Here is a 115,343-nt window from a genome sequence, read left to right as displayed (position 1 = left end):
TGTGATAGCGCAAACTACGATCATCCAGAGTAATGCGATAACTTCCTATACCTTGCGCTATTAAAATATTTGATGCCTCATCGGTTAAGGCGATACCATCAGGTTGATTGTCGCCATGCCAATCTCCGTCTAAATAAAATTTAAAAAATGAGTCGGGCCCATCAATAGCAATATCAATCTGCCATGTATTATCAGCAATTAATAAAAAAGGCGTTCTTTGCCAGTTATTTTGAGATCCTCTAAAGTCCACAGTGGTATACCGGCGGAGAAATTCTTCTGGCGGTGTTACTTTTGAATAAGATAGCTGATCAATAATCCTGACACTTCCATTGTCACCATAGCGATAATGGTTTCTGTTATTAACATCTCCCATGCCGTAGGTGGTTAAGCGAAGCGTTCTAGCTGTTGTTTGAAAAATTGAATAGCCTATTTCATAGGCAACTTTGCCATTGTAGTGAGGATAAAAATCAAGCAGGTGCATATCACGGGAAGAATTATCTCGTGGCCACTGACCTGCTGGAGGACAAATAAAATATCCGACTCCTTGTTGTCGCAGTCTCCCGTAATCGGCAACTTGCTGTATATTTCTAGCATTAGCAATAGTGGGTTTCACCCGTTGATTTTCATGTACATGACCTGTGATCAACCAGTCTAGTTTGGTATGAAATAAGTCTGTTAGCGGACGCATAAAGTCCACCTCGCTTTTACCCCCAGCAGGATTAATAGCTGGTACATGCCAATAGGCAAAATTCCATGTTGATTGAACAGGACGATTTAATTGTCTTGTTAGCCATTCCCGCTGCCGCTTTACCCTTTGTTCTTGATCTCTTTGGGGATGTCTGCCATAAAAAACGGGAATTTCAGAGTTGAGACTCATAAAATGGGCATTGCCGTAATCAAAGTGGTAGTAATCGGCAAATGCCATATCTGTCGGCAGGTTGAAGTACTTGCGATAGGAAGCTGTGTCTTCGGCATTACTTAAATATTCAGGATCACCTGTGAATATATTTTCTGGTGTATCGTGATTACCGGGCGTTGGCATTATAGGTTTACGGGCAAAAAGTTGGCGGCCTTTATCGAAAAAGACTTTCCAAAAATAGTAACGTTGGCCATTGTGTGAAATATCATCTTTAGCCATATCACCGACAGTAATAATAAATCTAAAATCATCGAGATGATTAGCGACAATGGCGTTGGCAACATCTTGCCAACGCTGATTGGAATCCCCAGGATCTTGCATGTCGCCAATAGCAAGGAAATGACTTTCATCCAATCGCTTTGGTGCGGTATCAAAACGGTAGACTTTTCCCTGTTGCCCATCAGGAGAAATAACTCGATACTCATAAGTGCGATCAGACAGTAGTCCTGTTAAGGCAATATGATGAATACGACGTCCACTGATTTGCTCTTCTACTTGCATCCAGGTTTGGCTGCCTAATTCGCGATATTGAACATTGGCTCGCCAATTAGGATATCTAGCATTTGTCTCATAATTGATTACTATGCTAGTAGCGGGATCTAAGACTTTCACTGTTTCGTTATTATCCGATAGATCAGGAGATATTAGTGTCAGGTAGGGACCGATATAAGGTCGGTAATCCTCTTTTAAAAAACATCCATCACTGGCATTGTCCCACTGCTTATCATCATCGAGACAACCACTTCTGGCAATACTATATGCATACCCCTTAGCATTAAGCTTGAATTTAAGTGGTGTGCGAGAGGATATCTGTGCAGCGTATTTATCCGGCAACTGCCAGTAATAGTATTCGGGATGCTTTGTATCTATTAATAGTTTTTGTTGTTTCTGCCATGTGAATCCCATCTCTTCAGAGATAGCTGAGTTTTCTGTCCATACCCAAATAGTTGGTGCTTCTGCGGACTTAACCCAAATTTTTATCGATGATGAGGAGGATTGCGTAGATGCATGTAAATAGCTGGTACTTAGCACGTTGACAACAATAAAAAATACATGAATTAGGTAAGAATTCATAATGAGTTCCGAGAGAGTAAGTGTTAATAAAAGGGGTATTTCAAAGCGCACGAGATATTTCTAGCAACGTCTTAAACAGCTCGCTATAGAAACACAAATCAAGTGATTATTGTGTCAGCGACTTTAGTTTTGAACGTGTGGCAGATGAAGAAGAAAAAGATTTATAACGCCATTTTGGGGCTATAAAAAACAAACTTAAGGTTGTAGCAAAACTAGCTCAGGGCCATATTAAACCCCACTCAAGGCTACATTAAAACCAGCTCAAGGCTGTATTAAAACCCGCTCAAGGCTGTATTAAAACCCGCTCAAGGCTGTAGCAAAATATATACTTTATCCACATATCAACAGACTCATTAGAACTTATTTGTAGTCTCGCTCACTCAATTCTAAACCCTGGCCTAAGAACTGAAAAAGTCTCATCACGGCCCTTGTGAACAAACGATCAAAATAAATGCGAGCCTCATCTATGGTTTACACCAGCACACAATTAAAAGCTTTAGATATTGAAAGTATACTTCACCCTATGTCTTCAATCGGCCTGCTAAATCATTTTGGCCCCCAGGTGATGACCGGAGGTAAAGGTGTCTTCGTAGAAGACTCAGATGGTAATCAGTTTTTATCTGCAGATGCAGGCTTAGGTGCGACTACTCTAGGTTTTGGGCGGCAAGAGCTAGGCGAGGTAATGCTTGAGGCATGCAAGAATATGGGCTTTTATCAAACCAGTGTAGACTCATCAAACCCCACACAGATACTACTTGCCCAAAAATTACTAAATTATATGCCCGATAATATTACCAAGGTCTTTTTTGCCAGCTCTGGTTCCGAGGCAAATGAAACAGCAATAAAGATATTAAGGTTGTATAATGTTGGCCAAGGTAAGCCACAAAAAAAACAGATCATAACGCAAGACTTCTCTTACCATGGGTCGACCATGTTCACGTCAGCCCTGACAGGAATGGAAGGATTCCAAAATGACTTTGTTATCGACCGGCAGGATATCATTAGTGTTCCTTGCCCAGTATTTTTCTCCGAGACCTCGGATGCATCGATAGAAGAAGCCTTTGTTAACAAATTAATCGAAATATTGAGATACCGCATTGAAGAAGTCGGCGCAGATAATATTGCCGCATTTATGGCTGAACCTGTACTAGGTTGTGCAGGAATTGTTATTCCGCCAAAAGGATATTACGATAAGGTTCAGGCGCTTCTGAAAGAGTATGATATTTTGTTTGTTTGCGATGAAGTCTTATGTGGCTATGGCAGAACAGGCAAAATGTTTGGTTATCAACATACACAACTACAACCCGATATTATCACAAGCGCAAAAGGTCTCACTTCAGGTTACTTTCCCCTATCTTGTGTCGCAATATCTCAAGATATCTGGCAAGTTTTATCTGTACAGCACAATAATTTTGGAGTTTTTTCTCACGGTTTTACTAGCTGCGGTCATCCTGTAGGTGCAGCTGTGGCATTAAAAACTCTGGAGATATTGGAAGAAGAAAACTTGGTTGAAAATGCGCGCTTAAGAGGTGAGCAGCTTCTCACTGGTCTAAAAGAAGAATTAAATGATAATCCCTATGTCGGCAGTATTCGTGGCCAAGGGTTAATGGTCGGTATCGAGATTAAAGTGGATCAACAAGAAATAAAGGACTTTAATGATTTTGAGAAAAACTTGCTATCCCAGACTGAGCGCGCGTGTCTTGATGCAGGTTTATTAGTTAGAACAGCGAGACTAAGCAATTCCAACTTTATGGTCCCACCACTCACTATCAGTTCAGCAGAAACAGAGTTACTTATTAGCCGCTATGTTAAGGGTGTCGAGACAGCGATAAAAAACTATGACCGAATTTAATAATAATACATCTAAAAGCCTAGCCGTAGTGACTGGAGGAAGTCGGGGTATAGGCAAAGCACTTTGCTTAAGCCTTGCTAATCAAGGAGTGGACGTTCTGGCTATTGGGCGCGATAAATCTAAGCTTGAAGAAATGCAAGCTTGTGCACCCGATGCAATTCGCTATTGCGTAGCCGATCTATCTCATACAGAACAGTGGGGAAAAGTAGTTGAAAGCGTAGGCGACGATAAAGTGAGTTATTTAATTCACAATGCTGCAAAGCTCGGGGCAGTATGTGAAATGAACAATTTAGAGCTACAAGAATGGCGAGAAGTGTTCACACTCAATACAGAAGCGCCGCTTTTTCTCACCCAATTATTACTTCCTCAATTTACTCAATCTGCGCGAGTACTTTTTGTCACAAGCGGGGCAGCCAGCTATCCACTCAGTGGCTTCGGCGCTTATTGCTGCAGCAAAGCAGCTATGGATATGGTCAAAAAAACATTAGCTGCTGACTTGGAGCACCAATCGATTGCTTTGAGCTCTATTTTACCCGGCATGGTCGACACGAATATGCAGCAAGAGATACGTAACCAAGATAGCCAACGTTTCCCAGTGGTCGAACTCTTTAAGGAAGCTCAAAGTTCTGGTCAACTATTAACGAGCGAAATAGTTGCAGATTTCATGACTTGGTTACTAACACGAGTAGATACTACTACCTTTAAAAGCACGGACTGGGATATTACAAATAAAGAACAGCTCGCTTACTGGGAAGCCCAAGCACAGCAGGCGTAAATTTACAGATATTGAGTGCTTGCTTACATCAAGCACTTTTAACAAGTTATGCATTAGCTTCTCATAGCTTGTATATTATGGTTGAGTCTCTTGTTGCATTTGTACAGATTCAAATAGTTCTGATTTGAGCTGACGAAGTTGTCGGATATGTTGTGCGTGATTAAATGCTAAATCCATCGAACACGCCTCTTCGATCTCTACCCAGGCAATATCTTCTACTTCATCAGGTTCTGCATTTTCCGCAGATAACTGCGGGAATTGTTCCCCGCGCCAGCTAAATGCTACGGCGAAATGCATACTAATATTTTGTTTACCAGAGCCGGGGTTATCGGAAATCCACCAGGGGTGATCTTTAGCATCCAAACCAGAATGAATACACGCACTTTCGGACCATCCAAAATCAGGGTTATCCTTTAAGTTGGGAAGATAAAGGCCGCACTCTTCCCATACCTCCCGCATCATCCCCTGCGTTAAAGTTTCATCCCAGTCGAGATAGCCACAGGGTAATCCCCAATAACCTTGGCAGTCGGGCGTACCTTGCCCCCGCTTACCCAATAAAACATACCAGTTTTGATGTCTAATGCTAAAAAGAAGAATATGGCCAACAACTGCACAAGAGCGGGCGAGCCAGACCATGCGGCCATCGGTCAAAGTGACAGGTTCATTTTGTTTATTGGTGAACTTTTTAAGCGACATACTTACCTTATTAGAGGCGGTTAACTGGTACGGGAATATTTTACTTTTCTGACCACACTGCAAGCTCATTACCACTAGGCTCACAAAAATGAAAACGGCGCCCCCCCGGAAAGCTAAAAATAGGCGCCACAATTTTACCGCCGGCTTCTTCGACCATGCGCTGAGTCGCTTCCAGCTGTTTGCTATAAAGCACTATTAGAGGGGCTCCTTGCTCGTATTTGCTAAGTTTGTCCGAACGATAAAAACCACCTTCTAACCCAGCATTACTAAAACTGCAATAATCTTCGCCCCAACTTTGGAAAGTCCAACCGAAAGCTTTTGCAAAGAAGTCTTGAGTCGCTTTAAAGTTGCTCGCAGCAAATTCTACATAGTTAATGTGATTATCATTCATATTATAGACACACCAGTTAGGCACAAGAATTCACATAATAATATCATATAGAACTCTCTTGGCTCATTACAAATGATAAATATTAAGCCGCCATAAGTACTAACCAGATTAACGGAATACAGACCACCGTCATATTTCTAACTTAAAAAGTAGTGGAAAAATATTTTTAATAAATTATGGATATGATGAATATGATTATGGCAGTGTTAATAAGCGTTCTAATTGCCGCCAGCTTGGGGGTTATCACGCTAATAACCCTCTGCTGAGTGCGAAAAAAGAAGCTTGTGTATTCAAACTGGTGCTAACACCGAATAAAGCAATAAATATTAAATCTAGATCTTAATTAAATACTCGTTCTATTTACTCGCTACTCGTTTCTAGCTATCTAGCTAGAAACCTAGAATCTATACCATATGCGCTATCCGTGCCATTTGTATTATCTATCCATTTTCTAACATTCCCTAGTTCTATTTCTTAAGTGGTTTCCTACTTCTCAAATGATCTCATTACAATTTCAAAAGACTTACTAGAATAAGCTAGGCTTTTTTAGCCGTCATATTAAAGGACTCATGTTGGGGTCTTAAACTTTGTACGACAAAACCGACACCTGCCATGGCGATTAATCTTGTATAAGCATCGCGCAAGTTACGTGAGCCTGTTTTTTCCACATGCTCATGTAATACTTGAATGAAGTCTGGATCTGAAAGTTTTACACGCTTTCCAGTCAAACTCTTAATTAAATTTATGCATTGCTTTGCTTGTCGTATCGCTTTTGGATTAAGCATCCAAGATCTATCTTGCATAGTTCAACTCCGCACTCTATGTTTTAAAGGCTTCTGAACTTATAAAGATAGACTAGAAACTGAAAAAAAAATCGACGCAGTCGCCATTTTTATATTTAAACATTAGATCAAATTGATCTTAATAAAAGTTATTTAAATATTTAAGAAAAACAGCGCACAAAAAGGCAATACGGCGCCAAAAAAAATTAACTTTTTATAAGACTTTTATATTGCCAAGATATTCATAGGAAATATGTGTATCTTCCTATTCAATAGGATGCTTTTATATTTCTGCAAACTTAAGCTTAATCTATGTGCATTTAGCACAAAAAACCGCTTTGATAGAATCCAGTATTATTAGGAAATTGAAAATGTAGATCCTTATGCTGGAGGTTCCACGTTCATCATTTTTGCTATTTGGAACGGAGGTATTGCTTAAACAATTCGTATTCCCAAGGTCGCATTGCCATTACCATAGTAGTTCCAAATCTTTCAGACATAGGAACACCTGCATCACTTTGCATAAGTTCATTAAACTCGCGCGCGAGGCGTTGCATTTTCTTCTGTAGCTCAGAGTTGGAAGCTTTGGATAAAATACCATTGAGAACAATAAGTTTTTGATCTTCATCGTCAAATTGACTGGTGAAAAATTGCCGCTGAACCTTTTCCAAAAAAAACTTCTGTATAGGGCCGTTGGGCAACCATCTAAAATTGGGAGCAACCAGCAGTTTCACACGGTTATTCGGTAGTAGCTCAATAATTTTTAAACGGTCAAGGTGGGCCAACTTACGAATACACTCTACTTCACTAATCTCATACTGCTCGAGTAAATCGCGCATAGTAAATCCGTTAATAACACTGACTGTAACCAGTAATAACAGTAAGTCTTCTGCAATCTCTTTTTCCTGCTGTTCTGTAAGCTGTCTTAGTTGTAATTGTTCCTGTGCCATGAGTCCAACTAGCTCTTCCAACTGGATACCAATAAATGCGCAGGCGGCCTCCAAACGTTGTAAGGTGAAACTTTGCTCGGCAAATAAACGTTTTACCGATGCTTCACTCAAATCTAAGGCCAGTGCTAAATCAGCGTAGGTTTTACCATGAGCTTTGAGCTGTTTTTTTAGAGTTGCTAGTAATGCCGGTGTTTGAGCCATAATATCTACTCGATGATTGACCAACTAAAGGTATCAAAAAATAATACTTTAAGTGAACTATAATACGCCATATTAGTTTAAAGTTGCAAAATCGAGCACTTAAGATCAATATAGCAACACTAATTTCACAAATAAACAAAACTTGGACTTGCTCATGAAAAACCTATTTAAACATGCTGGCGCCTTGCCATTCCTGATTGCGGTTTTCCTCAATGCTTTTGTCGACTTGGGTCATAAGATAGTCATCCAAAACACTATTTTCAAAATGTATGATGGCAAAGAGCAGGTCATTCTGACAGCTATCATCAATGGTTTGATTCTATTGCCATTTATCCTGTTATTTAGTCCAGCAGGCCATACTTCAGATCGCTACCCTAAGCACGCAGTCATGCAGAAGGCGGCATGGGCCGCGGTCTTCCTAACCGTAGGCATCACAGTTTGCTATGCCTTTGGCTGGTTCTGGATTGCCTTTGCAATGACCTTCCTGCTCGCGGCTCAGTCAGCGTTTTATTCGCCTGCCAAATTTGGCTATATCAGAGGCTTTTTTGGTAAACAACACTTAGCTGAAGCCAATGGTGTTGTGTCTGCTATCTCTATTATCGCAATTCTATCTGGCACCTTGGTGTTTTCTATCTTATTCGAGTCGATGTATCCAGAAGACCCAGCGAACACTTCTGAGATTCTAACAACATTGGTTCCTATTGGCGTGATTTTAGTGTTTAACAGTATCGTCGAACTAGTGATGATGTATCGTTTACCACAGAAGGATTACCCCGAGACGAGTGAAGCTTTCGACATTAAAGCCTACGCTTCTGGCAAGTTAGTTAAGCAAAATCTTCAACCCATATTACAGCGGGATATTATTCGTCTATCTATAATTGGTTTGGCAATGTTTTGGTCTATTGGTCAAGTCATGCTTGCCTCCTTCCCCGCTTTTGCAAAAGAACAGACTGGCGAAGTAAATACCATCGTTATTCAGGCTATTCTTGCATCGACAGGTTTGGGCATTGCTATAGGTTCCATCATTGCCAGCCGTGTCTCCAAAAATTATATCGAAACAGGCTTGATTCCTATTGGCGCAGCCGGAATTGCCATTGGTCTTTGGGTATTGCCAACTCTTACGAGTCAGCTGTTTATGGGACTGAGCTTTTTGTTTATAGGCACCATGGGAGGAATGTTTATCGTCCCTTTAAATGCCATGATTCAATTTTACGCCGAAGAAAAAGAGCTAGGGAAAGTACTAGCAGGAAATAACCTCATTCAAAATATTTCCATGTTGTTTTTCCTAGTGCTTGCAGCGGTATTTGCCTTCGCTGGCATAAGTAGTAAGCAGTTGTTATTTCTTACCGCAATATTTGCCGTTGTTGGCGGTTGTTATACAGTTTATAAGCTGCCCCAAAGCTTGGTGCGTTTCATACTGTCTTACCTTATGTCACGACGCTACCGCGTAAATGTGCAAGGTATGAAGAATATCCCCAGTAGCGGTGGCGTATTACTTTTAGGCAACCATATTAGCTGGATAGACTGGGCCATCGTGCAAATAGCAAGCCCTCGTCCTGTACAATTTGTCATGCTCAAAAGTATTTATGAGCGCTGGTACTTAACATGGTTCTTCAAACTTTTTGGCTGTGTACCCATTGAGCAAGGCCCCAATAGTAAGAACTCTCTCAACATTGTTACTGATCTACTAAACCAAGGGAATGTTGTGTGCTTGTTTCCCGAAGGCACTCTCAGCCGCACAGGCCACTTGGCAGAATTTAGACGTGGCTACGAACATGCAGCACAAGCAGCCGATGAAAATGTAGTGATTTTACCTTTTTATCTAAGAGGGCTTTGGGGTAGCCAATTTTCTCGCTCGTCAGAAAAATTAAAGCATCATAATAAAGCTGCCTGGAAACGAGATATTGTGGTTGCCTTTGGAGAACCCATAGACCGAATGACAACTGCTGATGTACTAAAACGACGCGTGTTTGATTTATCCATCAGTTCTTGGCAAAGCCATGCTAATACATTACCTACCTTGGCACATGCTTGGATAGAAACATCAAAACGTCAGGGAAGCGAAATGGCGATAGCAGATACTACCAGTGAACCATTATCTGCCTTGCGGGCCTTAACTGCGGCTATCGCCTTTAGCAAAAGAATTAAAAATATAAGTCCAGAACAAAACATTGGCCTGCTGGTACCTACTAGCGCAGGTGGCATGCTTGCCAATATGGCGACCTTGTTATTAGGCAAGACGATCGTCAATCTGAATTATACCGCCAGTACGCAAGCCGTAAAATCTGCTATCGAGCAGGCGGAGATTAAAACTGTTTATACCTCGAAGAAATTCTTAAAAAAGCTTGAAGCCAAGGGAATAGATTTAGCTGAAGCCTTGACTGCCAGCAAAGTAATTTATCTTGAAGATATAAAATCAGAAATCTCTAAAGCGGAATTTGTCACCACCTTCGCTCTGGTTAAAATTCTTCCAAGCTGGATACTTAAACCTTTGTATTGTCGCAAACAGAACAGTGATAGTACTGCTGCAATTTTATTTTCCAGCGGTAGTGAGGGTGCTCCAAAAGGAATAAAGCTCAGCCACGTTAATTTTATGGCTAACTTAAAGCAAATTTCAGATGTACTTAATATGGAAGATAAAGATGTGGTTATGGCATCACTGCCACTGTTCCATGCTTTTGGCCTGACAGTTACGCAATTTTTACCATTAATTGAAGGGCTCCCCTTGGTATGTCATCCTGACCCTACAGATGTAGTAGGGATTAGTAAGGCTGTTGCCAAATATCGAGCAACCATTATGTGTGGTACATCAACTTTCTTACGCTTGTACTGCCGTAACAGCAAAGTTCATCCATTAATGCTCAATAGCTTGCGCGTTGTTATCTCTGGAGCAGAAAAGCTTAATCCCGAGGTACGACAAGCATTTAAGTTAAAGTTCAATAAAGATATTTTCGAAGGTTATGGCGCAACAGAAACAACTCCTGTAGCCGGCGTTAACTTGCCCGATTCATTGGATATTAATTATTGGAAAGTACAGCTCGGTGGCAAAATTGGCACTGTGGGCATGCCTTTACCAGGCACCAGCTTTAAAATTGTAGACCCTGAAACTTGGCAGGAATTACCGACAGATACCGATGGTATGATATTGATTGGCGGCGCCCAAGTAATGCAAGGTTATCTTAATAATACAGAGAAAACCGAAGAGGTTATCAAATATATAAATAATACACGCTGGTATGTTACCGGTGACAAAGGACGTTTAGACAGCGATGGTTTTTTAACCATTGTCGATCGCTATTCACGCTTTGCCAAACTTGGTGGAGAAATGATAAGCCTTGCGGCTGTCGAGAATGCTATTTGTTCAAGTTTACAACAGCAGTACCCTGAACTAGAAGTGGTTGCGATAAACCTGCCCGATGACAAAAAAGGTGAGAAAATAATTCTCCTAAGTGATATTGATATTACATTAGCCGATGTGAAATCTGCTATGATAGAAAACGCTTGCAATACTTTGATGATCCCTTCACAAATATTACGAGTTGAAACGCTGCCCAAACTTGGTACGGGTAAGACAGATTTTTCTAAAGCAAAACTTATTGCCAAAGAGGCTTTTGCTTAATTTTTTAATCCGGTATGTTAATAGCTATTAATGTGCCGGATTAACTAACGGTTAAAGTTGAGTACACTTAAAACAGGGTCAATATGATGTTTTATTATTTTTCAATAGGCACTAATATTGAGCCGGAGCATAATGCGGTTAATATAGTCAAAATGTTAAGTCAACACTTTGGCCCTATAGTTATATATCCTTTCGTTTATACACAACCTCAAAATATTGTGAGTCAAAATGTTTTTCTTAACTCAATAGCAATTGCCTTTTCGCCAAAAAACGAAGTTGAAGTTAAAAACATTCTAAACTCTATAGAAATAACTTTGGGCCGTGACCGCAGCGATCCTCAAAGAAGTAAAAAGGATCGTGTGGCAGATATAGATATATTAGGTTTTTCGAAAGACCAAGATAACAATTTTCTTGATCAACAAAAAGAGCTTTATATTAAAGAAGTTATCGACACGCAATCTCACAGTGTCGATCTGACAAGCTTTGGCTTACCCTCGTCCAAGGGCCCTGCCACCGTCGACTTTGATACTACTTCCAGTCATATACGGATTTTGCAAAACGCCGCTGATAGCTTGATAGATTGGCATAAAGCCTCCCTCGTATTGCAATAGTGTTTCATCCAATACTTTTTGTTTTTGTTCTTCGCTATGACTCGGTAGGAACTTAATAGGACCGGGTTGAATAGCATTCACTCTTATACCTGGTGCGAATTTTTTGGCAAAACCTTTTGATAGGTTTTCTAAAGCGGCTTTGGTAGAGCAGTAGAGGATATAATCTGAATTAGGATTATCTGCGTATATATCTGTTACGTGAATTATATTACCAGGGTTATCATCATCGTAAAGAAGATCAGCTAAACCAAAATTTAACTGTGCAGGCAAACTCATGTGAATTTCAAATAATGAGTGATAGTTTTCAGCAGAGTAAACACCCTCTAAACTATCTTTCTCAAATACGGAACTGTTGTGAACAATTGCAAACAGCTTATCTTCTGTGGACTTTATATTCTCTATTGCAGACTGCACAGAGCCTGTTTGGTAGTTCTGCACTTCAATAATACGCAGCGACTCGTCACGTGCTAAATCCCTTAGTTCGGAAGATGAAGAGCGAGTTAAAGCCAATACCTGATAGCCGCTCCCTAAAAAATTACGACACAGAAAAAGCCCTAGCCTCCGGCTGGCACCCGTTATAAGAATCTTACCTTTATTCATTTTTAAATTTTTACCATGTAAACTATTTCATTTAGCCCCATAAGGATGCATGAGCCAAACTTCGGGCAGCTGACGCCTGCTAATATAACTAAACAAGCTCTAGTTTACGATGATTTAAAACTTCGTGCGAGTATTCATACACCACAAAGTATTGAGCACAACCATTATTATGCCCGGGGAAATAATGCTGTATATTGTATTGGCAATTGGAATTAACGAAAATATAAATGCTAGTGCTAAAGCTGCAAAGCCCATATGACATTGTCATATAAGGTTTTGCAACATTTCCTTTCGACTAAAAATCATATCGCGATAGGTATTAGCGGTACCTGTGTCGAGCTTACCATCAAGCAATTTGAGTCTTTCAAACTGTCGTTCTAAACAAGAAATTTCCCTTTTCAATTGGCTAATAAGCGCGTCGCTATCGTTAAAATTCCTATTTTCCAATAATTTCGGTCTAAGTCTTGTCATTGTTCACTCATACCTTAAACATACTACTTTAATCGCTCAGGTAAAATTTCGGAGCTGGGCAAATATTAATAGCATATCTTGGTATACATTAGTTAAACAAAATTATATTTAGTCGTCGAATTCCTTTCATTGACTCAAATTGTGATATTTTTTTTGTGTGGCATTTTTTTCAAAAAAAACAACAAAAACTTTTTATTTTAAAAGAGTAAAAAAAGCGTATTTTTACGAATAAATTAGGCTTTTTAACGAATTAAAACGAATTTTTAATTACTTGTTTTTATCGTTATTTTTTAAATAAAACTAAGAGCTTTATACCTAAATCGCTTATCAAGAGCCCCCGAGCAGGGCAAATCTGATTAGTTAGCCAAGAAATTCCAATCATAGGTCTTATCGCCACAGGCAATAAAATAAGGGTTTAACAGATTATCTTTGGTATTATATTTTAATGGCGTTAAATTTAATTGATAAACTACACCACCAGCAGCTTCAAGCACAGCCTGGGCAGCGGCGGTATCCCATTCGCATGTAGGAGCCATACGCGGATATACGTCAGCAACACCTTCAGCCAGCAAACAAAATTTTAGTGAACTACCAATCGAACGCCTGGATACTTTAGCGATGTTACTTTCTAGGTCAGAAATAATCTTGTTAGTGGCATCGTTACAGTGGTTAATACTGGCAACAACCTCAATGGCTTGACTCTCTTGCAGCCGTTGTTCAAGGTTTCTTGTACGAATACTACAACGTTCAGAATCGACAGTTTTAAAGGCTCCTTCGCCAACAATACCGCCATAAATAGTATGTGAAACGGGGACATAAACAATTCCCATTTTGACCCTATTTCGCTCCACTAGAGCGATATTTATCGTAAATTGATGATTACGCTTAATAAATTCTTTAGTGCCATCAAGGGGATCAACTAACCAATAGCACGACCAATTTTTTCTCTCTCTGTAAGGCGCAAGCTCCATTTCCTCAGTGATAATCGGGATGTCTGGTGTTAATGCTTGTAGGCGCGAATAAATAATGCTGTTAGCAGCGAGATCCGCTCTGGTCACAGGAGAATCGTCTGACTTAGTTGCTACATCAAAGCTATCGCTTCCATAATAAACATCAAGTATTGCCTTAGCGGCTTCACTGCATATAGGAATAAGTTGATCAATAAGCTCATTGTAATTAAGAGGAGATAGCGGTTGCTCAGGCATTATTGTGCATCCAGTCACGAGCCATGTAGAGCGCAGCAATGGTGCGTGCCTCAGAAACGTTTTCCAATGCCGTAATTGCCGGGATATCATCAATAGAGAACGGACAAACCCGCATCGGTTCTGGTTCATCACCTTCAAGCTTTTCAGGATAGAGGTCTCGCGCTAGCACAATCTGAGTCTGGTGTTGCATGTAATTAGGTGACTGAGATAAGCAACTTAGCATGTCCAACTTTCTCGCACCGTAGCCAGCTTCTTCCTTAAGCTCTCGATTCGCCGCTTGAATATGGTTTTCGCCAGGGTCAACACGTCCTTTAGGCAGGCCTAGCTCATAGCGTTCTAAACCAATGGCAAACTCTTCAATCAGAAGCACAGTTTTGTCATCCAGCATAGGCACAATAATAACGGCAGCTGTTTGGCCAGACTTGAGATATTGGTAGGTTCTCCTTTCACCATTGCTGAATTCAAGATCAACTCTATCAACTTTGAATAGGTGGCTACCATCCACTTCTTGGCGAGTGAGAATTTTGGGGGGTTGAGGCATAATAGTCTCCTAAGACTGGTGGTAAATTAGCACCTGTTAACTAATATAACTGGGCATTATACCGTTTATGATTGATTGGCAAACGATAGATACCGTACTTTTAGACATGGATGGCACCTTACTTGATCTGCACTTTGATCATTATTTCTGGTTTCACCATCTACCAGAACGTTATGCCCAGGCCCATGGAATAAGTGCTGAAGAGGCGCAAGAGTACTTAGTGGCGAAGATACGCGAATATGAGGGAACGCTGCAATGGTACTGCTTAGATCATTGGTCACAGCTTACACAAATGGATATGGCCCAACTCAAGGGAGAAATACGCCATAAGATTAAAGTTCGCCCCTTCGCAGAGCAATTTCTTATTCGTTTGAAAGATATGGGCAAAAAACTCGTATTAATCACTAATTCTCATCCTATAGGCTTGGAAATTAAGCTAGATGTCACCAATATAGATAAATGGCTTGATATTGTTATTTCCTCGCATGAATTCCAAACACCGAAAGAAGAACAAGCGTTTTGGCACCAGTTGATCGAAAAAGAATCTTTTGATAGGTCTCGTACAATATTTATTGACGATACACCGCGCATACTGCGCAGTGCACAAACTTTTGGTATAGAGCATCTCGTATGCATTACTTCTCCTGACAGCATGCGACCTTCGCACTTGCCCGAGGAGTTTCTGGGTATAGAGCACTTTGAGCAAATTATGCCTTAGGTGATTGTCGAGAAGCTATTGAATACGATTCAAGATAAATACCTAAACACTTGTATTACAAACCGTTACTTTAAATAGAGCTTATGAGCGATTCACCAACGAAACTACGCATAGATAAATGGTTGTGGGCGGCACGCTTTTTTAAGACCAGATCGATAGCCAAACATGCTATTGAGGGTGGTAAAGTGCGCTTGGATGGCAACCGAATAAAGTCCAGTAAAGAGGTAGAAGTCGGTAATGTTTTGACTATACGCCAAGGCTGGGACGAGAAAACTGTGCGTATTTGCGGCTTATCGGAGCAACGCAAAGGTGCGCCTGAGGCACAAAAACTTTATCAAGAAACACAAGAAAGTCTCGAACAAAGAGAAAAACGAACAGAAGAACGCAAGGCTTTTGGTGCAACAGCACAAACACCAACTAAGCCGAACACCAAAGAGCGGCGTCAGTTACAGCGTATAAAACGCGAGATACTGGACGAATAAGGAAAAACATGAGTACCAACGATTACATTAACCGATTTCTATTTGATGACACAGATATTCGTGGAGAAATTGTCGCCATCGAAGATACTTTTCAGGCAGCTTATCAGCACCAAACTTTTCCCAAAGCACTGACACCAATATTCGGTGATTTTTTGGCTGGTGCGGCCTTACTGGCCGAAGTTTTAAAATTTGAAGGCACACTAACCCTACAAGCCAGAGGACAGGGCAATGTGGCGCTGATTATGGCGGAAACGAACCATGAGGGACACTTGAGAGGTATTTTGCGGCTACAACCTGACGCCGATTCAAGTGCTATGTCATTCGATGATATTAGCTTACCTCAATTGCTGGGTAATGGCGTACTAACAATCACCATCGAGCCAAACAAAGGCAAGCGCTATCAAGGTATTATTGCGATTACAAACAATACGCTTGCCGAGTGTTTGCAAGACTATTTTAGTAACTCGGAACAATTGCCTACACAAATCCAGCTTTATAGTGATGCAGGCCGCTGTGGTGGCTTATTTTTACAATGCTTGCCAAAACAGTTGGTCACTGATGAAGAGAAGCGTGAAGACTTATGGCAAACAGCCAAACAGCTGGCTATGACATTATCAGCAAAAGAATTATTTGAGCTGGAAAATGAACAAGTACTGTTACGTTTGTTCCACGAAATGCAGTGCCGCGTTTTCGATGCAAAACCGATTGTATTTAGGTGTAGTTGCAGTAAAGAACGCAGCGGCAATGCGCTCAAATCTATCGGCTATGATGATGCACAAGCTTTACTACAGGAAAGGGATATTATTTCTATAGACTGTGAATTTTGTGGCAAGGTTTATCATTTTGGAGAAAAAGATCTAGACGAAATTTTCGAGCGTAAAAATAATCTACTCCACTGATCGTATAAGCTTAATGATGGGCGATTAAGTACTTGCTAAATCTAGTTACTCTACAATTATAAGGCGCTGTTTTTGATAAATAATAATGTAAATTTGCTGGAAAAAAATCGCCAAGTTTATGATAGTTTGTGGGATGGCGCCTGGCTATTAGAAGCCCATCATTACAATACCTGGCCGCTTGTCAACAGTTTGTTAAGCCAGCATTCTCGTCGTTTAGAAGTAGCGCCTGGTTTGAGACCTCGTCTTCCAATCGACAACACGCATTTTGTCGATATTAGTTTTGCAGCGCTCGATACTTTAAAGCAAAATGGTGGTAAAACAAGTATCGCATCTATATGCAATTTACCTTTTGAAAACAATTCTTTCGACCTAATATGTGCCCTCGATATTATTGAGCATGTAGAAGATGATGAAGCGGCTATTTCAGAATTATCTCGAGTCGCCGCCGATGAGACCACTTTATTATTATCTACTCCTCTGCACGAGAAATGGTGGACACCTTTTGACGATTTTGTTGGACATTATCGCCGCTACGAACCATCGCATTTAATCAAACTTTTAAAAGATAATGGATTCGAAGTACAAAAAAGTGCGATATTCGGCATGAAACCTAAATCATCGCGAATAACAGATATCGGCATGTGGTTTTTAAAGAATGATTCTAAAAGAGCTATGTGGTGGTACAACCGTATTTTCCCCTATGTTGCCCGCCGTCAAAAACCTTTAGACCTTATGGATGGTTTGCCTAATATGAATGATATTGGTGAAATTTTTTTAGTTTGCAAAAAATGCTAATCATAAAAAGTAATGACTAAATAAAAAGTTACAACCTCTTGTAAAAAGGTAGAAAATTTATTAATGAAAGACGCCACTACTCAATTAAAATATGCTTTTGAAAAAGTACTGCAATCGCCTATTGAAGAGTGGCAAGTTATCGCTGACCAGTTTCATTATAAAAAAATTGCGCCCGGCGAACACTGGATAAAAGCTGGTGATAATTGCCGAAGCTTATGTTTTATTCTTGAAGGTTTGCTGCGAGTTTATTATATTGATCAATCAGGACAAGAGTTTAACCAACACTTTTACCAAGAAAATGAAGCCTTAGCTCCAGTAAGTGCCATCGTTGCTGATGAGCCCAGTCAAATATATGTACAAGCACTTGAACCTACACACTTACTTGAAGCCGACTACCAATCGCTCTGTAAAATAAGTACACGAAGCCCCGACTGGCTTCGCTTAGAAATAAAGCTTATGCAAGAAGTCTTTATTAAAAATGCTCGCAAAGAAGCAAAACTCCTACTGGGCAACGCGGAACAACGATACCGTTGGTTCCATCGAGAATATCCCCAACTCTGTGCCAAACTAACCCAATACCATATTGCTTCCTTCCTAGGTATCACCCCTGTATCCCTTTCACGGTTAAGAAAAAAAATCGAATTATAATAATTCAGATAGCTTGCTCAAAAAATATAGTATTCTACTTCGATAGCCAGTCAAAAAACTGGATGAGCCTGTATTAAAAAAACGGCACAGCTATTGCTCTACACATGTATATCGGTCATTTCAGGAGGTAAGATATGCATATTACTGGTACACAACACACATATAACCTGGCACACCATAATCAGGCGGCAACTATTTCACCTAAACATTCCTCAAGCGGCAGACTATTGCCGCAACATGTAGAAGTAAGTAATGCAACTACCGAGTCTAATAAAGCAATATCTACCAGTGAGGTGCGAGAGAAGTCTACATCACCAGAAGTGCACAGCGATACAGTTTCTATCAGCAGGACAGCACAGCAAGCAGAAACGAAGTGGCAAGAAATATCGGATAAATATAATGTAACCAATATTTCAGGTCATGAGGTAATGGCAATGGCAAAGGAGCTTTATGACAATAATCTTATCTCGGGCAGTGAAATGCTGGATATGTTTCGCCCATCGGGAATCAATGAAGACTTAAGTGCGCCACGTAATCATTTAGAGAATATGCGTAACGACCTTGAAATGATGAAGCAATATGGCAATAACTCTCACCAAGCCATTCAGTCAGCCAGTAAAATTGTTAATATATTACAACGCATTGGGTAAGAGCCAATGCGTTGTAATAATAATTTATCGAATGAATACAGAGTCGCTCCAAAACCCAAAAGGAAAAGCTATTGAGTTTGCAGACACGTTTACCTGCCCACTTACATTTGTAGGCCCAAAGAAATCGAATTGATGTAAAAACCCTGTTACTGTTTGGCCAGCACTACACTGAGATAAATTTGATCCGCATCGTGGAGTTGAAGATGTAGCCGCTACACTTGAACCTGCAAAGGTAGCATTGTTGGTATTACCGTACCCAAATTGGAAAACATAAACTCTTACCTGACCGCCACCATGATCCTCATTCGTTGAAAATTGGTTGGCAAGAACCTCATCTAGGAAGGGATAACTGACTGAAACTACAGCAGCAATTTCAAAGTAAGAAATGCCAGGGGCTGGGCCCATTTTATTTAAATTTGCAGCGAGATTTTCCTTCTTGGAAAAATCAGATTCTAATATTGATGCATCTATATCAACTCCCGCTAAATCTGAGGGTGATAAATAAAACGGGTCATCTTGAATGATATCTAACTGATTCGGAACATTTTTAACAACGCCTGCTTCAATATCGGCTGCCATTACATTGGTAGAAAAAACACTGCTTATCACAACTAAAATCAAAGTTAATAATGTATTTTTCATAGGATCATCCTTAAAGTAATTACAGGTATTTTATGACATTGCGTTTTCACGCGAAGAAAATCCTAGCATAGGTATATTTATAGTGTGATGAGTCTTACGACTTTATCAAAGCGCTTTTAGCAACATTATTAAAATGGCAAAAACTAGCTATCGTTTTTAAATAAATCTTTCAAGTGATAAGGCGTGGAGTAGATGGTTTGGACGTCACCCGGGATTTGCTATTCTCTGGTAAATCATCAATGACATAATTTTGCGAATGCTTAAAGCTCTTGAACATGACTCTCGAAATGCCCATAACAATATATCTATGTAACTAGAGGCGTCTTATTTATTGTCGGCTTAACATCTCTTAGAGCAAGCAAGAGCTATTAATATTGGAGGTTTATACTTGATAATAATGAATAAGTGTGGAGACAAGTAGCAGCTCATCTTTTTCGAAATTAAGCTAAATAACATTAAGCATTAATGTATCTTCAGCAAGGCTATTCGTAGAATAAAAATAATGGTGGTTCACTGCATTTAAATTTATTATGACAACTAAAACTTTTATAACTAAGACTTATCAACTGTAAGTAAATAGTCAAAAGAATACGTTCATTCTGCTTTTCTAAATATGGACGTCTAACTATCGACAAGAGATATAAAATGAAGCTCAAATTGAGCTTCATTTGATAAACCCATTCTTCTCTTCACTAGGGTCTACTAACACCAATGTAATAAGATAAGAATTCTAAATTTCAGCAGCTAACCTTGTACCTTGATCAATAGCACGCTTAGCATCAAGTTCCGCCGCTATATCTGCACCACCAATTAAATGATAAGGCTTATCTAAGCCCTCTTCTAATTCACGCAGAGGTTCTTGACCAGCACAAATAATGACATTATCTACATCCAGGATAACATCCTTCCCTCCAACGCTTACATGCAGGCCTTCATCGTCTATTTTTTGGTAAACACAACCAGGCATCATATTGACACCTTTGTGTTTTAATTCCATACGATGAATCCAGCCAGATGTTTTGCCTAAGTCCGCGCCAACTTTTTTCTCTTTCCTTTGCAGCAAATAAACTTCTCTTGGCGAAGGACTTACTTGCGCCTCAACGCCTTCGATTCCTCCACGGGCTTTTAGCGTCATATCCACACCCCATGATTTCATAAAAGCTTCGATATTTTGACTTTTGGATTCACCTTCATGTGTTAAGTACTCGCAGACATCAAAGCCAATACCACCAGCACCAATAACAGCTACTTTTTTGCCAACAGTTTTTTTGTGTTTAAGAACATCGAGGTAATTTAACACTTTAGCGTGTTCAATCCCTGCAATTTCCGGTGTACGAGGTTTAATACCCGTCGCAATAATTACTTCATCAAAGTCAGCTTGATTTAAATCTTCAGCCGTGACACGCGTATTGAGAAGTACTTCAATGTTATTGAGTTCTATTTGTTTATTAAAATAACGTATTGTTTCATAGAACTCTTCTTTGCCTGGAATCAATTTAGCAATATTAAATTGGCCACCGATCTCACTGGCAGAGTCAAACAAAGTAACTTTATGGCCTCTCTCGGCAGCGGTAACCGCAAAAGCTAAACCTGCAGGACCTGCACCGATCACAGCTAATTTTTTATGCTGTTCACTGGAACTGATAATTAATTCTGTCTCATGACAAGCACGTGGGTTCACTAAACAACTGGTCATCTTGCCTACAAACACATGATCAAGACAAGCTTGGTTGCAACCAATACACGTATTAATTTCATCACTACGGCCCTGCTCGGCCTTTTCAACAAAGAATGCATCGGCTAGAAATGGTCGTGCCATCGACACCATATCTGCATCGCCACGCCCCAAAACTTCCTCTGCAACTTCAGGCGTGTTAATACGGTTAGATGTGATGACTGGAATATTAAGAGCGTCGCGGAATTTAGCGGTCACCCAAGTAAACGCTGCCCTTGGGACTTTAGTGACAATGGTCGGAATACGTGCCTCGTGCCAGCCAATCCCTGTATTGATAATAGTGGCACCGGCTTTTTCAATGGCTTTGCCAAGCTCTAATACTTCCTCATAGGTACTGCCACCCTCTACTAAGTCGAGCATAGAAAGGCGATAAATAATGATAAAATTTTCGCCCACACGCTCTCGTGTTCTGCGCACAACTTCAACCGCCAAGCGCATACGATTTTCGTATTCACCGCCCCAGCGATCATCTCGATGATTTGTTCGACGAGCCAAAAACTGATTAATAAAATAGCCTTCTGAGCCCATTATTTCGACGCCATCATAGCCGCCCACTTGAGCATATGCAGCCATTTGCACTATGTCATTAATTTGTTTTTCGATGCCATCTTCGTCGAGTTCATTGGGTACGTAAGGATTGATAGGTGCTTGCACAGCAGATGGGGCTACCGAATTTGGATTAAAAGCGTAGCGACCAGTATGCAATATCTGCATGCATATTTTACCGTCTTCCTTATGTACAGCGTCAGTAATAGTTTTATGCTTGAGCGCATCCTCATCGTTTTTAAGCAGTTTTGTCATAGGGTGGGTAGCACCTTCTGCATTGGGACCAAAACCACCAGTCACAATTAGACCAACGCCTCCACGGGCGCGTTCAGAGAAAAATGCCGCCATACGTTCGATACCATCGTCTTGCTCCTCCAACCCCGTATGCATAGATCCCATCAAGACACGATTTCTAAGGGTAGTGAAGCCTAGATCTAGAGGTTCCATTAACTTGGGAAAATGAGGGTTAGCGGTTGCCATAAATTTCTCCAATGAGGTTTATTATTGTTAGGAATATACGTAACGAGACGAGTTAACAATTTTCCTGAGCGAGACGCAATCCGTCCTTATCATTTGTTAATTTTGAGCATATTTTTGTTAGCGTCTTTTGTCAAAGTAGGGGGTACTACACAGCTGGAGAAGAGTTTATATGACGCTTAAACCATCCAAAAGAGAAGTATCTTTGAGATATTACACGAGCAGGGACTTATGATGTAATCAACAAGTCTATTTGTTAGGGCCTATAGACAAACCCTAACTGGCTAAAGAAAAAAGCGCTTTATTAGTTTACATAACGTTGGCATAGGCCATTTGGATGGCCGTAATATCTGGAATATAAAACTCTTCCATACCGACTTTAACCGCCATGACATCAAAAGGTCGACGCGAACCTTCTTCATTTTCGGCGATATCATCTTCGGCGATACGAGCCATACGAGGAATACCTTGTGTGTGGATACCAATAAAAGGTACTTGCTGGCTGGCCCCAGCGCTATTGAGAATAGCGATACGACCATCGGGATTAAGCTCAGCTTCACCCAAGCCATTGAGGTTCTCGATTGAAATAACAGGTACTTGGATACCTCGCCATGAATATAAACCCATCAGCCATTTGGGTGCTCCACTGGCATCGTCTAATGCTTTTACTACGCTCATTTCCGCCACAGTAGTCGTAGGAACCAATAGTGCGTGCCCTTTCATAGGCAGTAGCATGCATGGAATTTCTTTGTCAGATGTGGTGGTTGTAGCAACAGGATTTTCACTCATAGCTGGACTCTTTATCCTTAGAACTTACAATTGATCGACTATTATAATTAGCAAAATGATGAGCCAGTTGCTCAGGCGTGCCTGAAAAGCTCACACAGTCTGTATTAGTGACTTCTCTTGGCATGGAGTCGACGGCACAACTCTCCAATGATTGTACCCATACCTGGCCACCGGCGTGTTTTATCATCGGACAGGTTTTAGCACCATCATTACCCATACCCGAAAATACGATCACACCACTATTTTTACCATAGTGTCGCCAAATCTTAGCCACAATATGATCCACAGAAGGCTTGTAAGGCCCATTCCATACAGTATTGGTAGGCGTCATTACACCAATGTCACTAAATTCAAGTTCAGACGAAGGCGACACCAAGTAAATACTTTTTTCACAAATAATATTGGGCTTTGTGCAATAACTTACCGCCCAGTGAGTATTACGGCCTATGGTTTTCAGCAGGTTATCAGCCATGTATTCATCCATGTGCTGCACATAGATAAAGGCTATATTTCCGATATCTTCAGGCACTTGCTTAATAAATGCCATAACCGCTTCTACACCACCTGCGGACGCAGCTAAAACCCAGACATAAGAAGCACGTTTTAAGCCTATGGAATCTTCTTTTGTCTGCGATACACAAGCCTCTATTTTCTTTGAAAAACGTTTGGCTCGCTCTTCAATGTCCAAAGAAGAGTAGGATTCGGCTTCATCATAGATCACCGTGACATTCATATTATCAAGGTAATCAAAAAACATTTGTGCGCACTCATCTTCCATATCGACACGCACAACCCAGACATCAGCCTCAGCAAGTCTCTCTAGGTTATCAGGGCGTGTTAGCAAAGCAGAAGAAACATGAAAGGGTGTATGCTTTACAATCGCCTGCAAATTATTTAGCTGAATGCTGCTATCTGCTAACAAGCCTATATTTAGCGACGACACATAACACCTCGGTCACTATTTTTGTCCACTCTTTTTGTCCAAAATTTCAGAGATGGCTTCGAGTAGAATGTCTTCTTGATAAGGCTTACCTAAATAGTTATTAACCCCAAGGCTTAGCGCATGCTCTCTATGCTTATCACCGGTTCTTGAGGTAATCATAATGATGGGTAGTCCTTCCCAGCGCTTGGTAGTACGAACAGTTTTTGCTACTTCGAAACCATCCATACGAGGCATCTCGATATCAAGTAGCATAAGATCTGGCAACCCCTCTTGTAATAAGCGCAGCGCATCCACGCCGTCTTTTGCAGTAATCACCTCAAAACCTTCACGTTCCAGGAAGCGAGTCGTTACTTTACGTACCGTTACCGAGTCATCCACTACCATAATCTTGCGAGTGCCACTTTCTTCCTGTACTTCAACAAGTGCTTCGGCTTTTTCTTCTTCGATTTGTAAACTGGCTTGAGCAATCTCCTGGCGAACCAGGGCGTGGGGGTCGAGAATGACCACAACCGAGCCATCCCCCATCACAGTAGCGCCAGATAACCCAGGCACACTGCTGAACTGTTGACCGAGGCTTTTCACCACGATCTCCCGGCTTCCCAGTACCGCATCAACTTGCAGTGCCATGGTATGCTCGGCGGATCTTACTAACATTACCGGCAATGGCAACACATGACCTTCTAAAACAGGTTTAGAGCCGGCATACAATAAGGAGCCGAGATAACGCACATGATAATTTTCATTGGCGTATTCAAACTGCGCTTCCGGACTTGCGTAATAATGCTCCAGTTCAAATGGGCTTACACGCACAATACCTTCGATAGAGCTTAGCGGAACAGCATAGTGATCCTTACCAATCTCCACCATCAGTGCACGGTTAACCGACAGAGTAAATGGTAAACGTATAATAAACTCAGTCCCTTTACCCCAAGAGGAATTGATTTTCACTGAGCCGCCAAGCTGCTTAATTTCAGCACTGACCACGTCCATACCAACACCACGACCGGAAATCTGCGTTACGTTTTCTGCCGTACTGAAACCTGCATGCAAGATAAACTGCATAATGTCGTAATCACTAAGCTGAGCATCAGGCGCCATCAGCTCGCGCTCGATCGCCTTTTCTTTAACCCGCTTAAGATCCACACCACGACCATCATCAGCAAGGCGGATAATGACATCACCCCCCTCACGGGCAAGGGTAAGTACAATGCGGCCAGATTCTGTTTTACCTGCTGCCAAGCGCTCTTCAGGGGACTCAATACCGTGATCCACAGCATTACGCAGCATGTGCTCGAAAGGCGGCACCATGCGTTCAAGCACAGAACGGTCTAGTTCACCTTCAACATTATCCAACTCAAAGCTGACGTTTTTGCCTAGTTCGGCAGAAACCTGCCTTACGATTCTACGCAGACGCGGCACCATACGGGAGAATGGCACCATGCGCGAGCGCATCAACCCTTCTTGCAAGGTAGTATTAATACGTGACTGCTGTAATAGTAAAGTTTCCGTTACTCTCAGCTTATCACCGAGATCGGTTTTCAAGTCCGTCAAATCCGAAGCTGATTCTATCAACGAACGAGACAGCTGCTGTAAATGGGAATAACGGTCCATTTCCAGCGGGTCAAATTCGTCGTGTGCCTCCATCTGTTCCTGACGGAAGAGAATCTGTGCTTCTGTTTCAATATCGAGACGACGAAGCTGATCTTGCAAACGGCTAAGCGTTGAATCAACTTCCTCTAGGGCAAAGCCAAAGTCATTGACATACTGCTCAAGGCGACTTCGGTTAATCGATGTTTCACCTGCGAGGTTTACCAATTCTTCCAGAAGTTCTGCCGACACCTTAACAACTTCTTGCGGACCGGCCTTTTTAATAGCGACGCTTGCTGCAGCCTGCTGTCCGCCGCCACTACCACCACCAATGGTCGGCATGGTGAACTCATGACTTTCAGGCTCTGTTGTAGGAATTGGCTTAGTCTTAGGCTCAAACTTAACGACATTATTAGTATCTGGCTCATCACTTGCCGGATCGGGCTTACCAGCCTCGGCATGATCAAGGTCGACTGCTTCTGTTAAGGTGGGTAATTCTTCTATGTTCGAGTCAGCCTCGGTCACAGGAGCAGGAGCGGTACTTGCTTCCTCAGCAACACCGATTGCCGAATCGTAGTCACTTTCGATAAACGTTTTAACGGCTCTGGTTGCCGATAGTATTTTATCTTGGAAACCGTGAATTTTATTAAAGAAATTTTGATCAACGCCGGAAAGATCTTCCCCCATATCGATCAACATACTTTCGTAATCGTGGGTAAGATCGCCAAACTTGGTTAGACCAGACAAACGCGCACCGCCTTTTAAGGTATGCAGAATACGTTTAATCTCTTCTAAACTTTCGCTATCAGACCAATTTGACTGCCATGCGTGGATCGCTTCATCGAGCCCTTCGGATAGTTCTTCGGCTTCCTCTAGGAAAATTTCTAAAATATCCTGGTCAAAATCTTCTGACTTAGAGTCAATATCGTCTAGTAAACCTGGAATAACACCAACATTGCCCTCAAGTTCTGCCGCCACTTCAACAGCTGGCGTTTCTGCGCTCGGCTCATGAGCTTGCTCTTGGATCGGTGGATGTGCCTCTGCCTCTTCAACAGTTGCGTTTTCATCTTCCACAATAACGCTATCTTCGAGGCTATCTTGCTCACTTATGGCCTGCTCTTCTTCGAGGGTAAGGATGCTATCATCAACTGCACTCATTCCTTCGTGAAGAATATCATCTTCAAGTTCTAAGGAATCGACATTAGTGACAGTATCAGCCGGTTCTTCAAAGCCTTCAAAGGACAGTTCTAAGTCTTCTGTTTCAAGGTCATCAACAATACTTGGCTGCTCTAATGTAGCAACAGCATCTAAATCAGGCGCGTCGGCTTGTTGATCCAGCTCGTCAAGTTCAGATTGCGATTCAACTTCAGAACTAAGTTCAACTTCTTCGATATCGGAGTCGCTATTAATCTCTTCAAGAATTTGAGTTTCTGGTTCGCTGGTATCGTCACTAATATCAGCCAAATCCATACCGGCCATTTCATTGCCGATATCGAAGCTTTCATTCATCAACTCAATATTTGGTGTATCGCTATCAACGGAGTCTATCGATGGTTCTAGACTACTAAGCGCACTCGCACCTAATCCTGCAGCCACCGCTCCGGTAATAGAAATATCATCGTCTGCTCCATCAAGCTCCATACCTAAAGACATAGGTGCTGAGTCTTCAAGTGCGTTGCCTTGATCTTCTTGTTCGAGAGTTGAAGATTCTTGTTCGAGAAGAGTTGAAGACTCCGATTCAGGAGCGGAAGTCTCTTGTTCAGGAACATAAGCCTCTGCTTCAAGAGCTGAGGGCTCTTCTTGTTGTGAAGCTGAGGGCTCTGGTTCAGAAACTGAAGTCTCTGGTTCAGAAGCTGAGGGCTCTGCTTCAGGTGTTGGAGAAGAAATATCACTTTGCTCTGCGATGGGTGACGCCTCAGCAATTTCCGGACTGATGCTTTCTACATCAACAGTGGCAAAGTCTTGGCTTTCAGGGTCTATATCTATCAGTTCAACATCTTCAGATAAGGTATCTTCAGACTCAGTCTCTAGTTCATAGCTTATTTCCGTTTCTTCAATAAGAGGCGAATCTTGCTCTGATGTAAGCTCGACTACAATTGACGTATCGTCTTCAGCTAGAGGCTCTTGTTCACTATCAGGCTCTTCAAATAAAGTATCTTCTGAAAAGAAGTTTTCTAAAGACTCTTCGCTGCCATCTTCTTCGTCAATAAGAAGCTGAGGCAACTCAGTATCTTCTGAAGCTGGAGTATCATAGTTTGCAGCAACATCCTCAGGTTCGCTGTTAGCCGCTTCTAAATCAATCAGCTCTACCTCTGCGACATTGTCTAAAGCTGGTATCACTGGTTCTTCAGCTATAGCTTCGTCTGCAAGTGTCTCCGGCGCAATTTCAATATCATCAGCGCTATCCGCATCGGGCTGTTCAACAAGATAAGTAGCTTCTGAAACTTCAGCTTCTTCTTCAACGAAGCTAATATCTTCGGCAGCATCAGCACCTTCTTCAACAAGACTAATATCTTCAACGCTGTCGATTTCTTCTTCAGCAAAACTAGTCTCTTCGATACTATCAGCGTCTTCTTCAACAAGACCGATAACCTCAACGCTCGGAACTTCCTCTTCATCTTGTTCAACGACAACAGTGCTGGCTTCTTCATCAACATTTATCTGCTCGTCTTCTACAGCTGCAGCATCGGCCTCATCTACAATTGCAAAATCTTCTGCACTGGCGATCAATGCATCAATAGCGTCCGTCAGTGAGCGCGGAGGGGCAACCACATTTTGTCCCGCAGCGACTGCATCAACCATGGCCAGAAGAGATTCGTGACCACTGTGCATCAACGAGAAGAATTCTTCTCCCGTGGCAATTTTGTTACCTAAAGCTAATTTATATGAATCGTTAAGGGCTCGACTTAAAAGTGCCATATCTAGCAGATTAGCTTGCTGTGCACCCTGCTCCAATATCGACAGCTCTTTGACCATGCTTTTCAAGCTTTCGTCACAGCGTCCTTCACAACTGCCATCCGCCTGCCAGCGATCCAACAATTGATCGGCTTCAAGCAAGAGTGCCATCTCTTCTGCCATCAGCAGTGATAGCATGCGTGGATCTACTTTTTTCTGGCTGGTATGGGTAGGAGCCCGTCCAGACTCCAAGAAGCCAAGCGCTAACTCACGCAGCTCATTGGTACGGGCAACAAACTGCTCGACCTTAGGAATTAGCACAGGTTGCCCAGATTCGATAAGCCCTAAGCCTTGACGGATATAGTCCACAGCATCGCGAATCAGCTGCAATATGTCTTCGTCAACACGCACCTGGAAGGTTATCAACTCTTTTGTAAAATGTTCTAAAGGCTCGGTAATCTCAGCGATTGGCCAAATTTGAGCCATCTTGGCACTACCTTTCAGAGTGTGCAAAGCTCGTTGGAGTGCGTCGGAGGGTATGGAATAGAGCGGTGCGTCTTGCTCCATACGCCTTATGAAATCTTCAATAGTGACAAGGTGAGATATCGACTCTTGAGAAAAGATCTCTTGCAACACACCATCAAAGTCTGAGTCTTCATCGTCTGCTGCAGCCTCACTAACAGGCTCTTCATTATCTGCAGCTTGAAGTTCTTCGCTTGCTTCTGGCGCGGCAACCATTTCAGGTTCGGCGGAGACTTCAGATTCTTGCGGTGCAGGGGCTGCATCTGCTGCTGAAGTTTTAGCAGTATCAAAGGCAGGCAGTGGATGTGCTAGCTCTTCAGGTAAATTACCCTCTGCCAAGCTATTGGCCCATGCCTCATATTGATTTGTCAGCTCTTTATACGGATTTACCTTACGATTTTCGAAAGCGTTCAGCAGCGTTGGAACAATAGCGATAACAGCATCAATAATATTGAAGACATGTGCCTGGGCTTTAATCGTATGATCGATAATACGATTGAGCATATTTTCAATCGACCAAGCCAACTCTCCAATATCAAAGGCTTCAACCATTCTTCCACTTCCTTTAAGGGTGTGGAATGCGCGTCGAACCACAACCAGCGAATCTTGATCCGTTGGTTTTTGTCTCCATTGAGGGAAGTATTCGCCAAGAGTTTCAAGAACTTCTCCCACTTCTTCGACAAAGATTTCAATAATTTCTTCATCGATATCACTTTCAAATTCTTCTTCGGCTTCACCGGCAACTTCCGCTTGCGCAGGCTCAGCTGCTGCTTGATCTTCAATTGCTACCTCTGGCTCAACGATATCTTGCTGAGGCGTTTCTTGCTCAGCACTAGCAGGCAATTCCGCATGATCTAATTGTTCTTGTTCTATAACCTCTGGTTCGTTTACTGGCGCTGACTCTTGAGCCACAGCGTCATCCCTATGCTGCACGATAGGCTCTGCTTGTTCCGTTTCTGCTACTTGTGTTTGCAGCGTTTCTTGCGACGTTAGCTCAACTGGTGCTTGCTCAACCTCATCCATGGTTTCTTCTTGCACATCAGGTAGCGCTTCATGGCTAACATCAGTATCAACGACAGCCACAGGCATTTGTATTTCGTAACCGAGGCTGGCAACACCTTCCTCGGCAATATCCAACATGTCATCAGAGTCTTCATACATATCTTCCATGAGTCTTTCAAGATAAGCTTCAACACTGACAAAAACGTCGGCAAGTGATTGCTGCGTTTCAAAGCTGGGAGGATTTTCGGAGCCAAGTAAGCGTTCCTGAATAAAATCCGAACATGAAGCAATAATGGCCGCAGGTCTGCGCAGGGGTATCATGTTTAGACCGCCGCGAATCTCGGTCAAAATTGTTCCTACATTTTCAAGATGCTTCTTATCCCAGTTGTAGGAGATATAATCGATGATGGCATCTTTAGAGCGTTGTAAACCAGAAGCACATTCTTTAATAACCGCAGCTTTTGCGCTGTCGATTTCTACTTCTCTCTCATCCACCTGACTCAAGTCATCGTGGCGGCCAGCGGACTTAGCAATAGCTCTTAGGCGATGTTCTATATCAATGATGTTACTCGCCGTTTGCATTAACTCTGCTTCGTCGATGATGTTGGCATCACTGATTTTTTCAAGACGTTCACTTTGCTCGATCATCTGCTTGCGCAAATCACCAATGCCGAGAACAGCCAGAGTATCTGACACACGTTTTACAATGGGCAGAACTTCTTTTAAGTCGGCTGATGAACCGGTACCTGATAAAGAAATATCAAGCACTCTTTTGACATTTGTTAGCTCATCTTGCAAAGCCACAACAACCGAGCGAATAGCTTCGGCATCAGGGGCTTGCAGCATGTCGCTGGAGCCAGCACCAGAATCATCTTGGTTGGCTCCCATCAAGGCGCCATTGAGTTTGTACTTTTGCTTGACCAGGGCAACTTTATCACTGCCATCTTCGGAGCGAGCAACGTAAAAGAGTAAGTTTTTGAGTAAAGACTCTCGGGGAGGGATATCGAAAGCTGCTGGAGCTTTCTCTCCTATAATGCGCAGTTCTCTTGCGATATAGCGCAGTAGACCTCTTACCGCGACGGTGAATTCAACATCGTCTCTTTTCAGAGCATCGACTAAAGCTGCCGATACCTCCCATATAGGAAAGCTTGCAGTACCCTGAGAAATTAATTCCAGGCGAGAAAAAACTTTATCGAGATAGGTGAGGTTCTCTTCAACTTTAATACCACGCAATACGCTAGCAGCGGCAAACTGGTACATCTCACGAAGCTTCTTAAGTACCTGTAAAAGCTTTTGCCGATCTGAGAGCACCGCGTGTTTTTCACCTGTGACCTTGCCAATACTGCTAAGGTCAGGAGAAAAGAGGTTGGTTTCACTGAGGTAACTTTGCTTGCGCACAGCTCTTAAATCGTTAAGCAGCGGCATTACCTGTGCGGGATTATCGTCTTTCTTTGTTTTTACATATTCAATAAAAATAGGAAGTTGTAACAGACCGCGCATCAGTACTTCTTGCGCTTCTGGAATATTGGAGACTTCATTCTCCATGATAGCTTGGGCTGCCTGCTCCATTTCTTCGGCGAGTAAAGCTGCGCCATGGAACTCAACCATTTGCAACGACCCATGAACCTGGTGGATATGCGTTAAGCAAAAGCGAATACGAGTCGAATCTTTGGGGTCTTCGACATAAGCCTCGAGCGCTTGGCGAGCCTCTTTCAAGGTATCAAAGATTTCGCCAGCCACCCAGTCTAAGGCTGCAAAATTGCGCTTATCTCCCATAACGGGTCCCTATATTTATTCTATTGTGCCGTTTTGCGGACATAGACTTGCACGCCTCCAACCGCAATACGAGATATTTCTTTATTCGTCCAATCGACTACTTCGCCTAGACCGCAGATCAGGATGCCACCCGGCTTTAGACGCTCGACAAAAGCATCCATGATCTCATGTCGCAATTCCCGGCGAAAATAAATCAGCAGGTTTTGACAAAAAATCACGTCGAGTTCGATAGAAGGAAATTCGTTTATATTTAATACGTTTGCCTGATTAAAACAGACACGATCAACCACTTCGGGACTAATTTGATAGCGCCCTTTTTCTATGGCTTTGAAGTATCTTTGACGGATGGGAGCATCTACCATTTCTACTTTACGCTTTGGGTAGATACCAGCGCGGGCAATAGCGAGTGCAGCACGACTAATGTCGGAAGCAATAATGCCAAAATATGGTTCTAGCCTAGCTAGCTCGAAGGTTTCGTTCATCACCATCGAAAGGGTATAAGGCTCCTCACCGGAAGAGCAACCTACACTCCATATTTCAAATGAACTATCGAGCTCACTATTATTAATCTTATGCTGCAGGTATTCCTGCACATAATTAACAGATGGCAAATGACGAAAAAAACTGGTCTCTTTGACTACTAGTCGGTCAATAAGTACCGACCATTCCATCATACCGGATACACCGTCGATTACACGGTTGTAATACTGTGTGTAGTCGCTCTGCCCCAGCTCTCGCATACGCATAGAAATCTGCGTTTGCAGAAAAATTCTCTGCGCGTCGCCGAGGCAAATCCCAGCCCTTTCTTCCAGCAGTTTACTCCAAAGATCAAACTGACGATCAGAAAGATCCGGTGCCGCTTGCAATGACCAAATCATAATACGCAACAGCTCCGTCGTTTAAGACGACGTTATGCCCGAGAACTGGTTTGATCGTACATTTCATCCGTGTATGCATCGTCCATCGACAAATCTACAACTTCATCATCGAGGACTTCGATCTTGGCATCGTCATCGTTTATAGACTCTGAATCGGTGTCAACCACATCGAGGTCTTCCATAGAAGCAAACTCTTCTGTTTCAGCGCCACCGTAATGTTCACCTTCATCCAGCTCTTCAGGCAATTTAAATCCTGTTACAGAGTCTCTAAGTTCAACCGCCATATTCGCCAAAGTACCAATCGACTTCGCCGTAGCACTGGTACCGGCTGATGTCTGTGAGGTAATTTCCTGGATCACGTTCATCGTATTGGAAATGTGACCTGCTGATGATGCTTGCTGGCGAGCAGCGTTAGAAATGTTTTGAATCAATTCCGCAAGGTTAGCCGATACCGTCTCAATCTCTTCAAGAGCAACACCCGCATCTTGTGCTAGGCGCGCTCCGCGTACCACCTCAGAGGTGGTTTGTTCCATCGAGATTACCGCATCGTTAGTATCGTTCTGAATTGTTTTAACCAGCGCCTCAATCTGCTTGGTCGCTGTTGCAGAACGTTCCGCCAGCCGCTGAACCTCATCCGCAACAACCGCGAAGCCTCGGCCAGCATCACCAGCCATCGATGCCTGGATCGCCGCGTTAAGTGCCAGAATGTTTGTTTGGTCAGCAATGTCGTTAATCAAACTTACGATATCACCAATCTCCTGGGAAGATTCACCCAGACGTTTAATACGTTTCGATGTTTCCTGGATCTGCTCACGAATAGTATCCATGCCTCGGATAGTATTTTGTACCACTTTTGCGCCGTTGTTTGCGATCGATACCGACCGCTCCGCAACACCAGCTGACTCAGCGGCGTTAGCAGATACCTGGTCAATGGTTACCGCCATTTCATTTACAGCGGCAGATGCTCCAGCAATTTCCTGCGCCTGGTGCTCAGAAGCTTCGGCAAGATGCAGTGCTGTCTGCTGAGTGTCACTGGAGCTTGTCACAACGCGCCCAGATGTTTCGTTAATACGCGAAACCAGAATTCTAAGTTGGTCAATGGTGTAGTTGATAGAGTCAGCGATCGCACCGGTGAAATCCTCGGTTACCGTTGCTGTGGTAGTCAAGTCACCATCTGCCAGGTCAGCAAGTTCGTCAAGCAGACGAAGAATTGCGTTTTGGTTTCTCTCGTTGGTCTCTTCGGTAACTTTCAAGTTGCGGTTGGTTGCTTGGTTGATCAAGACACCGATAGCAGCAAGCAACACAAGTGAAACAAAGCCAAAGCCATAAAGTAAGTTGTTATTGATAGGACGAACGCTTGAAAGGCCTGCAATTTCAGTTGTTAAACCACTTAGTGATTCAAGAAGACGAGGACTTAACTCAAGAATGTCCGTACTCGCAGTACGTGCTGTAAACAGTGCAGGAGACGCTTCGAAAATCTCTTTTACCGAACCACTTACAAATTCAAATAATTCAGAAATTTCACCGAGACTGGCCGCCGCTTCCTGATCGGTAATCTTGGGAATGCTCATCGCCACATCGCCTTGCTTCATACCTTCGAGTACACGACCAAAGACACTAGCATCGATATTAAACTGATCCGCAGACTTATCTGCGTCTTCACCACCCACAAGCATTTTATCCACGTTTCGACCGATACGCTCAGCTAACCATGATTGGTTAGTGGCTACCTGAACTTGCTCAGAAGGTGCTGAGTTCTCCAGCAATATCTCAACAATATTGGTATGCTCTGACTGTAGTTCAGGTAGAGACTCGTTTAGCGTATTAGCTACATCATGAAGGAAGATAATGGTTTCCTTGTTAGTGATGATGCTGTTGGAGTCTTCCTGGATATTTTCCCAAAGGCCACCAAACTCGGCAAAACGCTCAGCTAGTGCAACGCGCGTATGACCATCGCTGGCACTCAGCTCCAGCCATGTTTTATTCATACTCGCAACCAGAGCTTCAAGATCTGTAAATGCTTGCTCATCACCAGCAGTTGCGTCACGCGACAAAGAGATCAACTGGTATGACGATGCACGCAAGTCAGCCACCATGGTTAAATAATTTTGGTCGCGTTGGTTATCACGTACCAGGATCACACCGGTGATCACCATCAGAACGATCATACCCAACAGGCCAAAAATGAACGCTGCCAGTAAAGGTTTGGATTTCGCCCGACTAAACAGGCTTGCTGAATCAGTTTTCATACGACGCTCCCAAGCGATTGTATGTATTAATGCACTATGTTTCCCCAGATAAACTAGGGAGTTACCTCAAGAATGAGACGACTTATCTTGTTTTTATAAAGCAAATGCCTCGAACGGCTTAAGTTCCCGAAGCATTTGTAAAGTTCGGATCTTGCGACAAAGCCTCGATGTCAAAAACACACCAAGCCTCATTGCCAGAATCACGATAAGCTCCTTTTATGTACTGTCTGAGACTCTCAGGCAGCTCTCCGTCAAACCGTCCATAGGTGTCAGCCACAAAATGCTGCATACCAAAAGCCCTATCGACTACTAGGCCGCTATACAAACTTTCTGTTTCCAACACTAATACACGGTGAGATTTCTTTTGAGTACTGATTTGACCACCCACAAAGCGTGCCAAATCAAAAAGAGGTAGTAAACGACCACGCACATTAGCAAGGCCAATAACCCAGGACTGAACGCCGGGTAGACGTGTTGTTGCTGGTACCTCCATCAGCTCTGATACTTGCCCCATTGGCACCACAAAGCGAAAACCCATACATGAGAAACCAACACCACTCCAACGCGGCGCAGCATCTACTTGGGCGGGCAAACCCATCGCAGTTTGACGACTTAAAGACGCCAGGTTTGCAAGAGCTTCAAATGCTGAATTTGCCATAAGCGAAATCTACAGGCCTACTTTTTTCATAATCGCAGAAAGTTCTTTTTCATCTATCGGTTTTGTCAAATACGCTTTAGCGCCTTGACGCATGCCCCACACGCGATCCGTTTCTTGATCCTTAGTGGTAACAATAATGACAGGAATATGCGATGTTTCCGCGCCTTTAGTAAGCTGACGAGTAGCCTGGAAGCCATTTAGTCCAGGCATTACGATATCCATTAGCACAAGATCGGGCTTGTGGGCTTTCGCCGTAGCGACACCCTCTTCACCATTGACCGCTGTGATTACAGAGTGGCCATTCTTTTCCAACATCCCAGTAAGTTTATAAGTTTCCGTAGGTGAGTCATCAACAATGAGCACTTTTGCCATATTTCCTCCAGGACGACGCTCAGAACTTTTTATTTGTTATTAACTTGCTCGCGCAACTTTCACATGTGCTTCAATAGCGCCGAGTAGTTCACCTTTACTAAAAGGTTTAGTTAAATACTGATCCGAACCAACAATCCGCCCTTTCGCTTTGTCAAAGAGTCCATCTTTACTGGATAACATAATTACAGGAGTAGATTTAAACTCACTATTATTTTTAATAAGCGCACATGTCTGATAGCCGTCTAAACGCGGCATCATAATATCGACGAAAATGATATCTGGACGAGTATCAGCAATTTTCGCCAATGCATCGAAGCCGTCAGTCGCTGTGACGACAGTACACCCCACTTTTTTTAGCAATGTTTCGGCGGTACGACGGATAGTTTTACTATCATCGATCACCATCACTTTGAGATGCTCTAAATTTACGTCCATAAACTGACCTTGAGATAATTGTCATGAGAAGAAACACACAGGGTGATTTCTTCCAAGCTATTTTTGGATGATTAACTTTTAACATAGATTCCCAATATAATCCATAACTGCTTGAAAGAAAAAGAAATCCGCTAGCTTTTTGAGCTTAAATTTTAACTTCTGAAAAAGGAACACATACCCTTTATAATTGATCAAAAACAGTGGATTAGCCAACTATTTAGCATTTCCTTTTACAATATTTTTACAACAACGGAGTTTATTTTGCAAAATCCGAACGAAAACACAGCAAAAACAATGCCCATACTTGGGGTAGTCATGGATCCTATCGGGTCTATTAATATTAAAAAAGATACCACATTAGCGCTACTGCAAGCAGCCAATAAAGCAGGCTTTATTATTAAATATATGGAGATGAGCGATCTTTATCTCGATCAAGGCATAGCAAAAGCGGATGTAACGAATTTACTTATTAAAGATGACCCACAATCTCCCTTCGAACTTGGCACACAAGAGAATATTGAGCTTGCGCAAGTTGATGTTATTTTGATGCGCAAAGATCCGCCCTTTGACAATCAGTATATTTACGCGACATATATACTTGAAGCGGCTGAGAGAGCAGGCTGTTTAGTAGTCAATAAACCACAAAGTCTTAGAGACTGTAATGAGAAAGTATTTGCTACTGAATTCCCTCAATGTTGTCCACCGGTTCTCATTAGTCGCAAAGAATCCCAACTAAAGGAGTTTCATAATCAGCATAAAGATGTGATATTCAAACCCCTTGACGGTATGGGTGGCAGCGGAATCTTCAGATGTAAGGAAGATGATCCAAATGTTAGCGTTATTATCGAGACGCTTACGGAACATGAGTCAGGTTTTATCATGGCACAGAAGTTTATTCCTGAAATATCTAATGGCGATAAACGTGTGCTGGTCGTTAACGGTAAAGCTATACCTTATGCACTTGCACGTATCCCCGCAGAAGGTGAAACTCGTGGTAACCTCGCAGCTGGCGGAAGCGGTGTGGCACAACCTCTTAGTGAGAGAGATCATTGGATTGTTAACCAAATCGCTCCGACACTACTTGAAAAAGGCTTATTATTTGTTGGCTTAGATATTATTGGGGATTATCTGACTGAAATTAATGTCACCAGTCCCACCTGTGTACGCGAAATAGACAGCGCATACGATACCAACATAGGCGATGTGTTCATTAAGGCCATCGTGGAACGTCTGGATAAATAACATTTACTATGAGTACAGCAACAGCGGATATCGGCAGTGGTGATCGCCTCAGTTTCACTATTTTTATTGCGGCGGCTTGCCATGCGCTGATTATTTTCGGCATTACTTTTAGCCTGGATACTGGCACAAAAGTAGCGCCGACATTGAATATCACATTGGCGACGCACGCCTCTAAGATACCACCGAAGAAGGCGGATTTTTTAGCGCAGCACGATCAGCAAGCAAGTGGCACTTCTAGTGAAGTGAAAGAGTTAACAGTTAAGGATCAGGCGCAGCTCAACGACGTCAAGATACGGGATATCAATCCGGCACCGTCACAAAAAGCTACTCAGAAGAAGGAAGTTGAAACTCAAATAATCACCACTCAAAATCGATCAAATCAAAAAATCTCTTTGCAAGAAAAGTTGGATCAAAAAAATGAGTCCAGTGAAGAGCGTATCGGTGAAAACCTAGACGCGCCTTTAATAGATCCTGAGTTTGCCAGTTTGCAAGCGAAACTCGATAGACTTAAACAGGATCTTGCCCGTCAGCCGAGAATTCGCCGTTTAACTTCTGTCTCGACAAAAGCCTCTTATGATGCACGTTACCTAAACGACTGGGCCCAAAAAGTTGAGTTAGTTGGCAATAAGAACTTCCCTGAAGCGGCCTTGCGAGAAGAAATATTTGGCAGTTTACGCATGTCGGTCATGATTCTACCCAATGGCACCGTAGAAAATATCGAAATCTTGCAGTCATCAGGGCATACAATATTAGATGAGGCCGCCACTCAGATTGTTAAATTAGCTTCGCCATTTCAACCTTTTCCAAGAGAAATAAAACAGAGCACGGATAAACTGGAAATTATTAGAACATGGCGATTTGAGATAACCGGTTTAAAAACTACCCAATAGAATCGTGTCGTTAAGGCCTATAGAAGCGATTAAATCATCGATGGTAGGCCCTAAATTGTCACTCATTGATTTTTTTGGTCAGAAGGACAGAGACATTAATCAGCTAAAGTGTTTTCTTAGCTTGACCATAAGCTAAAAACCTTGTTTATTGATTACCTTCATATTTGCTAAAAATCTCATCGTAGAGTCACGTAAGTAGCGTTAATAGAAAGACTCATAATAGAGTATTATAAAAACTCTCATAGCTAGGTATCAGCATAATGGAACATTCAGATCAGCTACCGCAAATCAATTTGCGCGATCACTTTCTGATTGCAATGCCTGCACTCAAGCATTCGATATTCTCAGATTCTATTACCTATATTTGTGACCACAGTGCCCAAGGCGCGATGGGCATTGTTTTGAACCAACCGATGGATATTTATCTTAACGAGGTTTTCGATCAATTATCTCTTGAGTATAGAGATTCAGCCTATACAACACCTGTTCTCGCAGGAGGTCCAGTCAATAGACAACAGGGGTTTGTGCTACACAGAAATGAGGGCAATTGGGATTCCACGCTAAAAATAACTGATGAAATTTGCTTAACTGCATCGCGAGATATTGTTAATGCGCTGGCTGCGGATGAAGGACCGGACGGAGCACAATTCGCCCTCGGTTACGCAGGTTGGAGTGCGGGCCAGTTGGAAGATGAAATATCTGAAAATAGCTGGCTGACCATACCTGCAAATAACCGCATTATTTTTGACATCCCCGCTATAAAAAGGCGTGATGCCATTGCTGACCAATTAGGTATAGATTTAAACCTTATTTCTGATGATGCAGGACACGCATAGTTTTTATGAGCAAGCATGCCCTTGCCTTTGATTTCGGCACAAAAAGTATCGGTGTCGCGCAGACAAACTTAGATACCCTTAGCATTACTTCTATCTGTTCTGAGCTTCCTCCACTAAAAGCACAGGAGGGCATTCCTAACTGGCAACAGCTCGAATCACTTCTCGAGCAATGGCAACCTCATATAATAATTGTAGGCCTACCGGTAAAGATGGATGGCTCCGACATGGAAATTACCCGGAGAGCACGTAAATTCGGCAATAGAATCCATGGCAGGTTTGGTTATCAAGTGGCTTTTATCGATGAAACCTTATCAACAAAATCAGCAAAGAATGAAGCCTATGAAAGAGGCCACCGGGGCAATTTCGCCAAAGCTCCTGTAGATTCTATTGCTGCACGCCTAATTCTCGAAAGCTGGCTAGCTGCACAATAAGATAAAATCACCAAAAGTCTGCACAGGCGAAAAAGAGCGTAAGTTTTTAACCTAGGATCTTTTAACACTAATTAAATCATACCTGCTGGCAAGCATTTTTCCGTACAGCTAAGCAACACAAACGCGGTTTAGTGATTCTCGGCAATTGCTCCTCGGCTCTGGCTACCTCGACAAATGCTCCTGCTTTGTTCTAATACGCTACGTCCTTGCAGCTATGCTTCGCCCTACCTCACATATCCTTATGTCCGTGCATTGCTCTAATTACCTGTATCCATACAGGCATAAATAAGTGCGTGTTAACAGACCCTAGACATTGACTCTATTCAAATGGCAGTGTGTGAACCCAAATACAAGCTCTGACACCAATAAAAACACTTATGAAGTATTTATATCACTGGTTGTATTTTATCCGGAGTGTCAATTATGTATTCAGGTAGATTCCCGCAAAATGGCAACGCGCCTGCTTATGCTCAGGTGGGAGCGGGACAAGCCCCAACAAATGCAGGATGGGTTGCTGGTATGCCACAATATCAAGCGGCAATACCAGCCCCTCCAACCATGCTTAATACTGGGCATCCTAATAGCTTTGCTAGTCTTACTCAGAATGCTCATCCAAATACTTTACATATGCCAATGAACCCTGCGGCACACACACAGCCATCGGCAACTCCGGGGTATGCACAACAATATACACACACATCGGCACTACCAGGGTACGTGCCAACAACTGTGCCACAGCAGCATACACAAATAGCGGCACCACCAACGTATGCCACAACAACTGCGCCAGCACAACTTACACATACATCGGTACCACCAGCATATACAACGACACCTGTGCACCCACAACATACACAAATGTATATGCCTCCGCCGGCTGCTTCGCCATATGCTCATGCTCCGGCGCAACCATCATATACGCCAGTGCCAACACCCCCAGCCCATCATGTTTACGCACAATCAACGTATATGCCGACACCTGCTCCACAACAATACCCACAACCACAGGTAGCAACGCAGCATATGCCGTCACATGTATTACCTCACAATATGCAACCCTATGTGGCACAGCCCCCTAGGCCTGCACATACACAATTGTCAAATATACAAGTACAGGCTCCACACGCGCACTCTGCGATTTCTAATACCGCGATATCAGGCTTAAAGCCTGCAACTGAAAATAGCGGATCATATTGGGATAAATCAAACGGTATGTTGGCAGATATAAGTTCGATCAAACCACAACAAGATGCCGTTCAAGAGCTCACCCCTGAAGATAAACGATTCAATGAGCTAGATGAGAAATTAACGCGCCTAGATATTAACTACATCGCATATACGAGAAAACTCAATAGAATTTTAGAAGCGTACATAGATGGTAAAGCAGATGATAAGCAAACACTTGAAGCTAAAAAACGGCTTATCGGTGAAATGGAAGATGATATAAAAAAATATAACGAATTTTCAAAAATGGGATATGACGTGCTTCAGTTAGGCAAAGCTCTCAGGCAACAGAATAGAGACCACTTAACATCTAGTGATGATAATACCGATTCTGCTATCGACTCTAGAAAACAACTTTTTGATAGCTTCGGCAATAACAGTAAAACGGAGCAACTAGAAGTTGAAAAACATATATTAGCCTTGGAGCAAGGCAAAATAACAAGGCCTCCAAAAACAGAAGAAGATATTGAGCTTGATGCGGCTATAAAAGCTATGGAGCAGATTAAAGTTTCAGCTGAGCCAAAAACAGCGGAAGAAGTTGAACTTGATAAAGCTATAAAAGCTATGGAGAAGCAGATGTCAACAAGCCAATAAAAAGTAAACCCAAAACCAAGTTAGAGACCTTGCGCTCTAGGCTCAATTGAGCCTAGAGTCTGTTGATACTAATCTAATTTCAGCCTGGGTTCAGTTGTTAAAAGCGATTGGTATTAGCATCTTCCTGAATAGCCAATTCATCTGCTGCATTCGATAAGTATTCTGCATCAGTTTCAGAAGCCAGTTTGATCATCAAGCGCAGATCATTAGGCGAATCCGCATGTGCCAGAGCATCCTCATACGTAATTTCACCAGCATCATAGAGTTCGTATAGAGCCTGATCAAAAGTCTGCATACCTAATTCATTAGAACGCTTCATTAACTCTTTTAATTCATGCACTTCACCTTTACGAATAATATCTGAAGCTAACGGAGTATTAAGCATCACTTCCAAACAGGCTCTTCGACCATTGCCGTCTGGCGTTGGTATCAACTGCTGCGCCACAATCGCTTTAAGGTTAAGAGACAAATCCATCCATAACTGCTGATGGCGGTCAGCAGGGAAGAAGTGAATAATTCTATCCAAGGCCTGGTTGGCATTATTGGCGTGCAAAGTACATAAACATAGATGTCCGGTTTCAGCAAAAGCAATCGCATGATCCATGGTTTCTCGCGAGCGAACCTCACCAATCAAAATAACATCGGGGGCTTGCCGTAGAGTATTTTTAAGGGCTATTTCAAAAGAATCTGTATCTATACCCACCTCGCGCTGGGTAATAACGCAGCCCTGGTGTTGGTGAATAAATTCAATTGGATCTTCAATAGAAATAATGTGGCCTTTGGAATTGCGGTTGCGGTGGCCAATCATAGACGCTAGAGATGTGGACTTACCGGTACCCGTTGCCCCCACAAAGATCACTAGGCCCCGTTTGGTCATAGCCAACTCTTTGATAATTTCTGGCAAACCCAGGTCATCAACACGTGGAATTTTAGTCTCAATTCTACGCATGACCACACCGACAAGATTACGCTGAAAAAAAGCACTAGCACGGAAACGGCCAATACCGCGCGCACTTACTGCGAAGTTTAATTCTTTATTTGCCATGAACTCCTTGCGCTGTTTTTCACTCATCACACTCAAGCACATTTCACGCGTCTTTTCTGGCGACAGCGGCGTCGTTGTTACCGGGACAATTTTTCCGTGTAACTTGATGGAAGGTGGTACACCGGCAGTAATAAATAAGTCAGACGCGCCTTTTTCCACCATAAGTGTCAACAGTCGGTCAATATCCATGGTATCTCCTCAGCTTTAGCCACCTAGAACTCAATATGCAATTCTACTTAGGCGGCAATAAATAAAATATTCAACAAGCCCCAGTACAAAAAATCTAAAAGTTCTCTGGGATTTTGGCTTTCTCTTTTGCCACATCACGGGTCACGATGCGTCTTTCAACCATATCGGACAAACACTGATCCATAGTCTGCATACCCACGGCACCACCAGTCTGAATGGCCGAGTACATTTGCGCCACTTTATCTTCACGGATGAGGTTACGAATCGCTGGGGTTCCGCGCATAATTTCGTGCGCAGCCACACGACCGCCACCATTTTTCTTCAGCAACGTTTGAGAAATTACCGCTTCTAAAGATTCCGACAACATAGAACGCACCATAGATTTTTCATTAGCAGGGAATACGTCCACAACCCGGTCGATGGTTTTCGCAGCAGAGGTAGTATGCAGGGTACCAAATACCAAGTGCCCCGTTTCTGCAGCGGTAAGAGCAAGACGAATCGTTTCCAAATCTCGCATCTCACCTACGAGAATGATATCCGGGTCTTCCCGCAGAGCTGATCGCAAAGCTTCGGCGAAGCCGTGAGTATCTTTATGTACCTCACGTTGATTGATTAGGCACTTTTTACTCTCGTGAACAAATTCTATGGGATCCTCAATGGTTAACACATGGTGATACTTATTTTCATTGATAAAATCAATCATGGCAGCCAAGGTAGTGGACTTGCCTGAACCAGTAGGCCCGGTGACGAGAACAAGACCTCGAGGCACGGAAGATACATCGCGAAATACCTGCCCCATACCCAGCTCCTCCATGGTCAAAACCTTTGATGGAATGGTACGAAACACAGCGCCAGAACCGCGGTTTTGGTTGAACGCGTTTACCCGGAAACGCGCAACACCTGGCACCTCAAACGAAAAGTCTGTTTCAAGATATTCTTCGTAGTCTTTTCTTTGCTTGTCGTTCATGATGTCATAAATCAAACCATGAACCTGTTTGTGTTCCATCGGTGGCAAATTAATACGACGTACGTCACCATCAACACGGATCATCGGTGGCAAGCCAGCAGACAAGTGCAAATCTGACGCCCCTTGTTTAGCAGAAAATGCCAACAACTCAGTTATATCCATAGAAATTTAGCCTTTACCAAGGTTTTGTTTGAATTTAGCCAAAACGGCCTTAAATAAATTAGCCCACTACAGGCCATTAAAAATAGTGTAGATGATCTTACCGCAGCGCTGGCAATTCCACTATCCTAAAACTTCCAAGTGTTAGAGCCAGCTCAAACTTTGATTGCTAATCTATTATGCTGGGCCATGTTCACACTAATTTAACCACAAAGCGGGAAATCTATGCCTTCTATTGCTGACAGACTTGAGACAGTTCGAGACAGAATTTGTCAGGCAACTCATGAAAATCATCGCTCAGACAGCGATATTCTGTTGTTGGCGGTGAGTAAAAAACACCCAGCCAGTGCCATTGCCGCTGCCCATGCCGTTGGTCAAAATCATTTTGGTGAGAATTATCTACAAGAAGCTTTAGATAAAATAGAATCATTATCCATGCCAGAACTTATATGGCATTTTATAGGGCCAATTCAGTCCAATAAAACACGTGCTATTGCCGAAAACTTTCACTGGGTTCATACCGTCGACAGGTTGAAAATTGCCCAAAGGTTGTCCAACCAGAGACCGGCGGCGCTGGCGCCCATCAACCTTTGCATCCAAGTCAACATTGATAATGAGTTAAGTAAGTCTGGCGTTACCATCGAAGAAGTTGAAGAACTGGCTGTCGCTATAGAAAACTTGCCCAACATCAAGCTGCGTGGACTTATGGCAATACCTCGGCCAAATACTGGTGATATTAACGAAGGTAGCAACGCGTTTAAAAAAATGTACGATCTTTTTAACCAGCTCAAATCAAACAATCTATTTTCTAACTTCGACACTTTGTCCATGGGAATGTCAGCAGACTTAGAAATGGCAATAGCCAATGGCTCTACAATCGTTAGAATTGGAACAGATATTTTCGGCCCGCGAGAAAAATAAATAATAGATATTTTTACCGATCTTAATTACTTTTAAACCTAGAGGTGATTAATTATTTCATTTAGTCAGACTCTCATTTAAAAAATTAGTTATTAGATTTCTTGCGTGCCTTATTATTTTATCACAAGGCACGCGCTTCACTCTGTTGGCGTACCTTTATATAACCCCCCCTTTTGTAGTCATCTATAATCTCTGCCTACTTCTAAATATCTATATTTACGACAAAAAATTTCCGCTTTATATACGGATATGGATTCACGGACGCATTTCTATGACTGACGCAACTAAGTATACCCAAGAACATCGTCTAGTAAGTATGTCAGATATAAGCCTTGGCAATGACACTCTGCTTATTACTCATTTTTCAGGTACTGAACATATTTCTCAGTTGTTTCAATTTGAAGTTACATTCCTTTCTGCAAACCTTGATATACAACCAGAACAAATTGTTGGTAAAGACGTTACCATCACTATTAATAGCAGCACTAAGCGCTATTTCCACAGCTATATTAACCGCTTTGTTTTTGGTGAAATTGTTGCAGATGATTTGCGTGAATATAAAATTACTCTTGTGCCTTGGTTATGGTTTTTATCACAAACAAACAACCACCGAATTTTCCAAAATAAGAATACCCAAGAGATTGTGAGCCAGGTTCTTCAAGATCTTGGGTTTAGCGATTTTGAATTTCGTGCAGCGGGAGGCTCACCCCGAGAATATTGTATTCAACATAATGAAAGTGATTTAAATTTTATCACACGCCTGTTAGCTGAAGACGGTATTAATTATTTTTTTCAACATGAGCAGGGCAAACACAAACTTATTTTTGTCGACCCACAGTACTCTCATGAAATGTGCCCTGAGAGTGATTTGGAATATTCTCACGGTAGTAACCCCAACGCTCAAATTTCTGGTTGGCAACACAAGCACCACTTCAAAAAAGGGGCTTGGGCACTCAATGATTACGACTTTAAAACCCCAGATAAAAATCTTAACTCACACATTAGTACCCTAAGTAAATACCAGAATAACGCCAGTTACGAGCACTATGAATATCCCGGTTTATATGGCAGCAACCTTGGCCGCACTCTAGTGAAAATGCGCATGGAAGCGGAAGAATCTGAACGTCATTGTGTTAACGCCCAAAGTGACTACACCAGCCTCTATGCCGGTGGCCGCTTTAACCTGGCAAAGCACACAACGGCAAGCGAAAAAGGCCATTATATTTTAACTGAAGTTACCCACACCGCCACCGATACTACTTATCTAAACAACGATGAAGGCAAACTGGGGTATTGCAACAGTTTTGCTTGTGTTCCAGACAGTGTTCCTATACGCCCTAGATTACAACAACGTCCGCTAATGCGAGGCCCACAAACTGCGGTTGTAGTCGGCCCGGCCGGTGAAGAAATCTATGTCGACGAATACGGCCGCATTAAAGTCCAATTTATCTGGGATAGAGAAGGGCAAAAAAACGAGCACAGTACCTGTTTTCTCAGAGTGGCGCAAACTTGGGCGGGCAATAAATGGGGGGCTTCATTTATCCCACGTATCGGCCATGAAGTAGTGGTGGATTTCTACGATGGTGATCCCGATCGCCCTTTTGTTAGCGGCTCGGTTTATAACGGCAAAAATAAACCGCCATACACTATGAAGACCGTGAGCGGTATCAAGTCACACTCCACTAAGGGAGGCTCGGGTAAGAATTACAATGAACTTCGCTTCGATGACAAAAAAGGATCGGAGCAAATTTATGTCCATGCCGAAAAAGACCAAGATATCGTCGTGGAAAATGATAAACGCGAGCATGTATTTAAGGACAGGCACAAAACCGTTGAACAAGACCAATACGAAATTACCAAGCGCGACCATCACACGGTTATCGGCAAAGACAGGCTTGAAGAAGTACAAAACTCCAGCTTTTTACGCATAGCAAGAGATTATGTTGCCAAAATAGGACAAAACGTGATGCGTATTGTCGGCGGCGGTGAAATGCATAAAATCATGGGATCTCGCACCCGCGAGGTAATGGGTTCTGAAGGCATTGATATCAAAAAATCTCGCTCCGTTAAAGTGGGCAAGGAGCTGTTTCACAAAGGCCCCACCATGGTCTATCAGGGAGAAAAAGAACTCACGATTAAAGGCCCTGGTGGCTTTATTAAAATTGATTCCAGCGGCGTTACCATCGTCGGTAAAAAAGTCAAAATTAATGAAGGTGGCAGTGCTGGAGTTGCCGAAATTGTTGCCGCATCCGACCCTAACGAAGCGGAAAAACCCCGGGTTGCCGACATTGCTATTGATGGTCGCCACTAAGAAAAATTAAGGAAAATAGGGCGGGCAGAACAATAATGACAACCAATTCAGATACGGGCTCAAAGCTTGAGTATAGTGATGGTTTGCAGTTTTATATATTCGAGGAGCTAGAGTCCCTTGTAAAAAATGGCCAGCTGTACACGATTATTGATGCAATCACCCACAACGATGTAGCAGGCTTTGCTGCTGAATTAATAGATGAAGGCTTAGCAAGCACCTTACCCGAAATCGGAGCATCAGAATTCACATCAAATGATGCCATACCCTATATTGTAAAAATTTCACCGCGTTTTTGGCGGTTTATAACTCGCGAAATTTGGCCACCATCTAAAAATGCAGAAACACCTGAAGAAAGTTTACCCAGCTGGGGTATTTTTTTTGAGCTTGCGGATAATAGTTTAGCTTTTTCCTCACTGGTTAAACATTGGCGACGCTGGTATTTTGTCGACTTACCCAATAACCAACAGCCAACACCACAACAAAAAGCCGAAACCCCACATACCCGTGCGGTATTTCGCTTTTTTGATCCGCGTTTAATTAGCGCCTTTCTCGATGTTGCAACAGTCTCAGAAAAAATAACGTTTTTTGGCCCAACAGCACGAATATTTTTACCCCAAGGCGACGGCTCTGCAAATATTTATCAAGCACCAGAAATAACGCCTGAAACCAGCAATATTCGCCCATTAAATATCAGCGAAAAAACGCCTTTTATTATGCGTCCCGAGCATATGCAGGCTTTGGAACTTAGGCGTTTAGAACAGAGAATTCCTGTCTTTCGCGAATATTTAGAAAAACACTTCGAAGTCGAGTTTCAACGTTGGAATATTGAAGATAGAGAGCTATTTATTCAGAGCGGCTTACGCAAGGCCAGCGATTATGGCTTTTTATCCGAACGTTCCGCCGCCGGTTGGTTATCTCTACAACTGTTATACGGCTTTGACTTTGCCAGCAGCCAACCCTGGGCTATGAATATTTTAAAAGACCCACGCCACACAGTAGGCAATGAAGACCACGCCGATCGTTTAATTAACGCAGGCTTTGACAATTACCAGCGCATACAAGCACAGCAAGTACAAGAGGGAGCAAAATCATGAGCCAGGAAGAGCATTCATTAGGTGGCGGTAGTTCGTCAAATATCATCGACGATGCCAAAGAAGATCTCGATAACTTCCCTACCGCCAATATTTACGATGGCGGCTGTGCAGAATGTGCCTGTGAAATTCCTATTGAACTGAAGTATGAAAAAGATGATGCCCCCGTTCCCGATGCCGAGTTTGTTGTTAAGTGGGGAGAACAAGAAGAAGGGGAAGAGGGCGAAATCATTGTCACGCCTAAAACCGACGCCCAAAAAGCTGCACCTGAAATTAAAGGGGTGGTGGATACAAATGGTTTAGCACGCGTTAAAAACAGCCCCTGTGGCAGTTATGTTGTGCTCTTTGGCGAAGGTTCTGATGCCTTAAAGGTAGAATCTCTAGATGAAAAGTCCGATCTTTATCTCGCCATTGAAGACGCATCCGCAAAAGCAGGGGTTGGCTCACTGACACCCACAGGCCGTGGTCAATTGATGTGGTGGCTGGTGTATTGGACAAAGCAAAAAGCAGCGAAATACAAAATCGAGCAAATTAGACATAAGAATATTTCTGATAAAACAGAAATTACCGCTTTTGTTGAAAAGCACGGTAAAGCCTTATGGACAGATAACAATGGACAAGTCGATCAACGAGCTAAGAGCGAAGTTTTACAAGAGCTGCGCAATGATTCTTTAGCCGATATTGCCACAGATAACTGGAACCCTTTTAGCAGTGATGGCGCGCTTGTACGCTTAGAACAAGAATTAAATAACCGCCTAGACCATATTAACTACCCCGATGACCCCGCTGCCAATAAAGTGGCCAAAGAGCTGGAAACAACTCTGGTTAATGGCATTAAAATCCCTGACTCAAGATTTTATAAAATACTACAAAATATTGGCCAAGCGGAACGTGTGGCAGCACAGCTCTTCGACCCTGATGCCGACGACGGCTGGGATGTATTTTTACTGGTGGCTGAAGCCATTTTAGGTTTTATACCTGTTGTTGGCGATATTATTGATGTGATTGACATTATTAGATGGGTCTGTCAATTTTTAGGTGACGATGGTGAAACGCCTACTACGTGGGATTATATCGAACTGGGGGCACTGTCACTGGGGTTTATTCCGGTTGCTGGTTTTTTTCTAAAAAAAGCCTTTGCTCCTATTGCACGCTTTTTTGCCGGTATTCGCGGCGCGTCGAAAGCCAGCGGCAAAGCCAGCGATTTATTGCAAGAAACCATAAAGGTTCTAAGAAATGTCGCCAATGGCAATCTTGTAAAATGGATTCGCAAAAAACAACAGGAGGTGAAACATCATGTCGATTTCCTAAAAGAAAAAATGGTCAAGATGTGCGAAAGCGTTATTGCTGCACTGAAAGAATATATTGATAAGTTATGGTTTAGGAGTCGCTTTGCTGAAAAAATCTTGACAGCGTTTAAGACGTTTAAAGATAAAGTGGAAGAATATCTCGATCTTTTTTTTGAAATGATTGACGAATTAGTAAAAACCTTTATTAAAAAAATCGCCAATCGTTTTACCGCAACCACTGTTGCCAAAAATTCGAAAGAGACCACCGTCTTTAAATTGGGACGCCGCCAAGCCGATGGTTCAGGAGGACTTGCCAAAAAAGGACATGGCAAACCCAAGGGGCCGTGTCCTAAAGCGGGGCAATTAGCGACTATGGGAACCTTAGTAGCGGCGTCGAGTTTAGCAGGGCCGTCGTCGAATCCTGCGGAGGAAAGCAACCCGGTCAATATGATCCTCGGCCAACCCTTTATTAACCAAGTAGATATTAGCGCAGGCCACTTTACTTTAGAGCGCACCTGGACACCGGGCCAGGGGGGCGGTTTATTTGGCCCGCACTGGAGCACACCCCTGTCTAATTTTGTCGAAATTGGCCCTGAAGGCGCCATTTTCCAAACGGCCATGGGCCGCAAAATCCCCTTCGATGTACCCTTTGACGGCGCCGTCTGCGTCAATATTCACGATAATAACTATAAGCTAATGGCCTACGGCAACGGCTACGCCATTGAAGATGCCAATAACTTATTATGGATTTACCAATGGCACGACGGCATGGTAAGGCGACTGTCTGCCGTGCGCGATAGCAACGGCCAGGGTTTTGATATTGCCTATGCCCCCGACACCGAGGCCCCCATCGGCTTAAAGCCCACCCAGATTACCCTTACCAATGGCGATATCTACGACCTTGAAGTACAGGGGGGCCGTTTACAGCGGGTGCACCATCGCGCCAGCGGCATTATCGAGGCCGAGTTTGACTATAACGAGCAGGGCTTATTAATCGGTGCCAGCGATGCGGCGGGCTATCGCATGGGCTATGCCTACGACAGCAAACGCCGTGTAGTGGGCTTGGATTATAACGGCGAGCACTGCACCGCCTATGAATACGACAATCAAAACCGCGTGATTGGCGTGGCCACCGATACCGATTACTACCACGATCGCTTTGACTATGGCCAGCCCAATAGTGAGGGTGTAAGAGCCGTTAGTTTTATAAATACCTTAGGCGAGCGCAAAAGCCTGCATATTGATAGCGAAGATCAGGTTATTGCGGTTATCGAACCCCAAGGGCGAGTCAACAAATACCACTACAATCAAGACGGCGATGTGGTTCGTGTTATTACCCCGCAAAAGAGCGAGTTTAACTATCAATGGGACACATTGAGCAACCTTTTAGCCATCACCTACCCCGACGGCAGTACGGAAGCATTCGAACGCGATAAACGCGGTCGCCTGCTCAGCTATACCGACCAAGGCGGCGCCCAATGGCAATACGAAAGGGACGACAAGGGCAATATTATTGCCGAACATTCCCCCGATGGCCGCTGTTGGCGCTACCAACTTAACGAACGCGGCCAAGCGACTAGAATTTATCAGCCCGACGGCTCCATCGTTACCCTGGCCTATAATGCCCAACAACGCTTATCCCAGTGGACCGACGCTCTCGGCGCTACCACCACCTTTACCTACAATAGCCACGGCCAGTTAAGCACCCGCACCTACCCCGATGGCACCGCCACCCATTTTCAATATGACACCATGGGCCGTATCACCGCCGCCACCCTCGCCAATGGCAGCTCATTACAGTGGCGCTGGTCGGCGCGAGGGGATCTTATTGAAGCCATCGACGGAGAAGGTAAAAAAACACAGCGACAATATGGCCCTTATGGTTTACTACAAGCCGTCACTGACCCCAGCGGCGGCACGGTTCATTTTGAATATGATCAACTGCTGCGTTTAACGGATGTCATTAACGAAAATAATGAACGCTATCGCTATGACTATGACGCCAGTGGCAGCGTCACCAAAGAGACGGACTTTTCCGGGCGGCAACTCTTATATCGCTACAATAACGCAGGACAGCTTATTGAAAAAACAGCAGGCGATGGCGTAAAAACTCACTATCACTATAATGTGATGGGACAGCCTATTCGCCAGGAATTATTTGATAGGGGCGAACAGAAAGCGCCAACACTGACTCGCTTTGCATACGATAAACGCGGGCACATCACCGCCGCACAAAATCGCGATGCCACGATTGAATTTGAGCGCGATGAGCTGGGACGCATTGTCAGCGAAAGTATTAACGGGCGCATAATTGAATCCAATTACAACGCCTTAGGTGAATTGGCCTCGAAAAACTTTGATGGCCGCCTTGCTCATTATCATTACGACGCCAATGGTTTACTTAACACCTTAACTATCGGCAAACACGCGCCCTTACAGTTTGAGCGGGACTTAATGGGCCGCGAACGCAGCCGCCGTTCTGGCGCAGGTTTTATCGAACAACGCCAATGGAGCCAGATAGGCCAACTTAAAACCCAAATCGCAGGCAAAGACAGCGAGCTGTTTAATACACAGCACTATGGTTTTCAGCATCAAGATATCCCCACCCGCACCCAAGGGGATATAGGCGCAGCGCGCAGCTATCACTACGATAAAGCCTTTAATCCCACCGTGATTAACGACGCCCGCTCCGGCAGTACTCATTACCACTATAACGCCAACAACCAAATTACAAAGGTCGACTACCAGCAACAACACCAGCAAGCAGGATTAATCCAAGAACGCTTTCACTACGACAAGACCAAAAATATTGTCAGTGTAGAGCAGCAGGACAAAGGCACCTCCCTCTCCCTGCTGCAAGACGCGCCGGTGCACAACACACACAACAGTATCAAACGCACCGCCGGCGGCCGCATCCAACGCCGAGGCGACACCACCTACGCCTACGACGCCCAGGGTCGCATGATCGGCAAACGTGTAGATAAAAACGGCTTTCGCCCACAAAAATGGAGCTATCAATGGAACGGCGAAGACCAATTAACACGAGTAACAACGCCAGATAATGCCACCTGGGAATATCAGTACGATCCCTTTGGCAGGCGCATTGGTAAAAGTTGTATTCAAGCAGGAACAAAACATCAGCGCCATAAAACCTATGAACAAGTGAACTACTTATGGTCGGGTAACCTGTTAAGTGAAGAGCGACGAATATATGCGGATGGCACGGAGCAAACGGTTGCTTACCATTACGAGCAGGATAGTTTTGTACCGATAGCGCAAGAGGTGGATGGTGAGCTGAGTTATATTGTTACCGATCATTTAGGTACGCCAAAGGAACTCATATCCGAAGAAGGAGAAGTGCGTTGGTATACGCGCCATCAGCTTTGGGGGAGAACCGTACAATTAAAAACCCACTCGAATAACGCTGCGAATGATGACTGTCACCTGCGTTTTCAAGGGCAGTTAGAGGATGAGGAAAGCGGGCTTTACTATAATCGGTTTCGTTATTATGATCCTGAATCTGGGGATTATTTAAGTCAAGATCCGATTGGGTTGAAAGGTGGATTAAGGCCGAATGGATATGTAGAAACGCCTACTACTTGGATTGATCCTTTTGGGTTGAGTCAGGATAAATCAAAGCCGTGTAAGGAAGTTGCAAAGAAAGTACCGAACCCAGGGGGGCGTTTAGGAAAGCAGAGCACCAGGCAGCATATTGATGAAGTTGCCACTGAAATGGAGAAGAGAGGCTTTACAATAACCGATGGAGGGAATCGTCTACCTGAAGAATATCTGCCGGGGCCAGGCGGTGGCAGAAAAGGCTCGTCATTCCCAGACATAACGGCAACCAAGAATGGACGCACTGTACGAGTTAACACTGTAGACACTCGAGCTGATGGATTAACTCCCTCCACTCGAGAAGCGAGAAATGCAGCAAGAATCCGCTCGCAAACACCTGGCGATCATCTTTTATTAATCCCTAAACCGTGATGAATGAATATGGCTAAGAAGCAATTTTCTTTTTTTTCTACTAAAAGTGATCTATTGAGTGCATTGTATTTGGCTGCGGAGAAAGCAAAATTTAATTTTGCTTGCCTTGCAGACGGGTCCAATGTACCAGATGTTTATCAGGCAGCAACTGAACTGGATGATTTGTCGATTGGCACATATGGGAATCAGAGTAATGATAAGTTGTATTTGTTTATTGAGCCAGAATCAAATCCGATAGCTAGGCAAGTTGAGCAAAGGAACGGAGGCTTTAAAAGTTTTTTTGATCAACTATCTCACCCAGCAAGTGTTGCTTTTCGGCCTGGTGGATTAATAAATAGTTCTAATTGTATTATCGCTGGCCAGATTGGTACTACTACTGACGAGGGTTGGTCAAATAGCCTTTATAAAATTCTTTTTTCTAGCTTCAAGAAACGATTCACGAAAATAAAGTCTTTCTATGTTGGGCCTGAAGCTGAAAAAAAATTAGACGAAGGATGGAGGTTAACTACTAACATAAAATCGCCAGAGGATTATGACTTAAAGCGTTAGATAGAGTGCACGCGTGCCTATGAATACGACAATCAAAACTGTAGTGGTCTACTATATCCGAACAAGGGGAAGTCCGATGGCATACACGCCATCAGCTTTGAGAGAAAACTGTACAAGTAAAAACCTGAATGTAAAAATTAATTATTCTGGAGGTTATCAAACTGTTGAGTTATCCACTAGATTAACTCAAAGAGTTGAGAAATAGTTATGAACACTTTTCTTCATCGGAGGTATTTCAAATGATAAACTTAAACACTCTGTCCAGCATAAAGATTTTTGGCATTGGTGTATCTGATAGCACCATTATAGAAATAGAGGAAAGGCTGTCATTAAAACTTCCTAGTGAATATATTAAATTATTAAAACAAGCAGATGGTTTTTTCTTAGATAATGGGATAACAGTTTATTCATCTAAAGATATTTGTGAGCGTAATGAAACTTTTGAGGTTCAAGATTACGCTCCCGGACACCTTGCCATTGGCGATGATAGTGGCGGTTTATCTATTCTTATCAACCTTGAAAACGAAAAAATCTTTAGTGTCGATCAAGGCAGTATGGATGTTGACGATATGACTTTAATTGGCAATAGTTTAAGTAATTGGCTTTTAAATGGATGTAAGTTGTAACAATTGAAAAGAAGTGATAAATGACTAAACAATTGCAAAAAATTATTCATCTAATAAATACTGGTGACCTTCTGTCTACAAAAATATTTTCAGCTATTGATATAGACAGTGCTTTAGATAAGCGGGATTCAGGGCCTTTTGATAGTCATTGGATGTCGGCTTTTAATGAAACTGAGTCAATCTATAAAAAAATGGCATTAAATGAGCAAGTAATCGCAAGTATTAATAAGATAAGGGAGTTAGCATTTAAAGCTGTAAAAGAAGCTGCCGATAGCGAGATAGCAGCATATGTCAGTGACGACTTTGAGTTAATCGCTAAATCAGTTGTTATCAACTCTACCAACCTCTGGGTATCTGCGCTCTTTAGCACCTATATATCAGGTAACTTTCCTTATGGTGATTTGGAGCCTCAAGGGACAGAGATAGCACACTTATTAACAACAGCATAAGTTTAATATTAGCTCTTTTGAAATACCTTATACTGTAGGGCGTTAACAGGCTCTATATGGCGCCAAAGCCCCCCGAAATATTGGCGATTTATTGATACACTGTAGTCGTTTATCTCAAACACTTTACCAAAGGATGTTCGTATGCCTAAAGCCGCGCGACTGGCCGATATCGGTGCAGGTCATGGATGTTTTCCACCTACCCCTATTATTTCCGGGTCCGGGGATGTTTCAATTAATGGTCGTCCGGCTGCCCGCAAAGGTGATCCTTTGTTACTGCATGCCTGCGGTAATTGCCCACCCCATGGTCGTTCAATATCGGCAGGATCGGCAACCGTATCCATTAACGGTAAAGCAGCGGCACGGGCGTCAGATGGTATTGGCTGTGGTGGCTCTGTCTCGACGGGCTCTGGCGATACCTTGATCGGCGATGTAGGTATGGGAGGCGCGCTGAAATCGTGTATGGAAGGCGCAAGTAAGTCTGCTTCTGCTTTTGTCAAAGTTGCATTTGATGCTTTCCCTTTATCTGGAGAGGAGAGCAAAATGGCACGTTTTACTATGGCGACCTATTCCGGTCCCGAGGCATTGCAAAATTATGCTATGGGGGAAGCCAAATCCATTATTGGCTCTCAGCTGCAAAGCTTACAATCGGCGGCCTATGCTCCGGCATTGGCGAGTTTGGGTATTGACCCGGTCAGCGCAGGTATGGATGCCATTCAAGCAGTAGCCAGTGGCGCGCCATTACAAAACGCCATAATTTCGCAAGTAAATAACATGATTGAAGGATCGTTAGTCTCCCATCTTTCTAGCAGCGCCCAGAGTCAACTTGCGAAGGGGATGCTAGGCCAAGCGGTATCTGCTATACAAGGGGGACGCATAGCGCCAGATACTTTTATTGAGCCCCTACTATCTAGCGCTGCTTCATCGATTCCAGGGGCACCTCTCGCCATTGCCGTTGGCAAAGCAGCACAAAGTGTAATCACTGGCACAGCACCTGCTACCGCGGCCAAACTACTAGCACCGAGTTTATCTCCACTTACAGATGAAATAGCTAACACTGCTGTAGATGAATTTACCGGAAACATCGTCCCATCACTGGCTTAGTTAACAAAGGCGAAGATCTCTTAGTTAGAAAGGGCTAATAAGTGATTGGTCAATTTATCACCGTTAAAAATTCGCAGACATAATCAACAAGCCCTACTATAATCTGCCCTCCATTTATTAAATAGCTGGGTGAGTTTTGTCCAAAACTGAAGAAAAGATAGCCTTTGTCGGTGCAGGCAATATGGCGGGAAGTATTATTCGCGGACTTGTTCAGCAGGGCCACTCAGCAGAATACATTTGGGCATCGGCACCTAGTGAGAAAAACCTTGCGGCATTAAATGACCAGCTTGGTGTTCATACAACACACGATAATAATGCTTGCGTTAACTTAGCGAATATTGTCGTTCTAGGTGTAAAGCCCCAAATGATGAAGCAGGTGTGCGAAAATATTCGCGCATCTTTAAACCCTTCAGCCCTGGTTATTTCCCTGGCGGCAGGGGTCACTTGTGACAGTATTAACCGTTGGCTAGACGGCGAATATCCTGTGGTACGCTGCATGTCTAATACCCCTGCACAAGTATCATTGGGTGCCAGCGGACTATACGCTAATAATTTAGTCAATAATGAGCAAAAAACACAAACCCAAGCGATTTTAAGTACTGTAGGTATTGTCTGCTGGGTAGAAAGCGAAGCACTTATCGATACAGTAACAGCAGTCGCAGGGAGCGGTCCGGCTTACTTTTTCTTATTTATCGAAGCCATGATAGATACCGCAGTAAAACAAGGTATGCCAGAAACAACAGCCCGGGAACTAGCTATACAAACAGCTTTAGGCGCTGCAAAATTAGCGCAATTAAGTGATGATAGTGTGGTACAGCTGCGTCAAAAAGTGACATCACCAAAAGGTACAACCGAACGGGCAATTGCCGCTTTTGAAAAAAATAATATTCGCGCTACAGTAGAAAATGCGATGGATGCTTGCACAAAGCGAGCTCAAGAATTGGCCAACGACAACTGAATGAGATTCCATGAATTTATTATCTGAAATCCTACTTTATATTACTGAAACACTTGGCGCTCTATATTTAGTAGCCATTATTCTACGTTTCTTTTTACAACTTGCCCGTGCCGACTTTTATAATCCTTTTTCCCAAACCTTGGTTAAAGTTACCAACCCGGCATTAATTCCAATTCGCCGTGTTATACCAGGAGTCCTAGGCATTGATGCAGCCGCTATCGTGTTAGCCCTGCTAGTGCAAGTGATCTTGGGTGAAGCCAATTATTTCATTGTCTATCAATCATTCTTTAATCCTCTATCGGCAATATTGTTTGGCATTCTAGGTATTCTCAAAATCACTACCTATTTAGTTTTTGCTACGATTATTATTCTAGTAATTTCCAGCTTTTTAGCCCCTCATAGCTCCCACCCCGTTATCATGTTAGCGCGCCAGTTATTAGAACCTCTTATGGCCCCTATACAGCGGCTTTTACCTCCAATGGGTGGACTGGATTTCTCGGTTCTATTTATCGGCATGGGCAATGTGATCTTACAAAAAGTGCTTGATGCTACAGCCTGGGGTATGAACCTGCACAATCCTCCATTAACCTTCCTTGTTATAGGTTACTAGGGGTAAAGTATTCTTATATGCCGCAAACCATTCCATCCGATTCAGTAGGTATTGTCACCCCTCAGGAATTTATTTTTACTGAACCTCAGCAACTTGCCTCTGGGCAAGTTCTTGTGCAGCAAACATTGATGGTAGAAACCTATGGCGAGCTCAATAGTAAGAAAAGCAATGCCATTTTAATTTGTCATGCTTTGTCGGGGCACCATCATGCCGCAGGTTACCACAGCCTGGAAGATAAAAAGCCTGGTTGGTGGGATGCTTATATTGGCCCGGGAAAGCCAATAGATACCAATAAATTCTTTGTTGTTTCACTGAATAATTTGGGGGGTTGCCACGGTTCCACAGGTCCAACGTCTAATGATCCGCAAACGAATAAGCCCTATGGCGCAGACTTTCCCAATTTAAGAGTGCGCGATTGGGTAAGCAGTCAAGCACGTCTGGCAGATCGTTTAGGCATAGAGCAATGGGCAGCTGTAGTGGGTGGCAGTTTAGGTGGTATGCAGGCTATGCGCTGGTCTCTGCAATATCCGAATCGCCTGCGCCACTGTATCGTCATTGCATCAGCCATGAGCTTAACAGCACAAAATATTGCCTTTAATGAAACCGCTCGCCAGGCCATCATGTCAGATCCCCAATTTAATGATGGCCATTATCTGCAACAAAGCACTATTCCTGTCGGCGGTTTATCTGTAGCGAGAATGATCGGCCACATCACGTATTTATCTGACGATGGTATGGGCAAAAAATTTGGTCGCGAGCTGCGTTCCGGAAGCTTTGATGAAGGCGAACAGGAACCAGTAGAATTTCAAATTGAAAGTTATTTACGCTACCAAGGCGAAACGTTCTCTAGAGCCTTCGACGCTAATACCTATATTCTTATGACGCGGGCGTTAGACTATTTTGACTTAGCCAGAGATTATAATGATAACCCAGCTGAGGCATTTTCCCATGCCAGCTGTAAGTACCTTGTTATATCTTTTACCTCAGACTGGCGATTTGCACCTGAGCGCTCTCGAGAGATAGTCAACGCACTCAATAAAGCGGATAAGGATGTGATTTATGCGGAAATCGAGTCGCCCTACGGACACGATGCATTTCTAATACCGAAACAGGCACGTTATTGGGATCTACTCAGTGCTTACATGAAGAATATTGAGGTGGATACCTAATGCGCGTCGACCATCAAATTATTGAAAACTGGGTGCGGGCAGATACGCGTATTTTAGACCTAGGCTGCGGCGACGGCACACTATTGAAAAACCTTATGCGAAGTAAAAATATTCGCGGCTACGGCCTCGACATTAACTCTGAAAATATCCTGCGCTGCGTTGAAAACGGTGTCAATGTCATCGAGCAAAATATTGACCAAGGCCTCTATAACTTTGAAGACCAAAGTTTTGATACGGTTATCATGTCGCAAACCATTCAAACAATGCAATATCCCGATAGAGCACTTAATGAAATGCTGCGCATCGGTAAAGAGTGTATTGTTGCCTTTCCAAATTTTGGCCATTGGCGAGCACGTTTACAATTACTGATAAATGGCCGCATGCCAGTGTCTGATATTTTACCTTACGAATGGTATAACACGCCCAATATTCACTTTTGTACTTTTCGCGACTTTGAATTTTTATGTCAGGCATTGAATATAAAGGTTCTTAATCGGGCGGTGGTTGCAACTCGCTCGCTGGGAACATTCTTACAGCATATCCATCCTAACCTGTTTGCAGAAACTGCTATTTATAGAGTCTCAAGATAATGCGAAATATAATATTTTTAGCCTGTATGTTGGCCTTGTTAAGCACAAGCTTTTCGAGCTATGCCCAGCGTGATCCGAACCTTAAGTTTCAGACAGAGGTAGGTGATTTTGCTGTTAATCATGTGGTTTTTAACAGCACCTTTGTACTTCCTGAAGTCGCTAAGATCTATAAACTTAAACGCAGTAAGTACGAATCCCTGTTAAATATTTCTGTTAATCGCAAAAATATTCCTGGAACTGTTGGCGCAAAACTAAGCGGTACTGTCACCAATTTATTACAGCAGCAAAAGAGTCTTAAATTTATCGAGATCAAAGAAGAGAATTCTATTTACTACCTGGCACCGATACGTATCGCTAATGAAGAGGTGCTACATTTTTCTATTACTCTACGTCCTGATGGCACTGATGAAGATCTTACCTTCAAGTTCTCACAGACTGTATACGCGGATGAGTAAAACAGGAATATCCCATGACTAAAACCGTTATCTTGGCAAGTGGCAACCCTGGGAAATTACGGGAGTTTAATATTCTCTTGCAGCAGGTCGGCTTTAATGTGAAACCCCAGTCTGAGTTCGATGTTAGTAATGCCGAAGAAACTGGGCTTAGTTTTATTGAAAACGCAATTATTAAAGCGAGACACGCGTGCGCCAATACCGGCCATCCCGCAATAGCGGATGATTCAGGCATTGAAGTGGACGCCCTGCAGGGCGCCCCCGGCATTTATTCTGCTCGCTACAGTGGCGAAGGTGCAAATGATCAGACTAACAACCAAAAATTGTTAGATGCCTTAAAAGATGTTCCGGAAAAACAAAGAACTGCACGTTACCAATGCCTACTGGTGTTTATGCAACATGAAAATGACCCCACACCAATTATTGCGCAAGGCAGTTGGGAAGGGCGTATTCTTGAAAAACCTATGGGCGATGGCGGTTTCGGCTACGACCCAATATTCTGGGTACCCACACACAACTGTAGCAGCGCTCAGATGAGCAAAGAGGAAAAAAACCGCATAAGCCACAGAGCTATAGCAATGCAAAGCCTAATGCAGAAGATAAGAGGGTTGTAACAATTAAAACTGTAACCAAGGAAGAGTTAAGCATTGGCGCAAAGCCAATGCGAATTGCTCAAAAGACGTTATCAAAAAAGAATTTGGCAAAAGATTAAAAAGCCCAGCCAAATTGAAGAGCACCCCCGGTTACATCATCACTCGCCGCAATAGAAGCTTCTGTAACAAAGCGCCATATTTGATAACGGATACCAGCTGATAGAATATCTTCTCTTTCGCCAGCAAAGTCTTGACGATAACCAAAGCGTAAGTCGATAGCATCCCATGGACTAAATTCTATACCCAGAGCAGCTTCTTGAGTTTCAGGCTCTTCAGCAATGGGCTCATTTTTGATGGTGTCGATGTCCAAACCGATAGTTACATAATCGTTAACATAGGCCAACCCTAAGCGAGCTCTAGGATTTAACTCTACTTCCAAACCATTTTCGCTATCAAACGTTTTTGGCAAAACATCTCGCACAGAAAACCCTACGCGGTAATTCTCGAACAATTCAGCAGCAATTCCCAAATCAAAATTCATCGTCAAATGGGATTTACGGTTTTCAGAATAGGATGGGATATCGTCAACGAAATTAACATTCTCGCGATAAACTTCAACTTGCAAAATCTTAGGTGTTGCACCGAAAGCAATAGGCTGTCCCCAGACAGAAAACTCTTTTGAAAAAGCAATTCCCCACTCACCAATAGCCAAAGAAGCTACTTGAGCACTCGATGTTAAACTAGGACGTGGATCAACCAAACGCCCACCATTTACCACTCTCGTGCTTTCAAGACTTGCCAAAGTAGCACTGCCATCAGCAAGAGAAGCGGTTGCAGTAATGTATTCATCAATTAGAGCAAGGTCTTCTGGGCTGACATCCGCACGACCAAAAACTAGTCCGCGAACACCAAAATAAAAACTACCACCTTCTCGCTCAGCAGGCTCACTCACTGATAAGCCAACATAAGCTTCTAACTCAATGAGTTGTTGATTTAAAGATTCAATCGCCTGATCAAAATCATTAAGCGAAGTAAGTACTTCACCTGCTGCACTTTGCACGGTGCGCGCATTATCTGCGCTAGTACCTGTCTGACATGCAGGAGAGGTAATGTCAAAAACACAGTTATTAAACACGTTAACGGTGTTAGTGATACTTTCATCTAAGTCATCAGAAACGATGTCAACCGCAGCCTCACCAGAATCGGATACAAGAGCGACAGCACCAGGGAAAATAAAGCGACCATTGGTCGATTCGTCTTCATCCTCATTCTCAAAAGACAACAAAGCGGGGTTGTAAAAGTGTGCATGAGCAGGATTGCCCGCAGCGACCGTTGCTCCACCCATAGCAAGGGAACGTGCATCGAAAGTCCCATAGCTTACCGCGAAGGCCGGCGCTACCTGAGCACAGACTAAAATACCTACAATATTTCTAAGATTACTGACTATGGATTGACAACAGCGCATTATAATTTCCTATATATCCTTGACCACATACACATAAGAGCGCCATTCTATCAGGCCAGAGATCACAATAAAGTTGAATCACATTACATTTTCACATTATGTAAACCACCAAAACAATATATGAAGCATAGCTGCCAACTGCAATTACCACCATTATCCCTTTATGTACATATTCCTTGGTGTGTACGTAAATGTCCTTATTGTGACTTTAATTCACACGTTGCTAAAACAGAAATCCCAACCGACGACTATGTCAAAGCACTTGCTGATGACTTAAACAACGACAAAGAGATGGCTCAGGGCCGCCCAATTACATCTATTTTCTTTGGCGGCGGCACCCCTAGTTTATTACCAAACTCAGCAATTGCCAGCATCATTGATATGGTAGATAACACTATTGGTATTGATATTCAGGCAGAGATAACTCTCGAAGCAAACCCTGGAACCGTGGAATATCATGACTTTTCGGCACTTCGCAACACTGGCGTAAACCGCTTATCACTTGGGGTACAAAGTTTTAACTCCTCACATTTACAGCGCCTTGGGAGAATTCATAGCGCCCAAGAAGCAGAGTCTGCAATTAATCGTGCCGTCGCAGGAGGTTTTAGTAATTTCAATATCGACCTGATGCATGGTTTACCTCAGCAATCAGTGCCACAAGCAATATCGGATCTAAATCGAGCGATAAGCCTACAACCGACACATCTATCCTGGTACCAATTAACTATTGAACAAAACACAGAGTTTTATTCTAAGCCACCTGCTTTGCCACAAGAAGATTTATTACTCGACATTTTTCAGCAAGGTCAGCAAACACTTACCGACGCCGGATATAAGCAATATGAAGTATCCGCTTATGCCAAATCATCAAAGGCTTCCAGGCACAATATGAATTACTGGCAGTTTGGCGACTATATGGCGATAGGAGCGGGCGCTCATGGTAAAGTGTCAATGCCGCAAGAACAGCGAATTTTTCGTTATCGCAAAACCCGGCTACCGAAAGATTACTTGGCAAAAAACAAGCGTTATACAGCACACACTGAGAATATCGCGTCTGAAAACCTGACTTTAGAATTTATGATGAATGCCCTGCGACTGAATGACGGAATAGAGCTTTCAATCTACTCAGAGAGAACAGGCCTCAAAAAGGAGAACATTATGCCAAAACTTAAAAAGTTGACGGCAAAAGGATTGTTATTAGATGATCAACACAGGATTATACCTAGCTCTCTTGGGAGAAATTTTTTAAATACATTGTTAGAGAGCTTTATTTAGCTACAGGACCTATTGATCACTATATTTTATAAAACGCCATTATTCATTAATGGGAGGAATCTAGGTTTGACGAACACTAGTCTTACAAAGACTGTCACTAAAGTTGCCCTTATCATAGGGGTCATTACAATTTGTGTGAGTCTAATCCCCTGGCTAAAGATGACCCATGCTAGAACACAAGCAGACTTAGACAAGCGCATAGCAACGCTGGTGCGGGTAGAGGTTCCGTTAATCATACAGATTTTAGATAACGACATAAATAAACTCGACAAACACTTAGGCAAGTTTGTTAATTCTGAGAATTTGGCTCGCATTAAACTCACTTTGCGGTTTGACGATAAGAAAAAACAATACAACTATTTTACCAATGAAATTAAGAACTTTTTCTGGGGCGTATCAACCACCATTAAACATATAGATGACTATAGTACTGGAACCTTAGAATTAGAAATATATGCACAAGAAAGTTTTTTCTCGGCAGAAACATTTAAACACCTCGCTACATATTTAATATTAGAAACTCTAACAATAGGTTTATCAATATTAGGTTTGCTACTTTTCTTAAGAAAATTTATTTTCCAACGAGTCAGTCAAGTTAACAAACAACTCGATGTGCTTAACAACGTCGATACTATATCTGCAAATAGCTTTCCCGAACCATTATCGCTCTCCTATGACAGAATAACGAGTTTAGATAACGATGAATTAGATAAAATAATTGAGGTTATTGAAAACTTACATCGTGATTATATTCAGTGCCTAGAGCAAAAGCGTGCAATTGAGTTTGTATTACTAGAAGAGAAGCAACAAAAACTAGAGACACGGCGACTAATTGCAGAAGCAAAAGCAGCCAACAAGGCTAAAAGTGAATTTATTGCGACTATGAGCCATGAAATTAGAACGCCATTAAATGGCGTTGTCGGCATGGTTGAGATGTTGCGCGATACACCACTTAACAATAATCAGAAACATTATTTAGATGTTTTATATCGTTCAGGAGATTCACTTTTAGAGATAATCAATGATATTTTGGATTACTCCAAAATTGAATCTGGACGAATGCTGTTAGAAAAAATTCACTTCGATTTAGAAAAGCTTATAGAAGATTGTTGCAAGCTGTTTAGCCCTATAGCAAACAAAAGAAATATCGAACTGGTCAGTAATATTTCACCAGACACACCGACCTTACTTATTGGCGACCCAACACGACTTCGCCAAGTTATTGTAAACCTTGTAGGCAACGCATTTAAATTTACCAAAAAAGGCTTTGTTTCCTTAAATATTAGTGCTCAAGGAAATGCTGATAAGAACAGTGTTAAATTGCTCTTCTCAATTAGCGACAGCGGTATCGGCATATCACTTAAAGAACAAAACAATCTTTTCGAAGCATTCCAGCAAGCAGACAGTTCAACCACACGAAGATTTGGCGGTAGCGGCCTGGGCCTTGCAATATGTAAGCAATTAGCAGAGCTAATGGACGGTGAAATTGGTATTGAAAGTGAGCAGGGAAGTGGTTCAACCTTTTGGTTTACATCCCGCTTTACTATAGATGTTGTCGAGGTAGAAAAAAACCCTATAAGCTGTAGCTTAGCCTTGTCTGGAAAGAAATTACTAGCAATAAATTTATCGGATATTATGCTTCACGGACTACGCCAACACGCGCCTAGTTGGAATTTAGCATTTACAAGTATTGAAGAATTACCAAATAGCCCTGATAGTTTAGTAAAGGGAAATCATGCTCTTTATGATTTTGTGTTAATTGACCATAATCCACAAAATTCAGATGGCTTTGATATCGCAAAACGTATTCAGAGTATTAACGCATACTATTCAATCCCCATAATGTTAATAACAAGCCAACAGGCTTCATCTTTCTCCCAATCACAGCTTTACTCTGTATCGTCAATCATACCCCGGCCTATCGCCATTCAAAATTTAAAGCACACTTTGATATCTCAGGGGTACGGTACGCAGTTGAACCCACTTATGTCTCAGATTTCTGAGAAACCAAATCATTCCGCTCTAAGTGTGCTCGTAGCAGAAGATAATGCAGTTAATCGAATGGTAATTGAAGGACTACTTGGGAAATTTGAAATAAAGCCAGACTTTGCAGAAAACGGCCATGAAGCAGTAAAAATATTTTTATCGAATGAAAAATCCTACGATTTAATTTTGATGGATTGCGAAATGCCTGAGATGGACGGTTTTGATGCAACCATAAAAATTCGCGAAGAAGAAAAGAACCAAGCCATAGCAGCAACACCGATAATAGCGCTTACGGCACATGTGGAAGCTTCACACCGACAAAGGGTTTTCGAATGCGGTATGAATCATTTTTTAAGTAAACCTGTAACCCTTGATAAATTGAATGAAGCATTGGCATCAGTAGGATTAGGAAATAAAGATACAAGCGTTTTTTAACGCTAGTCAGCCTGAGACCAAAAGTAGATTAGTCACTACCTTACAACTAGTGACTAATCTCTTAAGGACTTAACGTCTGCGAAAAGCGTGGTATTTTTCTACCCAATTTAACAAAGTTTGTGGTGCATTAGCTCGTTTCCAATTACCTGCCGCGTATTTATTCGCTTCGCTCCAAGTAGGGTAACTGTGAATGGTTCCCAGAATACTATTGAGTCCTTTTTTATTTTTCATCGCAGCTACAAACTCGGTAATAATTTCACCACTATGGGAGCCCACAATTGTTGCACCTAAGATCCGATCCTTGCCTTTTTGCATCAATACTTTAACCATGCCTTTGTTTTCACCATCAGCTATTGCACGATCTAGTTCATCAAGGTCGTATTTTACAACATCATAATCCACCCCAGCACTTATCAAGTCATTTTCGGCTGCCCCGACGTGAGCCACTTCAGGATCAGTGAAAATTACCCAAGGAATCGTACTGTAGTCTGTCTTAAACTTCTTAAAGCCACCAAATAATGCATTCACACTTGCATACCACGCTTGATGACTTGCCGTATGAGTAAACTGATAAGGACCTGCCACATCACCACACGCTAAAATACCTTCCACACTGGTACGCATATACTCATCGACTTTTACTGTGCCATTAGGGTTGAGCTCAACACCTAGCTCTTGCAAACCAAAACCTTGAGTATTGGGTTTTCGACCCACCGCGATTAATACTTTATCAAACTCTATAGTTTCTTCTTGTCCATCTTTCTCAACAATAGCTTGGCCTTCTGAGAAGCGTTTTAAACCCGCACCTAATTTAAGTTGAATATTTTCTTCAACAAATGCGTTTTGAACATAGCTAGACACATCATTGTCAGCTCTCGGCAACAATTTATCGGCCATATCTACAACGGTGACATTGGCTCCTAAGCGCGAAAATGCTTGCGCCAATTCGCAACCGATAGGCCCACCACCAACCACTAGCAAACGCTTTGGCAGTTCTTTTAGTTGCCATAAATTATCGGAAGTTAAATAATCTATAGTGTCTAAACCAGGAATAGGAGGGACAGCAGGCCCTGCACCAGTAGCAACAATAATATGACGAGTAGTCAGCTCCCGATCACCTACTACAACTTTGTTTGGCGAAAGAATTTTGGCTTCCCCCTGAATACAATTTACACCAAGGCTAGTGTAACGTTCGACAGAATCATGTGGCTCAATTTCTTTGATAACTTCATGCACTCTCGCCATCACTGCGGCGAAATCTACTTGGACATTATCGACATGAACACCATAGCGATTAGCATGTTTCGCTTGGTGGCACGCTTTGGCCGCACGAATCAGTGCTTTACTTGGAACGCACCCAGTATTGAGGCAATCACCACCCATGTGGGCTTTTTCAATAAGGAAGACTTTTGCTTTCACTGCCGCAGCAATATAGGCACTGACCAAACCGCCACTACCAGCACCAATCACAACGAGATTAGCATCGTATTTATTCGAGTTTTTAGGCATCTGATGACTGATTAAATATTTTAGTTTTGTTCATAATTAGCTTAACTACAAATGGGAATGCAATTAGAGCCGCGAAGGATAAAATAATTTCTGGCTGAAATATTTCAAAAAAAGAAATGTTTTCAACCCTACCTAAACTAGCACCGGCATTTACGTATATCATCGTAGCTGGCAACATTCCCAGTTGACTGACGAGATAAAATGTTGGGGCCTTGATTTTAGTTAAGCCAAAAACAAGATTAATAACGAAAAAAGGAATAGGGGGAATAAGTCGCATTGAGAATAAATAAAGCGCTCCATCTTTTTCTACACCTTTATTTACTTTCTCCAGAGCACTTGCAAAACGCTTTTGTACCCACTCCTGTAAAAGAGACCTGGAGATAAGCATCCCAATAGTGGCACCTAGAGAACTGGCAAAAGATACAATAAGTACTCCGTACCAAAGGCCAAACACGGCACCGGCAACAAGAGATAAAGGCCCAGCTCCGGGCAAACTTAAACTAGCCACAATAAAATACAAAAAGGCAAACGCTAAACCAGCTTGCAAAGGTTCTTCGGCTACCCACGCGGTTAAGCTATCGAGCGCCAAGTATTGCTTTAGGTCGAAGCCTATAAATATGGAAACCACAACAGCGATTCCCATAATTAATAATAATCGTTTTTTCATTACTATTCCTGTTATCTATCCACAACATGATAGCTGCTGTGATATGCATACATATACCATTCTATGTTTGATCAGTTCCCTAGGACGTCACTTTTTTATCTCAGAACTTTCACCCCGTGCCATTCACCTTATACTAGTTATAACTGTAGTTACTTTTAGTAATTAGGCCTCATCCTCTGGCTACATTTGTTAATTGCCTTACATAAAAACTTGGGTTGATGAAGTGAGATTCGTCCGGATTTACCTATGAGCAAACACAGCTTGCAATAGCAGTATGAACACTAGCCAATCAAATAGTTTTGCTGAAAAAAACATCAGCAGGCCATAGCTTTCAGTTAAAAGGAAGAGTCCCAATGAAATCTGCAATATTGAAGTAATACCTGTCATAAACTACAAGGTATAATCGATCCTAGAAAGCCTCAACATGTTGAAGAAGCGGAAACCCTGGTAATGACAGAGATAGAAACCCCTAATGAGCAAACCGTAGAACCTGTTAAAGAGCCAATCGCGCTGGACAATCCGGCGTACTATATAAATCGAGAAGTAAGCAACCTAGCATTTAACCAGCGGGTTCTCGCCCAAGCAACAGCTGCAGAGCATCCTCTTCTGGAACGTCTCAAATTTCTTTTAATTTTTAGCTCAAATCTCGACGAGTTTTTCGAGATACGGGTCGCCGGCCTCATGCAAAGTATTAAATATGAGCGCGAGAGCATCGGCCCTGATGGTCAACATCCAAGAGAGGTTTTGCGAGAAATAAGCGAGCAGTGCCATAAAGTAGTAGATTCCCAGTACCAGATTTTGAATGACATTTTGATTCCTGAGCTTGCCCGCGAAAATATCTACTTTCTGAGGCGCAGAGACTGGACCGCTGAACAGTACGAATGGATAGAAGAGTACATCAACTGTAACGTGTTACCGATCATCAGCCCAATCGGCATCGACCCCGCTCATCCTTTTCCTCGCTTAGTAAACAAAAGTCTAAATTTTATTATCGAACTTGAAGGTAATGACGCCTTTGGCCGCGACCTTAACTACGCAGTAGTGCCAGCGCCTCGCTCTTTACCAAGGCTGATTGAGTTACCGCCTGAGTTGGGAGGTGAGGGCCACAATATTGTCTTCTTATCTTCAATGATTCATGCCCATGCAGATCGGCTGTTCCCTGGCATGAAAATTCGCGGTTGCTACCAGTTTCGGATTACACGTAATGCCGACCTGGATGTTGATGTGGAAGGTATCGCGGATCTTGCTCGTGCTTTACGCGGCGAGTTACATTCTCGTCGTTTCGGCACTGCGGTACGCCTCGAAGTGGCCGATAACTGTCCGAAAGAAACGACCGACTTTTTGCTCAAAGAGGTGGGCCTTACTGAGCAAGAACTATATCGGGTAAATGGCCCTGTGAACATCAAACGCTTGTTCAGTCTACTTTCCATGGTGAATAAGCCGGAGCTTCTATACCCCCCGTTTACCCCTAAAATGCCTAAGGGATTAAGCCGCAAAGATAATATTTTTGATGCTGTATCCCGCAAAGATTATTTACTACTTCACCCTTTTGAATCGTTTACTCCTGTTATTCAGCTGTTAAGACAAGCCGCTAACGATCCCAATGTAGTAGCGATTAAGCAAACGCTTTATCGCTCCGGGGGTACCAATTCCTCAATCGTCGATGCGCTTGTTGACGCTGCACGTAATGGCAAGGAAGTTACTGTTGTTGTGGAACTCAGAGCACGCTTTGACGAAGAGGAAAATCTTGAGCTCGCCAGCCGCTTACAGGAAGCAGGTGTAGTTGTAGTCTATGGCGTCGTAGGCTATAAAACACATGCCAAAATGATATTGATCGTGCGCAGGGAGGGAGATAATCTCAAGCGCTATGTACACTTGGGAACAGGTAATTACCATAGTGGTAATGCACGTTTGTATACCGATTACTCATATTTAACTGCCGACGAAGTTATGGGTGAAGACGTGCACAGAGTCTTCCAGCAGCTCACAGGTATGGGTAAAACCGAGCGAATGGATAAGGTTTTGCATGCTCCATTTACGCTTAAAAGACAGTTACTGAAGCTTATTGATGGAGAAATTAAGGCTACGGCTGAAGGCCAACAAGGAAGAATTATTTTAAAATGTAATGGTTTAACTGAACCAAAAGTTATCCAAGCCCTCTATAAAGCTTCTCAAGCAGGTGTTCAAATAGACTTATTGATTCGAGGGATGTGTTGCTTACGCCCCGGAATAGAGGGTGTCTCAGAGAATATACGTGTATTCTCGACAATAGGACGTTTTTTAGAGCACACCCGTGTGTATTATTTTGAGAATGCCCGAGAAAAAATTTATTGCGCCAGTGCCGACTTAATGGAACGTAATCTTACACGTCGTGTAGAGACTGCTTTTCCGATCACTTCGGCAGAGCTAGTGCAACGAGTACATAATGAGCTGCTACTCTATATAGAGGACTCAAGGCAGCGATGGTGTTTGGATAAAAATGGTATTTATACCCAGGTAGAACAGGGTATTTCGGCGCCAACACAGTCTCAGTTACTCGCACAACTTTCAAGTTAGCGGCTACATGAGCTCTGTCGAGTGCTACCATTTATCACAAAATACTCAATAAGCATTGAAACATAAAAATCAGGCCTTATATTCTAGTTAGATATTTGGCCGCTTATGATCAGAGTCTCGACGCAATGCTTATTAAGATATTGTCACAGACTCTGAGTGTCCTTATTATTGGCCACATTGACATTTATTAGGTTCGGAGAAAAATTATGAGTGATGCGATCGTACACGTCAGCGATGCCAGCTTTGATGAAGATGTATTAGGTAGCGAAGGCCCCGTATTAGTGGACTTTTGGGCAGCTTGGTGTGGTCCTTGCAAAATGATCGCACCAGTGCTGAATGAACTGGCTAAGGAATATGAAGGCAAGATTAAGATTTGCAAAATGGATGTGGATGCGCACAAAGAAACACCAGCTAAGTTCAATATTCGCGGTATTCCAACCCTTATGATATTTAAAGGTGGCAACGCTGAAGGAACGAAAGTAGGTGCCTTGTCAAAAGCTCAACTTAAAGATTTCATAGACGCTAGTTTGTAAATTAATGTCCATCAATGGATCATAATTCTGAATCTATATCAAGAATGTGATCCTTGATACTTTGCACTAACATAAATTTGTGGCTATACTACATATATCTAGCGGTCGAGCACTTCCGTTTTACCTTCCTTTATTGTCTTTATATACCCCGACTTAAAACAAATTGGTATTCGGAACGTTTGAAGCGTATACAGTCAACAGCTAAAACAATAAATAGCTTTCCTTTGCGCCTTTTTTAATTTTTCGATCGAACAGTTTTGCATAATAAAATTCAAACCCCCAACAATTAACTTTTACCAAGCGTTCGCGTAAGAACTGCCGACATCCACGGAAACCTCAATTCGTATGAATCTCACCGACCTCAAAACAAAACCCATTGAAGAGCTTATCCAAATCGCAAAAGAAATGGGGATGGAAAACCTGGCGCGTTCTCGCAAACAGGATGTAATTTTTAACATCTTGAAAAAACATGCACGCAGCGGTGAAGACATATACGGCGATGGGGTATTGGAAATATTACAAGACGGTTTTGGTTTCCTGAGGTCTGCCGACTCGTCCTATCTTGCAGGCCCAGACGATATCTATGTATCACCTAGCCAAATCAGGCGATTCAACCTTCGCACTGGTGATAGCATTGCGGGGAAAATAAGACCACCTAAAGAAGGTGAACGTTACTTCGCGATGCTTAAGGTAAGCGAAATTAATTTCGACAAGCCTGAAAGCTCTCGTAACAAAATTCTCTTTGAAAACCTTACACCCCTATTCCCCAATGAGCGCATTGTTCTCGAATCAGGCAATGGCTCCTCAGAAGATCTTACCGGTCGTATCATCGATCTCACATCACCTATCGGTAAAGGCCAGCGTGGTCTTATTGTTGCACCACCGAAGGCAGGTAAGACAATAATGATGCAAAACATTGCACAGGCAATTACACGTAATAATCCAGAGTGCCACTTAATTGTTTTACTTATTGATGAGCGTCCTGAAGAAGTAACAGAAATGCAACGTTCCGTGCGTGGAGAGGTTGTTGCTTCAACATTCGATGAACCACCGTCGCGTCATGTTCAAGTAGCAGAGATGGTTATTGAACGAGCAAAAAGACTATCAGAGCATAAAAAAGATGTAGTTATTTTGCTCGACTCGATTACTCGTCTAGCACGCGCTTACAACACTGTTGTTCCTTCATCAGGCAAGGTATTAACCGGTGGTGTTGATGCCCACGCACTGGAAAGACCCAAAAGATTTTTTGGAGCAGCGCGAAATATTGAAGAAGGTGGAAGCCTTTCAATTATAGCAACTGCACTTATTGATACCGGCTCTAAGATGGACGAAGTTATTTACGAAGAGTTTAAGGGAACTGGTAATATGGAATTACACCTGGATAGAAAGATTGCGGAAAAACGTGTTTATCCAGCAATCAATATTCGACGTTCAGGTACCCGTCGCGAAGATTTGTTAATGAAAGAAGACGAATTACAACGTATTTGGATCTTACGCAAGTTATTACATGATATGGAAGATACTGCGGCGACAGAATTTTTATTAGACAGGCTTAAAGACTTCAAAACCAACATTGAGTTTTTCCTATCAATGAAATCTAAATAGTCATGCTCAATGCAATTTAAAGATCTGAGAGATTTTATTGCTCTTTTGGAAAAAAAAGGGCAATTGAAACGCATAAGTCACGCGGTTAATTGCCATCTTGAAATTACCGAAATATCTGACCGCACTTTAAGAGCAAAAGGGCCAGCACTCCTTTTTGAAAATGTAGTGGGTCACGATATTCCTGTACTTGCTAACCTTTTTGGCACACCAGAGCGTGTGGCTCTGGGAATGGGGCAAGAGAGTACAGAAGCGCTGCGTGAAGTGGGCGAACTGCTCGCTTTTTTAAAAGAACCTGAACCACCAAAAGGACTGAAAGACGCTTGGAACAAAATGCCCATATTCAAGCGCGTCCTTACCATGTCACCAAAAGAAGTTAAGAACGCCCCTTGTCAGGAGGTTATTCTTGAACAAGAGGCGGTAGATCTCAATAGCATTCCTATACAAACATGCTGGCCTGGCGATGCTGGGCCATTAGTCACATGGCCTCTAGTCGTAACTAGAGGCCCCAGTAAAGAAAGGCAAAATCTGGGTATTTACCGCATGCAGGTTATTGCCAAAAATAAACTGATTATGCGCTGGCTAAGTCATCGCGGCGGCGCGCTAGACTTCAAAGAATGGCAACAACATTATCCTGGTGAGAAATTTCCAGTATCAATAGCACTTGGGGCGGATCCCGCGACAATATTAGGTGCTGTTACTCCTGTACCTGATACATTGAGTGAGTATGCATTTGCAGGTTTATTGCGTAACAGTAAAACAGAAGTGACAAAAAGCATAGGGAATTCTTTGCAAGTCCCAGCAACTGCAGAATTTATTCTAGAAGGCACAATTGATCCCTCTGAAATGGCTAACGAAGGCCCATTTGGTGACCATACTGGGTATTACAATGAGGTTGAGTCTTTCCCTGTTTTCACAATAGAAAGAATTACCCATAGGAAAAAGCCTGTTTATCATAGCACTTATACTGGCAGGCCTCCGGATGAACCAGCAATCTTAGGGCTTGCTCTTAATGAAGTATTCGTCCCATTATTGAGAAAACAGTACCCAGAAATTGTAGATTTTTATCTGCCTCCAGAAGGTTGTTCGTATCGTCTGGCAGTAGTAACAATAAAAAAACAATACCCGGGACATGCTAAGCGCGTGATGATGGGCGTGTGGTCTTTTCTACGACAGTTTATGTATACTAAATTTGTTATTGTCACTGACGATGATGTTAATGCCCGGGATTGGGAAGATGTTATTTGGGCTTTAACAACACGAGTAGACCCCACAAGAGATACAACAATGATAGATCATACACCCATTGACTATCTAGACTTCGCATCTCCTGTGTCAGGCTTAGGATCAAAGATGGGAATTGATGCTACTAATAAATGGCCAGGTGAAACAAACCGCGAATGGGGCGAACCAATCCGCATGACGCAAGAAGTAAAAGATAAAGTTGATCAGATCTGGGACAAGCTCAATATTTGCTAAAGCCTGTTAGCATAAACGTTACAGGCTCTAGTGTATGTGTTTTCCAGCCTTAATAGACACCTTCCTTGGTTGTGTAGCAGCTCCATAACTTGAAGTACTATTTAGACACAATTTCAAGTACCACCCTTTGACCAGGTTGAACATTATTTGCATCAAGCTTACCGGATCTATTTGTTTTTTCAGGTTCATATTTGTAAGTTTTTAACGCACCCGTTTCACTCTCAATAAAAGTAACTTTTTTAGCATCTTTGTCTAATTGCTGAATAGTGGCACTGACATATTTTTTCTTTTTCTTCTTAATTGATTTTTTATAGATAACAGAATCACCAACATTTAATTTAGTCATATCGCGATATTTACGCTTGTTGATTCTCACAGATGTAGAGTTTTTAAAATCGAAAACATGCATCTTTCCCGTTGCATTTTCGCGAATAGTGTATTGCATGTTTTCTACATCAAGTTTCGAAATTTGACCTTCAACTCGAGAGACTGCAAAGCTGTGAACAGGTATGAGTAAAAACACAAGTGTTGCGATGAGTAACGCTTTCATAGGAAACCTCTACTGAATAATTAAGTGTGTGTTGAATATACTGGACACATTGCAATCCAAGGGCCAAGTGTTACCCTTTGTTACATCAAACAGATAGGGATTCTCTTTTTTTGGGAAATTATCCCACATTTATGGATATTTAGGTGACAAAAACAATTAAAAGGTTATGTACACAGCTATTTTAAGAAAAATAAAGACTGTTACGTGACGGTAACACAATATTTATAGAGAGAAAATTTCACGTGGAAATCAACTATAAACGTTCACTTTTAGATCAACCCAGTAATTTATGCACAAGAATAAGGCAAATTTACTCTATCTAAAGTGCTCCATTTAGTGATTATTGATAAGCCATAAGTTATTTCTACCCCGTGTCACTAAAAGTAATTTTGTAGAAAGAAGCATAATCAAATGACAATTAGGATTGTGACAAGATCACTTAACGTAAAAATCAATATTCTTCTGTGAGTGGTTTAAAAAAAATTTAGAAATATGCAGAAAAATGCGCCGCTGTTATATGTTTGATGATTTGAATCAATACACATCGTAGTAAAAATAGCCAAACTAATCGGGTATCTTAAATTTTATTATTGAGTAGGGCTGTTCTCATGTCTGAGTATTTAAAGTGGACAAGCGATCTAAATACAAATATCCATATTATTGATCAACAACATAGAAAAATTGCCGATTACATTAATTTACTACAGACTGTGCAGATCACAAAAGATAGAGATCAAACCGGTAAAGTAATCGCAGATTTAATTGAGTATACAATCTCCCATTTTTCTTATGAAGAAGCATTGATGGAAGAAGCTGGGTATCCTTTTCTTGCCCCCCACAAAAAAGTGCATCAATTATTTATCGATAAAATAAATAAATATGTTGCCAGATTCGAGGCCGGTGAAGATATTACAGAAGAATTACTTGCTATGCTTAAAAACTGGCTTATTAACCATATCAAGAATGAAGACGGCGACTACGCGGATTTAGTCTTTTCAGTACAGGATAAATTGCATCACGCTGCACGAGGCGGTTTAATTACTAGAATGATGCGCGTATTGTTTTAAAGGCTGGTTAAATACCAAAAAAAGAGGCGTAAGAGTTTCTTCATTACGCCTCAAAAAGCAGGGATAATAGAGTTAAGATCCTAGTCGCGAATTAAATTATTTTCACAAGAGATTTAAATTTTAAACATCGCGTCATTCATAATATTTTCTACAAATTCTTGCTTACCACTAACAAGTGAAGGCCAGCCCATTTCATTGGCAATATCTCGCAAATCAGTAAGGCTTAGTTTTCCTGCTTCAAACTCGGCACCCGAGCCGCTATTGAAGCTTGCATAACGGGCCTTTTTAATTGCATCAAGCTTACCCTCACGAATTAGTTGATCGGCAATTAATAAACCTCTAGCAAAAGAATCCATACCGCCAATATGTGCGATAAAATAGTCTTCCATATCAGTAGATTCGCGCCGGAGTTTAGCGTCAAAATTTAAGCCGCCTAAACCAAAGCCACCATTTTCCAAAACAATTAACATTGCCTGTGCACAATCATATAAATCTGTTGGAAACTGATCTGTGTCCCAACCATTTTGATAATCGCCACGGTTAGCATCAATGGAACCAAGCATACCTGCGTCAGTACACATACGTAGTTCGTGGGCAAAAGTATGGCCGGCTAATGTTGCGTGATTTGCTTCAATATTAAGTTTAAAATCATCCTGCAAATCAAACGCACGAAGAAAGCCAATAACAGTTTGCGCATCAAAATCATATTGATGCTTAGTGGGCTCCATCGGTTTCGGTTCGATTAGAAAGTTGCCCTTGAATCCAATTGAACGTCCATAATCACGAGCCATAGTAAGAAATAGAGCAAGGTGTTCTAACTCACGTTTTGTATCTGTATTGAATAAACTAATATAGCCTTCACGCCCTCCCCAAAACACATAGTTTTCGCCACCCAGCGCGACTGTTGCCTCAAGCGCAGCTTTTACCTGAGCACCAGCATGTGCAACTACAGAAAAGTCGGGGTTGGTCGATGCACCATTCATAAAGCGGGGATTAGTGAAAACATTTGCCGTGCCCCAAAGCAACTTAATACCGGTTTCTTCTTGGCGTTGTTTAGCAGCAGCGGTCATTATCTGTAGATTTTCTTCAGTCTTTGCAACTGTATCTCCCTCAGGAGACATATCACGATCATGGAAGCAATAAAAAGGCGCGTTAAGTTTACTTACCAACTCAAATGCCGCATCCATTTTTTGGTGGGCAATAGTCATATCATCACTACCAATAAGCCACTCATGAGCACGAGTTTCAGGCCCAAAGGGATCATGGCCACCGGAGCAGAAGTTGTGCCAATAACATACGGCAAAACGCAAATGCTCCTCCATAGTCTTACCAGCAACCACTCTTGAAGCATCGTAAGCTTTAAATGCTAGAGGGTTATCTGAATCTTTACCTTCAAAGGCAATACGTCCGATACCTTTGAAATACTCTTTATCACCAATAAAAGTGGGTCTGCTCATCGTGTTTTACCCTTTGCAGTTTAATTACTCATTATTGTTTTTTTCGTAAATCGCATACTTACCTGTATAAAGCTGAGACGGTCATTACAGCGTCCTGATAGCGACTAAAAACTTCGTTATATTTTTCAACTTGCTGCTGTTGTGGCTCACAGCAGTACTGTTCATCAATGATGATGTATTGACTCAAAGTATCGGCATCACATATGCCGTTATATTCGATAGCACTGAAGGCTTGTAAAGCCGCACCAAAAGCAGCGCCTTCATCCTGTTTCATTATATTTACAGGCACGTTCATGATATCTGCAGTTATCTGTCGCCATAGAGGACTCTGGCTACCACCACCGGTTAAAATAATTTCATCGGTAGACGTTCCTAAACGGCTTAGCTCTTGAATGCCAGCACGTAGTGCAAAGGTGGCTCCCTCTACACCAGATCTGAGAATATGTGCCGGCGTCATATTTTGACTATCCATACCTAAAAGACAGCCTTTGCCGTTAGGCAAATTTGGTGACCGTTCGCCGTTGAAGAAGGGAAGGGTTATCAATCCGGAAGCTCCAGCGTTCACCCTCGCAATAGTCGCATCAAAATCTGCTATATCGACAGATAGCAAGTTACGAAATAATTCCGTGGTCACCGTGCAATTCATTGTGCATAAAAGCGGTAACCAGCCACCAGTTGATGAACAAAATGCGGAAATACTACCTGATGAGTCAATGACAGGTTTGTCACTGTAGGCGTAAACAGTACCTGAAGTGCCTAAGCTAACTGTAGTACGTCCAGTGTGAAGATTACCGGTTCCAATCGCAGCCATCATATTGTCACCACCGCCAATAGCTACCGGAGTATTTTCTGGCAAACCAGTCAGTGCTGCAGCTCCTTTATGAAGCTTACCAATAATAACGTTTTCATTTCGAAGCGGTGGAAGGCATTTCGAGAGATCTCGCATAGGGTCGATAGCGCGCAGCATCTCATCAGACCATGTTCTTTGTGCAATATTCAAAAAACCAGTGCCAGATGCGTCCCCCATCTCCATGCACTTTTCACCTGTTAACCAAAAATTTAAGTAGTCATGAGGGAGTAAAATAGTATCTAACTCAGCGTAAAGCTCTGGGTAATATTTTTTAAGATGCAGGACTTTTGGAGCGGTATAGCCTGTTAATATTTTATTACCTGTTTTCTCTATACATGCGGTGTCCCCCCCCAGGCTGTTATTTAAGTCATCGCACTCAGCCGCTGTTGCGGTATCACACCATAGCTTTACAGGAGCAATAACATTGTCGTGTTTATCAAGGGCAACAAAACCATGCTGTTGGCCAGAGACACTTAAAGCAATAACAGAATCTTTGATAGATTGAGAAATAGGTTTAAGGGCATTGATCAATGCTTGTATCCACCAATCGGCATCCTGCTCAGCGGAACCATCCTCCCGCCGATTTACTTCGAGAGCAGCAGATTCTTTAGCAACAACAGATTTAGCGCTGATGTCATAGAATAAAACCTTTAAGCTCTGCGTACCTAAATCGATACCAAGGACTGTTTTCATCTCAACTTTGCCTATTTTTATATCATAATACTAAAAACAATTGTAAACGTTTACATATACTAGTCAAGCAACATTTGAGAATAAGTTATTGCTCTATAAGTTACGGCTTAATATTAGCACAGTAAATTTATTTTATTTAATTATTAAAGCTAGGCACCCCTTGGCTTAGCTGTCGATTGTCTCACGACTAATTCGTAAGGAACAGTTTCATACATTGACTCTTTAGGCTCACTTGCGTTTCTTCCAATTTCATCAATTAAACGATGAACGGTGCGCTCACCAATAGTTTCAGCAGGCTGATGGATAGTCGTCAACGGAGGGCTAGAAACTTCTGCGTAACGGGTATTATCAAAGCCCACAACGGAAATATCTTCCGGAACTGACTTATTTAACGAGCGCAATTCATGTAAACATCCCAAAGCCATTTCATCATTAGCACAGAAAATAGCTGTCGGCGGATTAGGCAAGGCCAATAGTTCTGTAGTCGCTCGCCTTGCGCCATCAATACTCATTCCACCTTCACGAATCCATTCGTCAAACATATGAAGTTTGGCCCGTTGCATGGCCAACTGGTACCCCGCCTGTCGATCAGCCGTAAGTAGAGAATCTCGATCACCGCAAATAAATGCAATACGCCTGTGACCTAACTCAATAAGATGTTGGGTCGCCTCAGCAGCTGCAGCTGTATTATCAATATGAATATTGGGCAAGGTATTGAGTTCAGGAGAAAGTAGTTCGCAGCCGATGACCATAGGAATACGCCTATCGTTGCCACTGGACAGGAGCTCTGTACCAAAAGGCGAAACACTCGCTAACAAAATAATGCCATCTGCATGTTTAGAAACCATCAGCTCATTAATTTTGTCAGCGTTAATATTATTCCCCACGTTTTCGTGAATAAGTAAGCTGTACCCTTCTGAGCTGGCGGTTCTGCGAATACCTTTCATCACCAAGGTAAAAAATGGGTCGCCAACACCAGGAATAACCACCATGATCATCTTAGTTTTACCACGGCGAAAATCTCTCGCTAAGGTATTAGGCGAATAATTAGTGGCAGCGATGGCTTTTTCGACTTTTTCTCGTGTTCTGGGGCGAACTTGATGTGGCGAGTTAATGCAACGAGATACAGTGGCGATCGACACACCAGCCAGTTTTGCTACATCATTAATTAATACTTCAGCCATCGTATTCTACAAGTGAAAGATTTTAAGTAAATTTACTTTATATACTAGACCTTAACTAAACCCGATTAAAGCCATACAGCTTAGTTAAGGGCACCTTTACATTTATCTGATATTAATCAGGCATATCCTCTAATTCAATTCCTTTTGTTTCATTGACATATTTAAGTACAAAGAAAATTGAGATAAATGCAAAAGCCGCATAGAAACCGTATGTCAGGCCTAAACCTATTGATCCCAAAAATATTGGGAAAGTCATAGTAATTGCAAAGTTAGCTCCCCACTGGAAAAGACCTGCAACCGCTAAACCCGATCCTCGAATCTGATTAGAGAACATTTCCCCTAACATAACCCACATAATCGGACCCCAGGAAGCATTAAAGAAGAATACGTACAAATTCGCAGAAACTAAAGCAACTAGCCCCTCTGCATCAGTTAAATTCAACTCGCCATCGCTATTAATAGCAGCCATAGCAAAGGTGACACTGATAATAGTAAGCGTAAGCGCCATACCGGCTGAACCTATCCACAGCAATGGCTTACGACCAATACGATCAATCAGTCCAATCGTGATTAAACAGGCTCCAATGCTAACCAGGCCAGAGATAACATTAATTAGCAAAGAGTCACTTTCAGAAAATCCAACTGACTGCCAAAGTACAGCGCCATAGTAGAAAACAACATTAATTCCCACCAATTGCTGCAAAACGGCTAAGCCAATACCGACCCAAACAATACGTCGAACTTTAGAAGTTGTTGGATCAATTAAGTCTTTGAGCTGTGGACGGTGATGGTCTGCTGCAAGAGAACTATCTATTTCTTGATACTTTTGTTGCGCCGCGTTTGTACCATACAAACGGCCCAATGTACTTATCGCTTCATCTTTCTTGCCTGATGCGACAAGAAAACGAGGGCTTTCAGGAATAAGCAATAACAAAACGAAAAAGAGAGTAGCAGGCATTAGCTCAACCCAGAACATCCAACGCCATGCAGCATAACCCAGCATAAATTCGCTTTCAGAAGAGCCTGCAGCACCTGCAATTAAATAATTACTTAAAAAAGCGATAAATAAACCGCTAATAATTGCTACTTGCTGAACTGTCGTTAACCGGCCACGATACTCTGATGGAGCAATTTCACTTATATAAGCTGGAGCCATTACACTTGCGGCCCCGACACCAATGCCACCTAATACTCGATAAAAAATAAAAATCCCAGCTGAACCCGCTATACCTGATCCCCATGCTGAAATAATAAAAAATAAAGCAGAAACAATAAGGAGTTTTTTGCGGCCAAATCGATCCGCTAAACTACCGGCACAAAACGCACCTGCAGCACAACCGAGCAACATAACAGCCACATTAAAACCAGTGCCTACGCTACTTGAGTTAAACGCTGACTCTAACCCCTTTTGGGTGCCATTAATCACACCACTATCAAAACCAAATAGAAAGCCACCAATTGTTGCAATGCAACTAACTAAAATAATAAATGCTGTGTTCGCTTGCTCAGAAGGTAATTCAGCTTCTGCGGTTATGTTTACCGACGACATAGAAATACTCCAATGATTTAATGCCAGAGAAAGCTCGGGCTTATTAGTGGACTGCTCATTGTTATGAGGCAGCCTTTATTTGTTTTGAGGTGCTGTTATGCCTGTTTTTCTTTGACAAGAAAAGAGTTCTGTACAAATTTAAAGTTTTTTTTAAAAAAAGCATCTAATTCAACACATTGCATAGAGGAAAGTACCTTTTAAATCGTTAAAGTCAGTTGGCATTTTAAAAAATACTGTTTATCTCTTTGTGAAAAGAGGTTAAAGTGGCAGCGCACTCGCATTTTTTTAACACAATTTTGAAAAAAATTTCAAAATTTATTGGTGGAAAATGAAAGGTGGTTCGTCTGCTAGATATGCCAGGAATATTCTGGCGTTTGAGGAGAATGAAAAGTTTTTCTTTTCGCATTTTTTTGTAATCGTTTTCATTTTTTTAATTACAAATACATCAGCACAGGCTAGACCAAACGATTCAACAAAAAATGAGAAGTTTCGTTTCATGATTCCTCGGCAACGAGCTGATCTTGCGCTCACCGAAGTTGCTGAACAAACCAACAAAACGTTAATTTTCCCATTTGATGGGGCAAAACAAAGATGGGCTAATGCAGTAAACGGATGGTACACGCTGCAAGAAGGGTTGGATCACCTTCTTAGAGGTACCGCGTTGCAAGTATCAGTGGGTGACAACGGACAAATAAAAATACTAATAACGAAATCACACTCTGGAGGAACAGAGACTATGCACAAGCTGAGCAAATTGTCAGCAGCAATTCTGGCGATATCATCAACAGCATACTCAATCAATGGCGCCGCAGCACAAGACGGCTCTGCCTCATTACAAGAAGAAGAAGTCCTGGTCTTAGGGATTAGGGGAAGTTTACAACGAGCAGCAGATATCAAACGAGAAGCTAGCGGCGTTGTAGATGCCATTTCATCTGAAGACATTGGTAAATTTCCCGATACTAACTTAGCCGAATCACTACAACGTATATCAGGTGTATCCATCGACAGATCCGGTGGTGAAGGCCAATTCGTGACCGTGCGCGGATTCGGGCCAGAATTTAATACGGTTCTGGTTAATGGCCGCCAAATGCCCTCTGACAACCCTGGGCGCGAATTCAGCTTCGACTTACTTGCTTCTGAACTTGTTAGCGGTGTCGAGGTAAATAAAACGGCCAACGCCAGCCTACAATCAGGAGGCATTGGTTCAACAATCAATATTAAAACGGCAAAACCGTTAGATATTGACGAATTTAAGTTTGCCGGTAGCGTCAAAGGCCTGTATGACAGTAACAGCTCAGAAACTTCCCCACAGATTTCAGGCTTAATCAGCAATACCTTTGCCGATGGAAAGTTCGGAGCGTTACTTTCTTTCTCTCACCAAGAACGGGAAACCCAGCGTGAACAAGCTGCAATCGAAGGCTGGATTGCTAATACGAATATCGCGTCAAAACGTGAAGGGTATACTCCAACTACAGCAAATACTTTTGTACCACGAAACTATGAGCAACGAGTTATTGCTGAAGACCGCACCCGAACGGGTGGTAACTTAGTTTTACAATTTGCACCCAATGATTCGTTAGAGCTAACTGCAGATGTTCTCTATTCAAAATTTGATGTGGAATCCAAAGGTAGCTCCCTAGGGCATTGGTTTACCTCATCGGATTTTAGTAACACAGCTGAAAATCCTATAACTGTGGATTCTAATGGCACTGTTGTTAACTTTTTACAAGACAACGGCGCAACTGATTTCGGTGCGCGTGACATTGGCCGTCCATCAGAAACAATCTCAGCTGGCTTGAATGCTAAATGGCAAGTGAATGACAATTTTCAACTCGCCTTTGATTATTCAAAATCGAGCAGCGAGCTAAATGATTCTAAGGGTAATACCAACCCACTGATCATTTTCGGTTTTTTGGATAATGTCGTTTTTGACCATACTCAGGGTAACCTCCTGCCAGGTCTGAGTGGTTTCCAAGAGGCAAACCCCAATTACTTTAACGAACAACAGAATTTCGAACTGCGTCAAATAGCTGCAGGCACACCACGCAATACTATCGATGTCAGTGAGCCTATCGGCCGCGGCAATTATCTAGACCCCTCAACGGTGCGCTCACATGTAAATTTGAGACGTGGTAGTGTCATCGATGACGAAATTGATCAGTTTAAAGTGGATGGCGATTGGAGCTTCGATAACGATAAGGGATTGATCAGCGCAAAGTTTGGCGTTTTATATAGCGACCAGTCAAAGTCGAATACATTTGTCACTAATGAAATTGGTGGCCGTCATTGTGTTACCTGTGGCTATTTTGATCGTGTCCAAACAGCCGATGGTCCAACTGGCGCCCCAATTAATATCCCCTTGGATTTATTTTCGGTACTCAATGCTGGCGGCGACTTCTTAAGTGATTTAAGTGGCGCGAGCAATATTCCCAACCAATGGCTCCGTTTTGATCAAGAAGCAGCCTTTAACTTTATCGAAACTGCTACCGGTGGTAACTTAGATGCTGAAGCTTCAGGCACCTCTTTTGTGGTCAATGAAGAAATTTTTGCTACTTATGTGAAGTTTGAATACCAGCAAGATATAGGCAACATTCCAATGAGCGCTCATCTAGGCTTGCGCTATGAAACAACTGATGTTGATATAAACGGAACAAATACTACTCTAGAGAGCTTAAATATACTCGACCAAACAGAGCTAGGTCAGATTAATGGTCCCTTGGAGCCAATTCGCGTTAATAATAGCTACAATCACTTCCTGCCAAACTTGGATATAAAATTTGATCTAAGTGACACTATTGTTAGCCGTTTTGCAGTATCGAAAACTATTACACGACCCGCGCTACTTCAATTATCTCCAGGCATTACTATTCAAACCACTCGCCAAGGTGGCGATTTTAGAGCATCTTCAGGTAATCCTGAGCTGGAACCACTAGAATCGACTAATTTAGATTTGTCATTCGAATGGTATTACGGAGATGCTGACTATATTTCTGCTGGTTACTTCCGCAAAGATGTCACCAACTTTATTGTTAGCAACACAAGGCAAGATAGCTTCCAATTTACCAGTCCAAGTAGTGGGCAACCTGTACGCGATCCATCAAGCCCACAAGGCACAGACCCTAATGGTCTAGATGATAGTGATGGCATAGCATTATTTGACTTTACAACTCCAAATAATGGTGAAGATGCGGTTGTTGACGGTTTTGAACTTGCTATCCAGCATAACTTCGGTGAAACAGGTTTTGGTATATTAGCTAACTTGACTGTGGTTGATAGTGATTCGGATCTAAATGTAAACGATTTAAGTCAAAGTTTTGCAGTAACAGGCCTAAGTGATTCGCAAAATATTGTAGGCTTCTACGAAAAAGGCCCATTCCAAATTCGTTTGGCTTGGAATAATCGTGAAGGCTTCTTGCAGTCGCTCACACAAATTCAAGGCAGCGGGCCAACCTTTGTTGACGATTATCATCAGTGGGATCTTAGTGGTAGCTATGATATCAACGATTCCTTAACTGTATTCTTTGAAGGTATCAACATCACCGAAGAGATATTGTTAAAACATGGTCGTTATAGCAACCAATTCTTGCTAGCTGACGACACTGGCGCTCGCTGGTCACTTGGTTTACGTGCAACTTTCTAGTAACTTTACTATTAACGCGGTATAAACAAATACTAGATTAATAGATATATTTAAATGATAAAGAACGTGAACAAGGGCTCATAAAGAGCCCTTTTTTGTTCTTATCAAGTGGGAACAGATCGGATTATGGAGCAGCGATTAGAGGATTAGCATAGGTTAATCGTTTCTCAGACATCATTGGAGAAAATATAATGACAAAGCTGGTTGCAATTAATGATGTGAGCCACAGAAATCTTAAAATCGATCCTGACTATTGTTTGGTACAACAATCCAATACTCAGTTGATTCCAGTCATAGTCGAAGAATTTCGGCAACTTTGTGGACAATACCCTCTAGTATTAGCCAAAAACAGTGAGTCGGGGAACTTCATATGTGCAGCACTAATGGGTTTCGCTGAAGATGAAAACTTATTTATTGATAAAGGTGTACTGAATGCAATTCATGCCCCGCTAAACCTGTCTCGTCAGCCATTTTATTTAGGGTTTGGCGAAGGCAATGATGACTCACATTTAAGTGTATGTGTGGACATGGATCATCCCAGTGTGGGACAGGAAAAAGGCATAGGTGTGTTTGATGAGAATGGACAACAATCTCAACTGCTACAGAATGTGAGTTCAATATTGGCAACTCTATACCAGGGAGATGAAAAAACCAAAGAGTTCATACATCATTTGGCTTCCTTAGAATTGATCATGCCTATGCGCCTAAGCATTACTTTAGATGACAATTCTCGCTGTGAGGTTAATGGTTTATATACCATCGATGAAGAGGCCTTAAAGAAGATAGATACCGATCAGCTAAGCATTTTACATCAGAAAGATTATCTAAGATTTATCTATACCATGATGGCGTCACTGTCGCAGATTCAAATAATGATTCACAAAAAAAATCAACAGCTAAAATCTGTTAAAGTTAATTAAAAACTGATTATAAAAATAATTATAAAAATAATTAAAAAAACAGTGTGAAAGTATATGACACAGTATCGATGGGAATCTTTAGGTTTATTTTCGGTTCCACTAATCAAACTTAAATTAGATAGGTCCGAAGAAGTACGCGAGCTATTCTTTTCTAGAGTCCAAAACTTATCACAGGCGCAGACAAATACAGCCAGTAATACAGATAATTTAACTCATTATCATAACGACTCTAACGTATTTTCAACCTACCCAGAGCTTAGTTGGCTGAAAAGGTGGATAGAGGAATCGGCGGGTTTTGTTTACCACGACTTGCTAAATTACAAACGATCAGGAGCAATGAAGTTGGTGAGCGCCTGGTTCAACCTTGCACAAGCGGGAGCTTCTCAAACAAAACATGCTCATGCTAATAGTCTGCTAAGTGGCACCCTCTACTTGAATACAGATAAAGAAACATCCATAACATTTTATCATCCTTTAACCACGGGCTCATTGCACAACGAGCTATTCGATCAAGCAGTGCAAAAACACAATGAACACGGTTTGCAATATCATTTCACACAAGTTGAAATTAGTGTAAAGCAGGGGGAATGCTTGTTTTGGCCTTCACGCCTAGCCCATGGTTACAGTAACAATAGAACAAATAATCGCCTGAGCTTTTCATTTAATCTTATGCCAGAACGATTAAACTCGGTGTATCAAATTTTAAATTAGTGGGTACTAAGAAAAATTACTAAAAGTAAAATTAACAAGAGAGTCTATCGCTATGGGAAAGCCAATTCGTAAAATTGTTATTGTCGGCGGCGGCACGGCAGGCTGGATAACAGCAGGCACTATCGCTAAGCAATTTGAGAACAGCACACAAGATCCTATTTCGGTCACATTAGTAGAATCCCCCAATGTTCCCACCATTGGTGTTGGCGAAGGTACTTGGCCTACGATGCGAACTACGCTCAAAAATATGGGCATATTTGAGACAGACTTTATTCGTGAATGTGACGCCACCTTTAAGCAAGGGGCTAAATTTGCTCGCTGGGTCACTGGAGCAGACGACGACTTTTACTATCATCCCCTCGAACTGCCGCAGGGTTTTGTTAGTGGCAATTTGGTTCCACACTGGCAACAAAATAACGAAGGGGTATCCTTTGCTGATGCCGTGTGTTCACAAAGCCATATATGTGAACAAGGATTAGCCCCCAAACAAATAACAACGCCAGAATACGCCAGTGTTGCCAATTATGCTTATCACTTAGATGCAGGAAAATTCTCCAAATTTGTCCAAAAGCACTGTGTTGAAAAACTTGGGGTTAAGCATATTTTAGCCGATACCAGCACCGTCAATACTACAGAGAATGGAGATATCAGCTCCCTTGAAACACAACAAGGAATACAAATAGAAGGGGATCTTTTCGTAGATTGTACAGGCTTTAAATCACTTTTACTGGGCGAACATTACAAGGTTCCCTTCAAAGATTGTAAGGACATACTCTTCGTCGATACTGCGCTCGCTGTGCACGCTCCCTATGAAACAGATGATACACCTATCGCCTCTCACACAATATCGACAGCACAAACCGCTGGTTGGATTTGGGATATAGGCTTGGTCAGTCGCCGTGGTGTTGGCCATGTCTATTCAAGCGCACATATAAGCCAAGCCGAAGCAGAACTGCAACTAAGAGACTACTTAAGACCAAGGGTTAAGGATATTGATAATTACGATCTGCGTAAAATCTCAATAAATTCAGGCCACCGACAAAAATTTTGGCAAAACAATGTTGTCGCCGTCGGTTTATCTGCAGGTTTTCTAGAACCTTTAGAGGCATCATCACTAGTGTTAGTAGAGTTATCAGCCAGACTAATTGCTCAGCAGCTCCCCCCAGATAGAGATTCTATGGATATTGTCGCTAAACGGTTTAATGAACGCTGCCAATATCGTTGGGATAGAATTATCGACTTTTTGAAACTACATTATTGTTTAAGCCAGCGCCGAGACAGCGACTTCTGGATCGAAAACTGCGATCCAAAGTCCATCCCTGATAGCCTACAAGAACTCATTGAGATGTGGCGCTTTCATTATCCCTGGCAAGATGATTTCACACAAAAAGACGAAGTATTTCCTTCCGCAAGTTATCAGTATGTGCTCTATGGCATGGGCTTTAAAACTAAACCAAGCTTCCACGGGATGACATCTCACAATGTTCAATTTGCCGAAGAGCAATTTGCACGCAACAAAAAAAACGCTCAATTATTTTGTAGCAAGCTCCCCAATAATAGAGAGCTTATAAATAAAATAAAGCTGCACGGTTTGCAGAGGATTTAATAGCAAGCTAGAGCCTATTAAAAAGCCCTAGGCATTGACCTCCAAACGCTTTTTCAACATTTTTTCAATAGATTCCTGGGCAATCTTTTTGACAACACTTCGGGCAAAGTGATTTGAAGGTGCTATGCCTGCCAAGGAAGAAGCTTGCTTAGGCCCAGATTCCAGTTTGTCGAGTTGTTGCTGGAGCTCTTTAATAGAGTCCGCACAGTCTTTGGCTTCTGGGTGATCTAGACCATGTTCAATTAACTGACCATATTGTTGATAAAGCTCTAAAATTTGATATTTTAGTTTATCAATTTTTTGAGAGTTTTCTGCTAATTTATGCTGATTTTCACGAGTATTTATTGCATCTTTTAGCTGCTGAAGCGGTTGTCCATCATCGGTAGTACTCGCCAAACCCTGTTCTTTCATAAATGCAACGTTACCAAACTCCCAAAAGTGAGAAGGCAAAACTTTAAGCGAAGTTGGAGTTTTAGAACTTTCAAGCTCAGCGACGGTGCGTCCGCCTGGCTTTGATACAAACAAGTCTGATGCTTTCATTAATTCAGCCATCGGCTTACCAGATTGAACCCAACCTTGAGGTTTAATAGAAAAAGCATTGACGACACTTTCTTTTATAGATTCATTATCAATTGCTTCTATTGATTCATTAAAAGCATTAACAACACTATTAGCAAGCTGTGTATTCTTGCCGCAAAGTGCCATAATACTCACATTAGGTAGCTCGCTCTGCGGGTTCATTTCCAGCTGCTTTTTTGCATCGTCGACAAAGGCACGAATATAAGCTTCTATTTCTCCTCCTACTCCTTGAGCGCCCATCGAAATCGTTACTAACTTTGACTCCACAGGAATACCATAGTGATTTTTTATGCTTTCAATACCTTTTTTATCGATGGATGAAGAAAAAGAATCGTCTACCGGATAAGAAGATTTAGTAATTAACTTATTAAACTGATCTCTCAGGTCGTTAGAAACAAAAAGCTCACCTTTATCCGGAGAAATACGAGCACCAGCAGTTGACTGAGGCCTCTTTTTTTCAGCCTGCTGAAGCAGTTGAGATAAGTGCTGAAACATTGCTTTTGATTTATCAGATTCTCCTGACACCAGAAGATTATGCTCATCAGACTGGCCATAGGCTAAAAAGATATCAGGATCAGGCGTGGAGAATCGAAAGCCTTCGAGCTTATTATCCATCATTGCTTTAATTTTATTTTCAAGCCTTGTAGTGAAACGCCCATAATCACAGAGAATCCAGGTTACCTGGTTCATTTTTCCTTCCTCTGTACTCTCAGAAGCTAAACGCTGATTATGGCCATAATGATTAGTAGAAATAATCTTTTCAGCATCACCTACTTTATATCTTAAGATATCAATCCTGTCATCAGGAATATAATCATTTAAGTGAGCAGATAGTTTCCTCAAATTCTCACCGTATCCAGGATTATCTCGCTTTTGAATAATTTCGTTATAAATATGTCCGAATGCTATACCCGTAGTTTTAGAGAGCCCATCATTAAGATAAAGATCTGTTTCATTAATTAATTGTGACTCAATACCTCTCTGATCAAATTGTCCTTTTAAATCTTTAGCAATAGATTTATGGGCACCACCGGCAGAACAAGTAGTAATGGCAACCTGCCCATGTGCGCAAGGCTCACCTAGTTCTGCTCTTCTTTGAGCCATATCCTTTTTTATATCGCTAATAACTTTCGGCATACTGCTTTCAACATCAGCTAGAAAATCTTCAATAGGCTGCTGTAATGACTGTGGAATTTCTCCGTTATCGATTTTATTTTGTAAAATTTTTCTAGCATTACTACTATTAGATGAAATAAAATCTACTGACTGAGAAACAAAGTCCTGAACTATTTTTTTATCTGCCGCAGAATGTTTAGCTAGTGTTTTTTCCATAGAAGCTTCAATAGTTTTCGACTTATGAAGATCCTCACTTTTTTGATAAAGTTTTCTACAAAAATCACTCATTGCCAATTTCTTATGAGTGTTTCCTTCTGTATCAACAATAGAATCAACACGACCTTCATTCATTGCCTCGAGCACAGAAGTTAATAACTCTTCATTAAACCCTTCCCAAACTTTTTGAGGATCTGATTGAGCGAATTGTTCTTTGGGCGGCAACAATCTAGAAAATATATTTTGATCAAGCGTAAGGTGATTGCCATGTCTTATATCGCGAATCAGATCACTAACAATAGCTTGTTCATTTTTAGCCACACTTTGATTTGAAGAAGACCCCGCCGCTGAAAAGCTAGCAGTTCTTGCAGGAAGGTAATTACTAATAGATGTCATCATCATACTCAGCTATAGGATTTATTAACTGATATGTCTTTAAATTATGGAAAATGTTCGGAGAATTTATGACGATAAAAATATGTATTATTCTAACAATTAGATTTAGATGGCTGTAGGCTTAAATGCTAACAGCACTAGCATAAGATTAAATTATTTAGTCTTAACAATCCCTAAAAAATTGAGCTCGTTTGCCTATATTAAAACTCATTATTTTCTTTGATGTTAGTACCCAGAAAGACTTTAACCGCATCGACATAGCCTTCTTTGTAAGATGGATAACGAAAGACGTAACCGCTTTTTAGAAGCTTGCTATTATCGCATTGTTTATTACCACCTCTGCTACTAGTTTGTGTGACTAGCTGTTCACTGCCTATATTCATCCTGGCAGCTAGCCAAGTTCTTATTTCACGACTTTTTACTGGCTCATGGTCAGAAGCTAGATAAACAGAATCCAGTTTATCTACATCCGTAGCGAGTAAGTGACATATCACCCCACAACAATCTTCGATATGGATACGGTTGGTGTAGGTATCGTCTCCACCTTTTAAGTCTTTCACTTGGCGCAAAAGGTAGTCTCTTCCTGGGCCGTAAATACCAGAAAAACGAATTATTGTGGATTTTAAGCCACTGTCGAGAAGCAATTGTTCAGTTTCAAGTAAGACTTTTGCCGTTTCGCTTTTAGGCTCAGTCAGACTGTCTTCATTCACCACTTCATCATCAGATTGCCCGTATACACTGGTACTGGAGATAAACAAAATTCGCTTTGGCGCATTATTTTTCCGCCACAACCTTAACAAAACATCGACAACATCAAAATATGCCCTCCGGTATCCATCCGGCCCACGACTTGAGGGAGTCATGGTTATAATGGCCGAGTCAAAGCAATTTTCACTGACACGTTGCAAGATAGGGTGGCTTAGAACATCGCCTTGCCATAAAGTAACACCTGGAACAACTGGTTTGGTTCTGCGTGCGATACCTACGACACTGTCACCATTAGCAACAAGATGTGAGGCACAAAGTGAGGCAATCTCACCAAATCCTATAAAAAGATGTTTGTTTGCCATTAAAATTAGAATACCCTTTAAAGTAAATTTATTAACATATCGATTTCAATAGTTTTCTGCCATGACTTTAACAGAACTTCGCTACATTGTGACCCTCGCACAAGAACAACATTTTGGCCGTGCAGCTGATCGCTGTAATGTCTCCCAACCAACATTGAGCATCGCAGTTAAAAAACTTGAAGAAGAACTCGATACAACCCTTTTCGAACGTTCTAAAACTCGCGTTAGCCCGACACCTATTGGTGAGCAGGTTGTAGAGCAAGCACAACGTGTGATCGAGCAAGCTTCGACCATACGTGATATTGCAAATTCGGGCAAAGATCAGTTGACCAGTCCCTTCCACATTGGTGCTATCTTTACCATTGGGCCTTACCTCTTCCCTAGACTGATACCTGAGCTACAAAAAGTCGCTAAAGATATGCCTCTTTATATAGAAGAAAGCTACACCGCAAGCTTGCGAAAACGCATCCGCCACGGCGATCTTGATGCTATTATCATCGCCTTACCTTTTACGGAAGCAGATGTGGTCACGCAATCACTCTACGACGAAAACTTCGTAATATTGATGGACAAAGATCACCCCCTTAGCAAAGAAACCAGTATCCATCCAGATCAGCTCAACGACTATAACGTATTACTTCTTGGCGAAGGCCATTGTTTCCGAGATCAAGTTATTGAGGCATGCCCAAATTTAAAACCATCTCTCGATGACCCTCGCGGAAAAATTCGAACTGCGGCAGAGGGCAGCTCACTGGAAACGCTCAAGTATATGGTGGCTTCAGGCTTGGGGATTACGATCCTTCCAGAATCTGCTGCCAAAGCCGATCATACCTGGTCAGATTTGTTGGTAACTCGCTCTTTTACTGCGCCAATACCGACCAGAACAATTGCTCTTGCTTGGCGCGCTAGTTTCCCACGCCATCAAGCCATCGATGCCGTCCGCGAAGCAATTGACCATAGCGGCATAGTAAGTTAGCGCATACATACAATGAATAATCTACCAACATTGGCGAATATCGATGTTACGGTGCTAAAAGGTGTAGGTTCTAAGCTCGCGCAAGTCCTCGCTAAGCTGGACATTCATAGTGTTCAAGATTTGCTGTTTCACCTACCTCTTCGCTATCTCGATAGGACACGTATCACAGCCATTAGTCAGCTGCGCACCAATACTAGCGTCGTTGTCCAAGGAGCGGTGTTAAAAACCAACATTGTATTTGGCAAACGCAGAAGTTTAGCCGTAACCATCGAAGATAACAGTGGCACTACATGCCTGCGTTTCTACCACTTCAACGCGAGTCAAAAAAACAGCTTTGAAGAGGGGCGGCAAGTACGCTGCTACGGTGATCCCAGGTTAGGATCTAGTGGTCTGGAGTTTTACCACCCTGAATATGAGTTCGTCGATAGTGGTAAGACAGAACTAAGCGAACAAGCATTAACTCCTGTGTATCCCCTTACGGATGGCTTAAGCCAATCTCGTATCCGGTCACTTACAGAGCAAGCAGTCAATTTACTTAAAGATTACAGCCCATCAGAGTTATTGCCTGCTGAAGTCCAACAGATGTTCGGTATGGACACTCTCGCCAGTGCATTGGCGTATCTTCATTTCCCGCCACCTGAGGCAAGCGTCGAACAGATCCTGGCAGGCCAACATCCTGCGCAGCAACGCCTAGCTTTTGAAGAGCTACTCGCGCACTACCTCGTTAGGCAACAACTTAGAGAACAGTTCCAGCAAGAGCATGCAGCACTTATTAAAGTGCATCAAGATAAAAAGGCGGCCCTGCTAAGTACTCTGCCATTCTCCCTTACCGGAGCCCAACAGCGGGTCTGTGATGAGATTCAACGGGATCTGAGCAAAGGCGTACCAATGTTGAGAATGGTACAAGGAGATGTCGGCTCGGGGAAAACCTTAGTGGCCGCCATAGCAGCGCTCAACGTTGCCTTTTCTGGTTATCAAGTAGCCATTGTGGCACCCACCGAGATTCTTGCCGAACAGCACCTCAATAATTTTAAGCAATGGCTTGAGCCTCTTGGCCTGCGCATCTGCTGGCTCGTTGGCAAGCTGACAGCAGCAAAACGTCGGGATGCACTTAAAACCATTGCTGATGGAGAAGCAGAGATTATCGTCGGCACTCACGCACTGTTTCAGGAAGACGTGGACTTCGCTAAACTGGGGCTTGCAATTATCGATGAGCAACACCGCTTTGGCGTCGACCAACGATTAAGTCTCCGCAAGAAAAGCCGCCTAGGTGAAGTCCCCCACCAATTAGTGATGACGGCAACTCCAATTCCACGAACGCTTGCTATGACTGCATATTCAGAACTGGATTACTCTGTTATTGACGAACTGCCGCCTGGCCGTAAACCAATACAGACAGCCCTAGTGAGCCAAAGTCGCCGTGCTCATGTTATTGAACGTATCAGAGTCGCGTGTGAGAAAGGCACTCAGGCCTATTGGGTATGTCCTTTAGTAGAAGACTCTGAAACGCTGTCAGCGGCCAACGCCGAGCAAACCTGGGAGCAACTAAAGGTGGCACTTTCAGGCTTCAACATTGCCATGGTTCATGGGCGTCTAAAGGCTGCGGAAAAAGAAATGGTGATGGCGAGCTTTAAGAAGGGCGAAAGTCAATTACTAGTCGCTACCACCGTTATAGAAGTAGGTGTCGACGTTCCCAACGCAACACTGATGATTATCGAAAACCCAGAGCGCCTAGGACTCGCTCAGCTCCATCAACTGCGCGGTAGGGTTGGTCGCGGTAGCGAGGCTAGCCACTGTGTTTTGCTATATGGCGATAAGCTATCGCAGCATGCAAAACAGCGCCTACAAGTGTTGCGAGAGTCGAACGACGGATTTGTTATCGCGGAAAAAGACTTGGAAATACGCGGCCCGGGGGAGCTACTAGGTACTCGTCAAACTGGGGATATGCAATATCGTCTGGCAGATGCTCAGCAGCACGCTAATTTGATTCCAGAGGTTCACCGTATCGGTGAGCATCTCTGTGTCGACAAAGAATTAAGCGACAAACTCATTCAGCGTTGGATCGGATACAACAAAAACTACGCCCAAGTTTAAAGCCCTCATTAGGGCTCTCGAGTAACGCGCATGTTAAATTACGCTCCATCACTTTCCGGCATTTATGCGTCAACTTGAGCATTTATTTTTTTTATAACACAACTCAATCTAAAACTTAGCGGGCATTGCTATTGACCTCAGATATTCGCCACAGATTAGTGCGTAATTTCTGTCGAATTCCCCGTCTCGGTCTATATTTAAACGTAAGGGTAGCTCTATTAATAGAGGTGCTCCTAAGGAAATATTTAATTACCCGTCAATGGAAAGGGACAGTTTCTATATTAGAGGAGAAGGCACGTGTCTGTACCAGCGAGCATAATCGAGCTGCTTGAAAGCCAAAAAGTTAGTTTCAATATTGCACAAATAGACGAGGATCATCACCACCACCTCTCACTTGTAAGCAACGAAGACTCCCCCTGTTTAGTAAGCTCTCTTATTGTTCAAGATAGCAAAGGCCGAGTGCAAGTGTTATTACCTTCCGACCATATTCTCGATCTAGATGCTATGTTTCGCCAATTCGATCGACGCTTCGAGGCAGTGCCGACATCTCAACTACGTCCCATCATAAATCAATACGAATTTTCTACTATCCCGGCAATCCCCCGTTGGCTAGGTATGCCGACATTTGTATCCTCAGCCCTATTAACAAAAGATCAATTAATTCTACAGTCAGGAAATTTTGGGCATGTACTGGAAATAAGTCAGGAGAATTTCGTCGCCATAATCGGTTCGGCGCACACAGGCAGTTTTACTGTTAAAGCCCCTTCGATTATCAGCGACGCCAGCGAAGACGAAAAACAAATTCTGACATCTGTTGAGAAATTTACTGAAAGACGTATCCGCTCAAGGTTACAAGAAACTTTGGAGTTACCGCCACTACCAGAAACCGCCCAACGTATTATTAAGCTACGTGCAGACCCAAATGCCGACATTAGTGACCTCTCTAATATCGTTGATGTAGACCCAAGCCTAGCGGCACAGGTTGTCAGTTGGGCATCTTCTCCTTATTACTCTGCCCCAGGAAAGATTAAATCTGTTCACGATGCTATCGTGCGTGTCTTAGGTTTTGACATGGTACTAAACCTTGCGTTGGGTCTATCGTTGGGTAAAACTCTATCGATGAAAACACTCACCCCTCAGGACATCGACCAATACTGGAAGGGTGCTGTATATACCGCTGCCACGGTAGAAGGATTAATTACTAGTATTGATCGAAAACACAGGCCAAGTTTCGGATTAGCTTATCTATCTGGCCTTCTAAACAATTTTGGCTACCTTGTTTTGGCCGAGATATTTCCTCCTTATTTCGAGACCATAAAACGCACTCGATTATCTAATCCACATATTTCTCTTGCAGCTATCGAACAGTACACAATTGGCGTCACCAGTAATCAAATATCTGCTTGGCTGCTAGATACATGGAATATGCCGGAGGAAGTGGTCACGGCTCTAAGACAAAAATTTAATCCAGAATATTCTGGCGAACATGAGCAATACGCAAAGCTCGTTTACGTCGCACAGCACTTATTGGCCAACGCGGGTTTCGGTGATGCCTTAGGCAGCCAAATTCCTCAAAGCCTACTCGATGATCTTTATCTCGATTATGAGACGGCAAAAGTTACCGTGGATAATATTCTTGAATCCTGCGATGACCTAGACTCAATTGCTGAGAAAATGCGAGGTTGAATTTATAAAATTCACTTTTTGACTAACCCGACATAATTATATGGCGGGTTAGCAGAACCCTTTCTAAATGCTATGTTTATTAGATCTTATAGCTCTATCAATTTTACAAATGTGTAATACCTTAGAAGCCATTTCATAACTACTGCACCTGCCAGTACGGCATTAAAATAGCTTTAAGATGCTCATTTACTTCATGTAAACGCCACTTTTTGAGTTGTTTTTACCTTATCATGCCTGCATTCGCGAGTGACGAAACAGCTTGTTGCCTTTTGTCCCCTAAGGTATAAAAATCAATTTTTATAATCTTATATTACTAAGGGCAAGTATTTTAAATAACTATTTAATATCACCCACACAATACAGTATGATTAGGTTATAGCAACTCAATTTGAGCTTAGGGCTTGTCGGCAAACCCAAGTTAACTTATCGATTTATAAATCAAAAGACTGTCACATACTGACCACGTAAATTAGTTGTAGAATGAAATTTTTGACGCCAGAATATACCTCCGAAGTTAATTTGCAGATTTAGAAGTAAGTTTAAGTATGGCTGATAGTGATAATAACTGGTTCAACAATTGGCCGGATGGCCTCATAGGCTTAGATAGAGAGAATCGCATCGTTGAGTTGTCGCCAATGGCACGTACTATTCTCGGCTGGACATTAGAAGAACTTGACGGACAAAATTTTCATACCGCTCTTTGCTCAGAGACTCATACGGCAAATCACACACAAGAAGAATGTGGTGTTATTTCTGCCAACCCGTCCTCCGAGACTGCATCAACACTTTGGTTACACCGAAATGGTCACGACGTTTCCATAGACTTTCGTAATATCCATGTTGGCTTTGGCCGAGCCAACCGTGTCATAAGTTTCGTCGACAACTCAACACGTTCACATACACGCGAAGAGTTAGAGAAGTTTTCTCAGTATGTTGAAAAAAGCCCCGCGCCAATGGCGGAATTTGTTATCGATGGGCAATTATTGTTTGGTAATACTGCGCTGCAGGAACTACTGCTGGAATACGGGTTCGACAGTAATGGGGATGCCTACGCTTTACCGCGTAATATCGATGAAGTTGCCAAAGGGTTACAAGCATCCGAGCAAGCCTACGATACACTTGAGCTAGAATTGGACAACCAGGTATTTCTTTGGCACTTTCACCTTTTGACCGCCAATGAGAACCCCACTCTAGTAGGTTACGCCTTCGATATTACAGCGCAAAAAATGGCAGAAACACTAGCGATACAGCAAAAAGCAAAAGCTCGTAAAGAGTTTTACGCAAAAATGGTGCATGAACTTCGCACGCCACTTAACGCTATCGTAGGCTTTTCAGATATTTTATTAGCACGCACAGAAGGCAAATTGTCTAACGAAGAATTAGAACAATTAAAACTTATAAAAAAGGCAGGGTGCCAACTCAACGAACTCGTCTCGGCAACATTGGATGTCACTAAAATAGAATCAGGCCGAATGAGCTTAAATATTAGTGATTTTGCCATTTCAGATCTCTGTGAAGAAACGAAAGAACAAGTTGCGAGTCTTGCGCAGGAGAAAAACTTATGCCTACGTTACACCAGCTCAACAGATTTACGAATATTCTCGGATAAAACTAAAGTTCGCCAAATTCTGATCAATCTTTTATCAAATGCTATTAAATATACCAATGAAGGTAGTGTTCATTTAGTCGCTAGTGAAAAAACGGATCTTGAGCTTGGCGAGTGTCTCAGCCTTTCAGTATCTGATACAGGTATAGGTATTCCGGCAGATCAAATACAAAAATTATTTCAGAGCTTTGAGCAAGTCGATGATGAAAGGACTATTGATATTGAAGGAACAGGGCTAGGTTTAGCTCTGGTCAATAACTTGGTAGAGTTGTTAGGCGGAAACATAAGTGTAACAAGTAATTATGGTATCGGTAGTACATTTGAAGTGCTCATTCCATTTATGAACACCTTACAACCACAATAAAAAGGCACTGAATAAGATGAAAAGGAAGAGTCAAATATAAATTCTTAAAATATTGATTCGAGTGCGCGAAAATTTTCTTTTATCAACTTACTCAGTAATGAGAATCAATTTAAATAATATGTTCCCGTAAGTTTTTACCTGCTTTAAAACTAACTTGTTTACTCGCTGCAATTTCAATTAAGTCTCCTGTTTTTGGATTGCGACCTTGCCTTGCTGCACGCTGTTTAACGTTAAAAGAACCAAAACCAATTAAATTTAAAGGCTCACCACGTGCTAGTGCATTTGTGATGTGCTCAAACACAGACGACACTGCATCATCAGCTTCACGCAAACTTAAATCCGCAATATCTGCAACCGCATTAACTAAATCAGCTTTTCGCATATTTCTCTCCTATCGCAAAATTATCTAAAAGGTGATCTCCCAGATTATTCGCAAAAAATAATAGGCTTAGCCCAAAATATACAAACAACCTTATTGGAAGGCACCTGTCGAGAAAAATGAGTACTTTACTTATTATTAGAACTCTGGATTTATCCCCAATAAGTCCTCCCTATAAATACAAGAATATTAATAGAGAAAACAATACAGATAAAATTTACCCAGCTCCTTTAGCCTAGCCAAAGTTTGAGGGTTTTGTACAAAAATCCCTTAAAAAAGTAAAAATGTTTTTCATTAGTGGTAGTTATAGCTGAAGCAATATAAATTGGCATAAAGAAAAGCGCGCTATTTTCGTGCTGAGTAAGGCGCTCATTGCCGCGCATAGTGGGCCTATGGGCAAAATGAGCAACGCCACACAGCGCTAAAATAGCCGGTTTTATAAGGTCAGTTTATAGTGCTTCAGCTATAGTGTATTCTTGCCCCTTTTTCGAGCCATAACATCTTATGAATAAAGAAAAATTGATCCAATATGGACAATTAATGCGCCTTGACCGGCCGATTGGAATTTATCTCGTTGCATGGCCAACACTCTGGGCACTGTGGCTAGCGGCGAAAGGGTTTCCCGATTGGGACGTACTGATCATCTTTCTATTGGGTGTAGTCGTAATGCGCTCGGCAGGATGCGTCATTAACGATTTTGCTGATCGTAAGATTGACAAGCATGTAGAACGAACAAAAAATCGCCCACTGACATCAGGTATTGTGAGTAGCAAAGAAGCCCTAGGTTTATTTGCCGTTTTATGTATAGTGGCATTTGCCTTGGTGCTCTTAACAAATACACTTACGGTAATGCTATCACTAGGCGCCTTAGCTTTGGCTAGTGCTTACCCATTTATGAAACGCTACACCCATCTGCCACAGGTCGTCCTCGGCGCAGCTTTCGCATGGGCTGTACCTATGTCTTTTACCGCTCAGACAGGAGAGCTGCAGCCGTCTATTTGGCTCATCTACACTACTGTTGTTCTATGGACTGTGATCTACGATACGTTTTACGCTATGGTGGATCGCAAGGATGATATTAAGCTTGGAGTCAAATCTACCGCCATTTTGCTTGGAGATTCGGATTTGATAGTCACCAAAGCTTTACAGGTGATCACTTTAATTGCCTTGTATATGATGGGTAGCCGATTTGAATTAGGCATTGTATACAAACTCAGCTTACTCGCTGTAGCTGCTCTCTTTGTTTACCAACAATATCTGATACGAGAGCGTAAGCCACAACTATGCTTTAAGGCATTTTTAAATAATAATTGGGTCGGTATGGCAGTGTTTGTAGGTATCGCTGGGGACTATGCGACTAAAACTTTGTAAGCCTTATAACCGGACTTAAAACCGAGGAACCTATCCTAAAAGCGCAAAAGAATCTATTCTTGTCATAAAACGGCAACAAAAGCTTTATTTAATGCGCATGTCGCTCACATTCAATTTCCCAGAGCTTGAGTCCAAAGGTTATGCCTAATGCCAGATAAGAGAATTTTGGTCGTAGACGATGAATCCCCTATTAGGGACATGCTGCGTGTTGCTTTAGAAATGGCTGAGTACCATGTGCTTGAGGCCGGTGATGCACAAGAAGCTCACAGCTTAATTATTGATAAAAAACCGGACTTGATACTCCTTGACTGGATGCTTCCAGGTACCAGCGGTATAGAGCTCGCTAGGAGGCTAAAACGCAACGAAGTCACACAAGATATCCCTATTATAATGCTGACAGCAAAAGGGGAAGAGGATAATAAAATCCAAGGTCTTGATGTCGGTGCCGACGATTATATTACCAAGCCATTTTCACCCAGAGAGCTAGTTGCACGTTTGAAAGCTGTGTTACGCCGAGCGGAATCACACAGTGCACAGGAACCCATTCAAATTGATGGTCTTTGCCTAGACCCCACTAGTCATAGAGTGACAATCAACACCATACCCATCAATATGGGTCCAACGGAATATCGTTTGCTAGAGTTTTTCCTCACCCATCAAGAGCGCGTCTATACCCGTAGCCAGCTGTTAGATCATGTATGGGGCGGCAATGTGTATGTCGAAGAGCGCACTGTCGATGTGCATATACGACGATTGCGTAAAGCGCTAAGCGTTCAAGGGCATGATAGATTTATTCAAACTGTACGTGGCGCTGGCTATCGGTTTTCGAATAAAATAGCACCTGCCCACAACTAAACTAGCGTTTCTCATACTATGAGTAGAGGTCTAAAGACTGAGCTTCGCTGGCTCGCTTTTGTCACCATCACCTCCTTCGTCATCGGCTTTTCATTCGATGCGGAATTCGTATGGCTATCAATAGCTCTGTTCCTATTTATTATATGGCTGCTCTATCGCACGGCCCAACTTGAAAGCTGGGCAGCGCAAGCCCGTCGTAGCGGCCCGCCGGGTGATGACTTCGGCGGCATATGGGGAGAAATTGCCGACGATATAAGACTTCTCTCAAGACGCTACGAAAAAGACAAAGTGCGCTTGCAAGCTGTTGTGACACGTGTACAGGAAATGACTTCCGCGTTGGCAGATGCGGTAATACTTGTCGATAGTCGCGCAAATATAGAGTGGTGGAATCGCTCCTCACAAGACCTATTCAACTTTCAAGATATCGATCGCGGCCACAAATTAGTCAATATTATCCGCAATCCACGTTTTATTAACTATTTTGAAACACAAAGCTATAGCTCTCCCCTCGAACTTGAGTCTCTTAGAAACGAAGGTCAACATTTAGAATTCCATGTCCATCCATTTGGCCAAGGAGAGCGCTTGATTGTTATCCGTGACGTTACTCGTGTTAATTTGTTGGAACAGATGCGTAAGGATTTCGTCAGTAATGTCTCCCACGAGCTGCGCACGCCTCTGACCGTCATAAAAGGCTATATAGAAACTCTCATCGATGCCCCAGACCTATCGAAAACACTGCGCAATGCCTTTAATCAAATGCTACAGCAGAGCGATAGGATGACAGCATTAGTGAATGACTTGATCACGCTAAGCCGTCTAGAAACTGATCAAACCGAGCTCAAACCAAAACCTGTTGCCTTATCGCCTCTATTAGAAACCATCGTATCCGATGCCCAAGCGTTGGGAGGGAAGATACATCATCAGATTACTCTGAGTGGCGATGCAGGGGTATCAATTTTGGGCAATAACCAAGAGCTTCACAGTGCCTTCTCAAATCTCACCTTTAACGCCGTTAAATACTCACCCGAGGGCGGTGGTATTGATATAAGTGTCACTCAAACTGAAGAGGCATGCATCGTTAGCGTCACCGACAGTGGCTTAGGCATTGACCCTAAGCATATCCCAAGGCTTACTGAACGTTTCTATCGGGTCGACGATAGCCGCTCAACCGCTCTAGGAGGTACAGGTCTGGGACTTGCGATTGTGAAACATGTTCTTGCCCGACATGACGCAGAGTTAAAAATCACCAGCCATCTCGGCAAAGGCAGTTCATTCAGTTGCTATTTTCCCATCGAGCGAATACTTCGAGAAAAAGTCGCTTAATACCTTTTTTAGTGTTAGCCACTATGAAAAGTACACCTGTTACCTCTAGATAGATTCAGGTAAGCTTCCACGACCATTTTCAAGAGTATGTGAGTTGTGGAAGTTAAGTTTCATCAATCAATCGCACAAATCGCGGCCCAAGATTGGGATGCACTTTGGCAAACAAAATACCCATTTACCCAGCACGCCTTTTTTAAGGCATTAGAAGAATCTAACAGTGTCGATACCGCCGGTAAGCAAAATACGGGATGGCAGCCAAAACATCTTAGTATCGAAGAAAATGGAAAAATCATCGCCGTAATGCCTCTGTTTGTAAAAGGGCACTCTTATGGTGAATACGTTTTTGATTGGTCCTGGGCCGACGCTTACCATCAAGCGGGTATCGAATATTACCCCAAGTTACTTAATGCTATTCCATTTACCCCGGCGACAGGCCCTCGTATAGGCTTTTCAAAGGATTTAAGTAACGAACAAAAACAGTCATGCAACACAGCAATAATCGAAGCGATTAAGAACTGTTTAAAAGAAGAAAATATGTCGGGCTTTCACAGCTTATTCCCACAAGATAATTCTACTTTTGAGCAAGCCCGTTTTACTGAACGCCAAGGTTATCAGTTCCATTGGTTTAATCAAGGCTTCAAAGATTTCGACGATTTCCTCAATAGTTTTAGTTCCAGAAAAAGGAAAAATTTAAAAAAGGAACGGCAAAAAGTTTTCTCTCAGGATCTCGATATTCGTATGCGTCATGCTGATGAGCTAACGACAGAAGAGTGGAACAAGTTCTATGCGCTCTACCATCGTACCTATCTTAAAAGGAGTGGCCGCACAGGTTATTTAGGTCCAGATTTTTTCCATCGACTCGGCCATGAATTTCCTCAACAAGTATTAGTATGTAGTGCCCACCATCAAAATAATATGATCGCCGCAGCCCTATATCTGCGCGACGAAGATACGCTTTACGGCCGCTACTGGGGTACTCAGATAGATCTCGATGGATTACACTTTGAGTGCTGCTATTACCAGGGTATTGAATATGCCATCCAACACCAATTAAAACGATTCGACCCAGGCGCCCAAGGTGAGCATAAAATTCAACGTGGCTTTACGCCGATTAAAACACGCTCTTACCACTGGCTCAGCCACCCGTCATTTAACGGTGCTATCAATGAATTCACTCAACAAGAAATACAACATATTAATGCTTATATAAAAGATACAAGAACGCTTATGCCATTTAAGGAGGGGGTTGAAACAGTAGAAGAGGATTATTTATTTACATTTTGATTTTAGAAAAAATTTTTAATCTAAAAACTCCAAAATAATTCAATGCTTATAAATTTCCCCTAAAAAAAACATGTTAACCAACTCTCCTATTTAAACCGCAAAGCTAGGGATAGCATATCATTTAAATTTACGTCGCAAAGACAAGATCTCACTTTCTATTTTTTTCTACATTCTTTTCTCAAAGACAATTCAACAAAAAATATCAGAAACTATTTAAACCGATATAAACCAAGCGATTTATTGTATACATTTTACTAATTAAAAATACTTACAGAACAATCCGGCATCCAAAGCCACTAATATTCGCAGCTTGTTAAAACTCAACATTGTATAAATGCAAATTAGTCCACCAAAGACTAATACTCAGGCCGGAAATACTATGGGTAATATTCCAAGTGCAGTTTACAACAGGATTTATGGCCAACCGTTACCAGCTCAAACGGGAAGTAGTGGTGCAAATTCCACAAATGCAGCTTCATCTAACAACAACCTAAGTTCAGTTGTTTCGCAAGCCCAAGCTAGACCACCAATTGTTATGTCGCCAAATGCAGTTGCACAGGAGCATTTGGCACAAGCACCAGAAACAGATAACTCACCAGTAGATATTTTGGGAAGCAAAAAAAACGCAACTCAAGAAGAGCTATTACAACAATTACTGATACAAAAGCAAAAACCATCCGCTAGCAGCTCAGCAGGAGTAGCCGTGGATGAGCCAGCCAACGATGATGTTTCGCAACAGATAAGCAGTAAAAGATCTAGAAAAAAGAAAAAAAATAGAAACAACGGTTCAACCAATATATCAAATAACAAACCAGCGGTAGACGATGATGGTTGGCAGCAAGTAGCCAGCCAAAAAGGATCGAAGAAAAGCAATATACCAAAGGAGAATAAGGCTACTGTCGCCCTAAATTTTAATAAATGGCAGGAAACGACAAAAACGCGTTTACCAACCAATGTAACTATCGGTGGCCTAAATGGTAAAGCAGGTACACAAGACCAACAAAGATTGCGTGATATAAGAGATAATGTTGCAATGAGTCTTGATCGATTTAGTACTTTTAGCAATGGTAATATAGCTTTTGCTCGTGTAAATATAGATGGAAAGCAGAGTAATCTAGAGGCCTTTAGTGGCATGGATAATATAGAAGGTTTTGTTCCACCTATCAACTTACATAATGAACTTTTTAGCACAATAAAAACTAAACAGAATGACAGGAAAGCCGATACAGAAATTAAAATATTAGACAAAATTTTTAGAGAAACAACACCTGACTCAAAAGGAACAATACAATTAGTATCACAGCGCCCTATTTGTCCGTCATGTGAACATGTTATACAACAATTTTGTGCCAATAGGCCAAATATTAATATCGAGATATCCGTTGGCCATCCAGGCCCAACAACAATGAATGTAGATGGTGATGATGTAGCAAATATCTTCGCTAAGAAGCATTAAAATGAAGATTATTTTTAATACACCAGTATAGCTAATAATATATGATGGAATGAAAGAATATGATAAGAATAGCTTCCTCTGATCAAAGTATTTCAGAAGTATCTCGTGTCAGATCTAAACCATTAGAAAACAAAAATATATTTTCTAATGTATTGTCTCATCCTCCAACACTTTCATCGAGTAAATCAATGAGTATGACAACATCAGAAAGAGACTTAGTTAAGCTATGTCAAGAAAAATTAAATGACAATAACATTACCTATCAAGAGACACTAGACATTATCGACCAGTCTCTTAAAAAATTTCCTAAATCGATAGAGTTACTACTACTGAAGGCAGATACCGCTTATCAAGCCGGCGCTGAAGAGCCTCCTCAGTCGTCAGCTGATGATCCCAAAAAAATATACCAAGAAGCTCTAGCCATAGATAAAAATAATCCGTTAGCGAACAAGGCAATCGCGCAATATATAGATAACCTTGAAGGAGATACTAAGACTGCATTAACTCACTACAAAGTAGCTGCTAAAGCAATAGGTGTAGATGATGTTATGTTCTTTACGGATTATGCAGCAGCATTAGAAAAAACCAATGAAAAAGGCGATGGAATAAAGATGTTAAAAAGTATACAAGACTCAACTAAAGATGTAGGTCTAAAAAATAAATATGAAAAAGCTATTACTCATCTGCAATGATGACAGAAGAGAAGAGTACAAGCTATTAGTGTGAAACTTATGAGCAAGAAAAAAATTAATGATATCCTAACAGAGTTTTGTCAATCTCTTAATTGCCCTAAAATTGAGCTCAATCAAGATAATACCTGTGCGCTAACTTATGAGAATAAGCTTGATATTACTCTGGCATTAACTAGTAATGGTGAAAGCTTAAACTTATTAATTCCAATATACCCCTTAAGTGGTGATCAGAACACAGATTACTCTACACTTAAAAGGTTAATGGTAGCATGCTTTCCCGGCAGCAGGCTCAATGGCGCAAGCCTCAGTATAAGCCCTTACGAAGATGCCATTATTTTGACCTATCTTTGCTCATGTGAAGTCTTAGACACGTCGACTTTCTATAATATTTTTACCAATACTTGTAATCTGGCAAAAGCCCTTATCAATATCACCGATGATAAGGAAAAACAAATAAAAACAATTGAACGCAACGATCAGCCTTTTCATATACAGTCCCTTCTTAAGGCACGGGTATGATCAAAACACCCACACCTTCGTTTGTAAATACATCGATCGGTGTTTTAGCCAAGCAAAGTACTGCCACAAGGCTCGCCCCACAGCTTAAGCTGCCACACATTAACATTGCACCATCTTCAAAACGCCTACAGTTTCCCCTTGACCTAAAACCACTGGGCAACCAAGCGAGCTCTATGCTGCTCGCTCCCACACAAAAACTAAATAAAGGCAGCGTAATATCGCAACTAGATGCGTTGATGGGAAAAAACTCGGCTACAGTGCAAGCTGACTTTAGCTATTTATCACAAAGACAGAAAGAGAAACATCTTAATAGCACACTCTACGCACAACTTACTTATCTTGACGATGATGGAATAAATGAATTAAGCGAGCTAAAACAGAAGGATGAAAAGGCTGCAATTAAGTGGCTACAAGACAAATTCCCCCCCCCAAAAGGACTAGAAAACCTTAAATTAACCGACGATGATGCTAAAACTATGCTTAAAATGCTAGACACTCGCTTAAACACCAGCGAAGAGCTCAATAAGCAATTTCCCAACCTTAGTCCCAAACAAGCAGAAAAAATGCTGGATTTAACGAAAAAGCTGGATATTAATCTTCATCAAGACCATATTAGTGGCGAACTTGTATTCGTAGCAAGAGGGACACAGGATAAAGGAGACCTTATTCAAGATGTCGTCACAGGATTAGGGGGTATGGGTCATAAATATAGAGGTTTAGAGAAACTCGTTGACTTGATGAATGAAGGCAGTAGTTCACCAGAGCAACTCCCAAAACAAATAATCGGCCACTCACTAGGTGGAGGCATGGCCCTAGCAGCAGCAAAAGGGCTTAAGGATGACAACGGTATGGAGACCATGATTCTCGACACTCAAAAACTTAATCACAAACAGAAAAAAGCCTTTGAACAACCAACCTCCAACGAAATCAATGAAACGAATTATAGCGTAAATTCTAATGCCTCTTTAGACAAACTGATGGCAGTGCCGCTTATGTTCGAACAACCCAATACTGTAAGGTTGGATAATGTGGACACCTTTCTTAACCCAGTAACAGAATTAACCACTAATCATATGCTTCCCACACTCAGAGGACAGATGCGTGAGATTCCTGTAGCCGCGTAAAAAACATAATGGAAGCGATAGGCATACAACCGAAGATTGCTGCTGAAGCAGTGAAAGTCTAACAATTAGGAAAAGGGCAAAACTTAATTTATACTGAATAAGTCTTAGCTTCTGGAGCAAGCTTCACCACAATGAACAAAGTTATTGCAGGTAATATTCTAGGTTTAATAAATAAGTACCAAGTGCATCATATCATAAAAATACTTTTCTTTGCGTTAAAGCTGCCCACTTATCCACCACTTAAATCCTGCAAGCATCAACAGGTTTTTAAATTTATTTAGAAGGAATTGTTGGAGGATTTTTAAAGTATAAAGTGCGGCAACGCGGCGAGTAGTCCTGGTTAGTGCTATTTGTTAAATCACTTGATGCTTCTAAGTTCACCTGGACTTGATGCATCAAGAAAATTAATAGTTTTATCGGATATCCACCCAACATTTCCACACTTCCTTATTTCAAGGCTTATTCGGTTACCTGAAGTAAAGGCAGCTAAAGCAGCTGAGTATAATTGGTCATATTGTGGATGTTCTTTGCTCACAAATATAATGTCACTTTTTTCACATGAGTTTGGGTTTCCAAATTGTCCGTCTATTCTGAATCCTCTGTCGAGGACAATGCTTACCATAGTTGGCGTTGCCCAGCTGCTGTAAGAAGCGAAAACAGGTGAAGCTGACAAAAGTATTGTTAGTAGAATTATATATCTCAAAGCGGATTCCTTTTTTAACCTTGCTTAATTTAGAAGTATATTAGTCAAAATTGACGGCGAATATTGTATATAAAATTTTAACAGCTCCAATAATTGGCAGCAATTCACTTAAATAGGCTCTACTGGCCAAAATAAACTTCTGTGTTTAACAAGATTTTAGTGGGGGTTTATCCACCCAGAGAAAATCAAATTGTTCATATGAGTTAATAGGGTAAATAATGTGGGACGATATATTCATAGGCACATTGTTGTCCCTACTCACCAAGCTTTTGTTGCGCCAAATAACGCTTAATTTCTAAGGTGGCGGGACCTGCATGACTTTGGGCAGAAGCAACAATATAAATAGGTATTAATTGTTCTCTACCTTGTTCCAAAGGGACAAGTACTAATTCGCCATTTTCTAGCTCTCGTAAAATTTGCTCTTTAGGTAAAAAACCAAAGCCTAAACCTGCTTTAACTGCGGCAATACTGGTAGCAAAATGAGAAACCGTCCAACGTTGCTCCGAATCTAACCAACCACTATTTTGTGATCGTTTGATACCGCTATCACGAATAACAATTTGCCGATGCTGTTTGAGAATATCTTCGGTAATAGGGAATGTTTGCTTCTGCAAAGAGTGATCTGGGCTACTGACAGGAACCTTTTTAACAAAACCAAAAGGCTCAGCAAGAAAGCCCGGCGGCACCCTTGCTGTGATAACTAAATCTGCTTCGCGCTGGATAAGAGCTTCATCAGTACCTGATAAGGTTGGTTCTAATATGCGTATACGTGTTTGAGGGCTTTCCTTAGAAAAATTCTGCAACGCCTTAAAGACTTTGTTTATACATACGATGCCGTCGACCGCGAGCGTAACTTCAGCCTCCCACCCGCTGGCGAGATAGTTGGCAGTTTGATCAAGCAGTTGTGCTTGCTCAAGCAAGTTGCTCGCATGGCGGTATATCGCTTCGCCAAAATCTGTTAGCTGAGCTTTGCGACCAGCCTGCTCAAACACTGGCGCAGGTAGGCGCTCCTCCATTTTTGATAGACTATAGCTCACAGTAGACTGGCTTTTGTTCAATGTTTCCGCCGCTCGAGCAAAAGAACCTTCATCAACAACCGCTTTGAAGGCAGCCCATTGCTCTAGGGTGATTTTAGGAATCATCTCGTCTTTCTCCCCTTACTGCCCTTTATATTTTCCCCTGATCAGCTCGAATACTGATTTAGACTACTCATTGTTCTAAATTTTCGATGATAAAGCAATAAAATATGCGTTATTTAATCGAATTTTAATGAATACAATATATCTCAACACGATATTTATTATTCAATACATTCGAGAGGAAATAGCTATGTCAGTGAATATTCTAAGAATTAATGCAAGTATCTTTGGCGAAAACGGTGTATCAAGTCAGCTCAGTAATACTCTTTTGCAGAACTTACAGACGGTTTACCGCAACGTTGATATCGTTGAGAGAGATGCTGCATCCGGTGATATCCCCCATTTCAATGCTAATACCTTACAGCAGATAAACGATGGTAAAGCCGAACTCGCTGACACACTTATCGAAGAAGTAAAAAATGCTGATATCATTCTATTGGCTATGCCTATGTACAATTTTGGTGTTCCCAGTGAACTAAAATCCTGGTTCGATCATATTGCACGGGCAAAAGTGACATTCACGTACACTGAAAATGGGCCAAAAGGTTTACTGGAAAATAAAAAGGTCTACGTTATTACCACACGCGGTGGAATCCATAGAGATAAAAGTACTGACGGACAAATGCCTTTTTTAAATACCATGTTGAGCTTTGTCGGTCTCGACGATGTAAGCTATATCTACGCCGAAGGCCTAAATATGAGTGGCGATACACGAGAAAAAAATATTACCTTAGCAAAACAACAAATAGAAGAACTCGTCTCTGAAATTAATAGTGAGGCCTTGTCATGAAAATTCGCAAGGTTATTGAACAGTTAAGTGCACGCCCGTCATCAGACGGTGATGGGGTTAAGCTACTTCGTGTTTTCGGCGGTGCTCAACCCGAGCGTTTTGATCCCTTCCTATTGCTCGATGAGTTTGGCTCGGATCAAGCAAGTGACTATATTGGCGGCTTCCCACCGCACCCACATCGCGGTTTCCAGACGATTACCTATATGCTACAGGGGAAAATGGAACACAGAGATCATATGAATAATATTGGTTTATTGAATGACGGGGATGTGCAATGGATGACCGCAGGAAGAGGAGTCATACATTCAGAAATGCCAAAACAAACACAAGGTAAAATGCGTGGTTTTCAATTATGGCTCAATCTTCCAGCGAAAAATAAAATGCAAACGGCAAATTATGAAGACGTGAACGCTAATAAAATACCAGAGTTTGATATAGCGGGCTCGAAAATAAAGGCGATAGCAGGGCAAACATCTATTAATAAAAAACAAATTAAAGGTTACTTTGATGTAGAAGATACCCGGCCTTTATATCTCGACATCCACATAGAACCAGGAGATAAACTTAACATACAAACTCAAAATGAGCATAATGTACTGATATATGTTTATCAAGAAACGATACAAATTGGTGAAGATAAAACCTTAGCAAAAGCACAAACGATTAGTCGATTAGAAAAACATGGGGATGTACTGATACAAAGCTATGCAGATAAGCCCGCAAAAGTGATCGTATTAAGTGGCAAACCAATAGAGGAACCAATTGTTCAATATGGGCCTTTTGTTATGAATTCGCAACAAGAAATAGAACAGGCCCTACAAGATTATCGCAAAGGCATATTAACCTAAAGGTTGTCTACATTAATTAAATACTACCGTCTTATCTTACTTTGCAAACATTAATAATACGCTCGAGCGCTTTTTCTATCATAGCGCGAGGGCAAGCTAAATTTAACCGTATGTAACCATTAGCATTGGCAACAAACATATCACCTCCTTCAAGTAGCACACCGGCATTTTTAGCAAAAAATACAGTGAGGTTTTCATTTTCAGGAAAATAGTGACTAACATCAACCCAAGCAAAATAAGTAGCTTCAGGAATTCTAAAAATCGCATTAGATAGTTTAGCTTCCAAGTATTTTTTTACAAAAGTAAAATTTTCATCAAGATAGGCGCTTAGTTGCCTTAACCATTCATGACCAGCACTATAAGCAGCTTGAGCTGCGGCAATACTTAAAGGGTTTTCAAAGATATAATGTCTATCCTGCCATATTTTATATATATTTTGGTTAGGAATAATAATATTTGCAAATAGTAAACCTGCTAAATTAAAGGTTTTGCTGGGTGACATACAAGTAATAATTTTTTCGCTATCAGGAAATAATTTTACAAGAGGCGTATGTACTTTTCCTTCTCGTAAAATATCACAATGGATTTCATCTGAGATTATAATGATGTTATTGTTAAAACAGATTTCAGCAATCCTCCTCAATTCTTTTTCGCTCCAAATATGACCTGTAGGATTATGAGGATGGCATAAAATACATAGTGTTACTTTAGGGTCTTTGGCTTTACTTTCAAAATCTTTAAAGTCGATAGCAAAGCCACTATCGTTCGTCATAAGAGGAGAGCTTACCACTTCGATATTATTGTGATCAGCTGCATGCTTAAAGTAAGCATAAGATGGCGTAAATATAAGAATCTTATCATCGTCTTTACAGATATACTCAATAAGCTGGAATAGTGCAGGAATAACGCCAGGAGATGTAATAAGATGTTCCGGGTTAAAACTCCAGTCATAGCGTGACCGAGTCCAATTAGCAAACGTCTCACTATATGATTGATCAAAAACTTTAGTATAACCTAAGGTACGACGATCTAAACGATTTTTAATAGCAGTAATAATTTCTGGTGCAATAGCAAAACTCATATCGGCTACCCACATAGGAATAAGCTCGTTGTCCCCGTAGTCAAACACTATCGAGTTATTGTCGCCAAATAGATAATCTCTGAAGCCTTCAACAGCCATGGCATTGCTATCACTACGATCAATAATCTCATCAAAGTCATAAGTTTTCTTATTCATAAAACCATATCGCCTCAAGTATAATATCTATGTTAACGTTACATCGTCAGCACACATTAAAACAAGTAGATATATGTCCATTGAGGGCTTTTCAATATGATAAAAGTAGGCGTAGTAGGCTATGGTTATTCAGCACGTACTTTTCACGTGCCGATTATAAAATCAATGGCTATGTTCGAGTTAACGGCAATTAGTAGCTCAAATCCAAGGATGGTTCAAGAAAAGCTTCCTGATATTAAGGTTTTTGATACCGCTACAGAACTAATTGTAAACGCCAATGTAGATTTAATAGTTATTACCGCTCCCAATAGTGTTCACTATCCATTAGCGATGGAATGTTTGGAGAATGGAATCCATGTTATTGTTGAAAAGCCAATGGTCACGACCAGCAAGGAAGCAAAAACGCTTACTGAATTCGCAGAGAAAAAGAAACTGACAGTTTCCGCTTTCCAAAATCGGCGCTGGGATGGTGACTTTCTTACTGTAAAAAGATTGATTTCAACAAAAGCTATTGGTGACATACGTTTTTTTGAGTCTCATTTCGACCGCTTTCGGCCTTTAGTACGAAAACGCTGGAAAGAAGAACCCGTGCCGGGAGCAGGTATCTGGTTTGATCTGGGATCACACCTTGTAGACCAAACTCTCTGTTTGTTTGGTTTACCCGAAAAAATTACCGCACGATGCTTAAAAACGAGAGATAACTCAAAAACTGTTGATTACTTTCATGTTCAACTTCATTATCCCCATCATTTAGAAGTTGTTTTACATGCCAGTTCTTTTTCTGCAGGCCCCAATAAGCGCTTTCATTTGGAGGGTACTCAAGGGAGCTTTACTAAATATGGTCTAGACCCGCAAGAGCAACAATTGAACGAAGGACTTACGCCTGAAGACAAAAACTTCGGCATTGAAGATCGAGAAAATTTTGGCACACTGTTTAAAGAAGATGGTGCAAACTTGGTTGAAACTGAAGTGGGCTGTTATCAACATTACTACTCGGCTATCGCTAATGCTATTAACAACAATACCGCCTCGCCAATAAGCGGCGCACAGGCTATTAATGTCATACAAATATTAGAGTTGGCAGAACTTAGCAGTCGCAAAGGGATTACGGTATTATTTGACTCTAACTACTTTCCAGAATAGTAAAGTCAATTAAGAGTAATGGCATCAATTATGGTAGAATCCATCTCAAATTTAGATAGATTTTAGTTTACAAATATATGAATAAACAAATAGATAAGTTAGCCTGGCTTTATATTAAAAACAATAAGCTTTTAGTAGCACGATCAAAAAATAAAACTGCTTTTTATGTGCCCGGTGGTAAAAGAGAACCAGGGGAAGATGATCAGCAAGCATTAATTCGAGAGGTTAAAGAAGAATTATCAGTAGATTTACTTACAGAGAGTATCCGCTATGCTGAAACATTTACTGCACCGGCCGATGGCAAAACTGGAGAGCTAGAGGTTAAGCTTACTTGCTATTTTGCTGACTTCACAGGTGAACTCGCCGCCGCGGCAGAGATTGAGATTTTTGATTTTATTAGCTACGAACAAAAATCACTTACATCTACAGCAACACATAAAGTTATGGAATGGTTAAAAGCACAATCTTACTTCAATTAAAACCTGTTTAGAATAACGCCTCTTCATAGCTAATTCTGCAGACGATAATTCTGAAGATGATAGGGTATAACGCTAGCCCCACAAAAAGATCAAATATCAACCAAAAATATATTAAAGCCTGTTAATTACCCCGGGCCTTTTAACAGGCCCTAAGTATACACGTCTAAATATTTAAGCCGTCCTATAAATTGTATATAAATCTGGATCAAATCCTTTAATAGTTCGAGTATAGTGCCTTAAGCCTATTAACAGGCTATAGACAAAAATAACACTGTGTATATTCGGGACGACGTGATGAATAATAAACCTATTCGTTCAATTGCAACCGTGAGTCTTGCTATTCTGCTCGGCTTTGCTGGTCAGGCTTATTCACAAGATGAGCCAGCTGCAAAAGATCAAACATCTACTGAGGAAAAACAACCCAAGTGGGATATCCTCAACCCTCCTTTTGAGCTTTCTTCCATAGATATTAAGACGGATGAAGTTACCTGGGCCAGCTTAGACATTACGCCCAATGGCAAGCAATTTGTCTTTGATATGCTAGGAGATATATTTATCTCTGATATAGAGGGAGGTAAAGCCAGAGCTTTAACACAGGATTTTGCTTGGAATATTCACCCAGCAGTAAGTCCAGATGGCCGCAAGATCGCCTTTGTTTCTGATCGAGACGGTTTATCTAACATCTGGGTAATGGATATTGATGGAAAAAACTTAAAGCAAGTTACCAAAGAAAAAAACCATATTATTCACTCCCCAAAATGGACACCTGATGGTCAATATATCGCCGTTACCAAAGGGCTTATGTCAAGCCGTAGTATTCCAGCTGGTGAAATTTGGCTTTATCATCATTCCGGTGGTGACGGCCTTGTCTTGAAAAAACGTGTAAATGGAAAAATTGATCAAAAGAACATCGCAGACCCCGCTTTTTCACCCGATGGCAAGTATTTGTATTTCACCCAAGATATTTCCCCTGGTAGCACATTTAGATACAACCGCGATCCGCTAAAATCTATCTTTGCGATTACTCGATACGATATGCAAAAAGGCGAAGAGGAGATATTTGTTACGGGAACAGGTGGCGCCATCGTTCCTGCACCATCACCAGATGGTAAGCACTTGGCATTTATTCGTCGCGTAAGAAACAAAACTGTTTTATTTGTTAAGGATCTGCAAAATGGTATTGAAAAACCTATTTATATGGATCTTGAGCGGGATATGCAAGAAGGTTTTGGTACGGAGGGTTATTTCGCCTATTTCGATTGGACACCCGATTCCAAACATATCGTCTTTTGGACCGCTGGCACCTTTCATAAATTAACTGTGCTAGATCAAAGTATTAGCAAAATTCCAGTATCGGTCGAAACCAAGATGAGCTATGCCGATGCTGTCAGATTTGATGTAGATGTTGCGCCAGATGAGTTTGATGTGAAAATGATTCGCTGGGCACAAAAATCTCCAGATGGAAAGAGTATTCTTTATCAAGCGTTAGGTAAGCTTTATCTTAAA

At 42.0% G+C, this 115,343-nt stretch carries 91 protein-coding genes and 1 pseudogene (2 of these 92 only partly in view); 57 read left to right on the top strand and 35 right to left on the bottom strand.

All coding sequences use genetic code 11. From position 1 onward, the window contains the following. On the bottom strand, window positions 1-1,993 hold the 5' portion of the coding sequence (locus BVC89_RS01930) for a metallophosphoesterase (protein WP_086929617.1). Its footprint begins 14 nt before the window's first position; 1,993 of the gene's 2,007 nt are visible here — the first part of the coding sequence; its start codon is at window positions 1,991-1,993; its stop codon lies beyond the left edge, outside the window. A 451-nt stretch (window positions 1,994-2,444) separates the two neighbouring features. Here BVC89_RS01930 and BVC89_RS01925 point away from each other — a divergent pair, with 451 nt between their 5' ends. Both BVC89_RS01925 and BVC89_RS01920 read left to right on the top strand, forming a co-directional pair. Next, window positions 2,445-3,845, top strand: a complete 1,401-nt coding sequence (locus BVC89_RS01925) for an aminotransferase family protein (RefSeq protein ID WP_086929616.1) — start codon at window positions 2,445-2,447, stop codon at window positions 3,843-3,845. Beyond that, entirely contained in the window at window positions 3,832-4,620 is a 789-nt protein-coding gene (locus BVC89_RS01920; RefSeq protein ID WP_086929615.1) for an SDR family NAD(P)-dependent oxidoreductase, read from the top strand. Before BVC89_RS01925 ends, BVC89_RS01920 begins: the two co-directional genes overlap by 14 nt. Before the next feature lie 75 nt (window positions 4,621-4,695). Here BVC89_RS01920 and BVC89_RS01915 read toward each other — a convergent pair whose 3' ends face one another. The 4 genes from BVC89_RS01915 to BVC89_RS01900 form a co-directional block, all read right to left on the bottom strand. Continuing rightward, window positions 4,696-5,316 (bottom strand): NUDIX hydrolase, encoded by a 621-nt coding sequence (locus BVC89_RS01915; RefSeq protein ID WP_158657743.1) that lies wholly within the window; start codon window positions 5,314-5,316, stop codon window positions 4,696-4,698. A 40-nt stretch (window positions 5,317-5,356) separates the two neighbouring features. Beyond that, a complete protein-coding gene (locus tag BVC89_RS01910) occupies window positions 5,357-5,707 on the bottom strand; it encodes a VOC family protein (RefSeq protein WP_086929613.1) in 351 nt (116 codons plus the stop codon). Between the two features lie 536 nt (window positions 5,708-6,243). Beyond that, window positions 6,244-6,510, bottom strand: coding sequence for a hypothetical protein (locus tag BVC89_RS01905; protein ID WP_086929612.1), 267 nt, complete (start codon window positions 6,508-6,510; stop codon window positions 6,244-6,246). 392 nt (window positions 6,511-6,902) lie between these two features. Further along, the gene (locus tag BVC89_RS01900) at window positions 6,903-7,640 is read right to left on the bottom strand and encodes a helix-turn-helix domain-containing protein (protein ID WP_086929611.1); all 738 of its coding nucleotides are present in this window, start codon (window positions 7,638-7,640) and stop codon (window positions 6,903-6,905) included. 154 nt (window positions 7,641-7,794) lie between these two features. On the opposite strand from BVC89_RS01900, the gene BVC89_RS01895 reads away from it, so the two are divergent. Together BVC89_RS01895 and BVC89_RS30670 are read left to right on the top strand one after the other, a co-directional pair. Continuing rightward, window positions 7,795-11,259, top strand: a complete 3,465-nt coding sequence (locus tag BVC89_RS01895) for an acyl-[ACP]--phospholipid O-acyltransferase (RefSeq protein ID WP_086929610.1) — start codon at window positions 7,795-7,797, stop codon at window positions 11,257-11,259. An 83-nt stretch (window positions 11,260-11,342) separates the two neighbouring features. Further along, window positions 11,343-11,636 (top strand): annotated as a pseudogene (locus tag BVC89_RS30670) (2-amino-4-hydroxy-6-hydroxymethyldihydropteridine diphosphokinase); the annotation flags it as partial. 111 nt (window positions 11,637-11,747) lie between these two features. On the opposite strand, the gene BVC89_RS01885 reads toward BVC89_RS30670, so the two are convergent. From BVC89_RS01885 to nudE, 4 genes are all read right to left on the bottom strand, one after another. Continuing rightward, window positions 11,748-12,470 carry an SDR family oxidoreductase gene (locus BVC89_RS01885; RefSeq protein ID WP_086929608.1) on the bottom strand — a complete coding sequence of 241 codons (723 nt, stop codon included), beginning with the start codon at window positions 12,468-12,470 and terminating at the stop codon, window positions 11,748-11,750. A 264-nt stretch (window positions 12,471-12,734) separates the two neighbouring features. Continuing rightward, window positions 12,735-12,941 carry a hypothetical protein gene (locus BVC89_RS01880; protein ID WP_086929607.1) on the bottom strand — a complete coding sequence of 69 codons (207 nt, stop codon included), beginning with the start codon at window positions 12,939-12,941 and terminating at the stop codon, window positions 12,735-12,737. A 356-nt stretch (window positions 12,942-13,297) separates the two neighbouring features. Beyond that, window positions 13,298-14,146 carry a 3'(2'),5'-bisphosphate nucleotidase CysQ gene (gene cysQ / locus BVC89_RS01875; RefSeq protein WP_086929606.1) on the bottom strand — a complete coding sequence of 283 codons (849 nt, stop codon included), beginning with the start codon at window positions 14,144-14,146 and terminating at the stop codon, window positions 13,298-13,300. Beyond that, window positions 14,139-14,687 carry an ADP compounds hydrolase NudE gene (nudE, locus tag BVC89_RS01870; protein ID WP_086929605.1) on the bottom strand — a complete coding sequence of 183 codons (549 nt, stop codon included), beginning with the start codon at window positions 14,685-14,687 and terminating at the stop codon, window positions 14,139-14,141. The genes cysQ and nudE overlap by 8 nt, the downstream gene beginning before the upstream one ends. Window positions 14,688-14,754: 67 nt before the next feature. Between nudE and yrfG the strand changes: the two genes are divergently transcribed. From yrfG to BVC89_RS01840, 6 genes are all read left to right on the top strand, one after another. Then, window positions 14,755-15,405 (top strand): GMP/IMP nucleotidase, encoded by a 651-nt coding sequence (gene yrfG, locus BVC89_RS01865; protein WP_086929604.1) that lies wholly within the window; start codon window positions 14,755-14,757, stop codon window positions 15,403-15,405. A gap of 83 nt (window positions 15,406-15,488) precedes the next feature. Beyond that, a complete protein-coding gene (locus tag BVC89_RS01860) occupies window positions 15,489-15,887 on the top strand; it encodes an RNA-binding S4 domain-containing protein (protein WP_086929603.1) in 399 nt (132 codons plus the stop codon). Window positions 15,888-15,895: 8 nt separating this feature from the next. Beyond that, on the top strand, window positions 15,896-16,786 hold the full coding sequence (hslO, locus tag BVC89_RS01855) for an Hsp33 family molecular chaperone HslO (protein WP_086929602.1): 891 nt from the start codon (window positions 15,896-15,898) through the stop codon (window positions 16,784-16,786). A gap of 72 nt (window positions 16,787-16,858) precedes the next feature. After that, the gene (locus BVC89_RS01850) at window positions 16,859-17,581 is read left to right on the top strand and encodes a class I SAM-dependent methyltransferase (RefSeq protein ID WP_216825071.1); all 723 of its coding nucleotides are present in this window, start codon (window positions 16,859-16,861) and stop codon (window positions 17,579-17,581) included. Between the two features lie 63 nt (window positions 17,582-17,644). Continuing rightward, window positions 17,645-18,229, top strand: a complete 585-nt coding sequence (locus tag BVC89_RS01845) for a Crp/Fnr family transcriptional regulator (protein ID WP_086929600.1) — start codon at window positions 17,645-17,647, stop codon at window positions 18,227-18,229. Window positions 18,230-18,363: 134 nt separating this feature from the next. After that, a complete protein-coding gene (locus tag BVC89_RS01840) occupies window positions 18,364-18,879 on the top strand; it encodes a hypothetical protein (RefSeq protein ID WP_086929599.1) in 516 nt (171 codons plus the stop codon). Between the two features lie 24 nt (window positions 18,880-18,903). Here BVC89_RS01840 and BVC89_RS01835 read toward each other — a convergent pair whose 3' ends face one another. The 10 genes from BVC89_RS01835 to pilG all read right to left on the bottom strand — a co-directional run bounded on the left by BVC89_RS01835 (window position 18,904) and on the right by pilG (window position 36,385). Then, window positions 18,904-19,521, bottom strand: a complete 618-nt coding sequence (locus BVC89_RS01835; RefSeq protein WP_086929598.1) for a DUF4879 domain-containing protein — start codon at window positions 19,519-19,521, stop codon at window positions 18,904-18,906. A 730-nt stretch (window positions 19,522-20,251) separates the two neighbouring features. Beyond that, the gene (locus tag BVC89_RS01830) at window positions 20,252-22,282 is read right to left on the bottom strand and encodes an NADPH-dependent 2,4-dienoyl-CoA reductase (protein WP_086929597.1); all 2,031 of its coding nucleotides are present in this window, start codon (window positions 22,280-22,282) and stop codon (window positions 20,252-20,254) included. A 306-nt stretch (window positions 22,283-22,588) separates the two neighbouring features. Continuing rightward, window positions 22,589-23,068 (bottom strand): chemotaxis protein CheW, encoded by a 480-nt coding sequence (locus BVC89_RS01825; protein WP_086929596.1) that lies wholly within the window; start codon window positions 23,066-23,068, stop codon window positions 22,589-22,591. Then, entirely contained in the window at window positions 23,061-24,011 is a 951-nt protein-coding gene (locus BVC89_RS01820) for a chemotaxis protein CheB (protein ID WP_086929595.1), read from the bottom strand. Before BVC89_RS01820 ends, BVC89_RS01825 begins: the two co-directional genes overlap by 8 nt. Before the next feature lie 15 nt (window positions 24,012-24,026). Beyond that, window positions 24,027-31,793, bottom strand: a complete 7,767-nt coding sequence (locus BVC89_RS30255) for a hybrid sensor histidine kinase/response regulator (protein WP_086929594.1) — start codon at window positions 31,791-31,793, stop codon at window positions 24,027-24,029. 20 nt (window positions 31,794-31,813) lie between these two features. Further along, window positions 31,814-32,671, bottom strand: coding sequence for a CheR family methyltransferase (locus BVC89_RS01810; protein ID WP_086929593.1), 858 nt, complete (start codon window positions 32,669-32,671; stop codon window positions 31,814-31,816). 32 nt (window positions 32,672-32,703) lie between these two features. Next, on the bottom strand, window positions 32,704-34,920 hold the full coding sequence (locus tag BVC89_RS01805) for a methyl-accepting chemotaxis protein (protein ID WP_086929592.1): 2,217 nt from the start codon (window positions 34,918-34,920) through the stop codon (window positions 32,704-32,706). A gap of 118 nt (window positions 34,921-35,038) precedes the next feature. Then, window positions 35,039-35,578: a chemotaxis protein CheW gene (locus BVC89_RS01800; RefSeq protein WP_086929591.1), complete on the bottom strand. Its 540-nt coding sequence runs from the start codon at window positions 35,576-35,578 to the stop codon at window positions 35,039-35,041. 9 nt (window positions 35,579-35,587) lie between these two features. Continuing rightward, window positions 35,588-35,950 (bottom strand): twitching motility response regulator PilH, encoded by a 363-nt coding sequence (gene pilH, locus BVC89_RS01795; protein ID WP_086929590.1) that lies wholly within the window; start codon window positions 35,948-35,950, stop codon window positions 35,588-35,590. Window positions 35,951-35,989: 39 nt separating this feature from the next. Further along, entirely contained in the window at window positions 35,990-36,385 is a 396-nt protein-coding gene (gene pilG, locus BVC89_RS01790; protein WP_086929589.1) for a twitching motility response regulator PilG, read from the bottom strand. 294 nt (window positions 36,386-36,679) lie between these two features. On the opposite strand from pilG, the gene gshB reads away from it, so the two are divergent. From gshB to BVC89_RS01765, 5 genes are all read left to right on the top strand, one after another. Beyond that, window positions 36,680-37,627 carry a glutathione synthase gene (gene gshB / locus BVC89_RS01785; RefSeq protein WP_086934465.1) on the top strand — a complete coding sequence of 316 codons (948 nt, stop codon included), beginning with the start codon at window positions 36,680-36,682 and terminating at the stop codon, window positions 37,625-37,627. Between the two features lie 8 nt (window positions 37,628-37,635). Further along, window positions 37,636-38,517: an energy transducer TonB gene (locus tag BVC89_RS01780; protein ID WP_086929588.1), complete on the top strand. Its 882-nt coding sequence runs from the start codon at window positions 37,636-37,638 to the stop codon at window positions 38,515-38,517. Between the two features lie 260 nt (window positions 38,518-38,777). Next, window positions 38,778-39,353, top strand: coding sequence for a YqgE/AlgH family protein (locus tag BVC89_RS01775; RefSeq protein ID WP_086929587.1), 576 nt, complete (start codon window positions 38,778-38,780; stop codon window positions 39,351-39,353). A gap of 5 nt (window positions 39,354-39,358) precedes the next feature. Continuing rightward, complete coding sequence (gene ruvX / locus BVC89_RS01770; RefSeq protein ID WP_086929586.1) at window positions 39,359-39,784, top strand: Holliday junction resolvase RuvX; 426 nt, start codon at window positions 39,359-39,361, stop codon at window positions 39,782-39,784. A gap of 423 nt (window positions 39,785-40,207) precedes the next feature. Next, complete coding sequence (locus tag BVC89_RS01765; protein ID WP_086929585.1) at window positions 40,208-41,602, top strand: hypothetical protein; 1,395 nt, start codon at window positions 40,208-40,210, stop codon at window positions 41,600-41,602. 97 nt (window positions 41,603-41,699) lie between these two features. On the opposite strand, the gene BVC89_RS01760 is transcribed toward BVC89_RS01765, so the two are convergent. Together BVC89_RS01760 and BVC89_RS01755 are read right to left on the bottom strand one after the other, a co-directional pair. After that, window positions 41,700-42,836, bottom strand: coding sequence for a PilT/PilU family type 4a pilus ATPase (locus tag BVC89_RS01760; RefSeq protein ID WP_086929584.1), 1,137 nt, complete (start codon window positions 42,834-42,836; stop codon window positions 41,700-41,702). Between the two features lie 94 nt (window positions 42,837-42,930). Continuing rightward, a complete protein-coding gene (locus BVC89_RS01755) occupies window positions 42,931-43,965 on the bottom strand; it encodes a type IV pilus twitching motility protein PilT (RefSeq protein WP_086929583.1) in 1,035 nt (344 codons plus the stop codon). 222 nt (window positions 43,966-44,187) lie between these two features. Here BVC89_RS01755 and BVC89_RS01750 point away from each other — a divergent pair, with 222 nt between their 5' ends. From BVC89_RS01750 to rdgB, 14 genes are all read left to right on the top strand, one after another. After that, window positions 44,188-44,883 carry a YggS family pyridoxal phosphate-dependent enzyme gene (locus BVC89_RS01750; RefSeq protein ID WP_086929582.1) on the top strand — a complete coding sequence of 232 codons (696 nt, stop codon included), beginning with the start codon at window positions 44,188-44,190 and terminating at the stop codon, window positions 44,881-44,883. 271 nt (window positions 44,884-45,154) lie between these two features. Continuing rightward, entirely contained in the window at window positions 45,155-47,194 is a 2,040-nt protein-coding gene (locus BVC89_RS01745; RefSeq protein ID WP_086929581.1) for a type VI secretion system Vgr family protein, read from the top strand. 35 nt (window positions 47,195-47,229) lie between these two features. Beyond that, window positions 47,230-48,288, top strand: coding sequence for a DUF4123 domain-containing protein (locus tag BVC89_RS01740; protein WP_086929580.1), 1,059 nt, complete (start codon window positions 47,230-47,232; stop codon window positions 48,286-48,288). Next, window positions 48,285-53,561 carry an RHS repeat-associated core domain-containing protein gene (locus BVC89_RS01735; RefSeq protein ID WP_086929579.1) on the top strand — a complete coding sequence of 1,759 codons (5,277 nt, stop codon included), beginning with the start codon at window positions 48,285-48,287 and terminating at the stop codon, window positions 53,559-53,561. Before BVC89_RS01740 ends, BVC89_RS01735 begins: the two co-directional genes overlap by 4 nt. A 9-nt stretch (window positions 53,562-53,570) precedes the next feature. Next, window positions 53,571-54,110 (top strand): hypothetical protein, encoded by a 540-nt coding sequence (locus tag BVC89_RS01730; protein ID WP_158657742.1) that lies wholly within the window; start codon window positions 53,571-53,573, stop codon window positions 54,108-54,110. Window positions 54,111-54,349: 239 nt separating this feature from the next. Next, complete coding sequence (locus tag BVC89_RS01725) at window positions 54,350-54,736, top strand: SMI1/KNR4 family protein (protein WP_086929577.1); 387 nt, start codon at window positions 54,350-54,352, stop codon at window positions 54,734-54,736. A 20-nt stretch (window positions 54,737-54,756) separates the two neighbouring features. Then, window positions 54,757-55,185: a hypothetical protein gene (locus BVC89_RS01720; RefSeq protein ID WP_086929576.1), complete on the top strand. Its 429-nt coding sequence runs from the start codon at window positions 54,757-54,759 to the stop codon at window positions 55,183-55,185. A 141-nt stretch (window positions 55,186-55,326) separates the two neighbouring features. Continuing rightward, a complete protein-coding gene (locus BVC89_RS01715) occupies window positions 55,327-56,286 on the top strand; it encodes a PAAR domain-containing protein (RefSeq protein ID WP_086929575.1) in 960 nt (319 codons plus the stop codon). A gap of 136 nt (window positions 56,287-56,422) precedes the next feature. Next, window positions 56,423-57,244: a pyrroline-5-carboxylate reductase gene (proC, locus tag BVC89_RS01710; protein ID WP_086929574.1), complete on the top strand. Its 822-nt coding sequence runs from the start codon at window positions 56,423-56,425 to the stop codon at window positions 57,242-57,244. A 10-nt stretch (window positions 57,245-57,254) separates the two neighbouring features. Next, window positions 57,255-57,854, top strand: a complete 600-nt coding sequence (locus tag BVC89_RS01705; protein WP_086929573.1) for a YggT family protein — start codon at window positions 57,255-57,257, stop codon at window positions 57,852-57,854. Window positions 57,855-57,871: 17 nt separating this feature from the next. Then, complete coding sequence (metX, locus tag BVC89_RS01700; protein ID WP_086929572.1) at window positions 57,872-59,023, top strand: homoserine O-succinyltransferase MetX; 1,152 nt, start codon at window positions 57,872-57,874, stop codon at window positions 59,021-59,023. Beyond that, window positions 59,023-59,613: a methionine biosynthesis protein MetW gene (metW, locus tag BVC89_RS01695; RefSeq protein WP_086929571.1), complete on the top strand. Its 591-nt coding sequence runs from the start codon at window positions 59,023-59,025 to the stop codon at window positions 59,611-59,613. The genes metX and metW overlap by 1 nt, the downstream gene beginning before the upstream one ends. After that, window positions 59,613-60,068 (top strand): DUF4426 domain-containing protein, encoded by a 456-nt coding sequence (locus BVC89_RS01690; RefSeq protein WP_086929570.1) that lies wholly within the window; start codon window positions 59,613-59,615, stop codon window positions 60,066-60,068. Before metW ends, BVC89_RS01690 begins: the two co-directional genes overlap by 1 nt. Window positions 60,069-60,082: 14 nt before the next feature. Then, on the top strand, window positions 60,083-60,679 hold the full coding sequence (rdgB, locus tag BVC89_RS01685; RefSeq protein ID WP_086929569.1) for an RdgB/HAM1 family non-canonical purine NTP pyrophosphatase: 597 nt from the start codon (window positions 60,083-60,085) through the stop codon (window positions 60,677-60,679). A gap of 94 nt (window positions 60,680-60,773) precedes the next feature. Here rdgB and traF read toward each other — a convergent pair whose 3' ends face one another. Further along, complete coding sequence (gene traF / locus BVC89_RS01680; RefSeq protein WP_086929568.1) at window positions 60,774-62,123, bottom strand: conjugal transfer protein TraF; 1,350 nt, start codon at window positions 62,121-62,123, stop codon at window positions 60,774-60,776. Window positions 62,124-62,243: 120 nt separating this feature from the next. On the opposite strand from traF, the gene hemW reads away from it, so the two are divergent. Together hemW and BVC89_RS01670 are read left to right on the top strand one after the other, a co-directional pair. Then, window positions 62,244-63,398, top strand: coding sequence for a radical SAM family heme chaperone HemW (hemW, locus tag BVC89_RS01675; RefSeq protein ID WP_086929567.1), 1,155 nt, complete (start codon window positions 62,244-62,246; stop codon window positions 63,396-63,398). Between the two features lie 66 nt (window positions 63,399-63,464). Next, window positions 63,465-65,819, top strand: coding sequence for a response regulator (locus tag BVC89_RS01670; RefSeq protein ID WP_158657741.1), 2,355 nt, complete (start codon window positions 63,465-63,467; stop codon window positions 65,817-65,819). Between the two features lie 69 nt (window positions 65,820-65,888). Here BVC89_RS01670 and lpdA read toward each other — a convergent pair whose 3' ends face one another. After that, window positions 65,889-67,328: a dihydrolipoyl dehydrogenase gene (gene lpdA, locus BVC89_RS01665; protein WP_245929286.1), complete on the bottom strand. Its 1,440-nt coding sequence runs from the start codon at window positions 67,326-67,328 to the stop codon at window positions 65,889-65,891. Next, on the bottom strand, window positions 67,321-67,995 hold the full coding sequence (locus BVC89_RS30250) for a TVP38/TMEM64 family protein (protein WP_245929284.1): 675 nt from the start codon (window positions 67,993-67,995) through the stop codon (window positions 67,321-67,323). Before BVC89_RS30250 ends, lpdA begins: the two co-directional genes overlap by 8 nt. A gap of 450 nt (window positions 67,996-68,445) precedes the next feature. Between BVC89_RS30250 and ppk1 the strand changes: the two genes are divergently transcribed. From ppk1 to ubiD, 4 genes are all read left to right on the top strand, one after another. After that, window positions 68,446-70,551 (top strand): polyphosphate kinase 1, encoded by a 2,106-nt coding sequence (gene ppk1, locus BVC89_RS01660; RefSeq protein ID WP_086929565.1) that lies wholly within the window; start codon window positions 68,446-68,448, stop codon window positions 70,549-70,551. Window positions 70,552-70,757: 206 nt separating this feature from the next. Further along, window positions 70,758-71,084 (top strand): thioredoxin TrxA, encoded by a 327-nt coding sequence (gene trxA, locus BVC89_RS01655; protein ID WP_086929564.1) that lies wholly within the window; start codon window positions 70,758-70,760, stop codon window positions 71,082-71,084. 345 nt (window positions 71,085-71,429) lie between these two features. Further along, window positions 71,430-72,689, top strand: coding sequence for a transcription termination factor Rho (gene rho, locus BVC89_RS01650; RefSeq protein ID WP_086929563.1), 1,260 nt, complete (start codon window positions 71,430-71,432; stop codon window positions 72,687-72,689). A gap of 9 nt (window positions 72,690-72,698) precedes the next feature. Beyond that, window positions 72,699-74,165, top strand: a complete 1,467-nt coding sequence (gene ubiD / locus BVC89_RS01645; RefSeq protein ID WP_086929562.1) for a 4-hydroxy-3-polyprenylbenzoate decarboxylase — start codon at window positions 72,699-72,701, stop codon at window positions 74,163-74,165. 97 nt (window positions 74,166-74,262) lie between these two features. Here the strand turns inward: ubiD and BVC89_RS01640 are convergent, their stop codons facing one another. Further along, entirely contained in the window at window positions 74,263-74,715 is a 453-nt protein-coding gene (locus tag BVC89_RS01640) for a hypothetical protein (RefSeq protein WP_086929561.1), read from the bottom strand. Between the two features lie 608 nt (window positions 74,716-75,323). Here BVC89_RS01640 and BVC89_RS01635 point away from each other — a divergent pair. Then, a complete protein-coding gene (locus BVC89_RS01635) occupies window positions 75,324-75,782 on the top strand; it encodes a bacteriohemerythrin (RefSeq protein ID WP_086929560.1) in 459 nt (152 codons plus the stop codon). A gap of 113 nt (window positions 75,783-75,895) precedes the next feature. Here the strand turns inward: BVC89_RS01635 and xylA are convergent, their stop codons facing one another. From xylA to BVC89_RS01615, 4 genes are all read right to left on the bottom strand, one after another. Further along, on the bottom strand, window positions 75,896-77,239 hold the full coding sequence (xylA, locus tag BVC89_RS01630; RefSeq protein WP_086929559.1) for a xylose isomerase: 1,344 nt from the start codon (window positions 77,237-77,239) through the stop codon (window positions 75,896-75,898). A gap of 58 nt (window positions 77,240-77,297) precedes the next feature. Further along, window positions 77,298-78,782: a xylulokinase gene (gene xylB, locus BVC89_RS01625; RefSeq protein WP_086929558.1), complete on the bottom strand. Its 1,485-nt coding sequence runs from the start codon at window positions 78,780-78,782 to the stop codon at window positions 77,298-77,300. Between the two features lie 149 nt (window positions 78,783-78,931). Next, window positions 78,932-79,966, bottom strand: coding sequence for a LacI family DNA-binding transcriptional regulator (locus tag BVC89_RS01620; protein ID WP_086929557.1), 1,035 nt, complete (start codon window positions 79,964-79,966; stop codon window positions 78,932-78,934). Window positions 79,967-80,078: 112 nt separating this feature from the next. Then, a complete protein-coding gene (locus BVC89_RS01615) occupies window positions 80,079-81,515 on the bottom strand; it encodes a sugar porter family MFS transporter (RefSeq protein WP_086929556.1) in 1,437 nt (478 codons plus the stop codon). Window positions 81,516-82,011: 496 nt separating this feature from the next. Here BVC89_RS01615 and BVC89_RS01610 point away from each other — a divergent pair, with 496 nt between their 5' ends. The 4 genes from BVC89_RS01610 to BVC89_RS01595 all read left to right on the top strand — a co-directional run bounded on the left by BVC89_RS01610 (window position 82,012) and on the right by BVC89_RS01595 (window position 88,392). After that, window positions 82,012-85,155, top strand: coding sequence for a TonB-dependent receptor (locus tag BVC89_RS01610; RefSeq protein WP_245929282.1), 3,144 nt, complete (start codon window positions 82,012-82,014; stop codon window positions 85,153-85,155). Window positions 85,156-85,346: 191 nt separating this feature from the next. Then, the gene (locus BVC89_RS01605) at window positions 85,347-86,075 is read left to right on the top strand and encodes a SapC family protein (protein WP_086929554.1); all 729 of its coding nucleotides are present in this window, start codon (window positions 85,347-85,349) and stop codon (window positions 86,073-86,075) included. Between the two features lie 54 nt (window positions 86,076-86,129). Continuing rightward, the gene (locus BVC89_RS01600) at window positions 86,130-86,786 is read left to right on the top strand and encodes a TIGR02466 family protein (RefSeq protein ID WP_086929553.1); all 657 of its coding nucleotides are present in this window, start codon (window positions 86,130-86,132) and stop codon (window positions 86,784-86,786) included. 52 nt (window positions 86,787-86,838) lie between these two features. Beyond that, window positions 86,839-88,392: a tryptophan halogenase family protein gene (locus tag BVC89_RS01595; RefSeq protein WP_086929552.1), complete on the top strand. Its 1,554-nt coding sequence runs from the start codon at window positions 86,839-86,841 to the stop codon at window positions 88,390-88,392. Window positions 88,393-88,419: 27 nt separating this feature from the next. Here the strand turns inward: BVC89_RS01595 and BVC89_RS01590 are convergent, their stop codons facing one another. After that, on the bottom strand, window positions 88,420-90,705 hold the full coding sequence (locus BVC89_RS01590; RefSeq protein WP_158657740.1) for a hypothetical protein: 2,286 nt from the start codon (window positions 90,703-90,705) through the stop codon (window positions 88,420-88,422). Window positions 90,706-90,899: 194 nt separating this feature from the next. Continuing rightward, on the bottom strand, window positions 90,900-91,769 hold the full coding sequence (locus BVC89_RS01585; protein ID WP_086929550.1) for an NAD-dependent epimerase/dehydratase family protein: 870 nt from the start codon (window positions 91,767-91,769) through the stop codon (window positions 90,900-90,902). A gap of 61 nt (window positions 91,770-91,830) precedes the next feature. On the opposite strand from BVC89_RS01585, the gene BVC89_RS01580 reads away from it, so the two are divergent. The 4 genes from BVC89_RS01580 (at window position 91,831) to BVC89_RS01565 (ending at window position 98,495) form a co-directional block, all read left to right on the top strand. Further along, window positions 91,831-92,745 carry a hydrogen peroxide-inducible genes activator gene (locus BVC89_RS01580; RefSeq protein WP_086929549.1) on the top strand — a complete coding sequence of 305 codons (915 nt, stop codon included), beginning with the start codon at window positions 91,831-91,833 and terminating at the stop codon, window positions 92,743-92,745. Window positions 92,746-92,757: 12 nt separating this feature from the next. Next, complete coding sequence (gene recG / locus BVC89_RS01575; RefSeq protein WP_086929548.1) at window positions 92,758-94,839, top strand: ATP-dependent DNA helicase RecG; 2,082 nt, start codon at window positions 92,758-92,760, stop codon at window positions 94,837-94,839. A 297-nt stretch (window positions 94,840-95,136) separates the two neighbouring features. Next, window positions 95,137-96,525: an aminoacyl-tRNA deacylase and HDOD domain-containing protein gene (locus BVC89_RS01570; RefSeq protein ID WP_086929547.1), complete on the top strand. Its 1,389-nt coding sequence runs from the start codon at window positions 95,137-95,139 to the stop codon at window positions 96,523-96,525. A 545-nt stretch (window positions 96,526-97,070) separates the two neighbouring features. Next, window positions 97,071-98,495 (top strand): PAS domain-containing sensor histidine kinase, encoded by a 1,425-nt coding sequence (locus BVC89_RS01565; protein WP_086929546.1) that lies wholly within the window; start codon window positions 97,071-97,073, stop codon window positions 98,493-98,495. A 109-nt stretch (window positions 98,496-98,604) separates the two neighbouring features. Here BVC89_RS01565 and BVC89_RS01560 read toward each other — a convergent pair whose 3' ends face one another. Then, window positions 98,605-98,877: an HU family DNA-binding protein gene (locus BVC89_RS01560; protein WP_086929545.1), complete on the bottom strand. Its 273-nt coding sequence runs from the start codon at window positions 98,875-98,877 to the stop codon at window positions 98,605-98,607. 501 nt (window positions 98,878-99,378) lie between these two features. Between BVC89_RS01560 and ubiA the strand changes: the two genes are divergently transcribed. The 8 genes from ubiA to BVC89_RS01520 all read left to right on the top strand — a co-directional run bounded on the left by ubiA (window position 99,379) and on the right by BVC89_RS01520 (window position 107,498). Beyond that, the gene (gene ubiA, locus BVC89_RS01555) at window positions 99,379-100,245 is read left to right on the top strand and encodes a 4-hydroxybenzoate octaprenyltransferase (protein ID WP_086929544.1); all 867 of its coding nucleotides are present in this window, start codon (window positions 99,379-99,381) and stop codon (window positions 100,243-100,245) included. 147 nt (window positions 100,246-100,392) lie between these two features. Further along, window positions 100,393-101,100 (top strand): phosphate regulon transcriptional regulator PhoB, encoded by a 708-nt coding sequence (phoB, locus tag BVC89_RS01550; RefSeq protein WP_086929543.1) that lies wholly within the window; start codon window positions 100,393-100,395, stop codon window positions 101,098-101,100. An 18-nt stretch (window positions 101,101-101,118) separates the two neighbouring features. After that, window positions 101,119-102,423 (top strand): phosphate regulon sensor histidine kinase PhoR, encoded by a 1,305-nt coding sequence (gene phoR / locus BVC89_RS01545; protein ID WP_086929542.1) that lies wholly within the window; start codon window positions 101,119-101,121, stop codon window positions 102,421-102,423. 96 nt (window positions 102,424-102,519) lie between these two features. Further along, on the top strand, window positions 102,520-103,707 hold the full coding sequence (locus BVC89_RS01540; RefSeq protein ID WP_086929541.1) for a GNAT family N-acetyltransferase: 1,188 nt from the start codon (window positions 102,520-102,522) through the stop codon (window positions 103,705-103,707). 379 nt (window positions 103,708-104,086) lie between these two features. Next, window positions 104,087-105,163, top strand: coding sequence for a deaminase domain-containing protein (locus BVC89_RS01535; protein WP_158657739.1), 1,077 nt, complete (start codon window positions 104,087-104,089; stop codon window positions 105,161-105,163). Window positions 105,164-105,222: 59 nt separating this feature from the next. Beyond that, window positions 105,223-105,855: a tetratricopeptide repeat protein gene (locus BVC89_RS01530; RefSeq protein WP_086929539.1), complete on the top strand. Its 633-nt coding sequence runs from the start codon at window positions 105,223-105,225 to the stop codon at window positions 105,853-105,855. Window positions 105,856-105,894: 39 nt separating this feature from the next. Continuing rightward, on the top strand, window positions 105,895-106,374 hold the full coding sequence (locus tag BVC89_RS01525) for a type III secretion system chaperone (protein ID WP_086929538.1): 480 nt from the start codon (window positions 105,895-105,897) through the stop codon (window positions 106,372-106,374). After that, window positions 106,371-107,498 carry a Tle-like phospholipase domain-containing protein gene (locus tag BVC89_RS01520; protein WP_086929537.1) on the top strand — a complete coding sequence of 376 codons (1,128 nt, stop codon included), beginning with the start codon at window positions 106,371-106,373 and terminating at the stop codon, window positions 107,496-107,498. Before BVC89_RS01525 ends, BVC89_RS01520 begins: the two co-directional genes overlap by 4 nt. Before the next feature lie 358 nt (window positions 107,499-107,856). Here BVC89_RS01520 and BVC89_RS01515 read toward each other — a convergent pair whose 3' ends face one another. Both BVC89_RS01515 and BVC89_RS01510 read right to left on the bottom strand, forming a co-directional pair. Next, entirely contained in the window at window positions 107,857-108,201 is a 345-nt protein-coding gene (locus BVC89_RS01515; protein ID WP_158657738.1) for a hypothetical protein, read from the bottom strand. A gap of 254 nt (window positions 108,202-108,455) precedes the next feature. Beyond that, window positions 108,456-109,343, bottom strand: a complete 888-nt coding sequence (locus BVC89_RS01510) for a LysR family transcriptional regulator (RefSeq protein ID WP_086929535.1) — start codon at window positions 109,341-109,343, stop codon at window positions 108,456-108,458. A gap of 187 nt (window positions 109,344-109,530) precedes the next feature. Here BVC89_RS01510 and BVC89_RS01505 point away from each other — a divergent pair, with 187 nt between their 5' ends. After that, on the top strand, window positions 109,531-110,130 hold the full coding sequence (locus BVC89_RS01505) for an FMN-dependent NADH-azoreductase (RefSeq protein WP_086929534.1): 600 nt from the start codon (window positions 109,531-109,533) through the stop codon (window positions 110,128-110,130). 2 nt (window positions 110,131-110,132) lie between these two features. Next, a complete protein-coding gene (locus tag BVC89_RS01500) occupies window positions 110,133-110,978 on the top strand; it encodes a pirin family protein (RefSeq protein WP_216825147.1) in 846 nt (281 codons plus the stop codon). Between the two features lie 31 nt (window positions 110,979-111,009). On the opposite strand, the gene BVC89_RS01495 is transcribed toward BVC89_RS01500, so the two are convergent. Further along, a complete protein-coding gene (locus BVC89_RS01495; protein ID WP_086929532.1) occupies window positions 111,010-112,215 on the bottom strand; it encodes a MalY/PatB family protein in 1,206 nt (401 codons plus the stop codon). Window positions 112,216-112,311: 96 nt separating this feature from the next. Here BVC89_RS01495 and BVC89_RS01490 point away from each other — a divergent pair, with 96 nt between their 5' ends. From BVC89_RS01490 to BVC89_RS01480, 3 genes are all read left to right on the top strand, one after another. After that, complete coding sequence (locus BVC89_RS01490) at window positions 112,312-113,358, top strand: oxidoreductase (RefSeq protein ID WP_086929531.1); 1,047 nt, start codon at window positions 112,312-112,314, stop codon at window positions 113,356-113,358. A 77-nt stretch (window positions 113,359-113,435) separates the two neighbouring features. Further along, window positions 113,436-113,837 carry an NUDIX hydrolase gene (locus BVC89_RS01485; protein WP_086929530.1) on the top strand — a complete coding sequence of 134 codons (402 nt, stop codon included), beginning with the start codon at window positions 113,436-113,438 and terminating at the stop codon, window positions 113,835-113,837. Window positions 113,838-114,131: 294 nt separating this feature from the next. Beyond that, window positions 114,132-115,343 carry the 5' end (the start) of an amidohydrolase family protein gene (locus BVC89_RS01480; RefSeq protein WP_086929529.1) on the top strand. It continues 2,133 nt past the right edge of the window, so 1,212 of the gene's 3,345 nt are visible here — the first part of the coding sequence; the start codon lies at window positions 114,132-114,134; the stop codon falls past the right edge of the window.

This window comes from Agarilytica rhodophyticola (assembly GCF_002157225.2).
Lineage (GTDB): Bacteria > Pseudomonadota > Gammaproteobacteria > Pseudomonadales > Cellvibrionaceae > Agarilytica > Agarilytica rhodophyticola.
Note: the sequence above shows the minus strand (reverse complement) of the source record. Positions and strands in the feature narration are given on the sequence as shown.

Excerpts from the sequence above, each read along its gene's own strand:
- trxA (WP_086929564.1), top strand. The coding sequence starts at position 70,758 with ATGAGTGATGCGATCGTACACGTCAGCGATGCCAGCTTTGATGAAGAT.
- metX (WP_086929572.1), top strand. The coding sequence starts at position 57,872 with ATGCCGCAAACCATTCCATCCGATTCAGTAGGTATTGTCACCCCTCAG.
- xylB (WP_086929558.1), bottom strand. The coding sequence starts at position 78,782 with ATGAAAACAGTCCTTGGTATCGATTTAGGTACGCAGAGCTTAAAGGTT.
- BVC89_RS01690 (WP_086929570.1), top strand. The coding sequence starts at position 59,613 with ATGCGAAATATAATATTTTTAGCCTGTATGTTGGCCTTGTTAAGCACA.
- ubiD (WP_086929562.1), top strand. The coding sequence starts at position 72,699 with ATGCAATTTAAAGATCTGAGAGATTTTATTGCTCTTTTGGAAAAAAAA.
- BVC89_RS01860 (WP_086929603.1), top strand. The coding sequence starts at position 15,489 with ATGAGCGATTCACCAACGAAACTACGCATAGATAAATGGTTGTGGGCG.
- BVC89_RS01740 (WP_086929580.1), top strand. The coding sequence starts at position 47,230 with ATGACAACCAATTCAGATACGGGCTCAAAGCTTGAGTATAGTGATGGT.
- BVC89_RS01510 (WP_086929535.1), bottom strand. The coding sequence starts at position 109,343 with ATGATTCCTAAAATCACCCTAGAGCAATGGGCTGCCTTCAAAGCGGTT.
- ppk1 (WP_086929565.1), top strand. The coding sequence starts at position 68,446 with ATGACAGAGATAGAAACCCCTAATGAGCAAACCGTAGAACCTGTTAAA.
- BVC89_RS01760 (WP_086929584.1), bottom strand. The coding sequence starts at position 42,836 with ATGGATATTGACCGACTGTTGACACTTATGGTGGAAAAAGGCGCGTCT.
- BVC89_RS01640 (WP_086929561.1), bottom strand. The coding sequence starts at position 74,715 with ATGAAAGCGTTACTCATCGCAACACTTGTGTTTTTACTCATACCTGTT.
- rho (WP_086929563.1), top strand. The coding sequence starts at position 71,430 with ATGAATCTCACCGACCTCAAAACAAAACCCATTGAAGAGCTTATCCAA.
- BVC89_RS01805 (WP_086929592.1), bottom strand. The coding sequence starts at position 34,920 with ATGAAAACTGATTCAGCAAGCCTGTTTAGTCGGGCGAAATCCAAACCT.
- metW (WP_086929571.1), top strand. The coding sequence starts at position 59,023 with ATGCGCGTCGACCATCAAATTATTGAAAACTGGGTGCGGGCAGATACG.
- BVC89_RS01705 (WP_086929573.1), top strand. The coding sequence starts at position 57,255 with ATGAATTTATTATCTGAAATCCTACTTTATATTACTGAAACACTTGGC.
- BVC89_RS01905 (WP_086929612.1), bottom strand. The coding sequence starts at position 6,510 with ATGCAAGATAGATCTTGGATGCTTAATCCAAAAGCGATACGACAAGCA.
- pilG (WP_086929589.1), bottom strand. The coding sequence starts at position 36,385 with ATGGACGTAAATTTAGAGCATCTCAAAGTGATGGTGATCGATGATAGT.
- BVC89_RS01885 (WP_086929608.1), bottom strand. The coding sequence starts at position 12,470 with ATGAATAAAGGTAAGATTCTTATAACGGGTGCCAGCCGGAGGCTAGGG.
- BVC89_RS01775 (WP_086929587.1), top strand. The coding sequence starts at position 38,778 with ATGGAACATTCAGATCAGCTACCGCAAATCAATTTGCGCGATCACTTT.
- BVC89_RS01485 (WP_086929530.1), top strand. The coding sequence starts at position 113,436 with ATGAATAAACAAATAGATAAGTTAGCCTGGCTTTATATTAAAAACAAT.
- recG (WP_086929548.1), top strand. The coding sequence starts at position 92,758 with ATGAATAATCTACCAACATTGGCGAATATCGATGTTACGGTGCTAAAA.
- BVC89_RS01745 (WP_086929581.1), top strand. The coding sequence starts at position 45,155 with ATGACTGACGCAACTAAGTATACCCAAGAACATCGTCTAGTAAGTATG.
- cysQ (WP_086929606.1), bottom strand. The coding sequence starts at position 14,146 with ATGCCTGAGCAACCGCTATCTCCTCTTAATTACAATGAGCTTATTGAT.
- BVC89_RS01530 (WP_086929539.1), top strand. The coding sequence starts at position 105,223 with ATGATAAGAATAGCTTCCTCTGATCAAAGTATTTCAGAAGTATCTCGT.
- BVC89_RS01605 (WP_086929554.1), top strand. The coding sequence starts at position 85,347 with ATGACAAAGCTGGTTGCAATTAATGATGTGAGCCACAGAAATCTTAAA.
- nudE (WP_086929605.1), bottom strand. The coding sequence starts at position 14,687 with ATGCCTCAACCCCCCAAAATTCTCACTCGCCAAGAAGTGGATGGTAGC.
- BVC89_RS01845 (WP_086929600.1), top strand. The coding sequence starts at position 17,645 with ATGAAAGACGCCACTACTCAATTAAAATATGCTTTTGAAAAAGTACTG.
- pilH (WP_086929590.1), bottom strand. The coding sequence starts at position 35,950 with ATGGCAAAAGTGCTCATTGTTGATGACTCACCTACGGAAACTTATAAA.
- BVC89_RS01595 (WP_086929552.1), top strand. The coding sequence starts at position 86,839 with ATGGGAAAGCCAATTCGTAAAATTGTTATTGTCGGCGGCGGCACGGCA.
- BVC89_RS01780 (WP_086929588.1), top strand. The coding sequence starts at position 37,636 with ATGAGTACAGCAACAGCGGATATCGGCAGTGGTGATCGCCTCAGTTTC.
- rdgB (WP_086929569.1), top strand. The coding sequence starts at position 60,083 with ATGACTAAAACCGTTATCTTGGCAAGTGGCAACCCTGGGAAATTACGG.
- yrfG (WP_086929604.1), top strand. The coding sequence starts at position 14,755 with ATGATTGATTGGCAAACGATAGATACCGTACTTTTAGACATGGATGGC.
- BVC89_RS30255 (WP_086929594.1), bottom strand. The coding sequence starts at position 31,793 with ATGGGAGATAAGCGCAATTTTGCAGCCTTAGACTGGGTGGCTGGCGAA.
- BVC89_RS01925 (WP_086929616.1), top strand. The coding sequence starts at position 2,445 with ATGCGAGCCTCATCTATGGTTTACACCAGCACACAATTAAAAGCTTTA.
- BVC89_RS01840 (WP_086929599.1), top strand. The coding sequence starts at position 18,364 with ATGCATATTACTGGTACACAACACACATATAACCTGGCACACCATAAT.
- BVC89_RS01715 (WP_086929575.1), top strand. The coding sequence starts at position 55,327 with ATGCCTAAAGCCGCGCGACTGGCCGATATCGGTGCAGGTCATGGATGT.
- phoR (WP_086929542.1), top strand. The coding sequence starts at position 101,119 with ATGAGTAGAGGTCTAAAGACTGAGCTTCGCTGGCTCGCTTTTGTCACC.
- BVC89_RS01825 (WP_086929596.1), bottom strand. The coding sequence starts at position 23,068 with ATGAGTGAAAATCCTGTTGCTACAACCACCACATCTGACAAAGAAATT.
- gshB (WP_086934465.1), top strand. The coding sequence starts at position 36,680 with ATGCCCATACTTGGGGTAGTCATGGATCCTATCGGGTCTATTAATATT.
- hslO (WP_086929602.1), top strand. The coding sequence starts at position 15,896 with ATGAGTACCAACGATTACATTAACCGATTTCTATTTGATGACACAGAT.
- BVC89_RS30250 (WP_245929284.1), bottom strand. The coding sequence starts at position 67,995 with ATGAAAAAACGATTATTATTAATTATGGGAATCGCTGTTGTGGTTTCC.
- BVC89_RS01810 (WP_086929593.1), bottom strand. The coding sequence starts at position 32,671 with ATGATTTGGTCATTGCAAGCGGCACCGGATCTTTCTGATCGTCAGTTT.
- BVC89_RS01800 (WP_086929591.1), bottom strand. The coding sequence starts at position 35,578 with ATGGCAAATTCAGCATTTGAAGCTCTTGCAAACCTGGCGTCTTTAAGT.
- BVC89_RS01585 (WP_086929550.1), bottom strand. The coding sequence starts at position 91,769 with ATGGCAAACAAACATCTTTTTATAGGATTTGGTGAGATTGCCTCACTT.
- BVC89_RS01490 (WP_086929531.1), top strand. The coding sequence starts at position 112,312 with ATGATAAAAGTAGGCGTAGTAGGCTATGGTTATTCAGCACGTACTTTT.
- hemW (WP_086929567.1), top strand. The coding sequence starts at position 62,244 with ATGAAGCATAGCTGCCAACTGCAATTACCACCATTATCCCTTTATGTA.
- BVC89_RS01620 (WP_086929557.1), bottom strand. The coding sequence starts at position 79,966 with ATGGCTGAAGTATTAATTAATGATGTAGCAAAACTGGCTGGTGTGTCG.
- ruvX (WP_086929586.1), top strand. The coding sequence starts at position 39,359 with ATGAGCAAGCATGCCCTTGCCTTTGATTTCGGCACAAAAAGTATCGGT.
- BVC89_RS01600 (WP_086929553.1), top strand. The coding sequence starts at position 86,130 with ATGACACAGTATCGATGGGAATCTTTAGGTTTATTTTCGGTTCCACTA.
- BVC89_RS01900 (WP_086929611.1), bottom strand. The coding sequence starts at position 7,640 with ATGGCTCAAACACCGGCATTACTAGCAACTCTAAAAAAACAGCTCAAA.
- BVC89_RS01535 (WP_158657739.1), top strand. The coding sequence starts at position 104,087 with ATGGGTAATATTCCAAGTGCAGTTTACAACAGGATTTATGGCCAACCG.
- xylA (WP_086929559.1), bottom strand. The coding sequence starts at position 77,239 with ATGAGCAGACCCACTTTTATTGGTGATAAAGAGTATTTCAAAGGTATC.
- BVC89_RS01895 (WP_086929610.1), top strand. The coding sequence starts at position 7,795 with ATGAAAAACCTATTTAAACATGCTGGCGCCTTGCCATTCCTGATTGCG.
- BVC89_RS01590 (WP_158657740.1), bottom strand. The coding sequence starts at position 90,705 with ATGATGATGACATCTATTAGTAATTACCTTCCTGCAAGAACTGCTAGC.
- BVC89_RS01580 (WP_086929549.1), top strand. The coding sequence starts at position 91,831 with ATGACTTTAACAGAACTTCGCTACATTGTGACCCTCGCACAAGAACAA.
- BVC89_RS01835 (WP_086929598.1), bottom strand. The coding sequence starts at position 19,521 with ATGAAAAATACATTATTAACTTTGATTTTAGTTGTGATAAGCAGTGTT.
- BVC89_RS01755 (WP_086929583.1), bottom strand. The coding sequence starts at position 43,965 with ATGGATATAACTGAGTTGTTGGCATTTTCTGCTAAACAAGGGGCGTCA.
- BVC89_RS01505 (WP_086929534.1), top strand. The coding sequence starts at position 109,531 with ATGTCAGTGAATATTCTAAGAATTAATGCAAGTATCTTTGGCGAAAAC.
- traF (WP_086929568.1), bottom strand. The coding sequence starts at position 62,123 with ATGCGCTGTTGTCAATCCATAGTCAGTAATCTTAGAAATATTGTAGGT.
- BVC89_RS01750 (WP_086929582.1), top strand. The coding sequence starts at position 44,188 with ATGCCTTCTATTGCTGACAGACTTGAGACAGTTCGAGACAGAATTTGT.
- BVC89_RS01910 (WP_086929613.1), bottom strand. The coding sequence starts at position 5,707 with ATGAATGATAATCACATTAACTATGTAGAATTTGCTGCGAGCAACTTT.
- BVC89_RS01730 (WP_158657742.1), top strand. The coding sequence starts at position 53,571 with ATGGCTAAGAAGCAATTTTCTTTTTTTTCTACTAAAAGTGATCTATTG.
- BVC89_RS01765 (WP_086929585.1), top strand. The coding sequence starts at position 40,208 with ATGTATTCAGGTAGATTCCCGCAAAATGGCAACGCGCCTGCTTATGCT.
- BVC89_RS01725 (WP_086929577.1), top strand. The coding sequence starts at position 54,350 with ATGATAAACTTAAACACTCTGTCCAGCATAAAGATTTTTGGCATTGGT.
- BVC89_RS01560 (WP_086929545.1), bottom strand. The coding sequence starts at position 98,877 with ATGCGAAAAGCTGATTTAGTTAATGCGGTTGCAGATATTGCGGATTTA.
- BVC89_RS01520 (WP_086929537.1), top strand. The coding sequence starts at position 106,371 with ATGATCAAAACACCCACACCTTCGTTTGTAAATACATCGATCGGTGTT.
- BVC89_RS01720 (WP_086929576.1), top strand. The coding sequence starts at position 54,757 with ATGACTAAACAATTGCAAAAAATTATTCATCTAATAAATACTGGTGAC.
- BVC89_RS01880 (WP_086929607.1), bottom strand. The coding sequence starts at position 12,941 with ATGACAAGACTTAGACCGAAATTATTGGAAAATAGGAATTTTAACGAT.
- BVC89_RS01915 (WP_158657743.1), bottom strand. The coding sequence starts at position 5,316 with ATGTCGCTTAAAAAGTTCACCAATAAACAAAATGAACCTGTCACTTTG.
- BVC89_RS01525 (WP_086929538.1), top strand. The coding sequence starts at position 105,895 with ATGAGCAAGAAAAAAATTAATGATATCCTAACAGAGTTTTGTCAATCT.
- phoB (WP_086929543.1), top strand. The coding sequence starts at position 100,393 with ATGCCAGATAAGAGAATTTTGGTCGTAGACGATGAATCCCCTATTAGG.
- ubiA (WP_086929544.1), top strand. The coding sequence starts at position 99,379 with ATGAATAAAGAAAAATTGATCCAATATGGACAATTAATGCGCCTTGAC.
- BVC89_RS01735 (WP_086929579.1), top strand. The coding sequence starts at position 48,285 with ATGAGCCAGGAAGAGCATTCATTAGGTGGCGGTAGTTCGTCAAATATC.
- BVC89_RS01495 (WP_086929532.1), bottom strand. The coding sequence starts at position 112,215 with ATGAATAAGAAAACTTATGACTTTGATGAGATTATTGATCGTAGTGAT.
- BVC89_RS01830 (WP_086929597.1), bottom strand. The coding sequence starts at position 22,282 with ATGGCAACCGCTAACCCTCATTTTCCCAAGTTAATGGAACCTCTAGAT.
- BVC89_RS01610 (WP_245929282.1), top strand. The coding sequence starts at position 82,012 with ATGATTCCTCGGCAACGAGCTGATCTTGCGCTCACCGAAGTTGCTGAA.
- BVC89_RS01565 (WP_086929546.1), top strand. The coding sequence starts at position 97,071 with ATGGCTGATAGTGATAATAACTGGTTCAACAATTGGCCGGATGGCCTC.
- BVC89_RS01615 (WP_086929556.1), bottom strand. The coding sequence starts at position 81,515 with ATGTCGTCGGTAAACATAACCGCAGAAGCTGAATTACCTTCTGAGCAA.
- BVC89_RS01920 (WP_086929615.1), top strand. The coding sequence starts at position 3,832 with ATGACCGAATTTAATAATAATACATCTAAAAGCCTAGCCGTAGTGACT.
- lpdA (WP_245929286.1), bottom strand. The coding sequence starts at position 67,328 with ATGCCTAAAAACTCGAATAAATACGATGCTAATCTCGTTGTGATTGGT.
- BVC89_RS01635 (WP_086929560.1), top strand. The coding sequence starts at position 75,324 with ATGTCTGAGTATTTAAAGTGGACAAGCGATCTAAATACAAATATCCAT.